General features: G+C 60.4%; 100 protein-coding genes and 1 pseudogene (1 of these 101 running past the window's edge). 39 read left to right on the plus strand and 62 right to left on the minus strand.

Translation table 11 applies throughout. The features are described from left to right. Positions 1-194 precede the first annotated feature (194 nt). Both rodA and LJ738_RS00010 read left to right on the plus strand, forming a co-directional pair. Positions 195-1,490: a rod shape-determining protein RodA gene (rodA, locus tag LJ738_RS00005; protein ID WP_227784274.1), complete on the plus strand. Its 1,296-nt coding sequence runs from the start codon at positions 195-197 to the stop codon at positions 1,488-1,490. Continuing rightward, entirely contained in the window at positions 1,490-2,863 is a 1,374-nt protein-coding gene (locus tag LJ738_RS00010) for a hypothetical protein (RefSeq protein WP_227784275.1), read from the plus strand. Before rodA ends, LJ738_RS00010 begins: the two co-directional genes overlap by 1 nt. Here LJ738_RS00010 and LJ738_RS00015 read toward each other — a convergent pair. Beyond that, positions 2,813-3,790: a hypothetical protein gene (locus tag LJ738_RS00015; protein WP_227784276.1), complete on the minus strand. Its 978-nt coding sequence runs from the start codon at positions 3,788-3,790 to the stop codon at positions 2,813-2,815. The two genes, LJ738_RS00010 and LJ738_RS00015, sit on opposite strands and share 51 nt — an antisense overlap. Positions 3,791-3,872: 82 nt before the next feature. Then, a complete protein-coding gene (locus tag LJ738_RS00020) occupies positions 3,873-5,096 on the minus strand; it encodes a DUF8457 domain-containing protein (RefSeq protein WP_227784277.1) in 1,224 nt (407 codons plus the stop codon). Between the two features lie 37 nt (positions 5,097-5,133). On the opposite strand from LJ738_RS00020, the gene LJ738_RS00025 reads away from it, so the two are divergent. The 4 genes from LJ738_RS00025 (at position 5,134) to recO (ending at position 9,506) form a co-directional block, all read left to right on the plus strand. Next, complete coding sequence (locus tag LJ738_RS00025) at positions 5,134-5,454, plus strand: 2Fe-2S iron-sulfur cluster-binding protein (protein ID WP_227784278.1); 321 nt, start codon at positions 5,134-5,136, stop codon at positions 5,452-5,454. Between the two features lie 172 nt (positions 5,455-5,626). Further along, complete coding sequence (locus tag LJ738_RS00030; RefSeq protein WP_068189021.1) at positions 5,627-6,253, plus strand: thymidine kinase; 627 nt, start codon at positions 5,627-5,629, stop codon at positions 6,251-6,253. Between the two features lie 68 nt (positions 6,254-6,321). Beyond that, complete coding sequence (gene porZ, locus LJ738_RS00035) at positions 6,322-8,694, plus strand: type IX secretion system anionic LPS delivery protein PorZ (RefSeq protein ID WP_227784279.1); 2,373 nt, start codon at positions 6,322-6,324, stop codon at positions 8,692-8,694. Between the two features lie 89 nt (positions 8,695-8,783). Next, entirely contained in the window at positions 8,784-9,506 is a 723-nt protein-coding gene (gene recO / locus LJ738_RS00040) for a DNA repair protein RecO (protein ID WP_227784280.1), read from the plus strand. Between the two features lie 92 nt (positions 9,507-9,598). Here recO and LJ738_RS00045 read toward each other — a convergent pair whose 3' ends face one another. From LJ738_RS00045 to LJ738_RS00065, 5 genes are all read right to left on the minus strand, one after another. Further along, on the minus strand, positions 9,599-10,552 hold the full coding sequence (locus tag LJ738_RS00045; RefSeq protein WP_227784281.1) for an FKBP-type peptidyl-prolyl cis-trans isomerase: 954 nt from the start codon (positions 10,550-10,552) through the stop codon (positions 9,599-9,601). A gap of 31 nt (positions 10,553-10,583) precedes the next feature. Then, on the minus strand, positions 10,584-11,099 hold the full coding sequence (locus LJ738_RS00050) for an FKBP-type peptidyl-prolyl cis-trans isomerase (RefSeq protein ID WP_227784282.1): 516 nt from the start codon (positions 11,097-11,099) through the stop codon (positions 10,584-10,586). Between the two features lie 10 nt (positions 11,100-11,109). Further along, a complete protein-coding gene (locus tag LJ738_RS00055) occupies positions 11,110-11,706 on the minus strand; it encodes an FKBP-type peptidyl-prolyl cis-trans isomerase (protein WP_227784283.1) in 597 nt (198 codons plus the stop codon). A gap of 89 nt (positions 11,707-11,795) precedes the next feature. Continuing rightward, positions 11,796-12,839 carry an FKBP-type peptidyl-prolyl cis-trans isomerase gene (locus LJ738_RS00060; protein ID WP_227784284.1) on the minus strand — a complete coding sequence of 348 codons (1,044 nt, stop codon included), beginning with the start codon at positions 12,837-12,839 and terminating at the stop codon, positions 11,796-11,798. A gap of 38 nt (positions 12,840-12,877) precedes the next feature. Beyond that, the gene (locus LJ738_RS00065; RefSeq protein WP_227784285.1) at positions 12,878-13,924 is read right to left on the minus strand and encodes a DHH family phosphoesterase; all 1,047 of its coding nucleotides are present in this window, start codon (positions 13,922-13,924) and stop codon (positions 12,878-12,880) included. A 243-nt stretch (positions 13,925-14,167) separates the two neighbouring features. Here LJ738_RS00065 and LJ738_RS00070 point away from each other — a divergent pair, with 243 nt between their 5' ends. After that, on the plus strand, positions 14,168-16,153 hold the full coding sequence (locus LJ738_RS00070) for a hypothetical protein (protein ID WP_227784286.1): 1,986 nt from the start codon (positions 14,168-14,170) through the stop codon (positions 16,151-16,153). A gap of 97 nt (positions 16,154-16,250) precedes the next feature. Further along, the gene (locus LJ738_RS00075; protein WP_068188995.1) at positions 16,251-16,661 is read left to right on the plus strand and encodes a nucleoside-diphosphate kinase; all 411 of its coding nucleotides are present in this window, start codon (positions 16,251-16,253) and stop codon (positions 16,659-16,661) included. A gap of 112 nt (positions 16,662-16,773) precedes the next feature. Here LJ738_RS00075 and LJ738_RS00080 read toward each other — a convergent pair whose 3' ends face one another. The 7 genes from LJ738_RS00080 to LJ738_RS00110 all read right to left on the minus strand — a co-directional run bounded on the left by LJ738_RS00080 (position 16,774) and on the right by LJ738_RS00110 (position 23,315). Further along, a complete protein-coding gene (locus tag LJ738_RS00080; RefSeq protein WP_227784287.1) occupies positions 16,774-17,874 on the minus strand; it encodes an AAA family ATPase in 1,101 nt (366 codons plus the stop codon). Between the two features lie 201 nt (positions 17,875-18,075). Further along, positions 18,076-19,359, minus strand: a complete 1,284-nt coding sequence (locus tag LJ738_RS00085; protein ID WP_227784288.1) for a nucleoside permease — start codon at positions 19,357-19,359, stop codon at positions 18,076-18,078. Positions 19,360-19,609: 250 nt separating this feature from the next. After that, the gene (locus LJ738_RS00090) at positions 19,610-20,743 is read right to left on the minus strand and encodes an alkene reductase (protein WP_227784289.1); all 1,134 of its coding nucleotides are present in this window, start codon (positions 20,741-20,743) and stop codon (positions 19,610-19,612) included. Between the two features lie 213 nt (positions 20,744-20,956). Next, positions 20,957-21,571, minus strand: a complete 615-nt coding sequence (locus tag LJ738_RS00095) for a superoxide dismutase (protein WP_227784290.1) — start codon at positions 21,569-21,571, stop codon at positions 20,957-20,959. Between the two features lie 110 nt (positions 21,572-21,681). Continuing rightward, positions 21,682-22,113: a nucleoside deaminase gene (locus LJ738_RS00100; RefSeq protein WP_227784291.1), complete on the minus strand. Its 432-nt coding sequence runs from the start codon at positions 22,111-22,113 to the stop codon at positions 21,682-21,684. Between the two features lie 135 nt (positions 22,114-22,248). Next, a complete protein-coding gene (locus LJ738_RS00105; RefSeq protein ID WP_227784292.1) occupies positions 22,249-22,797 on the minus strand; it encodes a hypothetical protein in 549 nt (182 codons plus the stop codon). A gap of 77 nt (positions 22,798-22,874) precedes the next feature. Further along, positions 22,875-23,315: a T9SS type A sorting domain-containing protein gene (locus LJ738_RS00110; RefSeq protein WP_227784293.1), complete on the minus strand. Its 441-nt coding sequence runs from the start codon at positions 23,313-23,315 to the stop codon at positions 22,875-22,877. Positions 23,316-23,469: 154 nt separating this feature from the next. Here LJ738_RS00110 and aspS point away from each other — a divergent pair, with 154 nt between their 5' ends. Both aspS and LJ738_RS00120 read left to right on the plus strand, forming a co-directional pair. After that, the gene (aspS, locus tag LJ738_RS00115; protein ID WP_227784294.1) at positions 23,470-25,233 is read left to right on the plus strand and encodes an aspartate--tRNA ligase; all 1,764 of its coding nucleotides are present in this window, start codon (positions 23,470-23,472) and stop codon (positions 25,231-25,233) included. Between the two features lie 224 nt (positions 25,234-25,457). Next, positions 25,458-25,640 (plus strand): hypothetical protein, encoded by a 183-nt coding sequence (locus tag LJ738_RS00120; protein WP_227784295.1) that lies wholly within the window; start codon positions 25,458-25,460, stop codon positions 25,638-25,640. A 98-nt stretch (positions 25,641-25,738) separates the two neighbouring features. On the opposite strand, the gene LJ738_RS00125 is transcribed toward LJ738_RS00120, so the two are convergent. From LJ738_RS00125 to LJ738_RS00170, 10 genes are all read right to left on the minus strand, one after another. After that, on the minus strand, positions 25,739-26,248 hold the full coding sequence (locus tag LJ738_RS00125) for an NADH-quinone oxidoreductase subunit J family protein (protein WP_068188965.1): 510 nt from the start codon (positions 26,246-26,248) through the stop codon (positions 25,739-25,741). Between the two features lie 115 nt (positions 26,249-26,363). Continuing rightward, a complete protein-coding gene (locus LJ738_RS00130) occupies positions 26,364-26,942 on the minus strand; it encodes a NuoI/complex I 23 kDa subunit family protein (RefSeq protein ID WP_227784296.1) in 579 nt (192 codons plus the stop codon). Positions 26,943-26,947: 5 nt separating this feature from the next. Continuing rightward, entirely contained in the window at positions 26,948-28,027 is a 1,080-nt protein-coding gene (gene nuoH / locus LJ738_RS00135) for an NADH-quinone oxidoreductase subunit NuoH (RefSeq protein ID WP_227784297.1), read from the minus strand. Positions 28,028-28,154: 127 nt separating this feature from the next. After that, positions 28,155-29,171 carry an NADH-quinone oxidoreductase subunit G gene (locus tag LJ738_RS00140; protein ID WP_227784298.1) on the minus strand — a complete coding sequence of 339 codons (1,017 nt, stop codon included), beginning with the start codon at positions 29,169-29,171 and terminating at the stop codon, positions 28,155-28,157. Positions 29,172-29,198: 27 nt separating this feature from the next. Next, on the minus strand, positions 29,199-30,539 hold the full coding sequence (nuoF, locus tag LJ738_RS00145) for an NADH-quinone oxidoreductase subunit NuoF (protein ID WP_227784299.1): 1,341 nt from the start codon (positions 30,537-30,539) through the stop codon (positions 29,199-29,201). Positions 30,540-30,570: 31 nt separating this feature from the next. Further along, complete coding sequence (locus LJ738_RS00150; RefSeq protein WP_068188950.1) at positions 30,571-31,143, minus strand: NADH-quinone oxidoreductase subunit NuoE family protein; 573 nt, start codon at positions 31,141-31,143, stop codon at positions 30,571-30,573. 21 nt (positions 31,144-31,164) lie between these two features. Further along, positions 31,165-32,352: an NADH dehydrogenase (quinone) subunit D gene (locus tag LJ738_RS00155; protein WP_046244293.1), complete on the minus strand. Its 1,188-nt coding sequence runs from the start codon at positions 32,350-32,352 to the stop codon at positions 31,165-31,167. Positions 32,353-32,445: 93 nt separating this feature from the next. Beyond that, positions 32,446-33,006: an NADH-quinone oxidoreductase subunit C gene (locus LJ738_RS00160; RefSeq protein ID WP_227784300.1), complete on the minus strand. Its 561-nt coding sequence runs from the start codon at positions 33,004-33,006 to the stop codon at positions 32,446-32,448. A gap of 93 nt (positions 33,007-33,099) precedes the next feature. Continuing rightward, positions 33,100-33,654 (minus strand): NADH-quinone oxidoreductase subunit B, encoded by a 555-nt coding sequence (locus tag LJ738_RS00165; protein ID WP_092674994.1) that lies wholly within the window; start codon positions 33,652-33,654, stop codon positions 33,100-33,102. Between the two features lie 75 nt (positions 33,655-33,729). Next, entirely contained in the window at positions 33,730-34,122 is a 393-nt protein-coding gene (locus LJ738_RS00170; protein ID WP_227784301.1) for an NADH-quinone oxidoreductase subunit A, read from the minus strand. A 409-nt stretch (positions 34,123-34,531) separates the two neighbouring features. Here LJ738_RS00170 and LJ738_RS00175 point away from each other — a divergent pair, with 409 nt between their 5' ends. Both LJ738_RS00175 and LJ738_RS00180 read left to right on the plus strand, forming a co-directional pair. Next, positions 34,532-36,415: a PAS domain-containing sensor histidine kinase gene (locus tag LJ738_RS00175; RefSeq protein WP_227784302.1), complete on the plus strand. Its 1,884-nt coding sequence runs from the start codon at positions 34,532-34,534 to the stop codon at positions 36,413-36,415. After that, positions 36,396-36,791, plus strand: a complete 396-nt coding sequence (locus LJ738_RS00180) for a response regulator (RefSeq protein WP_227784303.1) — start codon at positions 36,396-36,398, stop codon at positions 36,789-36,791. The genes LJ738_RS00175 and LJ738_RS00180 overlap by 20 nt, the downstream gene beginning before the upstream one ends. Positions 36,792-36,919: 128 nt before the next feature. Here the strand turns inward: LJ738_RS00180 and pruA are convergent, their stop codons facing one another. The 8 genes from pruA to LJ738_RS00220 all read right to left on the minus strand — a co-directional run bounded on the left by pruA (position 36,920) and on the right by LJ738_RS00220 (position 42,934). Next, positions 36,920-38,584, minus strand: coding sequence for an L-glutamate gamma-semialdehyde dehydrogenase (gene pruA / locus LJ738_RS00185; RefSeq protein WP_227784304.1), 1,665 nt, complete (start codon positions 38,582-38,584; stop codon positions 36,920-36,922). Between the two features lie 60 nt (positions 38,585-38,644). After that, positions 38,645-39,193, minus strand: a complete 549-nt coding sequence (locus LJ738_RS00190; RefSeq protein WP_227784305.1) for a nucleoside/nucleotide kinase family protein — start codon at positions 39,191-39,193, stop codon at positions 38,645-38,647. Positions 39,194-39,200: 7 nt separating this feature from the next. Continuing rightward, complete coding sequence (locus tag LJ738_RS00195; protein WP_227784306.1) at positions 39,201-39,896, minus strand: YjjG family noncanonical pyrimidine nucleotidase; 696 nt, start codon at positions 39,894-39,896, stop codon at positions 39,201-39,203. Between the two features lie 79 nt (positions 39,897-39,975). After that, positions 39,976-40,914 carry a geranylgeranylglycerol-phosphate geranylgeranyltransferase gene (locus tag LJ738_RS00200; protein ID WP_227784307.1) on the minus strand — a complete coding sequence of 313 codons (939 nt, stop codon included), beginning with the start codon at positions 40,912-40,914 and terminating at the stop codon, positions 39,976-39,978. Between the two features lie 138 nt (positions 40,915-41,052). After that, complete coding sequence (locus LJ738_RS00205; protein WP_068188929.1) at positions 41,053-41,247, minus strand: cold-shock protein; 195 nt, start codon at positions 41,245-41,247, stop codon at positions 41,053-41,055. 142 nt (positions 41,248-41,389) lie between these two features. Continuing rightward, a complete protein-coding gene (gene iscX / locus LJ738_RS00210) occupies positions 41,390-41,626 on the minus strand; it encodes a Fe-S cluster assembly protein IscX (protein WP_068188926.1) in 237 nt (78 codons plus the stop codon). A gap of 107 nt (positions 41,627-41,733) precedes the next feature. Then, on the minus strand, positions 41,734-42,069 hold the full coding sequence (locus tag LJ738_RS00215; RefSeq protein WP_082684839.1) for a 2Fe-2S iron-sulfur cluster-binding protein: 336 nt from the start codon (positions 42,067-42,069) through the stop codon (positions 41,734-41,736). 70 nt (positions 42,070-42,139) lie between these two features. After that, the gene (locus tag LJ738_RS00220) at positions 42,140-42,934 is read right to left on the minus strand and encodes a Rossmann-like and DUF2520 domain-containing protein (protein WP_227784308.1); all 795 of its coding nucleotides are present in this window, start codon (positions 42,932-42,934) and stop codon (positions 42,140-42,142) included. 221 nt (positions 42,935-43,155) lie between these two features. Here LJ738_RS00220 and LJ738_RS00225 point away from each other — a divergent pair, with 221 nt between their 5' ends. Continuing rightward, entirely contained in the window at positions 43,156-46,815 is a 3,660-nt protein-coding gene (locus LJ738_RS00225) for a T9SS type A sorting domain-containing protein (protein ID WP_227784309.1), read from the plus strand. Between the two features lie 269 nt (positions 46,816-47,084). On the opposite strand, the gene ccsA (LJ738_RS00230) is transcribed toward LJ738_RS00225, so the two are convergent. From ccsA (LJ738_RS00230) to LJ738_RS00265, 8 genes are all read right to left on the minus strand, one after another. After that, positions 47,085-49,682 carry a cytochrome c biogenesis protein CcsA gene (ccsA, locus tag LJ738_RS00230; RefSeq protein ID WP_227784310.1) on the minus strand — a complete coding sequence of 866 codons (2,598 nt, stop codon included), beginning with the start codon at positions 49,680-49,682 and terminating at the stop codon, positions 47,085-47,087. Between the two features lie 22 nt (positions 49,683-49,704). Then, on the minus strand, positions 49,705-50,787 hold the full coding sequence (locus tag LJ738_RS00235; protein ID WP_227784311.1) for a hypothetical protein: 1,083 nt from the start codon (positions 50,785-50,787) through the stop codon (positions 49,705-49,707). Positions 50,788-50,865: 78 nt separating this feature from the next. Further along, positions 50,866-51,294, minus strand: a complete 429-nt coding sequence (locus tag LJ738_RS00240) for a cytochrome c maturation protein CcmE domain-containing protein (protein ID WP_227784312.1) — start codon at positions 51,292-51,294, stop codon at positions 50,866-50,868. 94 nt (positions 51,295-51,388) lie between these two features. Continuing rightward, entirely contained in the window at positions 51,389-51,631 is a 243-nt protein-coding gene (locus LJ738_RS00245; RefSeq protein WP_068188904.1) for a CcmD family protein, read from the minus strand. Continuing rightward, on the minus strand, positions 51,621-52,286 hold the full coding sequence (gene ccsA, locus LJ738_RS00250) for a cytochrome c biogenesis protein CcsA (protein WP_227784313.1): 666 nt from the start codon (positions 52,284-52,286) through the stop codon (positions 51,621-51,623). Before ccsA (LJ738_RS00250) ends, LJ738_RS00245 begins: the two co-directional genes overlap by 11 nt. A gap of 2 nt (positions 52,287-52,288) precedes the next feature. Beyond that, positions 52,289-52,990 carry a heme exporter protein CcmB gene (locus LJ738_RS00255; RefSeq protein ID WP_227784314.1) on the minus strand — a complete coding sequence of 234 codons (702 nt, stop codon included), beginning with the start codon at positions 52,988-52,990 and terminating at the stop codon, positions 52,289-52,291. A gap of 98 nt (positions 52,991-53,088) precedes the next feature. Beyond that, positions 53,089-56,394 carry a hypothetical protein gene (locus tag LJ738_RS00260; RefSeq protein WP_227784315.1) on the minus strand — a complete coding sequence of 1,102 codons (3,306 nt, stop codon included), beginning with the start codon at positions 56,392-56,394 and terminating at the stop codon, positions 53,089-53,091. Between the two features lie 196 nt (positions 56,395-56,590). Next, on the minus strand, positions 56,591-57,667 hold the full coding sequence (locus LJ738_RS00265; protein ID WP_227784316.1) for an NAD(P)/FAD-dependent oxidoreductase: 1,077 nt from the start codon (positions 57,665-57,667) through the stop codon (positions 56,591-56,593). A 135-nt stretch (positions 57,668-57,802) separates the two neighbouring features. Here LJ738_RS00265 and LJ738_RS00270 point away from each other — a divergent pair, with 135 nt between their 5' ends. The 6 genes from LJ738_RS00270 (at position 57,803) to LJ738_RS00295 (ending at position 69,948) form a co-directional block, all read left to right on the plus strand. After that, positions 57,803-58,444, plus strand: coding sequence for an MBL fold metallo-hydrolase (locus tag LJ738_RS00270; protein WP_227784317.1), 642 nt, complete (start codon positions 57,803-57,805; stop codon positions 58,442-58,444). A gap of 184 nt (positions 58,445-58,628) precedes the next feature. Further along, positions 58,629-59,324 (plus strand): CDP-alcohol phosphatidyltransferase family protein, encoded by a 696-nt coding sequence (locus tag LJ738_RS00275; RefSeq protein WP_227784318.1) that lies wholly within the window; start codon positions 58,629-58,631, stop codon positions 59,322-59,324. A 146-nt stretch (positions 59,325-59,470) separates the two neighbouring features. Continuing rightward, positions 59,471-63,526 carry a type IX secretion system sortase PorU gene (gene porU / locus LJ738_RS00280; protein ID WP_227784319.1) on the plus strand — a complete coding sequence of 1,352 codons (4,056 nt, stop codon included), beginning with the start codon at positions 59,471-59,473 and terminating at the stop codon, positions 63,524-63,526. A gap of 49 nt (positions 63,527-63,575) precedes the next feature. Continuing rightward, complete coding sequence (gene porV / locus LJ738_RS00285) at positions 63,576-64,811, plus strand: type IX secretion system outer membrane channel protein PorV (RefSeq protein ID WP_227784320.1); 1,236 nt, start codon at positions 63,576-63,578, stop codon at positions 64,809-64,811. A 185-nt stretch (positions 64,812-64,996) separates the two neighbouring features. Beyond that, entirely contained in the window at positions 64,997-66,313 is a 1,317-nt protein-coding gene (locus LJ738_RS00290; RefSeq protein WP_227784321.1) for a M16 family metallopeptidase, read from the plus strand. A gap of 1,046 nt (positions 66,314-67,359) precedes the next feature. Beyond that, positions 67,360-69,948, plus strand: a complete 2,589-nt coding sequence (locus LJ738_RS00295; protein ID WP_227784322.1) for a zinc-dependent metalloprotease — start codon at positions 67,360-67,362, stop codon at positions 69,946-69,948. A 324-nt stretch (positions 69,949-70,272) separates the two neighbouring features. Here LJ738_RS00295 and LJ738_RS00300 read toward each other — a convergent pair whose 3' ends face one another. Further along, entirely contained in the window at positions 70,273-71,652 is a 1,380-nt protein-coding gene (locus tag LJ738_RS00300) for an NAD(P)/FAD-dependent oxidoreductase (protein WP_227784323.1), read from the minus strand. A gap of 107 nt (positions 71,653-71,759) precedes the next feature. Next, positions 71,760-72,446 carry a carboxypeptidase-like regulatory domain-containing protein gene (locus LJ738_RS00305; RefSeq protein ID WP_227784324.1) on the minus strand — a complete coding sequence of 229 codons (687 nt, stop codon included), beginning with the start codon at positions 72,444-72,446 and terminating at the stop codon, positions 71,760-71,762. A 101-nt stretch (positions 72,447-72,547) separates the two neighbouring features. Between LJ738_RS00305 and LJ738_RS00310 the strand changes: the two genes are divergently transcribed. The 4 genes from LJ738_RS00310 to LJ738_RS00325 all read left to right on the plus strand — a co-directional run bounded on the left by LJ738_RS00310 (position 72,548) and on the right by LJ738_RS00325 (position 76,341). Beyond that, positions 72,548-72,937, plus strand: coding sequence for an ArsR/SmtB family transcription factor (locus LJ738_RS00310; RefSeq protein WP_068188870.1), 390 nt, complete (start codon positions 72,548-72,550; stop codon positions 72,935-72,937). A gap of 82 nt (positions 72,938-73,019) precedes the next feature. Next, positions 73,020-73,340, plus strand: a complete 321-nt coding sequence (locus LJ738_RS00315) for a (2Fe-2S) ferredoxin domain-containing protein (RefSeq protein WP_227784325.1) — start codon at positions 73,020-73,022, stop codon at positions 73,338-73,340. 124 nt (positions 73,341-73,464) lie between these two features. Beyond that, on the plus strand, positions 73,465-74,688 hold the full coding sequence (locus tag LJ738_RS00320; RefSeq protein ID WP_227784326.1) for a BamA/TamA family outer membrane protein: 1,224 nt from the start codon (positions 73,465-73,467) through the stop codon (positions 74,686-74,688). A gap of 348 nt (positions 74,689-75,036) precedes the next feature. Then, complete coding sequence (locus LJ738_RS00325) at positions 75,037-76,341, plus strand: glycosyltransferase family 2 protein (RefSeq protein ID WP_227784327.1); 1,305 nt, start codon at positions 75,037-75,039, stop codon at positions 76,339-76,341. On the opposite strand, the gene LJ738_RS00330 is transcribed toward LJ738_RS00325, so the two are convergent. From LJ738_RS00330 to LJ738_RS00340, 3 genes are read right to left on the minus strand one after another with little or no spacing between them, the layout of a single operon-like run. Continuing rightward, positions 76,289-76,885 (minus strand): SAM-dependent methyltransferase, encoded by a 597-nt coding sequence (locus tag LJ738_RS00330; RefSeq protein WP_227784328.1) that lies wholly within the window; start codon positions 76,883-76,885, stop codon positions 76,289-76,291. The genes LJ738_RS00325 and LJ738_RS00330 overlap by 53 nt on opposite strands. Continuing rightward, the gene (locus LJ738_RS00335; protein ID WP_227784329.1) at positions 76,882-77,637 is read right to left on the minus strand and encodes a PIG-L deacetylase family protein; all 756 of its coding nucleotides are present in this window, start codon (positions 77,635-77,637) and stop codon (positions 76,882-76,884) included. Before LJ738_RS00335 ends, LJ738_RS00330 begins: the two co-directional genes overlap by 4 nt. Before the next feature lie 51 nt (positions 77,638-77,688). Next, positions 77,689-78,903: an acyl-CoA dehydrogenase family protein gene (locus tag LJ738_RS00340; RefSeq protein WP_227784330.1), complete on the minus strand. Its 1,215-nt coding sequence runs from the start codon at positions 78,901-78,903 to the stop codon at positions 77,689-77,691. 167 nt (positions 78,904-79,070) lie between these two features. Between LJ738_RS00340 and purH the strand changes: the two genes are divergently transcribed. From purH to LJ738_RS00370, 6 genes are all read left to right on the plus strand, one after another. Next, entirely contained in the window at positions 79,071-80,606 is a 1,536-nt protein-coding gene (gene purH, locus LJ738_RS00345) for a bifunctional phosphoribosylaminoimidazolecarboxamide formyltransferase/IMP cyclohydrolase (RefSeq protein WP_227784331.1), read from the plus strand. 294 nt (positions 80,607-80,900) lie between these two features. Next, positions 80,901-81,926: a rod shape-determining protein gene (locus LJ738_RS00350; RefSeq protein ID WP_046244199.1), complete on the plus strand. Its 1,026-nt coding sequence runs from the start codon at positions 80,901-80,903 to the stop codon at positions 81,924-81,926. Positions 81,927-82,070: 144 nt separating this feature from the next. Next, on the plus strand, positions 82,071-83,009 hold the full coding sequence (gene mreC / locus LJ738_RS00355) for a rod shape-determining protein MreC (protein ID WP_227784332.1): 939 nt from the start codon (positions 82,071-82,073) through the stop codon (positions 83,007-83,009). Next, positions 83,006-83,533, plus strand: a complete 528-nt coding sequence (locus LJ738_RS00360) for a hypothetical protein (protein WP_227784333.1) — start codon at positions 83,006-83,008, stop codon at positions 83,531-83,533. Before mreC ends, LJ738_RS00360 begins: the two co-directional genes overlap by 4 nt. A gap of 174 nt (positions 83,534-83,707) precedes the next feature. Further along, a complete protein-coding gene (gene mrdA, locus LJ738_RS00365; RefSeq protein WP_227784334.1) occupies positions 83,708-85,543 on the plus strand; it encodes a penicillin-binding protein 2 in 1,836 nt (611 codons plus the stop codon). 91 nt (positions 85,544-85,634) lie between these two features. Further along, positions 85,635-86,351: a 3-ketoacyl-ACP reductase gene (locus tag LJ738_RS00370; RefSeq protein WP_227784335.1), complete on the plus strand. Its 717-nt coding sequence runs from the start codon at positions 85,635-85,637 to the stop codon at positions 86,349-86,351. A gap of 97 nt (positions 86,352-86,448) precedes the next feature. On the opposite strand, the gene LJ738_RS00375 is transcribed toward LJ738_RS00370, so the two are convergent. From LJ738_RS00375 to LJ738_RS00400, 6 genes are all read right to left on the minus strand, one after another. Next, positions 86,449-87,117: a M15 family metallopeptidase gene (locus LJ738_RS00375; RefSeq protein WP_227784336.1), complete on the minus strand. Its 669-nt coding sequence runs from the start codon at positions 87,115-87,117 to the stop codon at positions 86,449-86,451. A gap of 134 nt (positions 87,118-87,251) precedes the next feature. Further along, positions 87,252-88,652 (minus strand): NADH-quinone oxidoreductase subunit N, encoded by a 1,401-nt coding sequence (locus tag LJ738_RS00380; RefSeq protein WP_227784344.1) that lies wholly within the window; start codon positions 88,650-88,652, stop codon positions 87,252-87,254. A 137-nt stretch (positions 88,653-88,789) separates the two neighbouring features. After that, positions 88,790-90,256, minus strand: coding sequence for a complex I subunit 4 family protein (locus LJ738_RS00385; RefSeq protein WP_227784349.1), 1,467 nt, complete (start codon positions 90,254-90,256; stop codon positions 88,790-88,792). Between the two features lie 293 nt (positions 90,257-90,549). Beyond that, positions 90,550-91,239 (minus strand): DUF3575 domain-containing protein, encoded by a 690-nt coding sequence (locus LJ738_RS00390; protein WP_227784350.1) that lies wholly within the window; start codon positions 91,237-91,239, stop codon positions 90,550-90,552. Continuing rightward, the gene (locus LJ738_RS00395) at positions 91,236-92,018 is read right to left on the minus strand and encodes an LVIVD repeat-containing protein (RefSeq protein WP_227784351.1); all 783 of its coding nucleotides are present in this window, start codon (positions 92,016-92,018) and stop codon (positions 91,236-91,238) included. The genes LJ738_RS00390 and LJ738_RS00395 overlap by 4 nt, the downstream gene beginning before the upstream one ends. A gap of 3 nt (positions 92,019-92,021) precedes the next feature. Then, the gene (locus LJ738_RS00400; RefSeq protein ID WP_227784352.1) at positions 92,022-92,540 is read right to left on the minus strand and encodes an LVIVD repeat-containing protein; all 519 of its coding nucleotides are present in this window, start codon (positions 92,538-92,540) and stop codon (positions 92,022-92,024) included. A 166-nt stretch (positions 92,541-92,706) separates the two neighbouring features. On the opposite strand from LJ738_RS00400, the gene LJ738_RS00405 reads away from it, so the two are divergent. Next, positions 92,707-93,597 (plus strand): glutamate--tRNA ligase family protein, encoded by an 891-nt coding sequence (locus LJ738_RS00405; RefSeq protein ID WP_227784353.1) that lies wholly within the window; start codon positions 92,707-92,709, stop codon positions 93,595-93,597. 322 nt (positions 93,598-93,919) lie between these two features. Here the strand turns inward: LJ738_RS00405 and nfi are convergent, their stop codons facing one another. Continuing rightward, positions 93,920-94,618, minus strand: a complete 699-nt coding sequence (nfi, locus tag LJ738_RS00410) for a deoxyribonuclease V (RefSeq protein WP_227784354.1) — start codon at positions 94,616-94,618, stop codon at positions 93,920-93,922. 143 nt (positions 94,619-94,761) lie between these two features. Here nfi and LJ738_RS00415 point away from each other — a divergent pair, with 143 nt between their 5' ends. Beyond that, a complete protein-coding gene (locus LJ738_RS00415) occupies positions 94,762-95,334 on the plus strand; it encodes a DUF1990 family protein (RefSeq protein WP_227784355.1) in 573 nt (190 codons plus the stop codon). Next, positions 95,312-96,043, plus strand: coding sequence for a DUF1990 family protein (locus LJ738_RS00420; RefSeq protein ID WP_227784356.1), 732 nt, complete (start codon positions 95,312-95,314; stop codon positions 96,041-96,043). The genes LJ738_RS00415 and LJ738_RS00420 overlap by 23 nt, the downstream gene beginning before the upstream one ends. 6 nt (positions 96,044-96,049) lie before the next feature. Here the strand turns inward: LJ738_RS00420 and LJ738_RS00425 are convergent, their stop codons facing one another. Continuing rightward, positions 96,050-96,367, minus strand: a complete 318-nt coding sequence (locus LJ738_RS00425; RefSeq protein WP_317206779.1) for a DUF3817 domain-containing protein — start codon at positions 96,365-96,367, stop codon at positions 96,050-96,052. 122 nt (positions 96,368-96,489) lie between these two features. Here LJ738_RS00425 and LJ738_RS00430 point away from each other — a divergent pair, with 122 nt between their 5' ends. Then, positions 96,490-97,536 carry an NAD(P)-dependent alcohol dehydrogenase gene (locus LJ738_RS00430; RefSeq protein WP_227784358.1) on the plus strand — a complete coding sequence of 349 codons (1,047 nt, stop codon included), beginning with the start codon at positions 96,490-96,492 and terminating at the stop codon, positions 97,534-97,536. 306 nt (positions 97,537-97,842) lie between these two features. Here the strand turns inward: LJ738_RS00430 and LJ738_RS21405 are convergent, their stop codons facing one another. From LJ738_RS21405 to LJ738_RS00445, 3 genes are all read right to left on the minus strand, one after another. Beyond that, complete coding sequence (locus LJ738_RS21405; protein WP_227784359.1) at positions 97,843-99,909, minus strand: T9SS type A sorting domain-containing protein; 2,067 nt, start codon at positions 99,907-99,909, stop codon at positions 97,843-97,845. Between the two features lie 446 nt (positions 99,910-100,355). Continuing rightward, positions 100,356-101,372: a T9SS type A sorting domain-containing protein gene (locus LJ738_RS21190; protein ID WP_262907526.1), complete on the minus strand. Its 1,017-nt coding sequence runs from the start codon at positions 101,370-101,372 to the stop codon at positions 100,356-100,358. Between the two features lie 403 nt (positions 101,373-101,775). Then, a complete protein-coding gene (locus LJ738_RS00445) occupies positions 101,776-102,594 on the minus strand; it encodes a ribonuclease H-like domain-containing protein (RefSeq protein ID WP_227784360.1) in 819 nt (272 codons plus the stop codon). 188 nt (positions 102,595-102,782) lie between these two features. Here LJ738_RS00445 and LJ738_RS21570 point away from each other — a divergent pair. The 4 genes and pseudogenes from LJ738_RS21570 to LJ738_RS00460 all read left to right on the plus strand — a co-directional run. Further along, positions 102,783-103,490, plus strand: a pseudogene (locus LJ738_RS21570) (carboxypeptidase-like regulatory domain-containing protein); the annotation flags it as partial. A 159-nt stretch (positions 103,491-103,649) separates the two neighbouring features. Then, a complete protein-coding gene (locus LJ738_RS00450; protein ID WP_410779903.1) occupies positions 103,650-105,278 on the plus strand; it encodes an outer membrane beta-barrel family protein in 1,629 nt (542 codons plus the stop codon). A gap of 303 nt (positions 105,279-105,581) precedes the next feature. Further along, positions 105,582-106,463, plus strand: coding sequence for an ABC transporter ATP-binding protein (locus LJ738_RS00455; RefSeq protein ID WP_227784362.1), 882 nt, complete (start codon positions 105,582-105,584; stop codon positions 106,461-106,463). 126 nt (positions 106,464-106,589) lie between these two features. Beyond that, positions 106,590-110,234, plus strand: a complete 3,645-nt coding sequence (locus LJ738_RS00460; protein WP_227784363.1) for an ABC transporter permease/M1 family aminopeptidase — start codon at positions 106,590-106,592, stop codon at positions 110,232-110,234. Between the two features lie 77 nt (positions 110,235-110,311). On the opposite strand, the gene LJ738_RS00465 is transcribed toward LJ738_RS00460, so the two are convergent. From LJ738_RS00465 to LJ738_RS00490, 6 genes are all read right to left on the minus strand, one after another. Next, a complete protein-coding gene (locus tag LJ738_RS00465) occupies positions 110,312-110,833 on the minus strand; it encodes a carboxypeptidase regulatory-like domain-containing protein (RefSeq protein WP_227784364.1) in 522 nt (173 codons plus the stop codon). Positions 110,834-111,114: 281 nt separating this feature from the next. Then, a complete protein-coding gene (locus LJ738_RS00470; protein ID WP_227784365.1) occupies positions 111,115-111,447 on the minus strand; it encodes a carboxypeptidase-like regulatory domain-containing protein in 333 nt (110 codons plus the stop codon). 342 nt (positions 111,448-111,789) lie between these two features. Then, entirely contained in the window at positions 111,790-112,455 is a 666-nt protein-coding gene (locus tag LJ738_RS00475; RefSeq protein ID WP_227784366.1) for an SdpI family protein, read from the minus strand. Positions 112,456-112,493: 38 nt separating this feature from the next. After that, the gene (locus LJ738_RS00480) at positions 112,494-112,748 is read right to left on the minus strand and encodes an autorepressor SdpR family transcription factor (RefSeq protein WP_068188771.1); all 255 of its coding nucleotides are present in this window, start codon (positions 112,746-112,748) and stop codon (positions 112,494-112,496) included. A gap of 115 nt (positions 112,749-112,863) precedes the next feature. Continuing rightward, positions 112,864-113,247, minus strand: coding sequence for a hypothetical protein (locus tag LJ738_RS00485; RefSeq protein WP_227784367.1), 384 nt, complete (start codon positions 113,245-113,247; stop codon positions 112,864-112,866). 102 nt (positions 113,248-113,349) lie between these two features. Then, positions 113,350-113,952 carry an RNA polymerase sigma factor gene (locus tag LJ738_RS00490; protein WP_227784368.1) on the minus strand — a complete coding sequence of 201 codons (603 nt, stop codon included), beginning with the start codon at positions 113,950-113,952 and terminating at the stop codon, positions 113,350-113,352. A gap of 311 nt (positions 113,953-114,263) precedes the next feature. Between LJ738_RS00490 and nuoK the strand changes: the two genes are divergently transcribed. Both nuoK and nuoL read left to right on the plus strand, forming a co-directional pair. Then, on the plus strand, positions 114,264-114,608 hold the full coding sequence (gene nuoK, locus LJ738_RS00495) for an NADH-quinone oxidoreductase subunit NuoK (protein WP_227784369.1): 345 nt from the start codon (positions 114,264-114,266) through the stop codon (positions 114,606-114,608). A 146-nt stretch (positions 114,609-114,754) separates the two neighbouring features. After that, positions 114,755-115,343, plus strand: partial view of an NADH-quinone oxidoreductase subunit L gene (gene nuoL / locus LJ738_RS00500; RefSeq protein ID WP_227784370.1) — the 5' end (the start) only. The gene runs 1,364 nt beyond the window's last position; only the first 589 of its 1,953 coding nucleotides appear in the window; the start codon lies at positions 114,755-114,757; the stop codon falls past the right edge of the window.

Consider the following 115,343-nt stretch of genomic DNA (forward strand, 5'->3'; position numbering starts at 1 on the left):
ACTGCCTTCACCGGTGGGAGAGTCGGTCGCCGCCAACCTTATTTACGAGTAACGCCCCCCGCCGCTTTCACCAGCCGCGGGGGGCGTTTTGCGTTTTGCATCCCCTCTTACAATGCCTGTTCCGTGGCCAACAGAGGCTAGCGACACAGGCTATAAGTGTGTAAATTTGTGTAGGTATTTAGTCGTTATTATTTGTGCAAGTTTCACCAGCACGTTATAGTCGGAGTATTGATTGGCTGACAGTCCTACTATATGTAGTGCTAGTTGGCATAGGATGGATTTGCATTTACGCTTCTAGTTATTCGCCTGACGCACCGGCTAACCCGTTAGGCAACTTGAGCTTTGATAAGCTCATGGCTTTTAACTGGTTTAAACAGTTACTGTGGATTGCTACCGCTGTCGTGCTGGTGGTTGTGCTGCTGGTAGTTGACTATAAAGCCTATGATACCTTGGCATATGCCATGTATGCGGGCATGATAGTACTGCTTCTGGTAACAATGTTTGTAGCTAGACCAATTGCAGGTTCTCGCTCATGGTTGGAACTTGGACCAGTGCGGTTACAGCCTGCTGAATTTGCCAAATTCACTACTGCGCTTGCGGCATCTCGCTTTATGGCCAGTATTAACCTACGGTATCAGAACTGGCGTGACCAGCTTGTATTGGCGGGTATCACCCTGTTGCCTCCACTACTCATTGTGGCTTCCAATGAATCGGGGCAGGCGTTGGTATTCGGCGCATTGTTACTGGCTTATTTTCGGGAGGGAATGTCGCCACTGATACTGTTGCTGCTAGCTGCCGGGGGAGTAATTTTGCTGTTGGCCTTATTGGTGCCAAAGGTTTGGTTGATTGCGGCATTTACGGTGATGCTCTTAGCGGTGCTCGGGTTGAACCGGCGGATATTGCGTCATCATTTACCCCTTGCCATTGGCGTATGGCTGGCGGTAGCGGGGATGGTGGTAGGCGTAGATTTCTTTTATAATAAGGTATTGCAGCCGCACCAACGGCAACGGATTGAAATATTGATAAACCCTTCGGCAGACCCATTAGGGAAAGGGTGGAATGTGACACAAAGCAAGATTGCAATTGGGTCTGGTGGCTTTATTGGCAAGGGGTTCCTACAAGGGACCCAAACAAAATTTGATTTTGTGCCTGAGCAGAGTACTGACTTTATTTTCTGTACTGTAGGGGAGGAGTTTGGGTGGATGGGAAGCTTTGTGGTCATTGCGCTGTATCTAACCCTGCTCTGGAGGATTATTTATGTAGCAGAGCGCCAAAAATCAGTATTTGGAAGGACCTATGGCTACTGCGTAGCATGTGTGCTGTTCTTCCACATTACGGTGAATATGGGTATGACCATTGGGCTAGCACCAGTTGTAGGAATCCCACTACCATTTTTCAGTTACGGGGGCTCTTCGCTATGGTCATTTACTATTTTGCTTTTTAGTCTGCTGGCGTTGGACGCATACCGTAAGCAAGACTTACTGCGTTGATGGCACGCGGGCCGGTGCCAAGCTGGGTTTGGGCAGTATTAGTTGGGGCCCACATCCTGGCGTTGGGCTGGGTATTACATAAGGGCAGTTGGGACTTTCCCGACTCGGGCAGATACTTACAGGCCGCCGAGAACTTGCGGGTTTACGGCGAGCTTTATGCTAAGCCGTGGCTGCGCATGCCACCACGCGGACAAGCCGTTCAGGAGTTCACGATTCGGCCGTTGGGCTACCCGTTAGCAGTGCTGGGTCTTAGAGCGGGAATGAATCGTCCAGTGTTATTGCTGGGGTTGCAAAACCTATTGAGTTTGCTCAATATTGGGCTGGTACTAGCATTGTGGGCAAGGTGGGCACGGCCTAAAGCCAGTCAGTGGGCACTCGCCGTAGTGGGAGTGCTGTCCTTTCCAGCTCAACTCATCTATGCGAATGCTGTGATGAGCGAAATGCTGCTTCAAACAGCAGTGGTAGTAATGGTTTCTGTAGGACTGAGCTTTATTAGAACTCAGCGAGAGCAGTATTTTGCTGGAGTAGCTGGTGCCTCAATAATTGCATTGCTGCTAAAGCCTGTTTTCTACCCCTTAGCGTTCGTAATAGTTGGCCTAGGAATGTGGTTGGCGTGGCGAGTAAGGCGCATAAACTTTGCGTTTATTGGGCTGATTCCATTGGTGGTTGTGCTGCTTTATATGGGCTGGAATAAGGAGCGGACGGGGTATTTTCACTTCTCAAGCATTGCCGAAGTCAATTTGCTTCACTACAACGCCGCTGGCGTGGTGAGGCAGACCGAAGGGCCGGCAGCAGAAGAGAAATGGGTCGCCAGTGTGTTGAGGGAGGCTAATTCACAGCCCGATTTTGCCGCGCGGCAGCATGTGATTCAGTCGCGTGCTGGAGCGGTGCTGTGGGCCCACCCTGTGGTGTATGCACGGCAACACCTGCAGGGAATGGCAGCGTTGTTCTTAGACCCCGGCAGATTCGATGTTGCTCAATTTCTGCGGCTGGAGCCATCTAATGGCGCAGGTTTGCTGGCTCAGGCCCAGACGGGCGGCTTATGGCAAGCGCTGGGACGCCTGCCTTTGGCGATGCTGAGTTTGTTGGGCTGGGTGCTGCTGGCAAACGTGGTGCGTTTGGTGTTAGCTGCGCGCGGCTTTTTGCGGCTGAAGCACAGCGAACCAGGGCTACGTTACGGGCGCTGGGTAGCGTTGGGACTACTGCTGTATGTGGCATTTCTGACTGGCCCATTGGGCGCAGCGCGCTTTCTGGTACCCGTGTGGCCACTGCTGTTCGGCTTGGCGCTGATGGGGCTGCCAAAGGGGCCAGAGCGGGATGCGTCAGGTGCGGACAAGGCGGCGCCAGTAAGTAAAGACCAGCGCCAAAGCTGAACAAAACACAGGCGCAGAGAGGTATGCCATGCGGCCCAAATCGCCGGAAAGCAGCATATGGATGGCTACCACTGCAAGCAAACCAATTTCAGCCCAGCCTAAGGAGGCGTAGAATCTTAGTTCTGAATGGGCTCTGCTGCTTTTTTCAAGCCAGAAAGCAATGGGAATGATTAATGTATAAAGACCAAAAACACTGAGCAGTTCGCCTATTCCTTTGGGGGAAGCGGCCCGATGCACCGAATAAACGATGTTCTCAAGATGCTGTAAGGCATTGGTGACGGATTCGGTAGTATTAGTGTCGACATGGTTGTCTACGAAAAGATGGACGGCAACTAAGGCCGCTATGCCGCCTGCCAGCGCCAGTAGCTGCTTGGGCCAAACCAAGGTTTTACGACCGAACCAACACAACCAGGGCAGCGATAGGAAGAAAGATTCTTTTGCAAGCGGGCCAAGTACGAGGGCAATTCCCAAGGCCCAGGCGCCACGGGGCCCACGCCGGATGGCATAATAGCCCAGGCCAAAAACCAGCAGGTACAGGCTGTCGGTAAGGGGCAGCCCGGCGGCGTATTCTGCCCAGCGGCTGGTGAGTGCGGCCAGCATGGCCAGGGCCGCGGCGGGCGAAGAGGCACCGGCTAGGCGGGCCCCATTGAACCAACACGCTCCGGCAGCAGCCAGCAGCAGGCAATTGACAAGGTAAAAAGCAAAGCGCAGGGGCCATAAACCCGCTGGACGCTGGGGCCATATGCGCCCGTATACTTTAGCGACGGGGGCCGCTACCACCGCAGCAGCTGCGGGTACCAGCACCCGGTAGCGGTGAGTAACCTTTACGCTATCGTAATGCCACGCTGCCATACGCAGGTAGCTGCGCGTGTCCGGCGAATGCGAGAAATCGAAGTGCACGTACATCGGATAAGCCAGATTGGCCAAGGCAGCTACGGCTAAAAACCATGGCAGCAACCAGCGGCGGAGCCGAGGTCCGAGAAAGGGCAGCTTCGACGTCGATGAGGGGCTAGGCAAACTTGCGCTCGATGAGCTTCAGAAGTTTGTTGACGTGCTCCTCTTTGCGGTTCCAGTCGTAGCGCTGCGACAAATCGCCGGTGACATAGGCGCGGGCTTGGTCGGCCGTGGGTAACGAGTCGAGGTGCTGAATAGCGGCGTGATATTCCATGTTTTCTCCATTGAACAGCTCATTGATAAAGCTGAAGCGCTGGTTGATGGAAATGGCTTCGCGCAGGGACTCAACTTTGGGGCCGGGGCGTTCGGCAAGTTGAGCTGACGTGGCGGTTGCGCGCAAGGTTTCGGCCAGGGGAGCGGCTGCGGGCTGTCCGGCTTTCAGCTTTTCGTGGAGGGGCACGCTGGCCGTTTCGGTATGCGGCAGGGGCCGAGCCGGCGTCGCTGGCGTGGGTACCGCCCGCGCAGCAACCGGCTCTGGAACTGCTGGAGTAGCCGGAGCGGCAGTGACAGGCTGCGACGGGGCTACCGGGGCAGAAGAAGCTACAAACGTGGGCACGGCCACTGGAGTGGGCTCGGGAGCTTTAGCGGGCGCCGCGGGGGCTGCTTCGGGTGCGGGCGCTGCCGGAGTTGAAATGGCCGACACCGGGCCATCCTCAAGCAAATCGGCGGTGGTGAGGGGCAGCAGGGCGCTCAGCTCGGTTACCAGGCGCTGCATGGGCTGGTGGCCCTTGTAGTTGGCGGCATGGTACAGCTCGAAGCGGTGAGATAGAAAATCGCCACTGAGTTCGCTGCTGGCCGGCAGGCTGTCCACAAAGCCCTGGTAAAAAGCCTTATCGACGTCGATATAGCGCAGGTTGTCGCGCAGGCCTGATAGGGTAAAAGACTCTGCGTTGCCCAGCAGCAGGTGCTGGAAGCTGTGCACCGGGTCGGCCACAATGCCCAGCGTATCGGCAACGGCTTGGGCCAGCAAGGGTTCGAAAGCCGCCCGGCCCAAGCTGATGTGCCGCGACAGCACGTTCATAAACTGCGTGAGTGCCGCTTGCACGGGCGCCGCTTCAAAATCAAAATAAGGGCTGCGCAGGCGGGCGGTTTCGGCTTGCCACTGGCCCAATAACTGGCGTACTACTAGTAAGTTGACTTGGCGGACCGGCGTGAATTTGAGCACCGCGGGCCCATCGAGCGTGGCGGTGGGCTGAGCGCCGAAGTGCTGTTCGCAGAGACGAGCGGCCAACCGGCGACCGTATTGCGCGCACTTGGCGAGGCTATATTTGTCGTTCATAAAAAGGCCGTGTTTCGGTGGCCGAAGTTAGGCACAAATGGCCCTGTTAACGATTGAAAACTTGCCGGGCGCGGCCGTGACGGTGCCCGCCGGCGTTACGCTGCTCGCCGCGCTGCAAGCCGCTGGCCACGACTGGATGCACGCCTGTGGGGCCAAAGGCCGCTGCACTACCTGCCGCCTGCAGGTGCGCCAGGGCATGGAAAACCTAAGCCCGCCCTCCGATGCCGAGCTGCGCTACCGGGTTGCTGGGCGCCTCCTCGCCGATGAGCGGCTAACCTGCCAAACCCGCTTGCTGGCGGGCGAGGTAGTAGGCCGCGTGCCCGACGCCACGCAGCTGCCCCACGTGCAGTACCGCTAAACCCCCAACGCTGGCACGTCAAAATTATTGACTACGCCAGCTCAATAGTGGAATCACAGGCGGTCAAGACGTTTGCCTGAGCGACGGGCAGGCCCGGACCGGAGCCATGCTTTATGCTCTGCAGTTCGTTCCTAACTTTAGGTTTCTAAACCTCCCCAAGCCCGCCTGTACTTTGTTTATTGAACCCCGCGTTGGCAATCGCCACAACGCCCCGCGCCGGGGCTGGATTGAAGTGGTCTGCGGCTCCATGTTTTCGGGCAAAACCGAAGAACTGATTCGCCGCCTCACCCGCGCCCGCATTGCGCGGCAGCAGGTTGAAATTTTCAAACCGGCCGTCGACACCCGCTACGACGTTGATGACGTGGTGAGCCACAACGCAGCCCGTATCCGCTCAACTCCGGTGGCCATTGCCTCGGAAATCCTGCTGCTAGCGGCGGGCTCGGATGTGGTGGGCATCGACGAAGGGCAGTTTTTTGACGACTCGCTGGTGGACGTGTGCCAGCAACTGGCCAACAACGGTACCCGGGTCATCGTGGCCGGGCTGGACATGGACTACCTCGGCCGCCCGTTTGGGCCCATGCCGGCGCTGCTGGCCACGGCTGAGTACGTGACCAAGGTGCACGCCGTGTGCGTGTGCTGCGGCGAAATTGCTTCTTACTCGTATCGCAACGCGGCCAGTGAAAACCAGGTCCTGCTCGGCGAAACGGACTCGTATGAGGCCCGCTGCCGGCCGTGCTTTTTGGAAGGTATGCAGGCCAAAGCGCCGGCTCCGGAGGCGCGCTCGGCCGCCGCGCACTAAAGGGCTGAGCCCTGCGTTGGCAAAGGCAGCCCGGCTGCTTTTACTTAAACCGTGTTTTTGCTGAGCGTATGCTGCACATTTTCCGTTGTTGGCTGGGGCTAGTTGGGCTGCTTTGCTTGGCCCAAACCGTGGGGGCGCAGAGCACAGCCGGCTATGGCGACTGGCAGCTGCACCTGCCCACCAACCGCCCCCTCCGCCTTGAGGATGCCGGCGACCGGGTGTACGTGGCCACGGAGAACGCCTTTTATTTCCTGGATAAAAAGCTCAACACCACCCAGGTGCTTTCGCGGCGCGACGGCCTGAACGACGTGGGCGTGGCCGCCCTGGCCTACGACTCGGTAACCCAGCAAACGGTGCTGGCCTATCGCAACAGCAACCTCGACATTCTGCGGCCCAACGGCAGCGTGCGCAACCTGAACGATGTGCTACGCAAGTCGATTCAGGGCACCAAGGAAATCAATCAGGTCTCGATTGGGGCCGGCAAGGCCTACGTATCAACCAGTTTCGGCCTGGTGGTGGTGGATTTGACGAAACTCGAAATCAGCGACACCTACAGTAACATTGGCCCCGGCGGCACCGTCGTGGCCGTGTACGACGCCGCAGTGGCCAACGGCGCGCTTTATGCGGCAACCTCGGCCGGCTTGTTGCGGGGCCAGCTCACCAGCAACCTGCTCGACTACCGTAACTGGACCCTGTACCAGCCGGTGCCGCTGAGCGCCAATCCGGCGCAGCACGTCTATCCCTTTCTGGCCTCCTATGGAGGCGAAGTATATGCCGCCGTAGAGGGCGCAGGGGCGGCGGTGTACAAGTTTATTCCGGGCACGCCCGGCTCGTGGCGCGCCGTGCCCAATACCTATACTCCCCAGTTCCGGAAGCTGCGCGCCAGCAGCATCGGGGTGCTGGTGGTCGACGATATTTCCGGGGTGCGCCGCATCGACCGTACGGGCGTGGTGACTGGCGTGGTGCCGCCTACGCCCGGTACGTACACGCAGGACGCCGTGCGCTCCCGCGACGGCAGCTATTACGTGGCCAATTACCAGAACGGCTTGCAGCGGGTGCGCCCCGGCTCTGGCCAGGCGCCGGAGCGCTTCGTTCCCAACGGTCCCGAAACGGGACTGGCCTTCAGCATTCTGGCCGATGCTCACACCAACAAGGTGGACGTGTTCACCGGGGGGTACTCCGAGCGGTACTTGCCTAACGGCTATCGACTGGGCTTTTATGAGTTTGCCAACGGGCAGTGGACCAATTTTACGCCCGCGGCTTTCCCTGCCACCACCAATTTTCCGGACTTGCAGAGCCCCTCCCGTGGCACCCGCACGCCCGATGGCACCTTGTATGTGGCGGCCTACGGCGGTGGGCTGCTGGAGTGGAAAGGGCCTGGGCAGTTCCGTCAGTTCGGCGAGGGCACCCCGGCTGGCAGCCCTCTTTTTGGCACCTTTGGCAACAAGAACCGGGTGGAGGTGACCGATGTGGCCGCCGATGCGGCCGGCAAGGTGTGGGTGGTAAACCGGCACCTGCGCCCCAATACCTCGGGCCTGTTTATCCTGGACCCGGCCGCTACCACTTGGCGCACCATTCCGTGGGTGTCTGGGTTTGAAGCGCTGGAGCGCATTGTGCTGGATGATAACGGCTTTGCCTGGGTATCGGTATCGCGCAAGACCGACCCCACTGGGGCCGCCCTGGGCATCTTTGCGGTCGACCCCGCCACGGCTAACCCCAACCAGCCGCGGTTTTTTACCACCGCATCTGGCCTGCCCGACAACCAAATCTATGAGCTGGCCAAAGACCGGCGGGGGTACATCTGGGCCGCTACAATCAAAGGCGTAGCCGTTTTTAACGACCCCAGCGGGCCGTTTGGGTCCAGCCTGGGGTTTACCCTGCCTTTGGTGACGCGCGGCGAGGGAGCGAACTTTCCCGCGCTGTTTAGCGAGGCCGTACGGACCCTGGCCGTGGACGGAGGCGACCGCAAGTGGTTCGGTACCGACCACGGCCTGTGGCTGTTCAGCCCCGATGCCGACGAAGCGCTGCTGCACTTCACCACCGCCAACAGCCCGCTGCCGTCCGACCGCATCATTGACGTGAAGGTGAACGACAAGACCGGCGAAGTCTGGGTGGCCACCGATGGCGGCGTAGTAACCTACCGCGGCGCCGCCACCGTCACGGAAGGCAGCCCGAAGTGCACGGCCGTGTTCCCCAACCCGGTGCGGCCCGAGTTTACCGGCACGGTGGGCATTACGGGCTTGGCCAATAATGCCGTGGTGAAGATTACCGACATAGCCGGGCACCTCGTGTACGCCACCAAGGCCAACGGCGGCACCGTAACCTGGAACATGACCAACCCCGACGGCCAACGCGTCCGTTCGGGCACGTACCTCGTACTATCGACGGATGCCGACGGCAAAAATGGCTGCGTGAGCAAAGTGGCGGTGCTCAGCAAATAAAACCAAAATGAGGAATGAATAGTGAGGAGTGAACGCGGCGCGTAGCCCAATTCTTCATAGCTCAATATTCGTTCTCGTCCCCTTTTAAGATGTTAATCAAAACCCGGGGCATCGTCCTCAGCTACCTGAAATACCGCGAAACGAGCATCATTGCCCGTGTCTACACCGAGCGGCTGGGCGTGCAGAACTACATCGTGAACGGCGTGCGCAAGGCCAAGCCGCCGGGACGCATAGCCTTGTTTCAGCCCTTCACGCTGCTGGAGCTGGTGGCCTACGTGGCGCGGGGCAGCAGCGGCCTCACCCGCCTGTCCGAGTTCCGGTGTTCGGAGCCTTTTGTTAGCCTGCCCTATGAGGTGCAGAAAAGCAGCGTGGTGCTGTTTCTCTCCGAAGTGGTGGGCCGTGCCGTGCGCGAAGAAGAGCAAAACGAACCCCTCTTCCAGTTTCTGCACGACTCTATTCTCGCGTTTGACCAGCAGACCACGGGCAGCGAAAACTTTGCCCTGGTTTTTCTGCTGCGCTTAGCTACCTACCTGGGCTTTGGGGTAAGCTCGGGGGGCGAACTCACCGACCAGGTAATTATGGCTGGCCACGCGGCTACTTCCAAGGGCGCTACTGGCCCGGCCACGCTGCGCCTGCGCGAGTTTGAGGGTTACTTCGACGAGCTATTGCAGGACCCAGCCACCAGCACCATTCCCAACGGCCGCGTGCGCCACGAATTGCTGAATGTGCTCATTCGGTACTACCAGCTGCACGTGGAGCAGCTAGGCGAGATTCGCTCGCTGGACATTCTCTCGCAAGTGCTGGCAGAGTAAGGTACTTTTCAGCCCAAGTAACAGCCCCAGCGGCGGCCCTTCTAAAGGGGCCACGCACTGGGGCTGTTACTTGGGCTGAAATTTATAACGCCCTACTTAAAATCAACCAGCTCAACTTCGAAGCGAAGCACGGCGTTGGCCGGAATGTCGGCGCCGGCGCCGCGGGGGCCGTAGGCCAGGGGAGACGGAATGAGCAACACAGCTTTGCTGCCCTTGGTGAGCATGGCAATGCCCTGGTCCCAGCCCGGAATAACCTGGCCCGTGCCGAGCGCAAACGCAATGGGCTCGTTGCCGTGCTTGGCCGAAGAATCAAACTCTTTGCCCGTGGCCAAGACGGTGCCGCGGTAGAGTACGCGCACGGTTTGGCCTTTCTTGGGCGGCAGGCCTTTGCCGGGCCGGGTTATGATGTAGTAGGTGCCGCCAACGGTTTTCTTAGCCACCAGCTTGTTCTTCTTCAGGTAGGCCTGAATCCTGGCGGCGTCCTTGGCCGATTGGGCTACGGCGGCGGCTTTGGCTTGCTTGGCGTACTCAGCCTGCAGCTTCTCCTGGCGCGCCGACATTTCGGCCATGGTGAGCAGTTCGCGGGCGCTGGCAAACACCAGCATCGTGTTGCCGCCCTTGCGAATAAACGGCGGCACGGGCTGCCGGAAGGTCTTGGCGAATATGGTGTCGGCCGGGAAGCGGAACACGGCGCTGTCGCCGGGCAGGAGCAGGCCCAATGCTTCTTCGAGGCTACCGGCCTCGGGCTTGTCGGGCAGCGCGACGGGCTGCGGCGTGGGCTGCATCTGGCGCGACTTCATCAGCAGGGAGTCGCGGCCGGTGCGGAATTCCAGGAAGACCGTGAGCACCTGCCCAACGCGGCTGGCATATGGCGCATCGGTAGCAGCCAGTGTGTGGGGCTGGTAGCGGCCCGCCGCGTCTTTCCGAAACAGCCGGTACTCGGTGCCCGTGGGCAAGCGGGAGAACTCGGCGCCCGGCGTTTGCGCGCTGGCAGGCTGCAAAAAAGCGAACAGCGCCCAAACGGCGCTCAGGAAGAAGTATCGCATAGAAGAAAGTTGGTCAGTATCCAGGAGGGAGTTAGCGCACGCTCAGTACCTGCAGCTCAAACACGAGCTCGGTATTGGGCGGAATTAAGTAACGGCTTTCATCATCGGGGTCGCGCACGCCGGTGGCGCCGTAGGCCAGCGCCGCCGGTATCCAGGCCCGTACCCGCGAGCCCACCGGCAGCAGGGGCAGCAGCTCGTCCCAGCCCAAAATGACCTCGCCCCGGCCCACCCGAAACCGAAGCGGCCCGCCTGAGGCAGCCGTTGCATCGAAAATATGGCCATCGGGTAGAAAGCCGGTGTAGCGCACGGCCACGCGGCTGCCGGCCTTGGCCTGCGGCCCGGTGCCACGCTCCCGAAACACGAAGCGCACCCCGCTCCGCGTGTGCTGCGGAACGAGGTGCGCTGTATCGGAGCCGGTGGCGCTTGGGCTGGACGGCACCGCGGGCTTGGTAGCGGGCTGGGCGCTCGCGGCCGCAGCAGTGAGCCACAGCCCAAGTACCAACGCCAAGCTACTCAGGTGGCGTTTCAGGCCAGCAAACCAACTCACGGCGAAGGCCTTAAAAAACGTCGAGCACTTCCACGTCGAACATTAAGGCCGCGTCGGCCGGAATGCCCGTTTGGCCGGAAGGGCCGTACGCCAGGCGCGAAGGGATGAGCAACAGCTTGCGGTCGCCTTTGCGCATGAGCAGCAGCCCTTCGCTGAAACCGGCAATGGCCCCGCTGCCCGCCGTGAAGACGGCGCAGCCGCAGGCGGTGTGGTTCTCCGACGAATTGTCGAAAATAGCGCCTTGCGGGTAGCGGGAGTCGCCGGGCGAAGCCGGGTAGCCCGAGGACTCGGGGTGCGCGCCATTGCTCAGAATGCGGCCGACGTACTTCACACTCACCTGCTTACCGGCCGTGACGGGCGTACCCTGGCCCGCCGTGAGCGTAACCACGTACAGGCCCGAGTTGGTCCGCACTGCATTCGTCATCAGCTTATTTCGCGTCAGGTAATGCTGAATCGTATCCTCGTCGATGGCTTTTAGCTGCTCTTCGTGCTCACGCAGCGTTTTCTGGTAGGCAGTTTCGGTGTTGCAGCTCCACAGGGCCGGGGCCGCCAGGAGCAGGCCCGCCGCCAGCACCAGCAAGCGTGAACGGAGCAGAAGGTATTTCATGGCGAAGGGGATAAAAGGATTCCGACCAACGGAGGCCCTGGCAGCTGTGCCGGGCCGCCCGTTGGCCGGAATTCAGAAATAATAAAAGACTATTGGATGTCAACCAGCTCCACCTCGAAGCGCAGGGGCGCGTTTGCGGGGATGTCGGAGCCCGCACCACGGGTGCCGTAGGCCAGCGAGGAGGGGATGAGCAGGATGGCCTTGCTGCCTTTGTTGAGCAACGCAATGCCTTGGTCCCAACCCGGAATCACAGCGCCTTGGCCGATGGGGAAGTCAATCGGCTTGCCGGTTTTCTCCGACGAGTCGAACAGCTTGCCGCTGAGCAGCGTGCCGTTGTAGTTCACGCTCACCGTCTGGCCGGGCTTGGGCGTGGGGCCGGTGCCGGGCTTCAATACCTGGTAGTAGATGCCCGAGGGCGTCTTCTTCATCGTCAGGTTGTTTTTCTTGATGTAGTCCTGCAGCACGGCGTCGTCCTTCTTGAGCTGCGCTACCACGGCCGGGGCGGCCAGGGCTTTGGCTTGGGCATCTGCCTGTTCTTTCATCTGCTTGGCATACTCGGGCGAGGCCATGCGCTGCTTCATTTGAGCGGCCATGGCGCGCTTCTGCAGCTCGGGCTGCATGGCCTGGGCTTCTTCCTGCGTGATGAGCTTGGGCGTGGTGGCCACGTACATCATCACCACGTTGCCGCCGTTCCTGAGGAACTTGGGCACCGGCTGGCCCGACTTGGGCTTGATGAGCGAATCAACCTGGAAGCGGAACACGCCGCTGTCGCCGGGCTGCAGCATGGACAGGGCTTCGTCGGGAGCGCCTTTCTGCTTAAGTTCGAGCAGGGGCAGCGGCACGGGCAGGCCCACGTCGCGGCGGGTGTTCTGCAACACCGAGTCTTTGCCGGTGCGGTACTGCATGTTGCCCAGCAGGAACTTGCCTACCCGGTCTTTGTAGGTCGGGTCGCCGTCGGGGCCAATTTCGCGCCGCTCGTAATCGTTGCCGACTTTCTTGAAAATCTTGTACTCGATGCCGGATTTGGTTTTGGCAAAGTCACCGCCTCCTTTGTTACAGGCCGTGAGGGAAGCGAAGCCCAGCAGGCTGGCCCCAAGGGCCAACTGCCGCGCAGAGCGGGAGGAAAAACGCATGAAAAAGAAAGAAGTGAAGAGTCAGAAACGTTTCAAAGTTACGCCACCGGCGGCGCTACGGCGGCAGGTACGCCCGTCAGCTGCTCCTTATACTCGGGAAGGATGCTCAGAAAGCGCTCCACCGTTGCATCGAGGGGCAAATAACTGATGCCGCCGGCCGCGTTGTGGTGCCCACCGCCGTCGAAATGCCGGCGCGAAAAGTCGCTCACGGAGAAGTTGCCCACCGAGCGGAAGGAAATCTTCACGGCCACGCCGCGGTCGATGAACACGGCCGCAAACTTGATGCCTTCGATGCTCAACGCGTAGTTGACCAGGCCTTCGGTGTCGCCGGTTTTGCTCTGGTACTGGCGCAGTTCGTCCTGCGTGATGGCGATGTAGGCCGTGTTGTACTCGCGGTTCACCACCAGTTTGTCCTTCAGCACAAAGCCCAGGAAGCGGAGGCGGATTTCGGAATGCGAGTCGTAGATGAGGCGGTGCACCTTCGAGAGGTCGATGTTGACCTTCAGGAGCTCGGCAATGATGAGGTGCACATTGCGCGAGGTGCTGGGGTGGCGAAACGAGCCCGTATCGGTCATGATGCCCGCGTACAGGGCCTCGCCGATGCCTTTGGTGATGAGGTCCTGGTCGCCCAGGTCGCGGATGATTTCAAAAATCAGCTCGGCCGTTGCGGCGGCGCTGGGCACCGAAAAAACGATGTCGGCAAAGTCTTCGGGCTCCTGGTGGTGGTCGATGAGGACCTTGGTGGCCTTGGACTGGCGCACGTACTCGCCCAATTCGTTGATGCGGCCGAGGCAGCTAAAGTCGAGGCAGCAAATCACCTCGGCGCGGTTCACCAGGTCGCGCACCTGGCGGTCGTTCTGCCGCTTGTCGTACACCACCACTTCGTCGTTGCCCTCCATCCAGTTGAGGAACGCGGGGTAGTCGGAAGGGGTAACCACCGTGACGTGGTGGCCTTTTTGTTTGAGATAGCCGGCCCAGGCAAGTGACGAGCCCAGCGCGTCGGCGTCGGGTTTGTGATGGGTGGTGATAACAACCTGCTTGGGCTGCGCAAGCAACGCCTGCAGGGCGGATATGGAAGTGGACATCGACAACGTGAATGGCCCAAAAAGGAACTGAGGGCCGGTGGCTTACGAATAAATCGGGCGGCAAAAGTCGGAAGAAATCTTTTCTTAACAGCCAGCTCCCCTCGGAAGGTTCTCCCAAATCTGAATAAAGGTTGAGCTAAAAAGAGCGGTGAAACCTCGGTTTTTTCGCCAATATTGCCTTCTCGTCCCGGGTAAATAATGAGCGTTTTTTCCTTCTTGAGCAGGCGAGCGGCGGGCCGCGGAATGGCTCCGCTAACCCTGCTGGCGCTATTGCTGGCCCTAAGCGTGTGGCTTTATCACGATTCCATCGGGCTCTATCCGTCGTTCAACCATGCCTGGTCGCAGGCCGACTGGCTGGCCATCGCCATAAAATTTCGCGAGCGGGGCTATAATTTTTTTCTTCCGGCCACTTTCAATCTCCTCACCGACGACGGCGTGACCGGCGCGGGCTTCCCACTGCCCGCCTACCTGGCCGCCCTGCTCATGGGCCTCACCGGCCAGGAGGCCCCCGGCCTGATGCGGGGCGTGACATTAGTTGCCGGCCTGGGTGGCCTGCTGGCCCTTTTTGCGCTGGTGCGGCGTGCCAGCGGCTCGGCCCTCAAGGGTGGGGTAGTCGCGCTGTTTGCTTTTTGCAGCCCGATTTATGTGTTTTATCAGGCCAATTTCCTGCCGTCGGTGCCAGCGTTTGCGGCGGCGCTGGTGGGGTATTATTGGTTTTATCTGTCTCTGGAGGCCGATAAGCAGCCCCGTGAAGCGCGCCGACAGCTGGGGGTGGCCGTGGCCTGGCTGACGATGGCCGCGGCCATGCGCACGCCTTTCGCCTTGCCGCTGCTGTGCACGCTCGGCCACGTGGCGCTGCTGCGGCCCCGGCACACGGCGCTGGTGGGCCGGGGAGCGTTGGTGGTTATTTACGCAACAGCCTTTGCACTGCTGATTGCCGACTTTCTGTATAACGAATACCTGAACCAGGCCTACCATGGTGCTCTGTTTCTGGCGCGGCCGCGCTCCTTCGCCTCGTGGGCCCAGGCAGTGGAAGTGACCCAAACGGTCCGTGAGTACTGGCTGTGGAGCTTGCTCAGCAAGCCGCAGTGGCTCTTGCTGCTCTTGGCCGGCGGGGCGCTTGTGGGGCAGCAGGGGCGCCGGCTGCTTCGCAATGAGTGGGTGGGGCACTGGCTGGCGCTCTCGGCGGGTGGGCTGGTTTACTACGTGCTGATGGGGCAGCAATTTGCCATTCACGACTACTACCTGCTCGACACGTTCTTCCTGCCGCTGGTGCTGGCCTTTGCGGGCAGCGTAGCCAGCATACGCCTGCCTCAGCGGCGGCCAGCCCAACTCGCAATTATGGCGGCGCTGCTGTTGCTGAGCGGCACGGCGGCGTGGAAAGCCCGGGCCGAGCAATTGCGCCGCATTACCCCGCCCGCCACCGACAAGAGCGTGCTCACCCGCGACAATTTTGCCTCGAGTGCCCGCTGGCTCGATTCGTTGGGCGTGCCGCGTACGGCCACGGTTTTGGTGCTGGATGCCTACTCCTACAACCTGCCCCTGCTGTTGGCCCACCGCCGAGGGTGGACCATGCTCCAGAACCGGAAGTCAGCCCAGGATTTATCGGCGACAAACCTGCGGGCCGCACTGGCGCTTCCGGCCGACTACGTGATTACGCAAAACGCAACCTATGCCCAGGAAGTCGTGAACCGTTACCCGGGCATCGCCGCCTACCTGCAACCCATCGCCAACAACGGCCGCCTGAGTTTGTGGCGCATCCGCAAGGTGCCGCTGGTGGCTCACTGGCAACTGCGCACCGATATGGAAAGCCGGCTCGATACCATAATTTGGCTCAATTCGGCAAGTATTTCGGTGGGGCCTGCCGCATCGGGGCGGCAGGCTGCCCGCTTGGGTGGCAGCAGAACCACGGGGCTGGCTTTTCACCAGACGGTAGCTCAACTTGGTTTGCGCGCTGGTCAGCAACTGCTTTTTTCGGCGCGGTACCAGGCCGGCAGCGGGGCCGGAGCCGTGTTGGTAGCCAGTCTGGAGCCTAAGGCTGGGGCACCGCCTTACTGGCAGCAAACGGTGGTGTGCCGAGCCACCCGACCCGGCGATTGGGAGCCTCTGGGCGCTGCGTTTGCCCTGCCGGTACCGCACGCGGCCACCGACGTGCTAAAAGTGGGCATAAGGAAGTCCGGGCCGGGCGAAATCACCCTCGACGATTGGGAAATGAGCATTTTGCCCTGAGCTACGGCGCAGCTAAGAACCACCGGGTTGGGTGCCCGCCGGGGATGTGGTAGTTTTGCAGCTTCAACTTTTCATTTTTATCCGATTTCCCCTGCCCATGGCCACCAACCGCACATTCACGATGATTAAGCCCGACGCTGTACAGGAAAACCACATTGGTGGCATCCTGAACATGATGGAAGAAGGCGGCTTCCGCATCGTGGAGCTTCAGAAACTCACCCTCACGGCCGAGCGCGCCGGCCAGTTCTACGCTGTGCACGCCGAGCGTCCTTTCTACAACGACCTGGTTCGTTACATGTCGAGCGGCCCCATCGTAGCGGCAGTGCTGGAGAAGGACAACGCCGTGGCCGATTTCCGCACCCTCATCGGTGCCACCAACCCCGCCCAGGCCGCCGAAGGCACCATCCGGAAGAAGTACGCCAAGAGCATCGAAGCCAACGCCGTGCACGGCTCGGACTCCGACGAGAACGCGCAGATTGAAGCCGACTTCTTCTTCGGCGCGAAGTAGTCCAGCGTCCGTTAAATCAACAAAAAGCCCGCCCTGCGCTATGCAGGGCGGGCTTTTTGTTTGTGCCAAAAGCTGACTGATTTTGTACCAATTTTGTATTGTTGAGCTTACTTTATCGACTAAAACCGATGCGGCCGGGCGTTTTGAACTCGCTGATGAAATCGGTTTTTTCGCGATTGTAAAGCTCGGCCAGGGACGTGGGCTCCAGAATGGGCTCGGTTAGGCCGAGCTCGGTGGCCAGAGCCTGGGCTTTTTCCAGGGCCAGGGGCTCGAAGCGGTAGGAGGCGATGAGGCGGCCTTTGCGCAGCAGGGCTTTGTCGATGCGGGCCAAATCGGCGTTGAAGGTGCAGATAATCTGGATATGAAAGCCATCGGACAGCAAGCCGTCGGAGAGATTGAGCAGGTTGCTAACGGCGTTGCCGCCGTGGCCGTCGCGCTTGGCCAGCAGCTCCTCGGCGTCTTCAATCAGCAGAATGGAGTTGGTGTTGTCGTGCAGCAGGTTGATAAATTCCGGGTCGGCAATGCGCGTGGCCAGGTTGGGCGGAATAAACAGCTTGGGCTTGTCTGTGAGGCCGCACAGGTGGCGGATGTAGCTCGTTTTGCCGGTGCCGGGCGGGCCGTGCAGGATGATGATGCCTTTCTCCTCGGGCTGCTGCAGGCGTTTGAGAATGGCTTCGTGGGCGGGCAGCAGGTCGTCGTTGTAGTGCGTGGTGAGGTCCAGCGCCGGGATTTTAATGGGCAATGGCGAAAACTCCAGCTCGCCAAACGCTAGGCGCAGCACCTGAATGCGGTCGTGTTCCAGCTTCCCGGTATCGAGTTGCGCCGCTAGTAGCCCCTGTACCAGCGCCAGTTGGGCGGGGTCGGTCTGCGGGGAAAAGAACAGCTGGCCGGCGCGGTCGCCGTAGGTGCCCCGCTCGTAGAACCACAGCAGCAGGTGCGGGGCTAGGCTCAGGGCGTAGTGGCTGATGTCGGGCGCCTTGCCTTTTTTGTCCAGGTACACCGCGTGTGCGACGGTAGCCTGCTCCAGGTCGTAAGACTTGGCCAGCTCCGCCAGAATGGTCTGGCGGGCTTCGGCACTGGCCAGCTGGTAAATTTCACGGCGCGGCAACACCCCGAACGCCGAGTAAAACCAGGAGACAGGCTGGAAATATGCGTCTCTTTCGAAAGATTGCGAGAGGTCGGGAGTGGCCACCAGAGGCAATGCTGTTTTCATGCCGTTGACTTTCATTCCTAAAAATACATTCTACTGCCCGGAAATCAACTAGTCTCCGAGTAAGAAGCCAGCTCAACACGGCCAATGCGTTGCGTGGTAGAATGGGTCTGCGTTTCAAAAGAGCCAACTAAAAAGCCTCGCAATTGCGAGGCTTTTTATATTGAGCAAAGACGGATGCAAATTTTACCGCAGCGTCGTAGACTAGACTTGCTCTACCGTGAGCAGGCCTTCGGGGTGCGCTTGCTCTGCTGCCTGAGTGGTGTGCTTGTGCTTGAAGATGAGCACAAACAGCACGGCAATGGCCAGCGAATAGCCGGCAAACGTGAGCCAGATGCTGTGCCAGTCCTTGTTGCCGGCGGCGTCGGTGAAATAGTGTTGGATGATAAGGCCGCTCAGCGAGCTGCCCAGCACGGCCCCAAAGCCGTTGGTCATCATCATAAACAAGCCCTGCGCGCTGGCCCGGATGCTGGGCTGCGTTTGGGTTTCGACGAACAGCGAGCCCGAGATGTTGAAGAAGTCGAAGGCCATGCCGTACACGATGCACGAGAGGATAATCATCCAGAGGCCCCCGCCGGGGTTGCCGTAAGCAAACAGGCCGAAACGCAACACCCAGGCTATCATGCTGAAAAGCATCACCTGCTTGATGCCGAAGCGACGCAGGAAGAACGGGATAGCCAGGATGAACAGCGTCTCGGAAATCTGCGAGATGGACATGATGATGGCCGGGTACTTCACCGTCAGGGTCTCCTGGTAGGCGGGCGTCTTGTCGAAATCGTGCAGGAAGGTGTCGCCGTACGCGTTGGTGAGCTGCAAAGCGGCCCCCAGCAGCAGCGCAAATAGAAAGAAGGTGAGCATCTTGCGGTCGCGCAGGATTGCAAACGACTTGAGGCCAAGGATTTCCATCAGGCCCTGGCTGGACGTGCTGGTGGACTGGGGCGGGCACTTGGGCAGCGTGAACGAGTACAGGCCCAGCAGGAAAGCTGCGCCGGCCGCCACGTAAAACTGGCCGGCCGTCTTCTCGAAGCCCAGCAAACTCACCGTCCACATGGCCACGATGAAGCCAATGGTGCCCCACACCCGGATGGGCGGGTAGTCCTTCACCACGTCGAGCCCTTCGGTTTTCAGCACCGAAAACGACACCGCAATGGACAACGACAGCGTGGGCATGTAGAAAATCATGTTCAGCAGCATCACCCAGAACATGGTGGTCGGGTTGTCCACCATCGGAATCGAGAGCAGCGTCAGGCCGCCCAAGATGTGCAGGATGCCGTAGAGCTTCTCGGCATTAATGTATTTATCGGCCACAATGCCCATGAGCGAGGGCATGAAGATGGAGGCAATGCCCATGGTCGAGAAGATGGCGCCAAACTGCGCGCCCGACCATTGCTTGGTTTGAAACCAATAAGCGCCAATAGTTATCAACCACGAGCCCCATATAAAGAATTGTAAGAAACTCAATACGGTGAGGCGCAACTTAGTATTCATGCCGAGTCAGGATAACAGAAAGGTGGGATTTAGCCGCTAAAGATACACGGCTTCCTTCCAGAAGTGGCAAAGCCGCGCTGGTTTTGCCCACGCTGCTTTAACAAAGGTTCACTCAGGGCCTTGCCCAAGGAATAAGACCTCGTGACGTAGCGCCGGCCTGCAACTTCAGCCCAACGCCGACGTTTGGGCAACAAAAAAGCCCCGGCCGATAAAGGCCGGGGCTTTGTGTTTTTAACGGAAGCAGCGCCAGCTACGCCTGGTAGCTGGGCGAAAACGTGCCGGCGGGCTGCCCATCGGCCAGGGGATAGTCGATGTAGCCGTCGGCAAAGCCGTTGGGGCCGGGGGCGTACAACGTAGCCTGGTCGGCTTCGGCCAGCGGGGCGCCGGTCTTGAGGCGCTCCACGAAATCGGGGTTGGCGATGAAGGGACGGCCCACGGCCACAAGGTCGGCCCGGCCGCTTTCCAGCGCCTCGTTGATGGCTTCCAGGGTGGAGTAGCCGCCGCTGAGGATGAGCGTATTGGTGAATTTCTGACGGATGGTGGTCACCGTCTGGGCCGGCACAGCCGGGGCACCCATACTGGAATGGTCGACGAGATGCAGGTACACCACCCCGATTTTTTGGAGCTCCTCGGCCAGATAAGCGTAGGTCTCGTCAATCTCGGGGTAGTGGGCCATGTCGCTGGCCATGCCCCAGGGCGAGAGCCGAATGCCGGTGCGCTCAGCGCCAATAGCTTCCACCACGGCGCGGGCTACTTCCAGCACAAAACGGGCGCGGTTTTGCACGCTGCCGCCGTACCCGTCGGTGCGCTGGTTGCTGTTGGGGTTCAGGAATTGCTCGAGCAGGTAGCCGTTGGCACCGTGCAGCTCCACGCCGTCGAAGCCGGCTTCGATGGCCAGCTTGGCGCTGTGCACGTATTCGTCGCGCACCTGGGCCAGTTCCTCGGTCCGGATGGCGCGGGGCACGGGCTGGGGCTGCATCTGCTCCTGGTCGGTCCACATGTCGCCGGCGGCGGCAATGGCCGAGGGCGCTACGCCTTCCGCCCCTTCGGGCAGGTTGTGCGGATGGAAAATGCGGCCGGCGTGCATCAGCTGCACAAAAATATGGCCGCCGTGGTGGTGCACGGTTTCGGTTACACGCTGCCAGTTGGTCACCTGCTCCTGGTTGAACAGGCCCGGAATGCGGGCGTAGCCCAAGCCGTTAGCCGCCGGCGAGGTGCCTTCCGTGATGATGAGGCCGGCCGTGGCGCGCTGGCGGTAGTACTCCGCCATTAGCTCGTTGGGGATGTTGCCCAGGGCGCGGCTGCGCGTCATGGGGGCCATCACAATATGATTGGAAAGGGTCAGGGAGCCCAGTTTGGCGGGCTCGAAAGCTTTATTCGACATAGAGGTAGGAATAAGCCGAGGTGCGCGGCCACGGCGGAGATTAATGAGACGCGGTTAAAAAGCAAGTACGTACACGAATTGTTTTGGCAATAGGTTTTATTGAGCTGGGCAATGAGCTGAGAACCATAGCGAAAAAAGAAAAGCCCGGCCCACATTGTGGGCCGGGCTTCGGTCTTATAGTGGCAATGGCGGGTTCAACCGCCAAAGCGGTACTTACATGGGGGTGGCTTCGGCAAAGCGACGGTTCACCTCGTCCCAGTTAATCAGGTTGTAGAAGCCGGCGATGTAGTCGGGCCGGCGGTTCTGGTATTTCAAGTAATAAGCGTGTTCCCACACGTCGAGGCCGAGCACGGGAATGCCCCGGCAGCCCGCGTCGGGCATCAGCGGGTTGTCCTGGTTGGGCGTCGAGCAGATTTGCACCGAACCATCGGCCTGCTTGCACAGCCACGCCCAGCCCGAGCCGAAGCGCGTGGTGGCGGCCTTGGTGAATTCCTCTTTGAATTTGTCGAAGCTGCCAAAGGTCTTCGTGATGGCCTCGCCCACGGCACCGGTGGGCTGCCCGCCGCCGTTGGGCGACATGATGGTCCAGAACAGGGAGTGGTTCCAGTGGCCACCGCCGTTGTTGCGCACGGCCACGGGGGCCTTGGCAATATTGTGCATGATTTCCTCGAGGGACTGGTTCTCCATCTCGGTGCCGGCAATGGCAGCGTTCAGGTTGGTCACGTAAGCCTGGTGGTGCTTCGTGTGGTGGATTTCCATCGTCTGGGCGTCGATGGTGGGTTCCAGCGCATCGTAGGCGTACGGGAGTTTTGGGAGCTCAAAAGCCATAAGTGAAAAGGGTTTTGGGTGGACGGGCGTATGAAAAACAGAGCAGGTGCTAAAATAGCCTACCTAGATATCTAGTTACGACCAGCGCCCGCTCAAGTTCAAAAGTAGATTTATTTCCGCTTTAAACTAAAAAACTCTTGCATCAGCGCGGCGCATTCTTCGGCCTGCACGCCCCCGCGCAGCTGGGTCTTGGGATGCAGGAGCTGGCCGTGGCGCCGGAACCCTACTTTGGGCTCACTGGCCCCAAACACCACGGCTTTCAGTTGGGCCCAGTAGCTGGCGCCGGCGCACATCACACACGGCTCAATGGTGACGTAGAGGGTGCAATCGGCCAGGTATTTATTGCCCAAGTGGTTGGCGGCGGCCGTTAGGGCCAGCATTTCGGCGTGGGCCGTCACGTCGCGAAGCTGCTCGGTTTGGTTGTAGCCCCGCCCGATTATCTGTTTCTCGAACACCACCACGGCCCCGATGGGAATTTCATCGGCCGCCAGGGCTTTTTCGGCCTCGCCCAGCGCTTGGAGCATGAAATAGTCGTCGGTCATGGCGTTCGGTGCCCGGGCGGTGCGGGCCCGGCAAAATTAGCCCAATAAAAGAAGCCCCGGCACTGCGCAGTGCCGGGGCTTCTTTTATTGGGCTAAAAGGAAAAGCTGGAAAGAGCCTCGCCTTGGCCGACGGCCTTATTTCAGCGCAATGGCATTCATGACGGCTTGCGCGGTGGGCTGCCACTTGGCCTGCTCTTCGGCCGGGGCCACAAACGTGAAGACGTACAGCTGCTGGCCCTCGATGGCGTATTGCACCACCTGGTATTTCTTGATGGGCGCCAGCTGGCTGCCGCGGCGCGTATCCGCCACGGTCGACACAAATTCGAAGTAGATGAAATCGCGCCCGTTTACGGTGCGAATGTCTTCCTTCAAAAAGTCAGCCTTGGAATACAGGCGCTGGATGCTGGACTTGTAAATCTTGAGCAGCACGCCGTAGTCCATGCTTTCGAACGTGGTGGGGCGCACGGCCACGCTGTAGTCCACGCGGCCGCTCGGGTCAGAGTACACGGCCAGCGGCTTGCGCGGCGACGGGTACTTCACCGCAATGCCGTCGTCGGGCAGGGGCATGAAGCCGGCCGGCACGCCCACCGTCAGGCCCGAGCCGAGCTTGACATTCGTCAGCTTGGGCTTAGGGGCGAAGGCCGTGAGGCCAAGAATCAACAGCAGAAACGAGAAAATCTTCATGGTAAGCAGCAACGATGGGGGAATAAAAGTAGTGCCACGGCTGTGGGGCCGTGGCACTGCCGTAGGTCGTCGGGGCCTTAGCGCCGAACGGTGGGGTACTTAATCCGCACCTTCTTCCAGTAGACGTAGTTGCCGGTTTTGGCTTCTACCAAATAGGTGCCGGCCGGAATCTTGCCCAAGTCAACCGGGGCGCCGGTGTTGTTGGCCGGGTCGAGCTCGGTTTGGTAAATGACGCGGTTCTTGTAGTCCGTCATCACCAGCGTACCGGGCTTGGTGAACTGCTGGGTAAAGCTCAGCAGGATGCTGGTGGAGTTGGGCTTGGGAAATACGTCGATGCCCGACAGCGTTTCGATGCGCTTGATGGGGCCGTCGAGCGTCACCGCCCCGGACGTGCCCTTGGCTTTCACGACGGTACCCGACTCGTCCGACTTGTTTTTGGTCTTGATTTTGGTTTGTGCCTGAGCGGTGCCGGCAAACAACAGGGCGGCCGCGAGTGCGAAAGAGGGGAGGAATTTCATGGACAATTGAAGGATTGAGAAGACAAAGGAACGCACTTGCTGTTGGCCTTTGCATACTCCGTACCAAAAATGCGGGAGGTGCCGTCGGGAGGTTCGCCATTTGGCGGTTGGCTTCTTAGCCCAAGGGCCTAACTTTGCCCAAAACCCTTTTGCCATGCTCCGTACCCACACCTGCGGCGAACTCCGCCCCGAACACATTGGTCAAACCGTCACGCTTTGCGGCTGGGTGCAGCGCACCCGCGACAAAGGCGCCATTCTCTGGATTGACCTGCGCGACCGGTACGGCCTCACCCAGATAGCCCTGGAAGAAGGTGTGGAAGCCAACGAAGTGCGCGAAACCGCCCGCCACCTCGGCCGCGAGTTTGTGCTTTCCGTGACGGGCCAGGTAGCCGAGCGCTACTCCAAAAACGACAAGATGCCCACCGGCGGCATCGAAATCCGCCCCCAGAAGCTCGAAATCCTCAACGCCGCCAAGCTGCCGCCCTTCCTCATCGAAGACGAAACCGACGGCGGCGACGACCTGCGGATGAAGTACCGCTACCTCGACCTGCGCCGCACCCCCGTGCGCAACAACCTGATGCTGCGCCACAAAATGGCCCAGGCCGTGCGCCGCTACCTTGACGGCCAGCACTTTATCGAGGTCGAAACGCCGGTACTCATCAAGTCCACGCCCGAAGGCGCCCGCGACTTCGTGGTGCCCTCCCGCATGAACCCCGGCGAGTTCTACGCCCTGCCGCAATCGCCCCAGACGTTCAAGCAACTGCTCATGGTATCGGGCTTCGACCGCTACTTCCAGATTGTGAAGTGCTTCCGCGACGAAGACCTGCGCGCCGACCGCCAGCCCGAGTTCACGCAGATTGACTGCGAAATGGCCTTCGTAACCCAGGAAGACATCCTGAACACCTTCGAAGGACTGACCCGCTACCTGTTCAAGGAAATCAAGGGCCTCGACTTCCCCACCGTGCCCCGCATGACCTACGCCGACGCCATGCGCCGCTTCGGCAACGACAAGCCAGACACGCGCTTCGCCATGGAGTTCGTTGAGCTAACAGAAATTGTGCAGGGGCAGGGCTTCCCCGTATTTGACAACGCTGGGCTGGTCGTGGGCATCAATGCCTCTACCTGTGCTCATTTCACCCGCAAGCAACTCGACGAGCTGACGGATTTCGTGAAGCGTCCTCAGATTGGCGCCACCGGCCTTATCTACGCCCGCGTCGAAGCTGGCGGGGTGGTGAAGTCGTCGGTTGATAAGTTCTACTCGCAGGAAGAATTGCAGCGCTGGAAAGCAGCTTTCAACGCCCACGAAGGCGACCTGCTGCTCATCATCGCCGGCGAGCCCAACAAGGCACGCAAAGCCCTGAGCGAACTGCGCCTGGAGATGGGCCAGCGCCTCGGCCTACGCGACAAAGACGATTTCTCGCCGCTGTGGGTGGTTGATTTTCCCTTGCTCGAATACAGCGAAGAGGAAAACCGCTACTTCGCCATGCACCACCCCTTCACCTCGCCCAAGCCCGAAGACCTGGTTCTGCTCGACTCGCCCGAAACCATCGGCCAAGTTCGCGCCAATGCCTACGACCTAGTGATTAATGGCGTGGAAGTAGGCGGTGGCTCAATCCGCATTCACGACCGCGCCGTGCAGGCCCGCATGTTCGGCTTACTCGGCTTCACCCCCGAAGAAGCCCAGGCCCAATTTGGCTTCCTGCTCGACGCCTTCGAGTACGGCGCCCCGCCCCACGGCGGCATCGCCTTCGGCTTCGACCGCCTCTGCAGCCTCTTCGGCGGCGCCGATTCCATTCGCGACTTCATCGCCTTCCCTAAGAATAACTCCGGCCGCGACGTGATGATTGACTCGCCCTCGCCGATTTCGGATGCTCAACTGAAGGAATTGAGCATTGCCACGGCCGTGGTGGCGAAGTAGTTTTTTGTGACTGTAGAAACAGAAGCGGCGCCTGATACTTCAGGCGCCGCTTTTTTATGCCCAATTCAGTAGACCTCTTCTTTAATTATTACTTAATCTGAATATTTAGCCGGTTAAAAATCCACCGTTCAACGAGTAATCCGAATCCTTCAGCGAAGTGTTAAATCCGAAGGCAGCCCAGCCCAGTAAGTTTGAGCAGTTATTCTCTTAAACGCTTTCTGCACGTGTCTAAACTTTACGCCTTCGCTGCCTTTGTTCTGTTTATGGGGTTGAGCACTTCGCTCATTCGCCTGCAACTTGCATCGTCGCCCGTATCGAAGATGCGCGTGCCTACTTACCGCTCAGTATCGGTAGCCTCACACGCCATGGACCGCATAACGCGCCCCATCGTTGGTATTTACAATTAAGCCGTCATCGGTTACTTAAGCTATATTAGCCATTTTCTGCAAACAAAAGAGCCGCACCCTCAGGGCGCGGCTCTTTTGTTTATCGTTGAAATCAGGCTTTAGAAGTTCCGCTCGCCAGTCTCCCGTTTGCCCAGCATGACGGAACCCACCATCGCCGCCAGCAGCAATACCGAAGCCAACTCAAATGGCAAGGCGTATTGCTGAAACAGCACCAAACCCAGTCGGTCGACCATGCCAATTTGCGAATCGAAGCTAGCAGGGTCGTAGCCGGCGGGGCTCACGTTGCGCATAGCAGCTACCAGAATCAGCAGCAGCGAGCCACCGGCGATGGCTGCCGCAAACTTGGCCAGGGCCGGCTTGTGCGGCTCAGTTTCCTCGTTCAGGTTCAGGAACATAATCACGAACAGGAACAGCACCATGATGGCGCCGGCGTACACGATGATGTTCACCGCGGCCAAGAACTGCGCGTTCAGCAACAGGTAGTGGCCCGAGAGCGTGAAGAACGTGAGGATGAGGAACAGGACGCTGTGCACCGGGTTTTTGGCCAGTACCACGCCCAGCGCACTCAGCAAGGCCACGAACGAGAGAAAGAGGAAGAGAGGGGACATTAAGGTGTCATGCTGAGCGGAGCGAAGCATCTTATCACGCTTGCGCCGCGAGGGTTAACATATTCTGACGAAAGCAGCGGTGATAAGATGCTTGCTTCGTCAGCATGACAGGCAGTTACGCCAGTTGCGAACGCAGCTTGTCAGCCTGCTCGGGCGTGAGCTGGATGCCGCGCTTCGAGCGGTTATCCGGCGTCACGGGCTCTACCAGCCGGTCTTTGCCGTAGATGAACTCGTCGCGCTCGAAGCGCGGCGGGGCCATTTTGTCGGCTTGCAGGTACACGGCGGCTTTAGGACAGGCTTCTTCGCAGAGGCCGCAGAAGATGCAGCGCAGCATGTTGATTTCGTAGCTCACGGCGTACTTCTCCTCGCGGTAGAGGTTTTCCTCGCCTTTCTTGCGCTCGCCAGCCACCATGGTAATGGCTTCGGCGGGGCAGGCCACGGCGCAGAGGCCACAGGCAGTGCAACGCTCCCGGCCCGCTTCGTCGCGCTTAAGCACGTGCAGCCCACGGAAAACCGGGGAGAAGGGACGGGTCTCGTCGGGGTAGCGGATGGTTACCTGCTTCTTGGTAGCGGCCCGGAAAAAGTGCCGCATCGTAATCGTCAGGCCCTGAAAAATCGCCGGCAGGTAAGCCCGCTCGGCGAAAGTCATGGGCTTCTTTTCGAGGACTTTGGCGCGTTTGCTTAAGGATTCCATGGTCGTTAGTTAATTACGCCGAACGTAATCAGGCCGCCCGTAAGTAGGATGTTGAAGATAGCCAGCGGAATGAGAATCGTCCAGCCCAAGCGCATCAGTTGGTCGTAGCGGAAGCGCGGCAAGGTCCAGCGCACCCACATAAAGAAGAAGATGAAGCCGAAGATTTTAGCGAACAAGCCCACCAGCCCAAGGATGGTAATGATGTTTGAGGCCGTCACCAGCTCTAGGTGCTGCGATGAAACCAACCAATCACGCAATTCATATTGGAAAGGGAAGTTGAAGCCGCCGAAGTACAGCACGCTCATCACGGCCGAAGCCACGAATACGTTGATGTATTCAGCGAACAGGTACAGGCCCATTTTCATGGAGCTGTACTCGGTGTGGTAGCCGCCAATCAGCTCAGTTTCGCACTCCGGCAAGTCGAAGGGCGTCCGATTGGTCTCCGCAAAAGCACACACAATGAAGATGATAAAGCCCAGCGGCTGCTTGGCGATGTTCCAGAAGTGCCACTCGCCGGCCACCGACTGCTGCAGGGTGATTTCGCGCAGCGACAGTGTGCCCGACATCATCAGCACGGCAATCAGGGCGAGGCCCATAGCAATTTCATAGCTGATGTTTTGCGAAGCAGCGCGAATGGCGCCCAGCAGCGAGAACTTGTTGTTTGAAGCCCAGCCGCCAATCATGATGCCGTACACGCCCAGCGATACCATGCCGAACACGTAGAGCATCCCGACATTGATTTCAATGCCTTGAAGGTGAATAGACGTTTCACCGAATTGCAGCACATTGCCGAACGGAATAACCGCCGACGACATCAGCGCCGTGACCATCGCCAGGCAGGGCCCGAAAACGAACAGTGCGCGGTTAGCGCCAGCGGGGAAGAATTCCTCTTTGGTGAAGAGCTTCACGGCATCGGCCAGCGGCTGCAACAGGCCGAAGGGACCTGCGCGGTCCGGGCCCACCCGGTCCTGCAGAAACGCGGCGATGACGCGCTCGGCATAAGTAGAATACGTGGCAATCAGCAGCGAAACGCCGAAAACTACCAGAACGACGAGGCCTTGCCAGCCCAGAGCGGGAAGAGTCATATGTTATAATCGTTTGTCATGCTGAGCGCAGCCGAAGCATCTCGCTTGCACAACTAATTCAATCGATTGAGTTACTACCACACGCGAGATGCTTCGGCTCCGCTCAGCATGACGTTCGGTTTTTTAATTAGCCATTAATGCCGCCCAACCGCAGCGGAGGGTTGTGTTCCAGTTCGCGGGTGGTGCTTTCGGGCAAGTCCAGAATTACCTGTGGGTTCACCACCGGCAATTCGTAGTGGTTGGCCGAGATAACCGAAGCACGGTTGATGTGCGCCGGGCCTTCGAGCACCCAGTCCGAGGTTTCCTTTTTGTCGAAGCGGCAGGTGTTGCAAATCCACTCTTTCACCTCGCCGTACTGGTCTTTGCGGGCCGTTACGCGGAGCACATCTTTGCCTTTGTACCAGAGTGTTACTCGGCCGCAGCACTTCTCGTTTTCGCAGTCGCGGTGGGCGTTCACGGGCTTCGTGAACCACACGCGCTGCTTGAAGCGGAAGGTTTTGTCGGTCAGCGCGCCCACTGGGCATACGTCGATGACGTTGCCGCTGAACTCGTTGTCGATGATGTTTTCGATGTAAGTACCGATTTCCGACGCATCGCCGCGGCCCAACACGCCGTGCACACGCTCGGGGGTGAGCTGGTCGGCGGTGTACACGCAGCGGTAGCACAGGATGCAGCGCGTCATGTGCAACTGAATGAGCGGGCCGATGTCGATTTTCTCGAAGGTGCGGCGCTCTTCCTCGTAGCGGGTGGTGCTCACGCCGTGCTCGAAGGCAAAGTCCTGCAGGTCGCACTCGCCGGCCTGGTCGCATACCGGGCAGTCGAGTGGGTGGTTGATGAGCAGCATTTCCACGATGCCCTTGCGCACGTCCATCACCTGCTGCGAGGTCGTGTTTTCGACCACCATGCCGTCTTGCACCGTCGTGATGCACGAGGCCACCAGCTTGGGCATGGGGCGCGGGTCTTTGGCCGAGCCGGCCGCCACGCGCACTAGGCAGGCGCGGCATTTGCCGCCGGTGCCCTTCAGCGGGGTGTAGTAGCACATGGCGGGCGGCACCACGCCCCCGCCAATCTGGCGGACCGCGTTCAGGATAGTGGTTCCGTCCGGAACCTCTACCTCAATGCCGTCGAAGGTAATTTTAGCCATTGTATGGGAGGATAATCGTCAGGGATATTAGGCCAGTACCGGGGCGCCGCGGTACGCCGCGCCGGGCATGGTGGCCTCTTTGGGATTGGTCACGTGCCACTCAAACTCGTGGCGGAAGTGACGCACGGCGGCCGCTACCGGCCACGCCGCGGCTTCGCCGAGCGGGCAGATGGTGTTGCCTTCAATCTGCTTGGCCACGCTCACAATCAGGTCGATGTCGTGCATCGAGCCGTGGCCGTGTTCAAGGCGGTGCAGTACTTTTTCGAGCCAGCCCGTGCCCTCACGGCAGGGCGAGCACTGCCCGCACGACTCGTGGTGATAGAAGCGGCTGAAGTTCCAGGTGTTTTTCACGATGCACGTGGTTTCGTCCATCGCAATGAAGCCACCGGAGCCGAGCATGGTGCCCGTAACGAAGCCGCCGTCAGACAGCGACTCGTAGGTCATCAGGCGGTTTTCGCCAGCTGCGGTTTTCAGGATAAGCTCCTTGGGCAGAATCGGCACCGACGAACCCCCGGCCACTACGGCCTTTAGGTCGCGGCCTTTCCAGATGCCGCCGCAGTACTCATCGGAGTAGATGAATTCTTCCACCGGCACGCCCAGCTCAATTTCGTAGATGCCGGGCTTGTTCAGGTGGCCGCAAGCCGAAATCAGCTTGGTGCCGGTGCTTTTGCCCACGCCCAGCTTGGCGTACTCGTCGCCGCCATCGTTGATAATCGGCACCACAGCCGCGATGGTTTCCACGTTGTTTACCACCGTGGGGCGGGCGTAGAGGCCCTGCACAGCCGGGAATGGCGGCTTATTACGCGGGTTGCCACGCTTGCCTTCCAATGATTCCAGCAGCGCAGTTTCTTCGCCGCAGATGTAGGCGCCGGCCCCGGGGTGCACATGCAAATCGAGCGAGTAGCCCGAACCAAGTATGTTCTCGCCCAGGAAACCAGCCGCGTAAGCTTCAGCAATAGCCTTTTCCAGAATGCGCAGCACGTACAACAACTCGCCGCGGATGTAGATGTAGCTGGTGCGCGCGCCCAAAGCGTAGCTGCCCGTAATCATGCCCTCGATGAGCAAGTGGGGCAGTTTGGCCATCAGCTGACGGTCCTTAAAGGTGCCGGGCTCGGATTCGTCGGCGTTGCAGACGAGGTAGCGCGGCACGCCCTCAGGCTTGGCCAGAAAGCTCCATTTCATGCCCGTGGGGAAGCCCGCGCCGCCGCGGCCGCGCAGGCCCGACTTCTTCACTTCTTCCACCACTTCGTCCGGCGTCATGGTTTTGAGCGCCTTCTCCACGGAGCGGTAGCCGCCGTGCTTGCGGTACACCTCGAAGGTGTCAATGCCTTCGACGTTGATATGTTCAGTTAATAGCTTGCGGCCCATAGTGGTAAGCGTTGTGCTGATGGCCAGCCGATTAGTAGTTCTTCAAGGAATTGGGCAGGCCCGTTTCTTCCCACGGCAGAATGGGTCGGTGCACCAAGCTCTTCAATTCGCTGAGCATGGCGTCCACCGCTTCGGGCGTGTCCAACTGCTCGTAGTATTTCTCGCGCACCTGCACGATGGGGGCAAAACCGCAGGCGGCCAGGCACTCCACTTCTTTCAGGGTGAAGGTACCGTCGGGTGAGGTGCCGCCCACTTTGGCGCCGGTGATGCGCTCGAGGTGCGCCGTCAACTCATCGGAGCCGCGGAGCATGCAGGGGCCCGTGCGGCAGATTTCCAGCACGTGCTTGCCCACCGGCTTCAGGTTGTACTGCGTATAGAAGGAGGAAACCTCGTACACTTCAATGGGCTTGATGCCCAGGGTTTCGGCTACCAAGTCCTGTACTTCGGGGCTTACCCAACCGCCGAACTCGGCTTGCGCAATGTGCAGAATCGGCAGCAGGGCCGACTTGCTCCGGTCTTCCGGGTAGTGCGTGAGCAGGCGCTTGATTTCCGCTTGGGCGGCGGGAGAAAATTGCGGTTTGGTGGGCGCGGTGGTCGGCTCCATATCAATCAGATTCACAGAAAACTAGGCGTCCAGCTCGCCAGCGATGACGTTCATGGACGAGAGAATGACAATGGCGTCCGACAGCGTGGTGCCCACGGCCATTTCCGGGTAAGCTTGGTAATAGATAAAGCACGGCCGGCGGAAGTGCAGGCGGTAGGGCGTGCGGCCGCCGTCCGAAATCAGGTAGAAACCCAACTCGCCGTTGCCGCCTTCCACCGAGTGATATACCTCACCCACAGGCGCATCAATCTCGCCCATGATGATTTTGAAGTGGTAAATCAAGGCCTCCATGTTCTTGTACACTTCCTGCTTGGCGGGCAAGTAGTAGTGCGGGGCGTCAGCGTGGTAGGGGCCTTCGGGCAGGTTTTCCAGCGCTTGCTTGATGATGCGCAGGCTCTGCCAAATCTCCTCGTTGCGGACGATGAAACGGTCGTAGGTATCACCATTGGTGCCCACCGGAATGTCGAACTCGAAGTCCTCGTAAGAAGAATAGGGGTTCATGGCGCGCACGTCGTAGTCGACGCCAGCGGCCCGTAGGTTGGGACCGGTGAAGCCGTAGTTCAACGCCTTCTCCGCCGAAATCGGGCCCACGTTTACCACGCGGTCCATGAAAATGCGGTTGCGATTGAACATCGACTCAAATTCCTTCATCACGGCCGGGAAGGTCTTGAGCCAGTCGCGCAGCTTTTGCAGTGCTACCGGCGAGAAATCCCGCTCCATGCCGCCCACACGGCCCATGTTGGTGGTCAGGCGCGAGCCGCACACCTCCTCGTAGATTTCGTAAATCTTCTCGCGCTCCTGGAACACGTACAGGAAGCCGGTGAAGGCACCCGTGTCCACGCCCAGGATGGAGTTGCAAATCAAGTGGTCGGCAATGCGGGCCAACTCCATCATAATCACGCGCATGTACTGCGCCCGCTTGGGCACCGTCACGCCGAGCAGCTTCTCCACCGTCATGTGCCAGCCCATGTTGTTGATGGGCGACGAACAGTAGTTCATCCGGTCGGTGAGCGGCGTGATTTGGTAGAACGGCCGGCGCTCCGCGATTTTCTCAAACGCGCGGTGGATGTAGCCGATGGTGGGCACGCCCGACACAATCCGCTCGCCATCCATTTGCAGGATGTTCTGGAAGATGCCGTGCGTGGCCGGGTGCGTGGGGCCCAAGTTCAGCGTCGTCAGCTCCTGGCTGAAGTCGTTGAGCAGGGGCATGAGCTGGCCGTGGCGCTGCGCGGCGGCCTCCTCGTGGATTTTATGGGTGCCTTCCAGCGTGTCGTTTACTGCCATGATATGGGTATCAGGGGCCTAGCGGCCGAAAAACAGGTCGGTTTTATCTTCGCGGGTACCGTCCTCGAGCGGGTATTCGCGCCGCATCGGGAAGTAGTCCATGTCCTCGACGTTGAGGATGCGAATGAGATTGGGGTGGCCGGTGAAGATGACGCCGAAAAAGTCGTAGGCCTCGCGCTCCATCCAGTTGGCGGTGGCGTAGAGGTCGGTGAGGGTCGGCACCACCGGGTCGGCGATGGGGAAGTAGATTTTAATCCGCAGGCGAATGTTCTGCGTGAGGCTGTGCAGGTGGTAAATCATGCCTAGTTCCTTGCCCTCGTTCTCGGGGTAGTTGATGCCACACATCGTGGTCAGGAAATGGAATTTGATTTCCTGGTCCTGCTGCAAGCCGGCGATGATGTCGTGGATGCGCTCCCGCGTGGTGGTCACCGTCAGCAGGCCGTAGGGCTCCTCCACATCGGTGAAAGTGGCCTCGCCAAACAGGCGGGTTAGCAAAGCCAGCACCCGCGCATTCTGGACCTTAATCGGGTCTTCGGCAACAGCGACTTCGGGAGCGGCGGCAGATTCCTGAGGATTCATTCTTGGGGAGAAACTAGGAGACAGAAGCTAGGAGCTAGAAGCTGGATGTAATGGAGGCCTTCTCCTAACTTCCAGCTTCTGTCTCCTGGCTCCTTACTTAATGTTGTACGACGCCAGCAGGGCCTGATACTCGGGCGCGTTGCGGCGGCGGAAAGATTCGTTTTTGGCCAGGTCCTGCACGCGCATCAGGCCGTCGAGCACCTGCTCGGGGCGGGGCGGGCAGCCGGGCACGTACACGTCGACCGGGATGATGCGGTCGATGCCTTGTAGCACCGAGTACGAGTCGAAAATGCCGCCCGAGCACGCGCAGGCGCCCATGGCCAGCACCCAGCGGGGCTCAGCCATCTGCTCGTATACTTGCTTCACAATGGGAGCCATTTTCTTGGCGATGGTGCCCATCACCATGAGCAGGTCGGCCTGGCGGGGCGAGAAGCTGGGCCGCTCGGAGCCGAAGCGCGAGATGTCGTAGTGCGAGCCCATGGTGGCCATGAACTCGATGCCGCAGCAAGACGTAGCGAAAGGCAAGGGCCAGAGCGAGTTGGCGCGGGCAATGCCCACCACTTTTTCCAGCGACGTGGCAAAGAAGCCAGCGCCTTCGACGCCCTCGGGAGCCTCAACAGTTTTAATTTCCGGAACGCGGGTATCCATAGATAAAAGGAGTCAGATTTGGGGGCCAAATGGCCTGACTGCGAACACCAGCGGCGCCGCAAAAGTTTGGCCGAATTAGGCTTCGTTCCAGCGCAGAATGCCCTTTTTGATAATGTAAGCGAAGCCGGCCAGCAGAAACACCATAAATAGAATCATGGCAATGAAACCGTCGTTGCCCAGGGCGCGGAAGTTCACGGCCCAGGGGTACATGAAGATGACTTCGACGTCGAACAGCACGAATACAATCGCCGTGAGGAAGTATTTCACCGAAATCGGGGTGCGGGCGTTGCCCACCGACTCGATGCCGCACTCGAAGGAAGCATCCTTCACCGTGCTATGGCGTTTCGGGCCCACGAGGTGAGAAACAATCATGGCGAAGGCGACGAACGCCAGCGCCAGACCGAATTGAATGATAATCGGGAGGTAATCGGAAGGCTGGTAATTGGCAGCCGGCAGGACTAATAACATAACAATCAGACTAGTGGCAAGCAGGCCCCAAGGGCGCTGAAGGGCAAAGGTAGCGCGCACGGGTTTGGGGCGCAATGTTGGGGCTATGTGCAGGCCAAGAACCGTCGTTGGGAACGCAGGCCGCTACAAAATCTGCACAAGCTGATGTTGAGCTAATGCCTGTGAATCAATGATAAAGTGCTGCATCTAGCTTGCGGTAATCAGGGAATGCTCTTGCTAGGTTCAGCAAACCCCTTGATAACTATTTGCAGTGCGGGTGGGGAACTGGCAAATTCTTCGGCGCTATCCGCTTCTGGGTGTTGGCTGCTACTCCTGGGGCGTTAGCTCAGAAATGTTTTATTTAGCTCAATTACTTGATGAGTGGTTCTCCGCCACGCATGGGCGCCGACACGTCAAACCTCCCCAAGCTATGCTTAACCCAGATACACAGTTGGAGCGCACCCCATTTGAGCGAAGCGCGGAGGCAGTTTTCGTGCTGGACGGGGCCGGTAATTTCCTGCGGGCTAACTCCCGCTTTGCGCATTTGTTGGGCTATCCCGCGGCGCAGCTGCACGGCACATCGTTTTTGCATTACCTAAGCCCGGAGGAGGCGGAACAAGGCCAGCAGTACCTAGCACGGGCCGCTGCCGGCGAAGTGGTGAGCTACCAGGCGAGCGTGTTGGGCAACGGCGAGCCGCTGGTGCTGGATTTTCAGCTGCTGCCGGTGCTCACCGCCGATGAACGGACTGCCGGCGTGTATGGCATTGCCCGGCCGCTAGCCGACCAGCCCCCATTAAATGCGGCCTTAGTAGAAAGAGAGCAGCAGCTGTCCGTAATTTTTAATGCCATTGCCGATGTTACGTTCGTGCTTAACGTGGAGGACGATGGGCGCTACCGCTTTATTTTCGCCAACAAAGCCTTTGAGCGAACCACCGGGATTCCGCCCGAAAAGGTGGCGGGCAGCTACGTCGACGCAATAATTCCGGAGCCGTCGCTCGCCTTGGTGTTGCAGAAATACCAGGAAGCCGTGACCACACTGGAACGGGTGGTCTGGCAGGAAACGTCGGACTACCCGACCGGCCGGGTGACAGGTGAGGTGAGCGTGACGCCCGTGTGCGACGAGGCCGGCCGCTGCCACCAACTGGTGGGCGTCGTGCACGACCTGACCAAGGAGAAGCAGGTGGAAGAAGCCTTGCGGGCGAGCAACGAGCGGTTTGTGTATGTGCTGAAAGCCACCAATGACGCTGTTTATGACTGGAATGTAGTGGAGGACACGCTGTATTGGGGAGAGGGGTTTGCATTCCTGTTTGGGTATCAGCTCAAGCAGAACCCCGTTTCCTTTAGCGGCTGGGCCGATTACGTGCACCCCGACGATACGCACCGCACCGTGGCGGGCCTGCAGCGGGTGGTGTACGAAACCACGGATTCGTTCTGGGAAGACGAGTACCGGTTTCATCGGGCCGACGGTTCCTGGGCCGTTGTCATGGACCGGGGCTACATCCTGCGGGATGCCGCGGGCCACGCCCTGCGCATGATTGGGGCCATGCAGGACATTACGCCCCGCAAGCAGGCCGAAGAGCGGCAGCGGCTACTCACCGAAAGGCTGGCCAGGCAAAACTCGGACTTACAGCAATTTACCTACATCGTGTCGCACAACCTGCGCGCGCCGCTGGCCAATGCCCTTGGCTTTAGCGACCTGCTTAGCCGCGTCGACAAACAATCGGAGGTATTTGACCAATCGGTGCAAAACCTGCGCACCAGCCTCCTGCAGCTCGACCAGGTGCTAACCGATGTGAACGACATCCTTTCGCTTCGCGACGAGCAAGGAGGCTACCGGCCCGAGCCGGTGGCAGTAGCTGCCGTGTGCCGGGAGGCACTGCTTGGCCTGCAGGAATCGTTGCGGGCGTGCGGGGGCGAGCTGCACAGTAATATTCCGGAAACGTTGCGGGTACTCGGCAGCCGGGCTTATTTTCACAGTATCTTCTATAATTTGGTGTCAAATTCCATCAAGTACCGTTCCGACGAGCGGCCCTTGCGTATAGACATCACGGCCACCGTCGGGCCCAATGCCGACACGACCATCACTGTGCGCGACAACGGGCTGGGCATCAGCCAGGAAAAGGGAAGCGAGGAGATTTTTCAGCTGTACCGGCGATTCCACACCGATAAAGCCGGGCGCGGCGTTGGGCTGTACTTAGTTAAAGCTCACATGGAGGCCATGGGTGGACAAATTATTGTCCGGAGTCAGGTCAACGAAGGCACCGAATTCATACTTTATTTTAGGCAACGTGCGGATGAAAACCTACCTGATTGACGACGACCAGCTCGGGATTTACCTCACCGAGCAGTTGTTGCTAGCCGAAGGTTTTTCCAATTCCATTTGCACGTTCGAATCGGCCGAAGCAGCCTTGCAGTCGCTGGCGCAAGGAGAAGAAGAGATGCCGCAGGTGGTGTTTCTGGACCTGAACATGCCGGTAATGAACGGCTGGGAATTCCTGGACGCCCTGGCACCCTACGAGAAAAAAATGCGCGGCAACTGCCATATCTACATCCTCACGTCGTCGCTGGCGCTCACCGACCTGGAGAAATCCAAGCACTACGACCTGGTAGTTGGCCTGATTCATAAGCCCCTCGACAGCAAAGAAATCCGCGCCATTCAGGCGCAGCTGGAAAATGGCTTGGAAGCGTAGTAAAAGCCGGCCGGTGAATTAATTGAGCTGGTTTGAGTTGAAATTTCTGCTAAAAGCAAAAAGCCGCCTCCATTGCTGGAAGCGGCTTTTGCATGTTGAGCTGATTTGAATAAGCCCAATAGAAAGTTCTACAGGCCCTTGTCGCGGTTCAGGTCTTCGGCTGGCTCCGAGCCCAGGAAGGGGTAGCGGTAATCGGTCACGGGCACGAAGGTTTCCTTGATGGCGCGAGGCGACACCCAACGAATCAGGTTGAGCTGCGAGCCGGCTTTGTCGTTGGTGCCGGAGGCGCGGGCTCCACCGAAAGGCTGCTGACCGACCACGGCGCCGGTGGGCTTGTCGTTGATGTAGAAGTTTCCGGCCGCATTCATCAGGCGCTTGGAGGCCAGGTCGATGGCGTACCGGTCCTGGGCAAACACGGCACCGGTGAGGGCATAGGGCGAGGTGGTATCCACCAGCGCCAGCGTCTCTTCAAACTTGTTCTCGTCGTATACGTGTACCGTGAGCACCGGTCCGAATAGCTCCTCGCACATGGTCACGTACTTGGGGTCTTTGGCCACAATCACCGTCGGCTCAATAAAGTAGCCTTTCGACTTGTCGTGGCCGCCGCCGGCAATGATTTCCACGTTCGGGTCGGCCTTGGCGTCGTCGAGGTATTTGGCGAGCTTATCAAAGGAAACCTCGCTGATAACGGCGTTGATGAAGTTGCCGAAATCCTCCACGTCGCCCATTTTGAACGAGGCGAGGTCTTCTTTCACGTAGCCCAAGATTTCTTCGGCCGTGTTCGAAGGCAGGTACACGCGGGAAGCCGCCGAGCATTTCTGGCCCTGGTACTCAAACGCGCCCCGGCTCATGGCCACGGCCACCGCCTTGGGGTGAGCCGAGTGGTGGGCCAGGATAAAGTCCTTACCGCCGGTTTCGCCCACGATGCGCGGGTACGACTTATACAGGTGAATGTTCTGGCCAATGGTCTTCCAGATGTTCTGGAACACGCCCGTAGAGCCGGTGAAGTGAATGCCGGCAAAGTCGCGGTGCGAGAAAATAACGTCGCCGGCCGTGGGGCCGTCCACGTACACGAGGTTAATCACGCCGTCAGGCACGCCCGCTTCCTTGAACAGCTCCATCAGCACCTGGGCCGAGTAAATCTGCGTGTTGGCGGGCTTCCACACCACCACGTTGCCCATCATGGCCGCCGACGAAGGCAGGTTGCCGGCGATGGACGTGAAGTTGAACGGCGTGAGGGCAAACACGAAGCCTTCCAGCGGGCGGTGCTCCACACGGTTCCACATGCCGGGCAGGCTCTGGGGCTGCTGCTTGTAGATTTCCTGCATGTAGTACACGTTGAACCGGAAGAAGTCAATCAGCTCGCAAGCGGCATCGATTTCGGCCTGAAACGCATTCTTGCTCTGCCCCAGCATGGTGGCCGCGTTGATGCGGGCGCGGTAGGGGCCGGCCAGCAAGTCGGCCGCTTTCAGGAACACGGCGGCGCGGTGTTCCCAGGGCAATTCAGCCCAAGCCGTGCGGGCAGCCAGGGCGGCCTCAATGGCGAGGGTGACGTGGCTGGCGTCGCCGGCGTGGAAATGGCCAATGGTGCGCTGGTGGTCGTGGGGTGGGCTGATGCGCTCCAGTTTGCCGGTCCGTACTTCCTTCCCGCCGATGTACATCGGAATGTCCAGCTCCAAATTGCGCAGGCTCTTGAGTTGCTGCTGCAGCTCCAGCCGCTCTTTCGAGCCGGGCGCGTAGCCTTTCACGGGTTCGTTAATCGGGATGGGGACGTTGAAAAAGGCGTTGGCCATAAGGTGCGGGTTAGGTGTTTATGGAGTTTTGAGTGGGAGGGGGCAAAGGTAAAGCGAATCTTAAAGCTGCTTCGTTAACTCTTTCACCTGCTGCTCCAGGTCCTTGAAAGAGCCGGTATTGTAAATCGTAAAATCAAAGTGCTGATACGTATCCATCGCCGTTTCGCTGGGGTGGTTGTCGTCACGGGTGCCGTCGCCGCGCTGCTTGAGCGGGTCGCCTTCGATGCGCAGCATCAGGCCGCCGCGGGCCCGGATGGGGTCGGCTTCGTTGGCAAAGCGCACGTCGGGCACCAGCACGCAGGCATCGTGCGGCAGCGCGGCAAAAAAGGCATCGACCCACACCATGGGCTCCCACACGCGCAGGGCCTGGCCCACTTGCTGGAGCATTTCGCCCCGGGTGCGCTGGAAAGTGGGCACCAACTGGGCCTTGCCTCTTTGGGTGTAATAGGGCGCCACGTCCTCGCCCGTGAGGGCCGCACAGACCGACTTAATGGAATCGCCGAAAGAGCGGATTTGCCAGAGGCGCGCGGGTTGCTGTTGCTGCAGCAGGCGCGCCACGGTGTCTTTGCCGCTACCCCGGCGGCCCGACATGCCAATCAGATGTATCATAAGGAGGCTACAAAATGTCCTTCAGTTCGCTCAGGCAACTGATTTCGTGGGTAATCTGGTTGAAGTGCCGGCGTTTGTCGGGGTTGAAATACACCTGGTCGATGCCGGCGTTGTAGGCGCCCAGCACGTCGCACTCCAGGTTGTCGCCTATCATCAGGCTTTCGGCGGCGGTGGCGCCCGTGCGCTCCAGCGCGTGCTGAAACATGCGCGGGTCGGGCTTGAGGTGGCCGCTGTGCTCGGAGGTGATGACTTCCTCGAAATAGTGCGATAGGTTCGACGAAACCAGCTTGAGGTCCTGGATGTCGTTGAAGCCGTTGGTGATTAAGTGGAGCCGGTACTTGGGCTTGAGGTAGTCCAGCACTTCGTGTGTGAAGGGGAATACCGCCGATTTCTGCGGGAGAATGGTGGTAAACTCGGCCGAAATAGTGGCCGGAATCTGGTCTTCCGGCACGCCCAGTTTGGTCAGCGTGCGCACGAAGCGGACCTCGCGCAGTTGCTTTTGGGTAATCTTATTGTTTTGGTACAGGCGCCACAGCGCGTGGTTGACGTCGCTGTAGACCTGGATAAACTCCTCGACGGTGAACGTGCCAAAGCGCGCAAAATCATGCCGCTCAAATAGCGTGCGCAGCGTTTCGTTCGCGTTTTTTTCGAAGTCCCACAGCGTGTGGTCGAGGTCGAAGAAGAGGTGGCGATAGGTTTTCAATGGCTCAAGTAATAAGTATCAGAAAGCAACTACAGCTCGGGTGGCCCTTTTGATTCAACACGCCACGCTCAAAATCTCTTTAGCCAATGCCGCCGGCCAGCGCCATGCTCAGCACGCCCGCCAGCATAATGCCCTTGCACCAAGCACTTAGGTGCTTGAAGTGGCGCCGGCGGTCGGCCCGGATGAGCAGGCGCGCCAGCTGCACCATGGGCAGCAGCACCAGCAGCACCAGCCACAGCCCCAGCGGCCAGTGCCCGCTCCCAAACAGGCGCGCCGTGGCCCCCGCCGTGAGCAAGGCCAGGCAGCCCAGAAAGAAGCCCGCCACCCATTTGGTTTGGGCCACGCCCACCACCAGCGGCAGGGTGCGGCAGCCGTGCTGGGCGTCGCCGCGCATGTCTTCCACGTCCTTCACAATTTCGCGCACCATGGTGAGCAGAAACGCGGCCAGGGCGTAGGGCCACACCACGCTGTGGCTGTTGTTGCGCGCCAGCTGCAGCTGCAGCTCAGGTAGCAGCACCAGCGCCGCCGTGAGCGTGGCAATGCTGGCGTTGCCGGCCAGCGCCACCCGCTTGAACCGCGCCGAGTAGCCCCACAGCAGCAGCGCCGTGCCCAAGGTTACGGCCCCCAGCACGGGGTGGAGCCAGCCCGCCAGCAGCACGCCCGTGCCGCTCAGTATCAGGTGGGCCAGCATGGCTTTGCGCCGCTGCACCACGCGCCCAATCACCAGCCGGTCGGGCCGGTTGATGGCATCGATTTTAACGTCGTAATAGTCGTTGATGATGTAGCCGCCCGCCGCCACCAGCAGCGCCGCCAGCACCAGCACCAAGAAGCGGGGCTCCAGCAGGGCCGTGCCCAGCGGCTGCTCGGGCAGCAGCAATCCCGCACGCACCAGGGCCAGGCACAGCAGCATGATGAGCAAATTGGGCCAGCGCACCAGCGTGGGCAACGCCGAGCCCAGCCCACCCGCCGGAAACGGGGGCAGCGCCGGGTGCGGCAGCTTGGGCGGGGGCGTGGTCATGGTGGGCAGGTGGGGCAGACTGCAAAGGTCGGGGAAAGAGAACGGCCTTGGGCCGGAAGTGGGCGCCGGGCGCAATAAAAAAGCTTCTCCGGGAGGGGAGAAGCTTTCTGCGGGTAGCCCCGCTATTATTGATTTAGCTCAGACTTTGCGCACGTTCACGGCGTTGATGCCTTTGCGGCCTTCCTGGGTTTCGAACTCAACTCGGTCGTTTTGTTGCACTGTGGCTCCGTTCAGGCCGGTTACGTGCACGAAGAAGTCTTCCTTCGTTTGGTCGTCGGTCACGAAGCCGTAGCCTTTGGCTTCGTTGAAAAATTTGATGATGCCGGTTTTCATGCAAAAAAACAAAAATGGAAAGATGAGAAACTGCCCGGGTAAAGGCTGCAGAAATGCCTGAAATGGGTTTTTAATTCACTTCAGGGCAGCTTACGCGGGAAATCAACGCCGGGTTGGCTGCCCGGTGTTCTAACCCCATCCGTTATTGGTTATCGCGCCACTCGTACACCCACTTGGCCTGAATCTGCTCGAGGTGGCCTTCGGTAGCCTGCTCGCGGGTGCCGTTGAAGTTGCTCAAACTCAGCACCCATTCAATCAAATCGGTGAAGCGGATGCGGTAAATTTTCGCCTCGGTAAAATCATCGCCGAACTTCTCGTAGAGCGCCATGGCAATGTCTTCGTGGTCGGCCCAGTGCATGGGCGGCTCGAAATGATTCATCTGTTGGAGTTATGAGGTTTGAATTATGAGTTATGAGTTGAAAATGAGGCTAGATTGAGCTGCCTGGGCAACTCAAACCTCATAATTCAAACCTCATAATTAGAAATCTAGTGGCCCAGGAAATGCTGGGGCGGGATGGTCACGACCAGCTGCGTGCCGGCTTGCACCACGCACTGGCAGGCCAGGCGGGAGTTGATGCGCGGGTTCTCGGCGCGGTCAATAAAGTCCTCCTCCTTGTCGCTGATTTCGGGCAGGTCGTCGCCGCCCGAGTTGATGTAGACGTGGCAGGTGCTGCAGCCGCATACGCCGCCGCAGTTGTGCTGGAGCTGGATGCCGTTGTTGAGGGCCACGTCGAGCACCGACTCGCCGGGGGCCGCCACGTGGGTTTGGGCCGGCTGGCCGTCGCTAAGTTGGAAGGTGATGGTGGTGGCGGGAACAGACAAAACGAGAAGCAAAAATGGCGAAAAAGACACGGCCGTAGCCGCCGCAAAGGTACTCCTCCCGGTCCCGGCATCAAAGTTGGGCTTGAATGCTGGCGGTGAGCTGCCCATACAGGGCCTGCCACGCCGGGTGGGCCGCCAGCGCCGCCTGGTGGGCGGCCAGGGTCGGCGCATCTTGGCGGGCAGCGGGCCCGGTTTGCACGGAGAAAGGCGGATTGGCCAGGGCTTTGTCCACGGTTTCGCGCACGAGCGGGGCCAGCAACGCCGACGGCAGGTTGGCTTCGGCCAGGAGGGCCTCGGCAATGCCCAACAGGTGGTTGGTGAAATTGTTGGCAAACACGGCGGCCACGTGCAGCTTCAGCCGTTGAGCCGAATCGAGGCGCCGCACGTGCTGGCTCAGGCTACCGGCCAGGTCCAGCAGGGTGGTTTCGGCGGTCAGGTCGTTGGCTTCGATGCACAGCGGCACCGTGGGCCAGTCGATGGCCCGGCCCGGGCTGAAGGTTTGCAGCGGGTACAAGACGCCGCCGCGCACGGTGGGCTGGCTTTCAAAAATGCTGAGCGGCAGGGCGCCCGCCAAATGCGCCACCAGCGCCCCGGCCGGCCAGCTGATGCTGTTCAGCAGCGGCGTCACGGCCGCATCGGGCACTGCCAGAAGGTAGACATCGGCGGCGGGAAGGGGAGCTGCCAAAGTGGTCAGGACCGCGGTGCCGGGAAGCTGGGCGGCCAGGGCTTCGGCCGTGGGGGCTGTGCGGCTCCAGACAAATACCACGTGGTGGCCGGCGGCGGCCAGTGCCGGGGCTAGCTGGCTGGCCACGCGGCCCGCGCCAAATAGCCCAATTCGTAATTGTGGGCGAGGTAAACCACTCATTTAAATGAGGTTATTTGGTTGCCGATGTCGCAGCGAATATATTTTGGGACGGCTCGCCGCACTTCAGCGATACAAAGCTGCCGAATAAGGGTCGGGAGCTAGATAGTTATGCTAAAAATTAGCAATTTGTGCACTCAAAAGTACTCGATAGCATACTGCTGCTGCCGTTTTCCGGAGTCCTTATCCCCGCGCTTTATAATTCATCCTTTTCCAATGCTTTTATGAAAGACAAGTACACTCTTCCAGGGCTGAGGGCCCGCCTTCGGCACCTGGCCTTGGCGGCGCTACTTGCGTGCGGGGCTACCACGGCCCACGCGCAGTTCTATAGCGCGGCCAACGTACTAAACCAGGCCGGTACCTACACCGATCTGGGCACCAGCGGCACGGTTATCGCCACGCCCGACTTTGACGATTCGAACTCGGCCGTGCAGACGCTGCCGTTCCCGTTTACTTATAGCGGAACGGTATTCAATCAATTTGTACTGAACACCAACGGCTTTTTGAAATTGGGCTCGGTGGCTCCGGCCGCGCCGTTTTTTTCGAGCTATGCCCAGGAAGCCTCCACGGGCGGCCCGCTAAACTCGGCCACCGAAACCAACCTCGTGCTCCCGTTCAACACAGACCTGGAGGCTGGCACCGGCACGCCCGAGTACCGCATGGCCACCACCGGCACGGCCCCCAACCGGGTGCTCACCATTCAGTGGAAAAACGTGAGCGACAAAACCCGCGCCGCCAGCAGCACGGCCGCAGGCAACATCGACAAGCAATTTACCAACTTCAGCTTCCAGGTGAAGCTCTATGAGTCGAGCAACAGCATTGATTTTGTGTACGGCACGGCCACGCCGTCCGGCAATCAAACCAACGCCAACTTCATTGTGGTTGGGCTGAAAGGCACCAGCACCGCGGCCGCTCAGGTAATTACGGCCATCAAGGCGTCGAACAGTGCGTGGAGCGGCACGGTGTTTCAGGCCGGCCCCTACACCTCGGCCACCAACGCTTTCAACATCCGCGCCACGCCCTCGATAGCTGGGGGCACGCCGCTGCCCGACCCTGGGCGCACCTTCAGCTTTTCCGTTCAGGTGGCCAACGACGCCGCGGCGTCTGCCATTCAGGGCTACGGCTCCATTGCCGTGCCGGTGGGCAATTCATTCTCGCTGCGGGGAGTGGTGCGCAACTCGGGCTCTACGGCCCTGAGCAACACCCCCGTCACGCTGACCATCAGCGGCGCTAATACATACACCCAGACGCAGACGGTACCCTCTCTGGCGCTGAATGCCACGGGTCTGGCTACGTTCACGGGCATTTCGCTGCCCAACGTGGGCACCAATACGGTGACCATTTCGGTGGCGAGCGATGGCAACAACGCCAACAATTCCGTGTCGCAGACGATGGAGACCAGCGCGTCGACGTTCTCCTTTATTGCGCCCGGCGTCCCCCAATCCAACAGCTACGGATTCTCGCCGGCTGCTTCGGGGTTCACGAGTGCCTTCTGCGCCAAATTCACCGTGAACGCGGCCAGGGCTGTAACGGCGGTGCGGGCCATAATTGGCAACGACCCCGACCTGGCGCCTAACGCGGGCAACGGCCAGCGCACCACCACGGTGTTCGGCGTGGTAATCAACGCCACGACGGGCGACGTCCTCGGCCGCTCTCCCGATTATGTGCTGACCTCGGCCGACATTGGCCAGCTCCACACCTTCACGTTGGTGGCGCCCACTACGGTGCCGGCCGGTGATTTTCTGGTGGGCCTGGCGCAGGTAGTGCCCGCCGGCACCGCTACCGATGCCGTCTTCCCTATGGCTTTTCAGACGGAAGTACCCGCCCGCCCGGGTTTGTTCTTCAGCGCCGGCGTGTCAGCTACGGGCCCACCGAACGATAACACGGGCGACAACGCCCGCTACATGCTGGAAGCCGTGACGGCCGCGCCCTCCAACAACGACCTGGCGGTGGCCGAGATTCAGGGCTACGGCTCCATTGCCGTGCCGGTGGGCAACCCCGTGGCGCTGCGCGCCGTGGTGCGCAACAGTGGCGCGGCCGCCCTCAACAACGTGACCGTGACCCTCACCATCACCGGAGCCAATACCGTGACGCAAACCCAAACGCTGACTTCGGTGGGCGTGGGCGGTACGGCGCTGATAAACTTCACCGGCATTACGCTCAATAACGTGGGCGCCAACACCGTAACGGTCTCAGTGCCCAACGACGACAACAACGCCAACAACTTGGTAGCCCAACAAATGGCGACCAGTGCCACGCGGTTCTCGTTCATCACCCCGGGAGTGCCCGCGGTTAGTAGCTTCGGTTTCACGCCGAACACGGCGGCCCGCACGTTGGCGTTCTGCGGCAAGTTCACCGTGAATGCTGCGCGCGACGTGACGGCCGTGCGGGCCGTGATTGGCAACGACACCGACCTGCTGCCCAATGCGGCCAACGGCCAGCGCACCACCACCGTGTATGGCGTGGTGGTAAATGCCACCACCGGCGCATTGATAGCCCGCTCTCCCGACTACGTGCTGACGGCGGCCGACCTGGGCCAGCTCCACACCTTCAACCTGTCGGCCAACGTGCCCGCGGGCGACTTCCTGGTGGGCCTGGCGCAGGTATTGCCCGTGGGCACTGCCGCCGATGCGGTATTCCCGATGGCCTACCAGGCCGAAACGCCCGCCCGGACGGGTACCTTCTTCATCGCGAACATCACGACGCCAGGCGCGCCACAAGATGGCGCCGTAAACGACGCCCGCTACATGCTGGAGGCAGAATTGTCGGCTCCCGCTACCTGCCCCGTGCCCACGGCTTTGGCCATCACGGGCAGCACGGCCACGTCGGTATCGTTCTCGTTTACCGCCGCGGCTGGCGCCACCGGCTACCAGATTGTGTATGGCCCGCAAGGCTTCACGCCCGGCACTACGAGCAGCACATCGGCCACCTTCACCGGCACCACTTACACCCTGACGGGCCTCGCCGCCGGTAACACCTACGATTTTTACGTGCGCACCATTTGCAGCGCCACCGACCAGAGTAACCTGGCCGGGCCCGTGCGGGCCACCACGGCCTGCACCGCGCCCACCATCAGCACGTTCCCCTACACGCAAAGCTTTGACGTGGTGGCCACGGGCCAAACCTTGCCCTGCGGCATCACTGTAGCCGATGCGAACAACGACGGCTATACCTGGCAGGCGCGCGGCACCGTGCCAGCCGCCCTCAGCTCAACCAGCGTCGCCCGCTCCGCCCCGAATGCAATGGTGTACGTCTACAACGACGCCGACATTACCGTGGGCGCCAACGACTGGTTCTACACGCCGGCTTTGGCCCTGGCCACGGGGCAGAGCTACCGCTTGTCGTTCTACTACCGTGTGGCCACGGGTGGCTACACCGAGCGCCTGGAGGTGAAATACGGCACCGCCGCCACCCCAGCCGGGCAGACCACCACCATTTTTACCAACAACGCCATTACCAACACGGCCTACACCGTAGCCAACAACGCCAGCACCCCCGCCGTGCTCGACATCACGCCCACTACGGGTACGTATTACATTGGCTTCCATGCTATCAGCGGCGCCAGCCAGGGCTTCCTAGCGGTCGACGATGTAGTGATATCGGCCAGCCCCCTGGCTACGTCGGAGGCGTTGAAGCGCGCCATCAGCGTGTTCCCCAATCCTTCGATTTCCGGGATATTCAACCTGGAAATTCACGGCGCCAACGTCAAGAAGGCTTTAGGCGTGGAGGTTACCAACATGTTGGGCCAACGCGTGTACACGGGCACAGCGAAAGACAACTTCCGCAGTGAAGTGAACCTGTCGTCGCTGGCTCCGGGCATTTACAACATCAAGGTGCGTAATGGTGAAGAGTACACCATGCAGCAGATTTCCATTGTGAAGTAGGCTTTCACTTTGTTGATGAAAGGGCCGTCCAGTCTGTGGGCGGCCCTTTTTTGTTGAGAGGAGAATGCCGGCCCGGCAGAACCTCACCCTAAGCTCCTCTCCCCAGGAGAGGGGAGCCTGACGCCTTCGAATGAAAAAGCCCCAGCTCAATATTGAGCTGGGGCTTTCTGTTATTAGCAGTTGAGCTAAAGCTTGAGCCGCTGTGGCTCCCCTCTCCTGGGGAGAGGGGCCGGGGGTGAGGTTCTGCTGGGCCAAGCCGCGAGGAAAACCTAGCCCACCGCGGGCTGCGGCCGCGTATTCCGGTTGCTCGGCTGGCTTTGTGCATCCGTTGTAGGCTCCACGGGGGTGTCTTTGCGTCCGCGCTGACGCAGGCTCAGGCCGAACCCGAGGGCCATGAGCAGCGTGCCGCTCCACAGTAGGTTGATGAAGGGCTTCTCCATGGCCTTCAGGATGACATAGTCTTTCTGCGTGGTGCTCACGGCAAACGTGAACTTGCCGGCCGTGGGGTCAATGGCGTTCAGGCTCAGGCGCACGCCGAGGTCTTCCACCTCGTCGGGCACGCGGCCCACCATGCGGTTGCGCACCACAAACACCGGGTGGGCGTGGTACTGGCGCTTCTCACCCGACACAATCATGTCGGCCTGCAAGGCGAGGTCGCCTTTTTGCAGGTTCAAGCCGGCGGTTTCGTGGGCTGGCTCAATGGCCCGGAACACCGCGAAGTAGTCGTTCAGGAAAATCGTGTCGCCGACGCTTAGGATGTGCTCCTTGGCCTCGCTCCAGGTCTTTTCCTTGCGCGGGTCGAGCACGGAGCTGATGTGCGAGTAGATGTCGTGGCCCCAGAACTTCTTGATGGCCGGCGAAGCCAGCAGGCCGCCCATTTCCTCATTCACCTGCGCCCGGGGGTACAGCACAAACTGCTCGCCCGACTTCTGGTCTTTGTAAGTGATGCGGTAGTAGGTGTTTTCGGGCAGGATGTCGAGCGTGTCGCCGGTCTTGTAGTAGGTCTTGCCTTCGCTGGCGATGGGCGCGCGGGCAATGGCGCGGTAGTCGTCGTCGGTGCGGAACAGGAACTGCTTATCCACGTAGCCGGGCACGCCGGGCACGTCAAAATACTGGCCGGTATAAGTCAGCTCGTAGCCGTGCATGGGCGCGGTCTCGTTGCGCCACAGCAGCACGTTGTCGCGATTAAGCTCTTCCGTGAATTCCCGTGAGTAGAGCAGGCCCGAAACGTTGCGCGAAATGATTTTTGAGTAGCCCGACGAAGCCAGGATGCCCAGCAGCATCAGGGCAATGCCCAGGTGGGCCACCGCTCCGCCCGAGAGCCGCACCCCGCGCCGCAGCAGCGTGAAGATGGTGCCGAAATTGGCCAACACCCCAAACAAGCCTGCCAAGACGAGCACCACGTAAGCCGGCGAAATCGTGAGGCTATTGTAGCGCACCAGCAGCACCACCAGCGCCGTGCCCAACAGGGACAGCAGCGAGGGCGCGGTCAGGGAGTTGACCAGGGTGGTCTTGTCGTTGCGCTGCCACCACATGATTTGGGCCAGGCCGGAGAGCAGCGCCACAAACACGCCCATCCAGAGCTGCATCTTGGAGTAGTGGGCAATCTGGTCGGCGGGCAGGGCCACGTTGGTTTTGATGCCAATCAGGCCCATCAAGGCATTATAAACCGGGATGCTGGTGGTAAACAATACCTGGAAAGCACCCAGGCACAGCACCGTAGCACCCACAAATACCCACAGCTCGGGGTTGTAGGCGTTGAGCTCTTTCTCCGAAACCGGGATTTCCTTCCAGCGCCACACCAGCAATGCCACGGCCAGCACCGTAAACGCGCCCAGGTAAATCAGCAGCTGGCCCGACAAGCCCAGGTCCGTAAAGGAGTGCACCGAGGCATTGCCCAATACACCGCTACGGGTGAGGAAGGTGGCGTACAAAATCAAAATAAACGTGGCCACCACCAGCGCAAACGAAGTGCGCAGGCCGAGGCGGCGCTTCTGCCAGAGCACCATGCCGTGCAACGAGGCCACCAGCACCAGCCAGGGGATGTACACGGCATTTTCTACCGGGTCCCAGTTCCAGTAGCCGCCGAAGTTCAGGGTTTCGTAGGCCCAGTAGGCGCCCATTACCACGCCCACGCCCAACACGCCTCCGCCGATGAGCGTCCACGGCAGCGCCGGTTTTACCCAGGCGGTCAGTTCTTTTTTCCAAAGGCCGGCAATGGCAAAGGCAAACGGCACCAGGGTGAGTGCAAAGCCCAGAAACAGCGTGGGCGGGTGAATCACCATCCAGTAGTTCTGCAGCAGGGCATTGAGGCCGGTGCCGTCTTTGGGCACGAAGTCGGGGTTCATCTTAAACACCGGCAGGTCGGTGAGGAAGTCGCGCAGCAGGATAAACGGCGACGAGCCCACTTTCACGCCGCCCAGCACCACGCCCAGAATCATGCTCACCAGAAACAGCTGCACGCCGCTGAACACGGCCATCACTGGCGCCTCCCACTTGCGGTTGTAGCGGATGATGAATGCGCCCAGCACTACATGCCAGAAAATCCAGAGTAGGAAGCTGCCTTCCTGGCCTTCCCAGAAGCAGGAAATCATGTACTGCACCGGCAGGTGGTTGGAGCTGTGGCTCCAGGCATAGTAGTACTCGTAGCGGTGGGCGTGGATGATGTTGAACAAGCACACCACCACCGACAGCACGGCCGCCCCGTGCACAAAAAAGGCGCCGCGCGCAATGCGCAGCCAGCTGGCGTCGGTTTCGCCCAAGGCCCGGCCCCGTGAGGCCTGGAAGTAACTGTAGGCTGCCACCAGCGCCGCCGCGAAGGCGATGATGACGCTGAGGTGGCCAATGTTTCCTATTAATAAGTTCATATGGTAAGAATATCGGGCAAATTTACCGCAGCGACGCTTGGGGTGGCAGGGCTAATAACAGCCGGTCGGTGAAAAAGTGACCGCGCGGCGGGTGACAAGTGATTTCGACCGCAATTTTTTCTATTCCGGCATCCTGCCACTTGCTGGTGGGCAGCCAGCCCTGGCGGTTGTTGGTGGGCTGGTGAACGAGTTGTTGAGCTAACAATACTTGCCCATTTGCAGGGTTGGAAATCACCACCGAGAGCTTGGCGTTGCGCGGGTACTTGCCCAGCGGGAGCACCACGTGCGGCACCTGCGGCGGCTGGTCCAGCAGCGGGTTGAGCTGGCTAAACGACACCCACTGTTGCCGCAGCAGCACCGGCGGCTGGCCATCGGGCCCGGCGTCGGCCACTATCTGATAGAGGTAGTAGCCGGGGCGGGGTAGGGTGTCGGTGGCCGCATAGGTGGCCGGCTGGCCGCCCAGGGTGTTGCGGGAGACCGGCACACTAGCCCGCTCGGTGCTGCGAAACTCCCGCAGCTCGCGGCGCAGTACCCGGCAGCGGGGCGATGCCGCTAGGGAGTCGGGCAGAGTCCATTCGAGGTGAATGACGCGGTTGGTGCCTGGCAGCGCCCCGGCCAGCGAAGGGGGCGGCACCGCCGGCACGCCCACTGCCCGCCCGCTCACTTGCAGCCGAAACTGGCAGAAGTCCTTCAGGTAGCCATCTACATTGAGCAAATAGCGCTGGCCGGCGCGAAGCGAATCCAGCGTTACAAACATGTCGTCCTGGGTGCCGAGCGAAGTGCAACTCAAGATGCGATAAGTGGCGGGTTGGCACGGGGTGCCGGTAAGTACTACTAATTGCACGCCGCGCACGTCGCGGCACTGCTGTCCGCCGATGTTCACGAAATAACGGCCCGAAACACGCGGCGTGAATTCAAACCACTGGTCGTTGTGGTACTCGATGCATTTGCCGGTCAGGCGCTCGTCCACGCAGCTGCGCTGCACCGTGCAATCGGTGGTGTTGGAAGTGATGGTTGCTTCCGGCTGGAGCACCCTTCGGTTTTCGATGTTGTCGTTGGCTACCTGAGCCGCGGCCGGCAGGATTAGCCCAACAAGCAGCAGCAACTGGAAAAGCGCGCAGACTCGGAAGCGAAATATCGTTTCGGAAACCCTCCGCCTTATCAAGTGCGCGCCGACCAACTATTACTTAGCCGAAGCCGTGGCCCCCTTCAAATCCTTCTTCACGTACTTGCTGGGGCACTTGAGCAGGATGTTATCGGCCATGAAAACCTGGCCCTTCATGCTGCCGGTAATCACGACCTGCTCGGACGCATCGAAGTCCTGGGGCTTGGGGTTGTTGTACACCACGCGTTGGGCCACGCGGTTGGTGTCTACCAGCGTGAAGGCGAAGTAGTTGGGGTCCGTCATGGGGTCATATTCCAGCCCAATAGGGCGCTTCTGGCTGTCACGCAGGAGCTTGCCCACCACGTGCACTTTGGTGGTGTTGCCCTCGGCGGCCCGCTGCCGGGCCTCGCCGAAGCCCACGTACACGCTGGCATCGGCGGTGGTGCTGAGGATGATGGCGGCGGCCACCGCAATAATGGCCATGACGAAAATGTGCGACTTCTTCATATCACTGATTTGGCGGATGCCCCGGGGTTTGTAATCGGTAACCGGCTGTTCCGTTGCCCGGGGGTAACAGCTAAGAAGCGGGTTGGGTGCCCGGCTATTTTTTTATTTCCTGCTCCAGTTTGCTCACTTTGCGGTCGAGCGATATCAGGTAGAATAACAAGCCAGCGACGATAATGACTACGGCGGCTACCACCACGTAGATTTTGCCGCTCGCCCGCAGGCCATCGGCCATTTCGGGGGCATCAGTCGCTTGGGCCAGAGCCGCGTGGGAAGTAAACAACAGGAACTGCAGCAGGCAAAGCGCGCCAGCGAGGCGAGCCAGGAGGTTATTTTTCATCGAGTTTCAATTGCAAAAACGCCAGCCGGCTGCTCACTTGGGTCATCCAGAAGGCAAAGAGAATCCAGCCGATAACGGCGGGGTAAAACACCATGCGCATGGTGCTGTCGAGGTCGTACTTGTTGAAGCCCGGGTTGCCGGTCTGGCCGGGGTGCAGGCTGTTGCCCGAAATGCGGGGCAGGATAAACAGCAGGGGAATGGCCGCCGCGAAGGCGAAAATATTGTAGATGGCCGACACGCGGGCCCGCTGCTGCTCGTCGCGAAAGGAGCCGCGCAGCACCAGGTAGGCCCCGTAGATGAGCAGGGCCACGGCGGCGGCGTTTAGGCGCGGGTCGGGCGTCCACCAGGCGCCCCAGGTGTACTTGGCCCACAGGCTGCCGGTGGCCAGGCCCAGGATGCCCAGCACGATGCCGCTCTTGGCCGCTTCGTGGCTCAGAATGTCGAGCCGGGCCGACGGATTGCGCAGGTACTGCATGGAGCGGAATACCGACGTGCCCAGAATTACCATCATGGCAAACCACATGGGCACGTGGAAATACAGGTTGCGAATGCTCTCATTCACAATGGCCAGCCGCGGCACGGGCAGCAGGAAGCCCGCCACCGCTGAATACAGCAGCAGAATGACGGTCAGGACTTTCCACCAGGTAAATTTCATAATTAACCCCTCCACAAATACGGAAACAACAAATAAGACACGGCCCCCACCAGCATGTTCAGGGCCAGCAGCGTGAGCAGCGACTGCTGGCTCACGCTATGGTCGAGGCCGTCGAGGGCGTTTTTGCTCACTTTGATGAGCAGCAGCAGCATGGGCACCATTATCGGGAAGCCCAGCACGGCCATGAGCGTAGCCCCGTTGCCGCCAGCTTTGGCCGCAATGCCCGACACCAGCGTAAGTGTGGTGGCAAACCCCACCGCCCCCAGCAGCAGGTTGCCCACAAACAGCGGCGCATCCTGAATGGGATTGCCCAGAAACACCGTGTAGAGGAACAAGCCCAGCAGCGCCACTCCGCCCAGCAGCAGCGCGTTGTAGAGCATCTTGGCCAGAATAATGGCCTGGGGCCGCACCAGCGTATAGTAGTAGAGGCGCTGGCCGGGGCTTTCCTGCATGAAGCCCTTGGCCACGGCATTGATAGCCGCAAACAACAGGATAACCCAGAGCAGCGCATTCCAGGCCGGCGCCGGAGGCTGCCCGCCGCGCAAACTAAAACTCAGAAAGCACACAAACACCGTGCTGCCCACGTACAGCAACAGTCCCCCCAGGGCCGCGCGCTGCCGCCATTCGAGGCGGAAGTCTTTGGCTAGCAAGGTGGAAATTTCGTGGAGCAGGGGCACGGGCAGCGTTTCAGTTTCGGGCCGCAAAGATACGACCGAACCCGCCCGGAACGGATGAAAAACCAAGGGCAAAAAAGAAGGTCCGGCTGAGTTGAGCCGGACCTTCTGCTTATGCGCCGCTGGGATTAGAAGTCGTAGCCGAGCGAGAAGTAAAACTTCGGGCCGTGGGTAACATAGTCTTCCTGGCCCCAGGCCACGTCTACCTTGCCGTAGAAGCCCAGCAGCGTGGTGCGGGCGCCCACCCCGTAGCCGATAAGGAAGGGGTTGCGGAAGTTGATGACCGTGGCCGAGAAGTAGCCGCCGGCCGGAACCACCTGCTCGGTGTTGGCCGAGTTGTCGGTGCCGAAGGGGTTGGTACCCGAATACGCCGTGCCGGCATCGGCAAAGCCGGTGAGCTGCAGGTTGCGGAAGAAGCCCGAATAGATGGGCTTCCGGGCAAAGTACTGCACGATGGGAATGCGCAGCTCGCTATTGAACAGTACGTAGCGCGGGCCGCTGCGGGCGCTGTAGTCGAAGCCGCGCAGGTTGGTCACGAACTCCTGGTTGAAGACCTGGTCCGGTGCCGAGTAGTTCGGAATGAAGCGGGTGCCGTCCTGGTAGGCGGCGTTCAGCCAGTCGTCCATGCCGCCGAGTCGGAATATCTGGGGCCGGCGCCCGAAAAACTGGCCATAGCTGGCGCGGTTGGCCCACACAATGGAGCGGCTGATTTTCTGGTAGTGCCGCAGGTCCACCACGAACTTGCCGAAGCTCAGGCCCTTGTCGTTGATGTTGGTGTGGTTCAGCACGCTGGCCTTAAGGCGGGTGCCCGACACCATGTTGACCCCCGTGGCAATGCTGTTGTCGAACACGATTTCGCCGTTATAGCCCAGGTAGTTCGTGTTCTGGTCGCTTTCAGTCGATACGTCGCCGAGCAGCGTCCGGGAGATGTTGACGTAGCGGGGGCCGCCGCGCACGCTTAGGTTGTGCGTGAGGGGATAGGCAATGGTGGGCGCTATTTCGTGGCGGCCGTAGCGGTAGCGGCCGCTGTTGATGTCAAAGAAATAGGCCTGCTTTTGGTAGGCCACGCCCCAGTCGTAGCGATGGGTGAGGTTGGTGTAGGACGCGCGAATGTTGCTGGTGCGCAAATCAAACAAGCCAAACAAGCTGGCGTCGATGCGCTGGTTTTCCAGCACGTCGGTCAGCGCGGCTTTGAACTGCAGGCCCAGCCCAAGCAGTGGGTCCACGTACAGCGAGGTCGAAACGTTGTCGGCCATGAAGCGGGTATCGTACCGGAACGGGCCCGTGAGGGTCGGCACCTCGGCCTGAGGTTGGGCTGTGGCGACGGCTGCAGTGGGCGCCGTGCGCCGCCGTCTGGACTGAGTGGGTTGGGCTGGCTCGTCTTCCTCAAACTGGTAGTCGCTGGTGTTCACGGTTTCGCTGGCCTTCTTGCGCGGGGCCGGAGCGGCGGGCGGGGTGGCGGCCGAGTCGGCTGGAGTAACCGGTGGGGCAGGAGCCGTGGTATCGGCCGGTGCGGCGGCCGCCGAAACCGGCGCTGGGGCCTGGACTGGAATTGGAGCGGGTTTGGGCGCGGCCGCGCGGGGCGGGGCCGACCGGTCTTCCAGGGTTTGCTGCCGGGCGGTTTTAGTAAGGGGCAGCGCCGCGGGCAGCGGGAAGGTGGGGTAGACGTACAAGATGTCGCGGGCCTGCGCCGGCGCCACAAACACCAGGGCCGAGGTCAGCGCGCTGTAATCAAAGTCTTGGGTGTTGGGCAGCCACTTGGTCAGGAGCGTGCGCTCCTTGGTTTTCAGCGAGTAGCGGTACAGCTGCCGCACGCCGCTTTCCTCGCCCAGGTACAGCACTTCGTCATCGGAAATGGCCCGGGGCCGCGTCTCGTTCGAAATGGTGCTCACCAGCGTTTCCACCGGCGTGGCGCGCCCGTCGAGGTGGTACACAAACAGGTCGTAGTTGTTCACCACGTTCTGGAAAGTGGCGGTGTGGGCGCGGCCCGCCGAATCGAGGTAGCGGTTGGAGCTGAACACCAGCCCTTGCCCCCCGGGCAAAAACACCGGCTGCACGTCATCAAACAAGTCGTTGGTGAGCTGCTCGGCCTTGCGGCTGCCGGCCCGCAGCAGGTAAATATCGTTCTGGCCGTTGCGCACTGCGCTAAACACCAAGGCTTTGCCATCGGGCGCGTAGCTCATGCTCAGGACTTGGTCGTAGGCCCCAAACAGCGAAGCGGGCCGCGAAAAGCTTATGGCCTCGCGCACCCGGCGCACCAGCCCGCGGCCGTCGGCATCGCGAAGGTGCAGCGCCATCTCGCCGCGGCTCATTTCGGCCACGGCCACTTGCGAGTTGCCGCGCCAGGCCAAGGCAGGCAGGCGGGTTTCGATTTGCTGGTCGGGGGTTTTGTGGCCGCCGCGGCTCAATATCCGGCGGTGGCTGCCATCGCGGTTCATGGCCATCACGCGGTAACGGCCCTGCTCGTTCTGGGCATAGGCCACCATCTGGCCGTTGGGGCTGATGATGGGCTGCGAGAACACGTCGGCATGGCGGTTGCGGTCGCTCTGCCGGAATTTCTGGTCCGGCTCCACCAGCGTGGCCACGGGCTGGCCGTTGAGCTCGCGGTAGTAGGTGAGCCAATCCTTCAGAAACACCTTGTAGGGCACGTTCAGCGACGAGCTGATGCCCACTTCCACGTCGCGGGTGATGCGCGTCAGGTTGAGGATGTTCTGGATGGTGGTGTAGCCGTAGCGCTCGGCCACGTAGTTCCAGATGCTCTGGCCGGCCAGGGTGTGGTTGCGCAAAAAGTACGGGGCCGTGCGGGTGCCGGTGGGGTACTGCTTGCTCATGTCGCGCATGAAACCGTCCATGTCTACGCTCCAGCCCTCGGCGGCGTAGGCCGAAGCACCCGAAATAAACCAGTTGGGCAGCTGCAGCAGGTAGCTGCTTTGCAGCACTTCCTTCAGCGAGCCGCCGTACATCATGTCGTTGAGCAGCACCTCGGTTATCTGGGTGCTCAGCTCGCGCTTAAACTCGGTTTCCTGGCCGGTGAAGGCAATCTGGACCTTGCTCATGCGGGCCAGCGGGGTCTCGCCGCCATTCACCTGCTGCTGGGTGGCCGTCAGGCCGATGTTGCTCTGGCGCAGGTCGCCCACTGAGTTGTAAAACAGCAGGGTGGTTTTGGAGTAGGGGTAGTAGCCGATGAGCGCCGTGATGCGCTGCAGCTCCTTCTCCGCGTACTCGGCCGCCCGGCGGGCACTGGCCTCGCCGCCTTCGTAGTACATCACATTGAAGTTCTGGGTGCTGAGCTGCTGCCAGCGAAACGGCTTGTACTGAATGCGCACCCGCCCAAACGGCTCCTGCGCCGTCTGGGCCCGGGCCGTAGTAGTGAGCAGCAACGGCAGCAGCACCAGTATGCCCAGCGTGCGCTTCGCGGATAGTAGAATATTCATAAGAGAAACAACGAGCAAAGGCGAAAATTAGTCCGCTAAATCGCTAAAATTTTTGTGGGATTCAGCCCAAGATTCAGTCGATGGCTGAATGGCCGAGTTGAGCTGAAGTAAAGGCATTTAACGCGGAATTGTTGCCGGGCCCCATTTCCGTTGTTCAAACCAGGAATAACCCCAGCAGCACTATTCTCAATTATACTCAAATTACGCTGGCTGGCAGCAGCGCGTGGTACCGCTCCAAGCCCGCATCCAGCCAAATTTCGCCGTGCCCTTCCAGCCAATCGGCCAGCAGTTGGGCCAGCCGCGGGGCCAGCATCACGCCCTTGGACCCGTAGCCGCCGCAAAAGCTTAACGACGGCACCGTGGGGTGCGGGCCCAGCAGGGGGCGGCGGTCGCGCACGGCCGGCCGCACGCCGGCCTGCTGCCGCACCACCGCAAAGGGCAGGTCGGTAATCACGGTGAGCCGGGCCGCCAGTTCTTCGCGCGCTACGGCGGTGATGCCTTCGGCAAAAGGCGGCCAGCGGTACGTCGCGCCTACCCGAAACTGCGCCGGGCCTACCGGCACCACGTAGGCACCCCGATTAAGCACCTGAGCCGTGCTCAGGCCCGCGCATTCCACGTCGAGCACCTCCCCCTGGTTGGGGGTGAGGGGCAGCCAGCCGAAATACGGGTTGCGCACGGCCGCCGCTCCTTCGCAGCAGATAACCTGGCGCGCTCGCACCTGGCCGGCGTAAGTAGCGCCGGCGGCATCGGTAACGAGGCGGTTCCAGTCAAAAGTTTCGCGCCTAAGCCAGCCGTCGCGGGCACCTTCGGCGGCCAGGGCAGCCAGCAGTTCGCGCACGGCCACGTGCCCGCCGTGCCGCAGCCACGCGCCCCCAAACGGGGCGTGCACGCCCGGCAAATTGGGGTCGGTGGTGGCCAGGCCGGCCACGAAATCGCCCCAGGGGTGGTCGGCGCTGCGGGCCAGCACGGCGTTCTGCTCCTCCAGCGAGGCAAACAGCTTGAGGATGGGCGTTTCGGTGAAGAAAGGCTGGCCGTAGCGCTGCTCCAGCTCCCGATAGAAGGTGGCCGCGTAGGGCAGCAGCTCGGCCGCCCGCCACGAAAGGGCGAAGCGCTTGCCGGCTACCGGGTTCATGAGGCCGGCCGCCACGTTCGAGGCCGAGTTGTCCTGGCCGGGGTCATACACCAGCACGTGGTGGCCGCGCTGGCGTAGCACGTAGGCCAAGGTGGCGCCCGCAATGCCGTGGCCCACTACCAGAAAATCGCAGACTGTCATGGCCGGAAAGGTAAGGAATGGTGCGCTTAATGAAGAATTAATAGTGAAGAATGAGGAATTGAGCTAAAGTGCCCGAACTTCCTCATTAAACCTAGCGTCGTACCTTGCCGCATTGCTCAGAGACTCCAATTTCGCATGACCGTCGCCGGATTTACTTTCAACGCTTTTTCCGAAAATACCTACCTGCTGATAGACGAAGCCACGCGGCAGTGCGCCATCGTGGACCCCGGCTGCTACGCACCCGCCGAGCAGCAGGCGCTCCGGGAGTATATTGAAAGCAATGGCTTACAGGTAGTACTGCTGCTGAATACCCACGCCCACATCGACCACGTCCTCGGCAACCAATTTGTGCTGACTACCTGGCCGGGTACCCCTTTCCTGCTACACCGGCTCGACCTGGCCACGCTGCGCGCCGTGTCTACTTACGCGGCCAACTACGGCTTTCCGCAGTACCAGCCCGCCGAGCCCACCGGCGAGCTGGTGGCCGGCCAGCCCGTTCGCATCGGCGAAACGGAGCTGGAAGTGCGCTTTGCGCCGGGCCATGCGCCGGGCCACGTGGTGTTTTACCACGAGCCCACGGCCACCGTTATCGGCGGCGACGTGCTGTTTCAGCGCAGCATTGGCCGCACCGATTTGCCCGGCGGCAACCACGCCGAGCTGCTGCACAGCATCGAAACTGAGCTGATGACCCTGCCCGATGCCACCGTGGTGTACCCCGGGCACGGCCCGGCCACCACCATCGGGGAGGAGCGGCGCGAAAACCCCTTTCTGAATTAAGCAAACTGGAAAAATTGGGCTAACCGCCCTTCCCTGTCCTGCCGAGCTTGCTCGCTTGGCAGCCGGCGCCAGCCAGGCATCTTTACGGCGCAACTTACCAGAGCCTCTCGCGGTAGAGAAGCCGGGTTAAGCTCAGCCGGACGGCCGGATGCTTCCTTTGCTCATTACCACACCCCGCACCCCCTTGAAACGACACCTTCCTAACGCCATTACCTGCCTCAACCTGTTGTGCGGCTGCCTGGCGCTCACCAGCATTTTTGCCGGCCGGCTAGAATTGGGCGCCTGGTTTGTGGCCGCTGCCGCCGCCGCCGATTTTGCCGACGGCCTCGTGGCCCGGGCGCTGCGCGTGTCGTCGGCCATTGGCAAAGACCTTGACTCCTTGGCCGATATGGTGTCGTTTGGGGTGGTGCCGGGCGCTATTTTCTTCCAGCTACTGGCCCGGGGCATCAGTGCAGACGGCCTGCCGGTGTGGGTGCCGTACTTTGGCTTTGCCGTGAGCATCTTCTCGGCGCTGCGCCTGGCCAAGTTCAACAACGACACCCGGCAAACCACTTCCTTTATTGGGCTGCCTACCCCAGCCTGCACGCTGGTAGTGGCCTCGCTGCCCCTTATCCTGGCGTATGACCAGTTCGGGCTCACGCCCATCATCCTGCATCCGGGGCTGTTGCTGGGCCTTACGGCGCTGCTCTCGGGCCTCTTGGTCGCTGAGCTTCCGCTCTTTGCCCTGAAGTTTAAGAACTTGCGCTGGGCTGATAATCGCCGCCGCTTTCTATTTTTAATGCTGGCGGCCGCCTTGGTGCTGGTGCTGAAGGCTGCGGCTGTGCCCCTTGTGGTCTTGCTCTACGTCCTGCTCTCAGTGCCAAAGACGGCGGCCCGCTAGTAAATTGCCCCTTGGCTACAATAAATAGATTGTTTGGTAGTTAAGCGGCAAATACCGGGTGAACCTGATGCTCGTCGGTGCTGTTGCTAGCGCACGACCAGGCGCCCGCCGTGCAGGCGGGATGGTATTTAACATGTAATGCGTCTATGCGTCTAATTTTTCTCTGCGTTGCGTTTGCGGGATTGATACTAGGCGCGGCCACCCCCATAGCGGCCCAATCGGGCGGGGAGGCCACGGCCCACGGCGTTATCAAGTGGGGCGGCTACGCGGAAGTGCCCACGCTGAACTCCCGCAAGCAGAAAGTGCCTACGTTCGATGAAGCGCACCAGGCCCTGGACGACCAGGTTGGCTGGTTTAGCTTGCGGCTGAACGGCGAGGTAGGCGCGGGCGAGCTGGTGAATATGGTGTATGAGCCCTTTTCGGCGGCCGACGCCAAGCTGTTTGATGCCGCCCGACTGCCGGCCGGGCCAGAGCCCAAGCTCAGTTCCGGCACTGAGATGAAGCGGGTGGTATCGCACCTGAGCCTGCGCCCCGTGCGCCGCAACCCCCAAACCGGACAGCCCGAGCGCCTGATGTCGTTCGACTACCGCTACTCGCCCAACGCCAGCCCAATCTCGGCCCGCGGCTCAACGGCCAACCGCCCGCACGCTTCGCATTCGGTGCTGGCCACCGGCGACTGGTACAAGATGGGCGTGGCCGAAAGCGGCATCTACAAGCTCGACAAGGAAGCATTGCTGCGCATTCTGGGCCGCAAAGACCTGCAAGGCATCAACCCCAACAACCTCCACGTGTACGGCAACTCCATGGGCATACTGCCCCAGGCCAATGCCGTGCCGCGCCCCGATGACCTGGCCGAAAACAACGTGCTGCTGGTGGGCAACGGCGACAACGTGTTCGACGACAACGAGTACTTTCTGTTTTACTCGCCCGGCGCCCACACCTGGGAGGCCCAGGGCGGCGTATTCCGGCACCGCAACAACATTTACACCGACACGACTTACTACTTCGTGACGGTGAATAACACGGCCGGGCGCCGGGTGCCCACCGCCGCGGCGCCCGCCGCCACCGCCTCCACGCCTACCATCAACGCGTTCACCTACCGCGACTTTTACGAGCACGACCTGCTGAACCTGATGCACAAGGCCAGCTCCAGTGGCTCGGGCTCGGGCCGCAACTGGGTGGGTGAAGTCTTTGGCAATGGGGCCCAGAAAGAGTTCCTCTTCGGCAACATTCCCGACCTGGTGCCTAATTCGCCCATCCGCGTCACGTCGTCGCTGGTAGCCAATTCGGCCACGGCCAGCGCGTTTCAGCTCACGCTGAACGGCAGCGCGTTGGGCAGTCAGTCGTTGGATGCGCGGCCCAACTACGATTTTGGGGCCATTGCCACCGTCAGCACCGTTACCCGGCAGCTCACACTGGCCAACCCGGGAACTGAGCTAAAAGTTGGGCTAACCTACAACAGCGGCGACCCCGCTGCCAGCGCCTACCTCGACTACCTGGAAATCAACGCCCAGCGCCAGTTGCGGCTAAGCGGCAGCCAGCTCGAGTTTCGCTCGCTGTCGAACATCGCGCCGAAAGCGGTAAACCGCTTTGAACTCGCCAATGCCAATGGGGCCACGGTCTGGGACGTGACCAACCCGCGGCAGGCCACCGCCCGTGCGCTCGCCCTGGCGGGCAGCACCGGCACTTTTCTGGCGCCGGCCGATACCCTGCGCGAGTACGTGGCCTTCCAGCCCAACGGCACCTTCGGCAAGCCCCGCGAATTTGGGAAGGTAGACAACCAGGACCTGCACGCCCTTAACAGCAACGCGGCCGCTCTGGTCGACCTGGTGATTGTGACGTATCCGGCCTTTAAGGGCCAGGCACAGCGGCTGGCCAACCACCGCACCAGCCACGACAACCTGCGCGTGGCCGTGGTGACAACCTCGGAAGTATACAACGAGTATGGCTCGGGCGGCCAGGATATTACGGCCATCCGCGACATGATGAAGCAGCTGTATGACCGGGCGCCCCAGGGCAAGCAGATGCAGCTACTGCTGTTCGGGGATGCTTCGTTTGACTACAAATCAGACCCTTACAACAACAAGAGCTTTGAGCCCGCGTGGTGGAAGGACCGGACGCCATTCAAGAACGACGCGGACTTCGACGCCGTCAACCAAAACTACGTGCCCACTTACGAATCGCGCGAGTCTTTGGCGCCTTTTTATGGCGGTGCTTTTGGCCAGGCCAGCTACTCATCCGACGACTACTTTGCCTTGCTCGACGACGACGAAGGCGAGTGGAGCGAGCAAAGTCCGGGCAGCGAGCTGCTCGACATTGGCGTGGGCCGCCTGCCGATACGCACACCCAAAGGCGACCGGACCAACGCCGAGCAAGCCAAGCTGGTGGTCGATAAGCTCATCAGCTACGATGCCCCCGCGGCGTACGGCAAGTGGCGCAACCGCATCACGCTGGTGTCCGACGACGGCAACGGGGACTTGTTTGTGGGGCAAGGCTCGGAGCTGATTGCCAAGGTTATCCAAACTGACTACCCGGTCTACAACGTGCACAAGGTGTACCTCGACCTTTACCCGCAGCTGTCGGTATCGGCGGGCCAACGCTCGCCCGAAGCCAGCCGCGCCATCGACCAGTCGGTGGAGCAAGGCTCGCTGATTGTGAACTACCTGGGCCACGGCGGGCCGAAGGGCTGGACCGACGAGCAGATTTTGACCAATGCCTCGGTGCTGGCCCTGCGCAACGCCAACAACCTGACGTTTTTCACCACCGGCACCTGCGATTTCAGCACCTACGACAACCCCGACTTTACCTCGGCCGGCGAGCAGTCGCTTACGGATAACCCCACCGGCGGCGCCATTGGCCTGTTTACCACCACCCGCGTGGTAGACGCCGGCCTCAACGCCGGCCTGAACCAAGCCTATTTTAACCGGGTGCTGCGGCCGCTGGCCAACGGCCAGATGCCGAGCATCGGCACGGTGGTGATGCTGAGCAAGAACGATTACCCCGGGGCCGGGCAGCCGGGCGTTATCAACAACCGCAACTACACGCTGCTGGCCGACCCCAGCATGACGCTGGCCTATCCCCGGCAAACGGTGGCGCTCGACAGCATCCGGACGCGGGCAGGCGCCGGGCCCTGGACTCCCACCGATACCCTGCAGGCGCTGGCCCGCGTGCGGCTGCACGGCCGCCTGCTCAACAATGGCGCCGTCAATTCGGCCTTCACCGGCGTGGCCCAGGTCACCATTTACGACAAGCCCAGCACCGTGAAGACGCTCGGCAACGAGGCCGGCGGCGACCCCAACTCGGCCGATGCGCCGCGGCCGGTGGTAATCCAGGAAAGCGTGATTTATGGCGGGCAGGCCAACGTGGTGAACGGGGAGTTCAACCTGACCTTCGTGGTGCCCAAGGACATTAACTACAACGTCGGGCTGGGCAAAGTCAGCCTCTACGCCTTCGACGGCACGCACCGCATCGACGCGCACGGCTACCAGCTCAAGCAGGTGGGCGGCGCGGCCCGCGATTTCCTGAAGGATACCACGCCCCCGGTCATCAAGCTGTTCATGGACAACGAGTCCTTTGTGTTTGGGGGCCTCACTGGGCAGAACACCACGCTGCTGGCCCAGCTCAGCGACTCGAGCGGCATCAACACCACCGGCGCCGGCATCGGGCACGACATCACGGCCGTGCTCGACAACGACCCCACCAAGCTCATCGTGCTCAACGACAGCTACGTGGCCAAGGTGGGCGACTTTCGCTCCGGGCAGGTCAACAACCTGTTTAAGGACCTGCCCACCGGCCCGCACACGCTGCGCCTGAAAGCGTGGGACACGTACAACAACTCAGCCGAAAAAGAAATCGAGTTCATCGTGGCGCACAACGAAAAGCTGGCGCTCGACCACGTGCTGAACTACCCCAATCCGTTTGCCACGTCTACTACGTTTTTCTTCGACCACAACCAGGCAGGCAGCGAACCCACCAACTTAGACGTACAAGTCCAGATTTTCACCGTATCCGGCCATTTGGTGCGCACGCTCACGGCGGTAGTGCCCAGCACCGATGCCCACCAGCGAAGTATTTCCTGGAATGGCCGCGATGAATACAATGACCAGCTGGCTCGCGGCGTTTACGTGTACCGCTTAAGTGTGCGGTCACAGCTCAACGGTACTTCGGTCTCGAAATACGAAAAACTCGTCATCCTAAATTAATCTGCTTTTATTTGCTCTCAGGCCGCGTGTGGTCTTCTTTCCCTCATCTATGTACTCTTCCTTTTCCCGTTCGCGCGTGGCCCTGTTTGCCGGCTTGCTGGCCATTGCGGCCACTGGCCAGACCAAGGCCCAACTCAGCCCCCACGCCATTACCACGGCCGTGCCGATTCTGACGCTCAGCCCCGATGCGCGGGCTTCGGCACTGGGCGAAGCCGGCGTGGCCACTTCCCCGGATGCCAACTCGGCGTATTTCAACGCAGGTAAGCTAGGCTTTGTGCCGTATAAATATTCGGCGGCGGCCTCGTATTCGCCGTGGCTGCGCAACATCACCGACGACATGAGCCTGTCGTACCTCTCGGCCTACGGCAAAGTAGGGCAGCGGTCGGCGTTTGGTGGGTCGCTGATGTACTTCGATTTGGGCACCATCGACTACCGCAACGGCCAGAATATTCCGCAGGGCTCTTTCAGCCCCAAGGAGTATGCCCTCACGGTGTCGTACGGCATTCAACTCACCGATAACTTCGGGGTAGGCGCCTCGGCCCGCTACATCCGCTCCAACCTGGTAGGCACCGTAAACGGCAACGACGCCAAGCCCGGCAACGCGGCGGCGGTTGACTTGGGCGCCTATTACTCCAAGGACGCCACCATCGGCTCTGGGCTGTACAACCTGGCCTTTGGTGCCTCGGTCACCAACATCGGCAACAAGATTACCTACAACGACGCCGAGAACCCCAGCTTCCTGCCCACTACCCTGAAGTTGGGCACGGCCTTGACCCGGGAAATTGACCAGTACAACAAAATCACCTTGGTGTTCGACGCTAGCAAGCTGCTGGTGCCCTCGCCGTACTACGACGTGAACGGCGTGCTGCTGGATAACGACCCGGAGATAGTGGCCAAGAACAAGGAGATTGCCAACAAGTCCATCGTGAGCGGCATCTTGGGCTCGTTCAGCGATGCGCCCGGTGGGTTTAAGGAAGAGCTGCGCGAAATCAACCTCTCGACCGGCCTCGAATACAACTACAACGACCTGCTGTATGCCCGGGGCGGATATTTCTACGAAGCCCCCGACAAAGGCGACCGCCAGTACGTGAGCATGGGCCTGGGCGTGCGCTACCAGGTGTTTGGCATCGATGGCACTTACCTGGTGCCCACCGGCGGCAACTCCCAAAACAACCCCCTGGCCCAAACCATCCGGGTGTCGCTGCACTTCAACCTGAACAAGCTTTCCCAGGCCTTCGACGAAAACGGCGCCGGTGGCACCAGCGGCGAAGCCCCCTCGAACTAAGTCGCCTACTTTCGGTTGACGAGCTGATAGCAGAGCGTCATGCCGGGCAAAGCCGAAGCATCTCTACCACAGTACTAATTCATTCGGTTGGGTTAGCTGGGCAGGAGAGGGGCTTCGGCTTTGCCCGGCATGACGTTCTTTTTGCAGTTGTTTAGTCTGTCTTTTCATTCCCTATTTCCTTCCTGATGCTCGACCGTACCGTCGCTCCTCCCGTTCAGCCATTGGCCCGCGTAACGCTGCCAGCGGCCGACGAATTTCCCTTGCCCAGCGGCGCCCGTTTGCACGTAATGGCCAACGATGCCCAGCCGGTGGTGCGCCTGCAGGCCGTATTCCGGGCCGGTAAAATGGCCGAGCCACGCTTCGGCCTGGCTTCCCTCACCGCGCGCATGCTGCTGGAAGGCACCACCACCCGCACCGCCCGCCAGATTGCCGACGAAGTGGCTTTTTATGGTGCTTCGTTGGAGTGCGATGCAGGCTTCGACCGCTCCACCCTCACGCTCTACTGCCTCACGCGCCACCTGCCGGTGCTGCTGCCCTTGGTGACGGACGTGCTCACCAACCCCGCCTTCCCGGCAGCCGAGCTGGAGCAGCTGAAAACCCGCACCATCCAAAACGTGCGCGTAGAACGCCAGAAGACCAGCTTTCTGGCTTCGGAGCGGTTCAATGAGCTGCTGTTTGGGGCCGACACCCCGTATGGCCGGCCCTTCGACAGCGACGCCTACCAGGCCCTGACCGTGGAGGAAGCGCAGGCATTTCATCGCGCAGCCTATTCCTTTGGCAACGTCGAGGTGTTTTTGTGTGGCGATGTGGCCGCCGAACGCGAATTGGTAGCCGCTGCCTTCAGCGTGCCGGCCGCCACGGCGGCGCATTCGGCCGCCGACCTGCCTATTTCTACCAATGGCGCCGCCCATGATTTTACGGGCCGCGCCGCTACCGACCGGGTGGCCGTGGCCGGTAGCCTGCAGGCCTCGGTGCGCATGGGTCGCGCCTGGCCCGCCCCCACTCACCCCGAAACCCACCACCTGAAATTGCTGGTGAACGTATTGGGCGGCTATTTCGGCTCGCGCCTGATGCGCAACATCCGCGAAGACAAAGGCTTGACCTACGGCATTTACGCCAGCGTGGGCCCGCGCGAGCACGGCACCTCACTCGTCATTGGCACCGATGTAAAGGGCGAAAGCGCCGATGTGGCGGTGAGTGAAATTGAGCTGGAATTGCGCCGCCTGCAGGAAGAAGCCATTCCTGCCGAAGAGCTATCGACGGTGAAGAATTACATCCTGGGAAAATTCGCCAACGAGTTGTCCACGGTGTTCGAGCAGTGCGATAAATACAAAACGCAGGTCTTCCTGGGCTTGCCCGCGGATTACTACACCGAATTCGTGCGCCAAACCGAAGCCGCCGATGCCGCGACGCTGCAGAAGCTGGCCCAACAATACCTCAAGCCGGAGGATATGCAGATTGTCATTGCCGGCCCGGTGGAAGTGGTGGAGCAGCAGGAGTAGAGGTTGAGCCAAGCTCAGCTGGTGGGAACCTCCCCCCCGGGCCCTCGCCCGCGGAGAGGGGAGCCGGCCCTCTTCGAATAAAAAAGCCCCAGCTCAATATTGAGCTGGGGCTTTCTGTTGTAAAAAGTGGTGGTGGTAAAACAGGAGGCGACTTGAAGTTGTGGCGAGTCGGCGGTTATGCTCGTCAATGACGAGTTGAATGCGCACGGGGTGCATGGCTAAGCAGCGACTGAACGAGCAGGTTTTGCGCACATGCACGGCGCATTTCTGGCGCAAGGAGCAATTGGTGGCTTCTTCGATGCTGGTCAGCCCACTGCCTTTCGGGCCGGGCCGATGCGCTCGTGAGTGATGGCAGCACTTGGCCGTAGGCCTCCGACTCGTCCGTAAAGTACCAGGTACCGGTCTGATACTCTTCCGGTAAGGCGGCCCACAGGCGGCGCAAGGTGGCCGCACCCCGGCACCCAGGCCACAATCCGGCGGCTGTGCCGCTCAATGGCCAGCCAAAGCCACCCTTTGTGCTTCTTGCGGCCCACAAACGGCTACCTCTCCTCGAGTTCGAGACCCGCGGTCGGCTCGGTTTGGGCCGCAACCGGGGCGTGGCCGCCGCTTTTTTTTGCCAGCTTGACGATGGTCGGGCGCGCGACGCCCGTCAGGCGCACAATGGCGCGTTGCGAGACGCGCTCCAGCAAGAGCGTCGCCACCTGGGCGTAGGCCTGGGCGTTGCCGAGGGCAGCCGGAACAAACAGGGCCTGATGGCGGCAAGCCGTGCACTGGTACGCGGGCTGGCCCTTGCGGCTGCCGTTTTGCGCACCGCCGTGCTACCACACTGGCCACAGGTGAACGCGGGTTAAAGCATACACCCAAGGCGCGAATCACCTCCTACTTTACCACTGCCTAAAAAAATTTGGATTATTTAAACTTATAAATAAGTTATATTGCGGGATAATAAACCTGCTTAGGAAAGAATAAAAAATACCCCTTTGGTATTTCCTGCCGTCGGTTTGTTAGCTAAAAATCACTAAATAAGCACAACCCAACAAATTTACATGAAGAAAAAGTTACTAATAATAGGTCTGTTTACCACCCTTAGCAGCCTAGCTTACAGCCAAGACCGCCCAACGCCCGCCCCGGTTCCTACCGTTATCGATTCGGTGAAAAAAGTGGCGGGTGCCGCCGGACTGCAGGGCAACGCCACCCAGAAATCGCAGCCCAAACCGTACAAAACGGTAATTACCGATAAAGCAATTACCAGAGCCGGCTTCTTTAAAGTTCATAAAGTCGACGATAAATACTTTTTCGAGCTGGCCGATTCGGTTATGGGCCGGGAAATACTGGTGGTTAACCGGATTTCGAAAGCCGGTGCCGAAGTGCGTGCTGCCTCCGGTTACGCCGGCGACCAGATTGGCAGCTCGGTCATTCAATTCGAGAAAGGGCCGAATAACCGCGTTTTTCTGCGCAAAATATCGTTTAGCACCTACAGCCCCGATAGTACCAAGGCCATGTACCAGGCCGTGCGGCGCTCTAATATTCAAGCCATTGTAGCAGCATTTAATATTGCCGCTTACACCCCCAATAATAAAGGCAGCGTAATTGATGTTACCGATTATATTAACGGTGAAAACGAAATATTCTCGTTCAGTTCGGCGGTCGCCAAAACCCGCATCCGGCTGGGTAATTTTATTGGCGACCGGAGTTACATCGAAAACGTACGCAGTTTCCCAACCAACGTCGAAGTAACCACTGTTAAAACCTACGCGCTTGCCCCAGCGCTTACCCCGGCCCCGGGCAGCCCCGGAACGCCGGCGCCGGCGGCTGGGAGCGGACCGAACAATTTGACGGGTTCTGCTACCATTGAAGTAAACACGTCGCTGGTGGTTTTGCCTAAAAAACCCATGCAGCCCCGCTACTTCGACCCGAGGGTGGGTTATTTTACCGTGGGTTATACCGATTTTGACACCAACCCACAGGGCGTAAAAGATATTGAGATGGTGAAACGCTGGCGCCTGGAACCCAAACCCCAGGACGTGGCCCGCTACAAAAGAGGCGAATTGGTTGAACCGCGCGACCCGATAGTATTTTATATCGACCCGGCTACTCCCAAAAAATGGGTGCCGTACCTGATAGCGGGTGTAAACGACTGGCAGAAAGCCTTCGAAAAAGCCGGTTTTAAAAATGCCATTATTGGCAAAGTGGCTCCCACCGCAAAAGAAAACCCCAATTGGAGTCTCGACGATGCCCGGCACTCGGCCATTGTTTACAAACCTTCAGAAATATCCAATGCGAGCGGCCCCAGTATTTCGGATCCCCGCAGCGGCGAAATAATGGAAAGCCACATAAACTGGTACCACAACGTCATGAAACTGGTGCACGACTGGTACATGATTCAGGCTTCGGCGATTGATCCGCGGGCCCGTAAAATGGAATTCAGCGACGAACTGATGGGCGATTTAATCCGGTTTGTTTCGTCGCACGAGGTGGGCCACACCCTTGGGTTGCGTCATAACTACGGTTCCAGCTCCACGGTGCCCGTGGAAAACCTGCGGAATAAAAAGTGGGTAGAAGCCAACGGCCATACGCCTTCGATCATGGATTACGCCCGCTTTAACTACGTCGCCCAGCCCGGAGACAATATTACCGCGAAAGGCATTTACCCGCGCATCGGTGATTATGATTTGTGGGCGATAGAGTGGGGGTATAAAGTATTGCCGAATGCCAAAAGCGCCGCCGATGAAGTAGGCACTTTAAATAAACTAACGGTAGCAAAATCAACAAACCGCCGGCAATGGTTTGGCACGGAAACCAACCTGGACGACCCACACTCGCAAAACGAAGATTTAGGCGACAACGCCATGAAAGCCAGCGAGTACGGTATTAAGAACTTACAATACATATTAACCAAACTACCCGACTGGACCCGCGAGCCCAACGAAGACTACAAAAATCTGGAAACCATGTACGGGCAGTTAACCACGCAATACAATCGCTATTTGGGCCACGTGGCCAAAAATATTGGGGGTATTTACGAAAACCCGAAAACCGTTGATCAGGCGGGCCCGGTTTATGAACGCACTCCGGCGGACACGCAAAAAGAAGCGCTGGCTTTTTTAGACAAAAATTTATTTACTACGCCTTTGTGGCTAATAGACAAGCCGGTGTTGGATAATATTGGCGGCAACCCTTTATCGGTGGTGTCGCGGAGTCAGGAAAATATCCTTTCCCGTTTAATTAGCAACAATACGTTATCTAAATTAATTGCCGGCGAGGCCTTTGATGGGGACAAAGCATACAAAATAACTTCGTTTTTTACGGATATAAATAACTCTATTTTTAAAGAGGTTAAAATCAACCAACCCATTGATGTATACCGCCGCAACCTGCAGAAAATTTACGTTGAGAAGTTAATGGAATTGATTAAACCCGCGCCAGCTTCTCCGGTGGGTACGCCAGTTTCTGGCAACACCATCGCCGCCAATAATGCGAAATACGGTGATGTAGTTTCCGTGGCCAAAGCTGAGCTACGTAATATTAATGCCCTCGTAAAATCTTCGTTACCCAGCCAAAAAGATTCCTTAAGCAGCTACCATTTACAGGATATTTCGGATAGGATAGAGGAAGCCCTAAATCCGAAGGGCTAAAGAAAAAACCAACAATTCATAAAAGAGAGCTGCCCCTAAAATCAGGGGCAGCTCTCTTTTATTAAGTCCAATAATATCTAATTAACAACTGTATTTTTTAGCTCGAAGGCCAAAAGAAAGCACCCCGTGCGCATTCAACTCGTCATTGACGAGCATAACCGCCGACTCGCCACAACTTCAAGTCGCCTCCTGTTTTACCACCACCACTTTTTACAACAGAAAGCCCCAGCTCAATATTGAGCTGGGGCTTTTTTATTCGAAGATATCCGGCTCCCCTCTCCGCGGGCGAGGGGCCGGGGGTGAGGTTTCCACCAACCAGCCAGCTCAACCCGTTACCGGTGTCTGAATAGCCGGCGGCGTGGGATTGTACTCCGGTGTGGCGGTGCGGTGTTCGGCGCTTTTCTTGCCTTTGTCGTCCTTCACGTCGCGGCGGCTGAAGGGGCGAATGATGAGCCGCAGGGCCTGGTCGGAGTTGAAGTAGCTAAAGGCCCAGTCCACCAGGGCCACCACACGGTTGCGGAAGCCCACCAGCGTCATCAGGTGCACGAAGAGCCAAGTGAGCCAGCCGAAAAAGCCGTTGAAGTGGACGTTCTTGGGCAGGTCCACCACGGCTTTGTTGCGGCTCACAATGGCCATGGAGCCTTTGTTGGTGTACACAAAATCCTTGGGGGCTTCGCCGCGCAGCAGCCGCTCGATGTTCTTGGCCAGCTGGTCGGCTTGCTGCTGGGCTACGGGCGCGAGCATGGGCATGCCGCGGGGCATGTCCTCGGTCACCATGTTGGCCACGTCGCCGATGGCAAAGACGTTGGCAAGGCCTACCACCTGGTTCCAGCGGTTCACCGTCACGCGCTTGTTGCGGGTGATGACCTCGGCGGGCAGGCCGGGCACTTCGGCGCCGTTCACGCCGGCGGCCCACACCAGGTTTTCGGTCGGAATAAACTCGGTATCGGAGAAGTAGGCCCGGCAGTTTTCAAATTTCTTGATGCTTGTGTTGAGCAGCACCTTCACACCCAGCTCGTCGAGGTAGCGCTTGGCGTCGGCCTGTGAGGCCGGCGACATGGGCCCCAGCAGCACGGGCGCGGCTTCGACCAGAAAAATCTGCATGGTGCGCAAATCCAGCTCCGGGTAGTCTTTGGGCAGCACGTGCTTGCGCATTTCGGCCAGCGACCCGCTGATTTCCACGCCGGTGGGGCCGCCGCCCACCACCACAATGTTGAGCAGGGCCTGCCGCTCCTCGGGGTTTTCGGTGAGCAGCGCTTTCTCGAAGTTCTGGAAGATGAAGCTCCGCAGGTTCAGGGCGTTGGGGATGCTCTTAATCTGCATCGCATTGCGCTCGATGCTTTCCAGGCCGAAGAAATTGGTGAGCGAGCCGGTGGCCAGCACCAGGTAGTCGTAGCGGATGTCGCCGACGCTGGTCACCACCATTCGCGCGCTGGGCTCCACCCGGTGCACGTCGGCCATGCGGTAGAAGAAGTTCTTCTGGCCCGCAAAAATCTTGCGGATGGGGTAGGCAATGCTGTCGGCCTCGAGGGCACCGGTGGCCACCTGGTAGAGCAGGGGCTGGAAGTTGTGGTAATTATTGCGGTCGACCACCACTACCTGCACGGGGGCATGGCGCAAGGCCTTGGCCAGCCGCAGGCCGCCAAATCCGCAGCCGATGATGACAACGCGTGGTTGAGCCGACGAGGGAAGATTGGTATCCATGGAATAAAGCAAAAGTTAGCTCTTGCTTTACCCACAAAGCCCTCAAGAGGTTATCCCCAGCCCGTTGAGCTGGCCCCAATGGCCGAAAATTGAGCTAAGCCAGGGGCTTACTCGTCGGTGTCCTTCTTCTTGAATTCACCCTTTTTCACCTGCTGAATCAGTTGGAGCCAGCTGAAGGGGTTGAGCAAGGGGTTGTTGGAATACTGGTTGGGGGCCATGCCCTGGCGGGCGTCGTAGTTGTACTGCTGCCGGTCCATGGTTTGGCGGAAGTTGGCCACGGCGCCCATGGGCTGGGTGTTGAAGATGCGGCGCATCAGCTGCTCGTTCAGGTTGGCGGCGGCGGCACTGCCGCGCTCGGTGGGCAGGCGCAAGGCCAGGAAAGCCTTTTTGAAGTCGCGCTCGGTGGTGTAGGGAAATACCCGCACCTCGCCGAGCATGGTGGCGTCTTCCCGCATTTGAATGATGACCGAGTAGCTCTGGCGCTGAAAATCGGCCGGGATGACAATGGTCTGGTTGGCGTAGCCCAGGGAGCGAATCACCACGCTGTCGCCGGCCAGCACGGCCATCGAGAAATAGCCGTAGGCGTTGGAAGCCGTGCCCCGGCCGGCCTTGGGCACATAGATGGTGGCGCCGGGGATGCCCAGCAGGCTGTCGCCGGTGGCCACAATGCCCGTGAACTGGATGATGCGGCGCGTGCCCTGCGCGTGCGCCGAGGGAGCGGCCAGGAGCAGCACGCCCAGCAAGGCCACAGCAAAAAAGAAAGAGAAGCGACGAAGGCGCAATAAATCAGGCATGTTCAGGGGTAGGTAAGACAAATATACGGCGGCCAGGTTCGGGGCCGGCCGTAACTTTGGGCGATTAGAACGAAGGGCGCACGTCCCTTCCCAGACAGCAGATGCGCTTGAAACATTTCACGGTTGCTTTTGGGCAGCAACTTTTTAAATCGTTGGGCGACGAAAGCCGGGTTCGCATCCTGCATTTGCTCTGGCGCAACCGCGAAATGGTGGTGGCCGACCTGGAACAAGTGCTGGATTTCACCCAGACCAAAACCAGTAGGCAATTATCGTACTTAAAGAATGCAGGTTTGGTGAACGTGCGCCGCCTCGACAACTGGATGTACTATTTCCTGAAGGAAGAGGCGGCCGAATTGCTCCAGGAGTTGCTTGGCTTTATGGAAAAAGACCCGCAGCTGCTGCACGACCAGCAAGTGTACCAAACGCTCTGGTCGAACCGCGAGCTGGCTGCGTATAAGCTCCAGAACCGGCACTGGCACGGGGCAAAGTAGCGCGGACTTTGTAGTCCGCGCCTGGGCCGTTCGGGTATCGTTCCGCGCGGACTACAAAGTCCGCGCTACTTTTTCTACCGCCATGAGCACCGACCGCCGCCTTTTTGTCTGCACCAACCAAAAGTCCGGCGTGGGGGAAGACGTGGCCAAAGCGCTGAAAAAAGAGCTGAAGCACCAGGGCCTGAAAAAGCAGGAAGTGAAAGGCCAGAAGGTGCGTACCCAGGTGCAAACCTGCGACTGCCTGGACCTGTGCCGCAACTGCAAGAAAGGCCCCGGCGCCGCCCTGATTGTGTATCCCGAAGGCACCGTGTACGGCAACGTGCGGCCCGCCGACGCCGCCGAGCTGGTGGCCGAGCACATCGGCCGCGGCCACGTGGTGAAGCGGCTGCACCTGGACCAGTAAACGGGGGAGGGGCCGAAAACCTGATAATTAACTGCTTACTTGGCGGCTGAAATCCTCCTGCCGTCAAACCGTAGGCATGGGGAATCCGTTGTTAGCTCAACCCAAAGATTTTACCCCGTTATTCATGCGCTTCCCTTACGCAGCCCTGGTCCTGACCGGGCTGGCCTTTGCCGCCACCGCCCAGCCCGTTGCGCCTCCCGATACCGTCATTACGGCCACCCCCGCCCCCGCCGACCCGCCGGCTAAGCTGGTGCGCGGGGTCAAGGACGTCGACCGAACCAAGCGCCTCACGATTCTGCCCATTCCGGTGCTGTTTTACCAGGCCGAAACCGGCTTTGGCTATGGCCTGGGCGGCTTGCTGAGTGGGCGCTTTTCCAGCGATACCCTCACGCGCCCTTCCAACATCCGGGCGCAGTACTGGACTACGCAGAAAAAACAGTCGCTAATCCAGCTGGTACACACGGTGTACACGCCCGGCGAGAAGTTTTACCTCAACGGCGAAATCAGCGCCTACGACATTCTGCTGTATTACTACGGCACCGGCCCCAGAAGCCTGAGCGATGACGAGTCGGAAACGGCCTATAAGCTGTTCATCGTCAACCAGCGCATCCAGAAGCAGGTGGCGCCGAAGGTGTTTTTCGGGGCGCAGTACCGCTTCACGGGCATGCGCAACATTGAAATTCCGGCTGGCACGGTAGACGCCAAGGGCACCAATATCAACGTCTTTTTCCGCGACCCACGGCTCACGCCCCGCGAGCGGGAAGACACCCACGTGTCGGGCCTCGGCCCCGTCATTACCTACGACACGCGCGACGTGCCCTTGGCAGCCTTCCACGGCAACCTGCTCGATGCCAGCGTCATCTTCAACGGCACGGGCCTGGGCTCCGATTACCGCTTTGTGCGCTACCAACTCGATGCCCGCCATTTCCAGCCGGTGTTTTCTGAGCGCACCATTCTGGCCCTGCAGTTCCTGGGGCAGTTCCATACCGGCGAGGTGCCCTTCCGGGAACTGGCCGGCCTGGGCGCCAACCTGGGCGGTAGCTTGTACAACAACGCCAACCTGATGCGCGGCATCTACGAACAGCGGTTCCGCGACCGGCAGATGATAACCTTCCAGGCCGAGCTGCGCCAGAAACTGTTCTGGCGCCTCGACGGGGCCATCTTCGGCGGCGTCGGCAATGTGAGTAACTACATCGACACCTTCGAGCTCAACCAAACCAAGTTTGCGGGCGGGGCCGGTATTCGCTTCAACTTTATCCGGCGCGACCGGCTCAATCTGCGCCTCGACTATGCCGGCGGTACCGGCAGCAAGCCGGGCATTCTCTTTGCCATCGGCGAAGCGTTTTAGGCCAATCCTGAGCGATTGATTTAGCCCAACGAATCCCCTCCTGGAAGCAGGAGGGGATTTTTTGTGACCAAGCCGGGTACGCAGCTTCGCAGCTACCGTGGGCAAGGGCGGAAGGTGGCCGATGGGAGCAGATTTTAGCTCAATCGGCGCAGCTGCCACGGGGCGAAGTTGGATTATAGCGGGGGCGCAGCGGCTTGGCGAGTATATATTTTGGAGCGGAGAAAGATTTTAAAATGGCCTGGCCATCAGAACAAAAGCATTTATTCACTGTTCGGAATACATAAAATAAACCGCTTTAAGTATAAGCTAAGCATTATCCTTTGATAATTGCTGGCGTAGATAGGCCTGATGGAACACGCTGCGCCTGCCCGCTTCCTTGGCTCCCACGAAGCCACGGCCCCTGGCCCGCAGGTTCAGGTTAATTTCCGGCCTGCCGTGCCGCGTAGGGGCCGCCATGCTGAGCTGCTCCACCGGCAGCTGCCGCCCCCGCACGCCGGCTTGCAGGTGTGCGTTATCATCCCGGCCAAAAACGAAGCGGATTCCCTGCCGGCTACCCTGGCCGCCCTGGCTGCCCAAACCGATTGGCACGGGCAGCCCTTGCCCCCGGGCAGCTACGAGGTCATTGTGCTGGCCAATAACTGCACCGATGCAACGGCCGCCGTGGTGCGGCAGCAGGCGAAGCGGTACCCGCACCTGCCACTGCACGTGGCCAGCCTGTATTTGCCCAAGCCCCATGCCCACGTGGGCCGGGCCCGCTGCCTGCTCATGGACGTGGCCTGCGCACGCCTGCAGCAAGTGGGCAGCACCGCTGGCATCATCGCCAGCACCGATGCCGATACCCGCGTGGCCCCGACCTGGGTGGCCGCCATACAGGCCGAAATTGCGGCCGGGGCCGATGCCGTGGGCGGCCGCATCCTTACCGAGATAAATGCGCCGGCGCTGTTGCCGCTGCGCCGCATCAAAGACCGCGACACAGCTTACCGCCTGATGTGTGCCCGCCTGGAAGACCTCATCGACCCCAACCCAGCCGACCCCTGGCCCCGCCACCATCAGCACTTTGGCGCCAGCCTGGCCCTGACGGCGCGGGCCTACTGCCAGGTGGGCGGCCTGCCCGCCGTCCGGTTTCTGGAGGACGAAGCCCTCTGCCAGGCCCTGCTGCGGCACGATTTGGCCGTGCGCCACAGCCCCCGGGTGCAGGTGCTCACCTCCGGCCGCCAGCAGGGCCGGGTCGAAGTGGGGCTGTCGTGGCAGCTGCGCGAATGGCTCCGCATGAGCCAGCGGCAGTACGAGCCGCAGGTAGATAACCCCTTGCAATTGGCCGCGTTGTGGCAGGCGCGGCGCCACTTGCGCCACCGGTGGGCGGGCTGCTCCCCGCGCCGTCTCGATGCCCTGGCCATTTGCCTGGGGCTGCCCGCGGCCACGCTGCTGGCGCATATGCAAGCCGCCGCCACGTTTGGGGAGCTGTGGGAGGCGGTGCTGCCCACCGCGCGGTCGGCCGCGGTATCGGCCATCCCGTTGTCGCAGGCCCTGCGCATGCTGCCCCAGCTCATCAGGCACTACCAGCCGCGGGGCGAAGCGCTGGGGGCGGCTTATGCAGAGGCTAGCGTTTTTCCAGAAGGTCGAGGCGATAGTTCTCGTGCCGTTGCCCGGTGAGGTGGCGCAGCGGGCCGTTGGCGGCGGCTTGCTGCAGGAAAAACTCGTGCACGTCGTCGCCGGTCAGGGGGTAGTCGTGCACGGCCGGGGTCCAGTGCACCAGCAGGAGCTGGCCCGCGGGGCGCAGCCCGGCCACCACCTTATCGGCCGCCCGGGCCAAATCAGCTGGCGACCAGAAGTAGCCCACTTCGGACACCAGTATCAGGTCAAATTGCTGGCCGGGGAAATGCTCGGGTACCTGCATGAGCCGCAAGTCCACGTGGGGCAGGTCGGCGCAGCGCTGCCGCGCCTGGGCCAGGGCGGCTTCGTTTACATCCACGGCCAGCAGTTGGCCCGTGCGCGCGGCAAGCTGCGCCGTGAGCACTCCCAGCGAGCAGCCAATTTCCAGCGCCTCGGCGTAGGTAGGGTGGGGCAGGGCCGCGAGCGTGGCGGCATATTTATCCCGCTCATACGGGCTGGACTCATAGTTCCACGGGTCGCGGTTGGCCCGGTACACGTGGTCAAAGTATTCGGGCGGCAGCGAGTTGGGCTGGTTTTGATTCATGATTCAAGGGCCTCAAAATAAACTTCGTAGGGCGCGGTAAAATGAGCCAGCATTTCGGGAGATAGCAGAAAGCCGGAGGGGTCATCGGTGAAAATGCCGGGCGCCACCTGCGAGCGGTGGGCGGCAATGGCCCGCTGCTTTTGCGGCACCACCGGCCCAATATCCAGCCGGAACCCGCGCACGCCGTCTTCGGGGGCAGGCAGGTCGTCGGGCGCGGCCCGTTCCCAGGCCCACACTATATACTCCAGGCAGCGGGGTGGCTCCGGCATGGCCGCCAGGGCGGCTTGCACCAGCTGGCTGGTGGCACGGTGGTCGGGGTGGGGGTCGCGCCGCCAGGGCACCAGCACGGTAGCGGCCCGGTGGCGCGTTAGAAATTCACAGAGTTGAGCTACCGCTTCGGTAAAGCCCGGCTCAGCGGCCGAACCGGGCACCAGGCTATCGGGCAGGCCCAGCAAAAGCGGCTCAGTCATGATGCCCAGGCTGCCGAGAGCTTGCTGAAATTCTGCTTCACGCACCGCGCGGCGGGCGGGGGCCAAAAACCGCTCGGAAGCCGGGTGCGACATGGTGCCATCGCTGACCAGCACGGCCGCTACCGGCTGCCCAGCTTGGCGCAGCAAGGCCAAAAGCCCGCCGCAGCCCAGGGCTTCGTCGTCGGGGTGCGGCGCAATGACCACGGTTGAGCCCAAAGTAGCCGCGAAGCTGCCGGGCCGCACCGGATACGAAGAGAAAGGCAGTACGGGAGAACGAGCCATGAATGGAAGGTGCCAGCCCATTCTACCCCAGATGGCCCCGGGTGGTTGCTGTTAGGCTTCCAGCACAAACCGGCCCACATCGGCCAAAGAGCCATCGGGAGCGGGCTGGCGTAGGTAGTGGGTGAGGTCGCGGTGCAGCCGCTCGAAAGGAAGGGGCTGCAGGAAGCCCCGGGCTCCTACGCTGCGCTCGGCCAACTGCAGCATGTCGAGGCAAATGGCTTCAATGGCGGTGCGCGTCATGTTGGCGTAGGCCACGGTGGCGTCGGCGGCTTCGGGCGTGGTGGCGCCCGGGCGGGTGGCGTGCTCGGCGGCGCCGCGCAGCCACTGCCGGCCGCTTTCCAGCCCAATGGCCATTTGGCCTAGGCGTTGGCGCTGGTAGGGGTCGTTGGTGCGGCCCAGGCCGCGCAGGAAAGCGCGGGTTTCCTCAAACACCGCTTCGGCCCCGCCCAGCTGCACGGCGGCAAACCGAATGGCCCCGCCGCTGAAGGCCGGCTGCCGGTAGTACGCGTTGGGCTCGCCAATGAAGTCGTCGGGCCCCAGCTCCAGCCCGGTCAAATTGGCGCGGAAGCTGGCGGTGGCGCGCATGCCCAGCGGCCGCCAGAAGGAGCGGTCCATTGCCGGCGGCTGGGTATCAGCCGGCAGCACAAACAGCTGCCAGCCCTGCCCATCGGGCAAGGCCCCGGTGATGAGCGGGCGCGCCAGGTGGCCGGCACCGGAGGCGAAGGTTTTGGCGCCGTGCAGGCGGTAGCGGCCACCTGCCAAAGGCTCCAGGCGCACGCCCTCGGCCGGGTCCTCGGTATTCCAGACGCCGAATAGCCGGCCGGCGCGGGCATCGGCGGCGTAGCGGCTCACCTGCGCGGCACTGCCCAGCTGCTGAATGAGCTGCAGCGCGTTTACATGCCCTTCATATAGGCGTCCCACCGCCAGGTTGCCCCGCCCGATGTGCTGTAGTACCTGCAGTAGCTGCCCCGTGGCGGCTGGCTGGTGCAGGCCCGCGCCGCCCAGCGCGGGCGGCAGCGCCGCGGTGAGCAGTCCGGCCGCCTGCAGCCAGTCGAATTCCTGGGTAGGAAACGCGCCCACCACATCCGTCTCGGCCGCTTGGGCAAACAGGCGAGGGGCCAGTTGGGCTGCCGCGGTTTCTGCCTGCGCCGGACTAGCCAGGCGCGGCGCGGCGGGGCGGGCCGCCCGCTTGGGCTTAGCCCGTATTAGCTCCGGGGTGGCACCAGAATAAAGTAAAGGCTGGGCGGGCATCTGCGTAGGAGGCAAGAGGGAAACTCTTAAAGTATAATTTGAAAAAGGGGCTAATGTTTAGGTTATGATGAAACCGACAGCGGGCAGGGTGGTAATAAATCGGTAATGCTCACGCTAGGTGCCCGCCGAACGGCCGGTGTACCTTTGCGGCGGCAATTCCGCCCTGCTTATTCGCCCGATTTATGTCATCCCGTCCCATTCGCGCCGCGCTGCTTTCCGTGTACCACAAAGACCGGCTGGCACCCCTGGTGCAGGTGCTGCGGCAGCACGGCGTGACGCTGTACTCCACCGGCGGCACCCAGAAATTCCTGGAAGACGAGGGCGCGGAAGTAATGGCCGTGGAAGACCTTACCGGCTTCCCGGAGGTGTTTGGCGGCCGCGTAAAGACCCTGCACCCGAAGGTATTCGGCGGCATTCTGCACCGCCGCCACGAGGCCGGCGACTTGGCCCAGGCCGAGCAGCACGGCATTCCGCCCATCGACCTGGTAGTGGTCGATTTGTACCCTTTTGAAGAAACCGTGGCCAGCGGCGCCGACGAAGCCGACGTCATCGAGAAAATTGACATCGGCGGCATCTCTCTGCTGCGCGCCGCCGCCAAAAACTACCGTGACGTGCTGGTGGTGAGCAGCCGCGACCAATACGCCGCCGTAACCGAGCTGCTAATGGCCAAAAACGGCGCCACCGACCTCGAAGACCGCCGCCAGTACGCCGCCGCTGCCTTCGCCACTACCTCGCACTACGACACCGAAATTTTCGGCTACCTGAGCCAGGGCACCGCCGTGGCCGGTACCGTGCTGCGCATCAGCGCCCAGCCCGCCACGCCGCTGCGCTACGGCGAAAACCCCCACCAGGCCGGCACTTTCTACGGCGACCTCTCGGCCCTGTTTGACCAGCTCCACGGCAAGCAGCTCAGCTACAACAACCTCGTGGACGTAGACGCCGCCGTGGCCCTGATGGCCGAGTTTGCCGACGGCCAGCCTGCCTGCGCCATCCTCAAGCACACCAACGCCTGCGGCGTGGCCCAGGCCGCCACGCTGCACGACGCCTACCTGCACGCCCTGAGCTGCGACCCGGTTTCGGCCTTCGGCGGCGTCATCATTGTCAATAAGGAAGTGGACGCAGCCACGGCCGCCGAGCTCAACCAGCTGTTTTTCGAGGTGTTGATTGCCCCGAGCTTCGCGGCCGATGCCCTGCTCGTGCTGCAAAGCAAGAAAAACCGGATTCTGCTGCGGCAAAAGCCGGTGCAGTTCCCAGCCAAGCAGGTTAAGACCCTGCTCAACGGCTTTATCGAGCAGGATGCTGACCGCCAGACCGAAACCGCGGCCAACTTCCGCGTCGTTACGAAGTCGGCTCCTACCGAAGAGGAAACGGTGGCGCTGGAGTTTGCCGGTAAAATCTGCAAGCACACCAAGAGCAATACCATTGTGCTGGCCCGGGCGGGCCAGCTGCTGGCGTCCGGCGTGGGCCAAACCTCCCGCGTAGATGCCCTGCGCCAAGCCATTGAGAAGGCCCGCAGCTTTGGGTTCGACCTGCACGGCGCCGTGATGGCGTCGGATGCCTTCTTCCCTTTTTCCGACTGCGTGGAAATTGCCGGGTCAGCCGGTATTCGCGCCGTGGTGCAGCCCGGTGGCTCCATCAAAGACGCCGACAGCATCCGCGCCTGCGACGAGTTGGGCATGGCCATGGTGCTCACCGGCGTGCGCCACTTCAAGCACTAGCCCAATTTTGAGGGGCGGGAGAGGACAGCATTTCGCCTTTTTTAGCTCCACTAATTAGAAATAAAAAAAGCCCCGCCAGCTACCAAGCCGGCGGGGCTTTTTTTGTGCGGCGTGCCCCAACAGCTTCTTGGGGCCTAAAGCACGGAGGGTGCCGTTGCTCGGGCGCCGACGGTTGGGCTTGGGCTGCTCAGACAGCCCGGAAGTTATGTTTAACCTCAGCCAAAACCTTCCGTACCTTTGCCCATTATTTTGCCCAGGCTCCTGCCGGGGCTTCGCCTTATTGCAGCTAACTCAATGGGTTTCTTTAATTTCCTTACCAGCGATATAGCCATAGACCTGGGTACCGCTAATACGCTCATCATTCACAACGATAAAATCGTGGTGGACGAGCCGAGCATCATTGCAAAAGACCGAACCACGAATAAAGTCATCGCGGTGGGCCGCCAGGCCCAGCAGATGCACGAAAAAACCCACGACAACATCCGGACCATCCGGCCGCTGAAAGACGGGGTTATTGCCGATTTCCACGCCGCCGAGGAAATGATTAAGGGCATGATTAAGATGATTGACACGCGGACCCGGCTGTTTCAGCCCTCGCACCGCATGGTCATCTGCATTCCCTCGGGCATTACCGAAGTAGAAAAGCGCGCCGTACGGGACTCCGCCGAGCACGCCGGGGCCAAGGAAGTGTGGATGATTCAGGAGCCCATGGCCGCCGCCATCGGCATCGGCATCGACGTGGAGCAGCCCGTGGGCTCGATGATTATCGACATCGGAGGCGGCACCACCGAAATTGCGGTGATTGCCTTGTCGGGTATTGTGTGCGACCAGTCCATCAAAACGGCCGGCGACGTCTTCAACCAGGACATTCTCGACTACATGCGCCGGCAGCACAACCTGCTCATCGGCGAGCGTTCGGCCGAGCGCATCAAAATTGAAGTAGGCGCCGCCCTTACCGAGCTCGACGTGCCGCCGCCCGACCACGAAGTGCGCGGCCGCGACCTGATGACCGGCATTCCGAAAGTAATTAAAGTGACCTTCTCGGAAATTGCCATTGCCCTCGATAAATCGGTGGCAAAAATTGAAGAAGCCGTATTGAAAGCCCTGGAAATATCGCCGCCCGAATTGTCGGCCGATATTTACGAGAACGGCATTCACCTCACCGGCGGCGGCGCCCTGCTGCGCGGCCTCGACAAGCGCCTGGCGGCTAAAACCAAGCTGCCCATTCACATTGCCGAAGACCCGCTGCGCGCCGTGGTGCGTGGCACCGGCAAGGCCATTAAAGACATTCAGGCCTTTAAAGGCGTACTGCTGACGTAATTTTGGGCTAAAGTACCCGTTCGTCATGCTGAGCGCAGCCGAAGCATCTCTACCGCGAGAGTAATTAATTACTACTGAGGTAAAGATGCTTCGGCTGCGCTCAGCATGACGTTCTTAATTACTGTAATCAATTAAAATACCCCCGTGCGGAATTTATTTCTATTCCTGTTTCGCTTTCGCGGGGTGTTGGTATTTGGCTTGTTGGAAATAATTAGCCTGTATTTATTTGTCACCAATAACTCGTACCAACGGGCAGCATTTTTTAATTCGGCTAACTCCTACGCGGGCCAGGTGCTGGCCAAGCGCACGCAGGTGGCCGACTACTTCCATTTGGCCGAGATGAACAAGCAGCTGGCGACTGAAAATGCCGCCTTGCGCCAGCAGCTCTACCTGCCCGATACCATTGGCCGCGAAGCCGATTCGGTGGCCGTACCCCCGGCCCTCACCGACTCGCTGCACCGCATTCGCTACCAACGGCCGGCGGCCAAGCCCGATACAATTCTGCTCGGTTTGCAGCGGCTAGCGGCCCGGGACCCAAGTTATCCACTTATTCCGGCCCGGGTTATCAACAATATGCTCCGGAATGTGGACAACTTCCTCACGTTGAACGTGGGCAGCGTCAACGGCGTGCGCCCTGGCCTGGGCGTGATAGCGGCCAACGGGGTAGTGGGCCGCGTGAAAGTGGTGAGCGAGCACTACGCCACCGTCACCAGCCTGCTCAACTCCAAAACCAGCATTGCCTCCAAGATTAAGCGCGACGGCACGTTTGGCACCATTCGCTGGGAGGGCGACGACCCCACCCACGCCACCCTCGACAACGTGCTGCGCGAGACCCGCTTGGTGAAGGGCGACACCGTGGTGACGTCTGGCTACAACGCGGTGTTCCCCGAAGGCATCTTCATTGGCACCATCGACTCCTTCGTCAAAGAACCCGACAAGAATTTCTGGACGATACGGGTGCGACTGGGCGTCAACTTTGGCAACCTGACGCATGTGTACGTGGTAACGCCCCGGCCCAAGGCCGAGCGCGACACCGTGGAAGCCCACGCGGGACTGAAAGTGGAAGGAGCCCCCCGCCCATGAGTGGACTGCGGTTTATCCTGATACAGACCATACGCTTTCTCATCTACGCGGGGGTGCACGTGCTGCTCATCAGCCGGCTGGTGCTGTTCGACCTGGGCTGGTGCTTTTTTTACCTGGGCTTCCTGTTGTTTTTGCCCATCGCCACGCCCATTGTAGTGCAGCTGCTGCTGTCCTTCGGCATGGGCCTCACGATGGACATTTTCTACGACACGGGCGGGCTGCACGCGGCGGCGGCGGTGCTGCTCGGCTTCCTGCGGCCCTGGGTGCTGCGCCTGCTCACCCCGCGCGACGGCTACGACAGCGCCGATACCGTGAACGTGCACCAGATGGGCTGGCAGTGGTTTAGCGTGTACCTGCTCCTGCTAGTGCTGATGCACCACGCGGCTTTTTTTCTGCTGGAGCTGGGCAGTTTCCGCCACATCGGCCTTACGCTCGGAAAAATTCTGGTGAGTGCACTCTTTACCAGTCTTGCGTTGTTGATTGTGCAACTGCTGTTCTTCCCCGTGCGAAGGGGCCGGAGCTAGCGGTTTGGCCCAATATTATCAGGGAACATCAGGCTTCTTCTCGCGTTGGCGCTGCGGGAGCTTATCGAGTGTGCTGTTAACTTCATTGATTGTAATAGTTGAGATTGTAATAGTTGAGCAGTAGAGATGCTTCGGCTGCGCTCAGCCTTTCCCCTTTTATAGTATAGAAAACCGATGCAATACCTGGAAGGCCGGAAATACGTCGTACAAGGCATTTTTCTGGTAGTCGCCCTTATTTTCCTGACGCGGCTGTTTTTCATGCAGGTGCTGGATGGCACTTATAAGCTGGCAGCCGACAAAAACACCCTGCAGCGCATCGTTCAGACGCCGTACCGGGGGCTTATTTACGACCGCAAAGACCACCTGCTGGTGCAGAACACCGCGGTGTACGACCTGGTGGTGGTGCCCCGCGAGGTGAAGCAGCTCGACTCAGCCCGTTTCTGCGAGCTACTGCAGATTCCGATTGAAGGCTTGCGCACCAGCTTGCGAGCGGCTAAAAAATACTCGCGCAACAAGCCCTCGCCAATAGTTCAAAACCTGACCACGCCCGATTTGGCGGCTATTCTTGACCGACTAGGCGATTTTCCGGGCTTTCATATTAAAGACCGCATGGCGCGGGCCTACCGCACGCCCAACCTGGCGCACGCCCTGGGCTACGTGGGCGCCATCACGCCGGCCTTTCTGGAGAAGCCCAAGTACGCCAAGTACCAGGCCGGCGAGAACATCGGCATTTCGGGACTGGAGTCTTACTACGAGCAAACCCTGATGGGGCGGCGCGGCGTGCAGTACAAGATGGTGAACGTGCGCGGCGTGGAGAAGGGCAAGTTCCGCGGCGGGGAGTTCGACACGCTCTCGGTGGCCGGGCAGGACCTGCACCTGAGCATCGACGCCGAACTGCAAGCTTATGGCGAAAAGCTGCTGGCCGGCCGGCGGGGCTCCATTGTGGCCATCGACCCCAAGACGGGGGAGATACTGGCGTTTGTGTCGGCGCCGCACTACGACCCCAAGCTGCTGACGGGCAAGGGCTCGGGCAACCGCTACATGGCCCTGCTCAACAACCCCGACCGCCCGCTCTTCGACCGTCCGCTGATGGCGACCTACCCGCCGGGCTCGGTATTCAAGCTGGTGAACGAGCTGGTGGCGCTGCAGTTGGGCGTGGTAAAGCCCAGCACGGGCTTCGAATGCAACCAGCGCCTGGTGCACTGTACCCACCAGCACGAGTACCCGGCCAACGTGAGCATTGCCATTAAAAACAGCTGCAACCCGTATTTCTACCAGGTAATGCGCGCCGCAGTGGTGCGCGGGCAGTCGCCCAACCGCTTCGAAGACGCCCGCCTCGGCCTGGGCCAATGGCAGAAAATGGTGAAGTCCTTCGGCCTGGGCGAGAAGTTGGGCGTGGACATGTCGCAGGAGAAGCGCGGTCTTATTCCCTCGCCCGAGTTCTACGATAAGCTGCGCGGCTACCACCACTGGAACTTCAAAACTGTGTATTCGCTCAGCATCGGGCAGGGCGAAATCGGCATCACCGGCCTGCAAATGGCCAACGTACTGGCCACCATCGCCAACCGGGGCTACTACTACACGCCGCATTTTGTGCGCGGCATCGGCAACGGCGGCCCGCTGCCGCAGTACCGCGAGCGGCATTACACGGCCGTCGACACCACGTTGTTTAAGTACATCATCCCCGGCATGCAAATGGTGGTGGACGGCAAGGGCGGTACCGGCAACCTGGCTTCGTTGGCTCAATTCGGCATTTCGGTGGCCGGCAAAACCGGCACCGTGCAAAACCCGCACGGCTTTGACCACGCCACGTTTGCCGCCTTTGCCCCCGTAGAAGCTCCCAAAATTGCCATCGCCGTCTTCATCGAAAACAGCGGTTTTGGCGGCGTTAGCGCGGCCCCGGCCGCCGGCCTCATGATAGAGCAGTACCTGCGCGGCAAGGTGGCACCCCACCGCAAAACCTGGGAAAACTGGGTGATGTACGGCGACTTCACCAAGCACCTGCACTAGCCGTATATAGGCGCGAAATGCAAACGCAGCCCAACCCTGGCCCCGTTTGAGAGTTATATAGGAACGTAACTCTTCAATATTTTAGCTCAATATGGAATCTCTGCAAGGAAAAGTCGCCCTGGTCACGGGCGCGGGCAAAGGCATTGGTCGGGCCGTGGCCCTGGCACTGGCCGCCGAAGGCGTGAGCGTGGGCCTGCTGGCGCGTACCGATAGCGACCTGCAAGTGCTGGCGGCCGAAATCATCGCCAACGGCGGCATCGTGGCCACCGCCGTGGCCGACGTAGCCGACCGCACCGCCGTGAACGTGGCCGTGGCCAAGCTCCACCAGGACCTGGGCCCGATTGACATCCTCATCAACAACGCCGGCATCGGCAGCTTCGCCAAGTTTCTGGAAATGGAGCCGGAGCAGTGGGAGCACATCATCCAGGTCAACGTGCTCGGGACGTACTACGTCACCCGGGCCGTGCTGCCGGACATGATAGGGCGCCAGACCGGCGACATCATAAACATTTCCTCGACGTCGGGGCAGCGGGCCGCAGCCGGCAGCAGTGCCTACAGCGCCTCCAAGTTTGCCGTGCTCGGCCTCACCGAGGCACTGATGCAGGAGGTGCGCAAGCACAACATCCGCGTATCGGCCCTCACGCCCAGCACCGTGGCCACGCCCCTGGCCCTGGAAAACAAGCTCACCGACGGCAACCCTGAGAAGGTGATGCAGCCGGAAGACTTGGCCGAATTCATCGTGGCCCAGCTCAAGCTCAACCGTCGCATCTTTATCAAAGAAGCCGGAATGTGGTCCACGAATCCCTAATCGGGATTTTAATAATTAACAAAGAGCCCTCGCAACTTACGTAGCGAGGGCTCTTTGCTTTTTAGGAAATTGAGCTAAAAAGGCAGGCGCTGTTCAGCTAAATTTTATTGAACGGCACGTTTTGAATGCGGTAGGATTTCCAGTCTTGGTAGTCGAAGTGCCACCACTCCGCTTCCAGCACGGCAAACCCGTTTTGCTCCATCTTGCTGCGGAGCAAGTCGCGCAGGGCGCGTTGCGCGGGCGTGCCGCCGGGGTAATTGGCATAGGAGCGCGGGCTCATCTCATCGTATTCGCCCGTCATCTGCACTTCTTTGGCCGCGGCAATATCCCAGAGGCTCAAATCGACGGCGCAGCCGCGGTTATGGCGGGAGCCTTTTTTGGGGTTGGCTACAAATTCCCGCTTGCCCTTTGGGGTAATGTCCCAGAATACCTTGGTAACACTCCAGGGGCGGTACCCATCGAAAATCAGTAGGCGATACCCCAGCGGCTCCAATTCCTTATTGACTCGGGCGAGGGCCTCGGCGGCTGGCCGCTGCAAAAAAGCGCGGGCTTCTGTATAAACCGGGCGACCCACCAGGTTTTTGCTCGTAGCGTACCGGATATCCAGTTGAATGGTCGGGTCGAGTCGCTGCAATTCTACCAAATCGGAAGGCTTAAAAGCACCGGTTTCCTGCGGTGGTTTGGCCGCGCAGCTGCTAATTAAAACCACTGCACTAAGTGCCCAAATCTTGTGAATAGCCCGATATTTATTTTCGAAATTGTACATGGAATAATGTTCGAAATTCGATTAAATATAACCCGCAATTAAATTCTGGTTTCTATAAATAAATTGAGCCGAATTAATTACCAATAAAAAAGGCCTCCGCAGTGGAGGCCTTTTTTATTGGTAATTAATTGCGATTACAAAATGCCGCTCAGGAAGCCCGGGGCGATGCCCAGCAAGATGGTGAGCAGCGCCAGTACTGCCAGCGTCACAGTTTGAATGCCGTCTACCGGTACGGGCGTGGCGTCGCCATCTACGGGGCGCAGATACATGGCGATAATGGGGCGCAGGTAGTAGTAGAGGCCCACCATGCTCATAATTACCGCAAAAACGACAAGGCCGATGTAGCCTTGCCCGGCCGCGGCGGCCAATAGGAAAAACTTGCCGAAGAAGCCGCCCGTGAGCGGAATGCCGGCCAGCGAGAGCATTGCCACCGTCATGGTGAAGGCCAGCAGGGGATTGGTTTTTCCCAGGCCGTTGAGGCTGGAATAGTCGTCGCGCAGGCGGTGCTCGGTTACCAGTTTCAGGACGCCGAAGGCGGCCACCGTGGCGATGGAATACGCCAGGGAGTAGAAGAAGATGCCATTGGCGGCGTCGCCGGTGAGGACACCCTTGCTGGCCACGAGGCCGATGAGCAGGTATCCGGCGTGGCTCACGCTGGAGTAGGCCAGCATGCGTTTGGTGTTGGTTTGGGCGGCGGCGCCCACGTTGCCGAGCAGCAGCGTGAGGGCGCACATGGCCTGAATGGTGGGCAGCCAGAAGCCCTGGGCCGCGGGCAGGGCCACAGCCAGCAGCTTGAGGAAGGCGGCAAAACCGGCCGTCTTCACCACGGTGCTCATGAAAGCGGTGAAGAACGTGGGCGTGCCCTCGTACACATCGGGCGTCCAGAAGTGGAACGGGGCGGCCGATACTTTGAAGCCAATGCCGATAATCATCATCAGGATGCCGATGTAGAGCATGGGCTGCAGGCTGGCATTGGCGGGGGCGGCCACGGCCGTGGCCAGCTGCGAAAGCACAAAGGTGCCGGTAGCCCCGTAGAGCAGCGCGATGCCAAACAGCAGGATGCCCGTGGCAAAGGCGCCCATCAAGAAGTACTTGAGCGCGGCTTCGTTGGAGCGCGAGTCGCGCTTGCTGGAGCCGGCCAGCACGTACATGCAGATGCTCAGGATTTCGATGCCCACAAACAGCATCAGCAGGTGGTCGTAGCCCACCATCATAATGGCGCCGACCAGCGAAAAGAGCAGCAGCGCGTAGTATTCGGCCAGGTTGGTTTCGCCCGACAGCACGTAGCTGCGCGAGAAGGGCAGCAGCACAATGGTGGTAAGCAGCACGATGCCGGTAAAGGCCACCGTGTAGTTGTCCACCACCAGCATGTTGTTGAAATACGGCGCGTGCACCACGTTCCAGTCGGCCAGGTTGGCCCCGAACACAGCCAGCAGCAGCAGCATGGCGCCGGGGAGCAACACCTTGTTCGAGCGCAGGAAGCCCAGGAACAGGTTGAGAATTCCGAAGACGGAGAGAAGAATGATGGAGGTCATGGAATAACTTCTAATAAGGACGTCAGCCGAAGCGGAACGTCATGCTGAGCTTGCCGAAGCATCTCTACCGGGTAACTAATTCATGCTATGGCAACGAAGCAGTAGAGATGCTTCGACAAGCTCAGCATGACGTTCTTTTAGCGGCCGACCAGCGCCAGGATGTTGGTCACGGCGGGCTCCGAGAGGTGCAGGAATGTGCCGGGGAACAAACCCAGCCAGAACACCAGCACAATGAGGGGCACCAGCACCAGCAACTCGCCGCCGGTCAGGTCGGTAATGGTTTCGGAGAAGGCAGAATCGGGGCCGAGCATCACGCGCTGGAACATGCGCAGCAGGTACACAGCCGAGAAAATGATGGTGAGGCCGGCTACGGCTCCCACCCAGGCATTGTACTGATACACACCGGCCAACAGCAGGAATTCGCCCACAAAGCCCCCCGTGAGCGGCAGGGCCACGGTGCTGAGCAGCATCACCAGAAAGCACACCGACAAGACGGGCGTGCGCCGCGTGAGGCCGCCCAGGTCGGGGATGAAGCGGGTGCCGGTGCGGCGCTCAATGGCATCGGCCACGAAGAACATGCCCACTACGTTCACGCCGTGGGCCAGCATCTGCACCACCGCGCCTTGCAGGCCAATTTGGGTAAGCGAGAACACGCCGGCCGCCATCAGCCCCACGTGGGAGAGCGACGAATAGGCGATGAGGCGCTTCATGTCGCGCTGCCGGATGGCGATGATGGCGCCGTAGATAATGCCGATGACCGACAGGATGATAACCAGCTTACCCCACTGGCTCACGCCGAGCGGCAGCACCGGCAGCAGCCAGCGCATGGTGCCGTAGATGCCCATTTTCAGCATGATGCCCGAGAGCAGCATGGTGGCCGGAGCCGGGGCCTCGGTGTAGGTATCGGGCTGCCAGGTGTGGAAGGGGAAGATGGGCATCTTCACAGCGAAGGCCGCGAAAATCAGCCAGAACAGCCACGACTGCTCGGCCGCGCTCAGCTTCAGGTTATAGAAAGCCGACAGCTCCGAGGAGTGGGAGGCCAGGCTGCCGGCGGCGGGGCCGGTTTGCAGGTACAGGTACACAAAGCCCGCCAGCATGAGCAGCGAACCCACCACTGTGTACAGGAAGAACTTGAGGGTGACCGCAATGCGGCGCTCGCCGCCCCAGGCGCCGGCCAGGAAATAAATCGGAATCAGGGCTACTTCCCAGAAGAAGTAAAACAGGAAAGCGTCGAGCGACATGAACACACCCAGCAAGCCCGTTTGCATGAACAGCACGAGGGCGTAGAACGCCGAGGGGTTGTCGTACTTGTGCTTGAAGGCGGCCAGCAGAATGAGCGGCACCAGAAACGTGGTGAGCAGCACCAGCAGCAAGCTCAGGCCATCCAGCCCAATGTGGAAGTTGATGCCGGCCGAGGGAATCCAGGCGTAGTCGAGGTTAAACCCGGCCGACCCAGTGGTTTTGAAGGCGAAAGCGGCGTAAACCGCAAGACCAAATTCGAGGAGGGAAGCACCCAGGGCCAGGGCACGGGTGGTGGCTCCCTTGGTGAAATGCAGCAATAAAGCGGCAACAAGAGGGAGGAAAAGCAGTACAGCAGTCAGCATGAACGAGCGGGTTGGGCGCGTTGCAGGGTGGGGAACCCACCCGCAAATTGACCGCAAACTTACGCACGGACCAGTAAGGCTCCGCTGTATTTGTGCAACTTCTGCAGTGGGGCTATCTTGTAATGCTTATTTACGCCTTTCTAGTCACCATGCGAGTTCCCACGCTTCGCATGGCCCGGCCCACCGATGATTTATCGGCCCTGCTTCGGTTTTATTGCGATGGCCGGAGCTTGTAGCAATTGGCCACTTTGGGACTCGGGTTTTACCAGCTCAATTTGATAGTAGGGGCAACCTTACTTAACTACGAAGCCCAGGCTGATGCCCATGGTCCAGAACGTGCCGGAGTGGCCATAGTCGGCCCGCGCCGAGCGGTAGCGGCTGGCCTCACCGGCGCTCGAGCGGCTATTCAGGGCGTTGAGGCTGAGAAACGTGTCGAAACGCAGCCGCGGATGAAACACCTGGCATTGGTAGCCCAGGGTGGCCGCCCCACCGTAGCGGTTGATGGTTTCGGTGAATTCGCGGAGGCGGAAGGTGTAGTAACGCAGGCCATCGGTTGCCGACAGGTCTTCGCCCCAGCCTTCCTGCTGGTAGGCGAAGCGCAGGTGCTGGTACTCGGCTTTCAGGCCGAGGTACACGCCGGCAAGCTTGGCGCCTTCGGTGCCGGTGTTGGGAATGTAATAACGGGAGCCCAGGCCCAGCCCAACGCCCCGAACGTGGTCGTCGGAGCTGCGCGTGCTTGGCGGCGTAGAATAATCCACTGCTGTGCCGGCGACCACCCGCGGCAGCAGCGAAATGCTTAAACGTGGGGCACAGCGGTACTCCACCTCCGCTTCATAAGTGTTCGACAGCAGCCGAACCAGCGCCAGCTTCACGGCCAGTTGAGCTGAATCGGGGGCAATCTGGGCTTGAGCCATACCGGCATTCAGCAGAAGGAACAGCCCCGCCAGCAGCTGCAACACGGTTTTGAGCTGGGGCCGGCTCATGGTTTCGTGGTCACGGGGATTCGGCTCAACTGCTGCAGCGTGGCGGCACTGGTGGCCGTGGCGGCGGTGTAGCGGTATTGGTACAGGCCGTCGGTACCCGTGACGAGCAGCACGCCCTTGTGGGCGATGACGTCGGTAGCGGCAATGGAAAACGACTGGACCTGAACCAGCGTGGGCGCGTTGCGGGCGTCGAACACCTTGATGCCTTTATCGCACACAAATACCAGGGAGCTGTCCACACCCAGGCCGTAGGGCTGCGAGAGCGGGTAGGATTTTGCCAGCTGGGGCCGGGTCAGGTTTGCCAGGTCCACCACGTCGAGTTGGTTGAGGCCGCGGGCGCAGGGGCCGTCGCTGCGCAGCGTCACGTAGGCGTAGCGGTCGGCCACTACCACCGGGTCACAGCTGAAGGTGTGGGTGTAGGTGCCCACCAGCTTGGGCACGCCGCCAACGGTATTATAGATAAACATGCCCTGCTGGCTGCCGATAAACAGGTAGGGGGCCTGGGGAAAAATGGTTTCTACGCCGATGCCCACGTTCACCACAGGCCCGGGCGTAGGTGTTTGCGGGGTGCTCAGGTCGAAGGTGCGCAGGCTGACATTGTCCACCGCGTACAGCGTGTTGGCCATGAGGGCGAACCGCGCCGTGGAGCCGGCCTGCCCTTCGCCGCCCGGGGCCGAATTGGCTGCGGAGGGCGACGCCGATTCGCCGCAGCCGCCGCTGCTTAGGGTAATGGCTAGGCCCAGAAACACGCCCAAACGGATAAGAAGGAGGGTTTTCATGGCTTAGCGTTTTTCCCAGCCCACAATCACGGAGTTGGCGGGGCGGTTGGCGGGTTGGTATTCGGCGGGCAGGGAGAAGTTGCGGACGGGGGCCGCCAGCTCGGGCAGGGCGTTGCGGGTGCGGCCCACCACGCGTGCCTGGGCGGGGTCGCCGATGTCGATGACCACCAGGTCGGGGCCGTTGTCGGCGTAGAGCAGGCTGCCGCGCACGGCCAGGTCCACGTTGCCGGGAATGCGCAGAAACTGCACCTCGGTGGGCTTGGCCGGGTCGGCGTTATCGTAGATGTGAATGCCCTGGTACAGCTCGTTGACGAACAGGTAGCGGTTGCTTATGAAGATTTTGCCTGGCACCTGCAGGGCGCGCGGCGGCTGCCCGGCCACCGAAGTTTCCAGCTGCTGCCGCGACATGAGAATGGGCCGGTACGACACGGGTGGTGTGCCCGGCGCGGGGTTTTGGTTGGGGCTGACGCAGCTTTTCAGCAGCAAACTCAGGCCCAGCAACGGCAAGTAGAAGAGGCGCATAGCACGGGGGCGGATAAAGAGCTGTTCTGCTTAGCTGCAAGTCAAGTAGTTGAGCTGTCGCAATTGCTGCCTAAGGTAAGGGGTTTTAATAATTATATACTTGACTTTATTAGCCCAACAATTCCCTGCGGGCCCGCGGCTTATACTTGCGCCTCCAAGCCTCCCCATGTCATTGCCCCCTGCTGCTTTGCCTCCCGTCGTTTCGCGCCTGGCGCCCACGCCCAGCGGCTACCTGCACCTCGGCAATGCCGTGAACTTTGTGCTGACCTGGCTGCTCACCCGGCAGGCCGCTGGGCGACTGCACCTGCGCATCGACGACCTGGACCGCGCCCGCCTGCGTCCGGCTTACCTGGATAATATTTTCCGCGTCATCGACTGGCTCGGCCTCGACTACGACCAGGGCCCCAGCGGCCCCGACGATTTCCTGCGCCACCACTCCCAGCTGCTGCACCTGCCCGAATACAACGCCGTGCTCCGCCGCCTGGCCCTGCTGGGCACAACCAAACGGCCCAACCTGGTGACGGCCAGCACCCGCTCCCGTACCTCCAGCACCGATACTCCGGTCCCCCTCGAAACGCCCGGAGCCGCCTGGCGGGCGCACGTGCCTCCCGGCACGGCCGTGGCCTTCACCGATGGCTGGCAGGGCGAAACGAGCATTCCCCTCGGGTCGCTCATGCCCGACTTCGTTATCCGCAAAAAGGACGGCGTGGCAGCCTATCAGGTCGCATCAGTAGTCGATGATTTGCGCCTGGGCACCACCCTCATTGTGCGCGGCCTGGACCTACAGCCCAGCACAGCCGCCCAACTCTGGCTGGCCGCGCAGCTCTCCGAAACAGCTCCATTTAATGCCGCGCGCGTTCATTTCTACCATCATGCCCTCCTCACCGACGACGCGGGGCAGAAGCTTTCCAAGTCGCAGCAGCTACCGCTGGATGCCGGCGTGTTGAGCCAGGCGCAAGGAAAGCAGGCGGTATTTCAAGCAGTGGCCAAGCAGTTGAATCTTCCGGCTGAGGCTGCGGAAAGTCTGCAGACACTGCAGGGGCATCTCAGCCGGTAGAACCTCACCTCTGCCGGGCACGGCCCCGGCCCCTCTCCAAAAAAGAGGGGAGCTTGATTGTCATTGCGAATGGAGCGCAGCGGAATGCGGCAATCCGTCCTCTCGCTGCGACAAACCCTGAGCTGTGACAAACTCTTTTAAATCAAAAAGCCCCAGCACTGCGCTGTTTTGGGGCTTTTCGCATTAGAAGGTTAGTCGCTGAGACCAGGACGGATTGCTTCGTCGTGCCTCCTCGCAATGACAAGCAGGCTCCCCTCTCTTTTGGAGAGGGGCCGGGGCCGTGCCCGGCAGGGGTGAGGTTCCACAGGAGTGAGGTCCCCCGCTACAGAGTCTGCCGTACCTCTTTCTTAAACTGCTCAGCCCAATGGTCGGCCAGGCGCGTGGGTTCCGGTAGCTTGTAGCCGCGCAGGCACGCCAGCGTGAGCCGCGTCGCGGTGGCCTGGTCGCAGCGGTGGCCGGGGCTCACAAAGAGGGGTAGCACTTTGTCTTTGCTGCGGATAACCTGGCCTATCAGCTCACCGGTTTTGGCGTCGGTGAGAGGCGAAATCTGACCGCGCTCCGGGCCGGGCTCAATAAAAGTGCCCGTCAGCTTTTGCTTGGCTACGCCGAAGGTGGGCATATCGAGCAGCACGCCGAGGTGAGCGGCGATGCCCATGCGGCGCGGGTGCGCAATTCCGTGCCCGTCGACCATGATGACATCGGGCTTGTTTTGGAGCTTGGCGAAGGCCTCGATGACGTTGGGCGCTTCGCGGAAGGAAAGGAAGCCCGGCACGTAGGGCATGTCCACCACTCCATAGTTATACACCTTCTCCACGAGTTCCAGCGAGGGGAATTTCAGCACCACAAATACCGACAGAATGGTGTCGGGCGTGGGGAAAGAAGAATCGCAGCCGGCGATGAGGCGCGGCTCCTGAGCCAGCGGCTCGGCGCGGACGCGCAGGCGCATTTCCTGCTGCTGCTGGGTGAGCGTCTGAACCAGAACGGGGTCGGGTGGGGGACCGGGCGGGCGGAAGTAAGCCATAGGAGAAGTTATGAGTTTTGAATTAGGAGCTATGATTTTGGGATGTGTCGTCGGCCATGTCCCGAAATGTCCAAATGGCGTATACGCAAGCTGTGCAGTTGGTGCCCAACTCCCAATTCATCCCTCACAACTCATCATTCCCCGTGGAACAATCTGAACAGCCGGCGGCCACTGGTTCGGGCCCGTGGCTCGAGCGCCGCTACTTCATCGACGTGGCCCGGCCGCGCCACACACCCACGCAACTTATGCGTGATGTACAGGCCAACGTGGCCGACTTTGCCCCCGAGATGCTGGCCGATTTCAAGAAGAAAGACGGCCCAGAAGACTGCCTGCGGGTAGGCGAGGAGTTCGAAATCACCATTCTGGGCCCTTGGAACGGCTGCGTGCGCGTAACCGAAGTGGGCGACACCCACTTTGAGTTTATTACCCTGGAAGGCCACCCGGAAGCCGGTCGCATTCATTTCGAAGCCCATTTTCTGGACGAGTCTCCGGACGTGCTGCGGTTTGAAATCCGCTCCCGGGCCCGCTCCCGCGATGGGCTGGTGGCCTTTGCCTACAATACCATTGGCGTGGGCAAGCGCGTGCAGGAAGCCACCTGGGTAGAATTTTGCCGGCGGGTGGCGGCGGCCAGCGGCGGCCAGGCCCTCGGCAACGTCACCGTCGAAACCCTTACGCACACCGAAACCGGCTCCCATGACCACGAGCGCCACGCCTAACCCGCCCGCCACCAGCGCCCCACCGGCCAAGCCGGGTACCACGCCGCCGCTCTGGGAGCAGCAGCGTGCCCGCCTCGATGCCTACGCCAATGCCGAAGTCAACTACGACTTCAGCCGCCAAAACGAGTACACCAGCGCCACCGGCTGGCGCATCGACGACTACGAAACCGACCTGCCCGCCGAAGCGCCCGGCCCGCCCGCGGCAGCCGGCTCCTTCGCGGCCGCTCAGGACGTACTGCGCCGCTACGCCTTCCCGCCGCCCGACCTCATCACCGGCATCTTCTCGCCCGATGGACCCCTCGAAAAGCGCGTGATGGTGCTGCGGGCGCAGTTCCTGTTCTTTAAGTTTTACTTCGGCGTGCGGGTGAGCGGCGTGACCGACGAGGCCGCCCACGCCGCGCCCGACGGGGCCGAGCGGGTGTGGGGCTACGGCTACCGCACGCTCGAAGGCCACTTTGAGCGCGGGCAGATAGACTTTACCATCCACAAAAGCCTGAGCACCGGCGCGGTGCAGTTTCGCATTCACGCCGTGTCGCAGCCCGGCCAGATTCGTAACCCCTTCTACTGGGTGGGCTTTAAGCTGTTTGGCCGCAGCCTCCAGCGCAAATTTGCCCGCGAATCATTGCGCAGGATGCGGGAAATGGTGGCCACGGCCCTGGCCCAGGGCACGCCAGCCCCGCCGCCCGTGCCGGTGGTCACAGCCTCCTGACGGACCTTAGTGAAACAGGCGCCGGTCGGCCCAAAACGTGCCGAAGGGCACCACGGAAGCCAGCAGGGCCAGCGCCATTTTGCCAAATGACCAGCGCTGCTGCATCGCCACCTGAATGACCAGCACCACGTACAGCACAAACAGTAGGCCGTGCGCCATGCCCACGTAGCGCACGGCAGTGGGCTGGCCCGCCAGGTACTTCAGCGGCATGGCAATGCCTAGCAGTACCAACAATGAAACCCCTTCTAAAAAAGCAATTAGCCGCAGGCGGCCCAAAGACGTAAGCAACAGCTGACTTGAAATAACGGGCATAGCGGAAGGCATACAGGTATAATAATGCTGCAAAGCTACCCCGGACTTTCCTGCCCGCCGCCCCAAACCTTCGTTGGCTGGTTCGGTTTAGCCCCCTGCGGCCTTCGGCCCACTTTTACCCTTACCCCAGATTTATGATTCCTACCAAAGCCTACGCAGCCCCGGCTGCCAGTGTCCCGCTTGCCCCGTTTGATTTTGCGCGCCGCGAAGTTGGGCCGCACGACGTATTGATTGACATCCAGTTCTGTGGCGTGTGCCACTCCGACCTGCACCAGGTGCGCGACGAGTGGGGCGCCGGCGTATTTCCCATGGTGCCGGGCCACGAAATCGTGGGCCGCATCACGAAAGTGGGCGACCACGTGAAAAACTTCAAAGTGGGCGACTTGGCCGGCGTGGGCTGCATGGTCGACTCCTGCCGCACCTGCCCCAGCTGCCTCGAAGACCTGGAGCAGTACTGCGAAGTGGGCATGGTGGGCACCTACGGCGGCCGCGAGCGCGGCACCGGCCAGCCCACCTACGGCGGCTACTCCAACCAGATTGTGGTCGACGAGAAGTACACCCTCAAAGTATCCGACAAGCTGGACTTGGCCCGCGTTGCCCCGCTGCTCTGCGCCGGCATCACTACTTACTCGCCCCTGCGGCAGTGGAAGGTGGGCCCCGGCCACCGCGTGGGCGTGATGGGCCTTGGCGGCCTGGGCCACATGGCCGTGAAGCTGGCCGCTGCCATGGGCGCCGAAGTCACGGTGCTCAGCACCTCGCCCAACAAGGAAGCCGATGCTAAGGAGCTGGGCGCCCACAACTTTGTGGTGACCAAGGACAAAGACCAGCTCAAGTCGGTTACCAACTACTTCGACTTTATCATCAACACCGTGTCGGCCCCGCTCGACCTGGCCGCCTACCTGAACCTGCTGCGCCGCGACGGCACCATGATTCTGCTCGGCGTGCCGCCCGAAGCGCCCCAGGTGCATGCCTTCAACCTCATCGGCAAGCGCCGCCGCATCGCCGGCTCGCTTATCGGTGGCATTGCCGAAACCCAGGAGATGCTGGACTTCTGCGCCGAGCACAACATCATGTCGGATATTGAGCTGATTGACATCGCCGACATCAACGAAGCCTACGAACGCATGCTGAAGGGCGACGTGAAGTACCGCTTCGTTATTGATTTGGCCACTCTGAACTAAGACCTTAGCTCAACTGGCGCCAGCTCAACCCAGCCCAAACGGCCGGCCTTCCGCGTGGAAGGCCGGCCGTTTTTTTATGTCCTTTCGGGGTTGGGCAGTAGGTTGAGCTGGGCCTGGGTGGTCACAAAAAGCCCTGCGCCATTCGCAGGGCTTTTCTACTCGTCACGCTGTAGGGGCGGGGCTTGTCCCCGCCCGCCGTTCGCGCCTACCCAAGGATTTCGTTCAACGGCGGGCGGGGACAAGCCCCGCCCCTACGGTGTTTTTCGCAAACCACTTCGTGGCGGGTATGAAGTATGCACGAAGCGGTTAGTCCTTCACCAGTTTCAGGCGCTGGGTTTGCCCATCTGGATAGCGCACTTGCACCACGTACATGCCGTGAGGCAGGGCGGTCAGGCCGGGCAGTTGCAGGCTACCGGTGCCCACGGCTAGCTTGGGCTGCCAGGTCCGCACCACGCGGCCGAGGCCGTCAAGCATGCGCACAGTGGCCGGGCCCGCGGCGATGGATTGTAGGGTCAGGTTGATTTCCGAAGTAAACGGGTTGGGGTAGCCCTGCACCAAGGCTAGTGCCACCGCGCCGAAGTTGACTACGCGCGGCCCGTAGAAGCTTTGCTTGCCGTCGATGTCAAGCTGGCGCAGGCGGTAGTAACGGGTGCCGCCGTGGTCACTGGCCGCCACGTCGCGGTACTGGTAGGTGCGGGCCGCGCTGCTGTTTGGGGTTTCGGAAGCCACAAATCCCAGTTTCTGGAAGCTAACCCCGTCAGCCGACACCTGTATTTCAAAGCCTTTGCTGTTTATCTCCTGGGCTGTGCTCCAGGTGAGCAGGGCGTCGGCCCCGCTGGTTACCGCGTCAAAGCTGGTCAGGGTCACGGGCAGTGGTACGCGCCGGTCGCCAAGGGTGAAGGTGGCGGCCAGGGTGCCCTCAATGTTGGTGCGGATGAGCACGTTGTTGATGGAGTCGATGCTGGTGCGGAACAGGGGCGTGAACGGGATGCCGCCCGACAGCGAACGGAAGAGCACCAGGTCGCTTTCAAAAATCCCGTTTATCTCCGAATCCAGGTAATGGAAGCCAATGGTATAGCTCGTCACGTTGGGGTTTTCGGGCGTGAAACTGAAGCTGCGCTTTACGCTTTTGCTCGGCGGTACCCCGTTGTACACGTACCCGGTGAGGCGGGTGGCCAGGGTAATCCGGGAGGCGGTGGTGGTGGTGAGGTCCACGCCGATGTTGCCGAATGAATTGGTTTGCCCGGCATCCACAAAGCGCTGGGCGCGCAGAATACCCAGTACGAAGCTGGTTTCGGTCTCGCCCGTGATGGTGGCATTCACGCCCAGGTCGATGTTATAAACAACTGAGTTGTCGGTGCGCGTGGAAATAACCCCGCCCTGTCCGATAAAGGCCAACCGGGACAGGACGTCCATGCGGTTGGTCAGCAGCTTGGTGCCGCCGCCTTCAATGTGGACTTCTGTAAAAGCCGCGCCATCAAATGTTTGTGTGCCGCCGGCCAAGGTGAATACCCCGCCCGACTGCCCAAACCCGCCAAAGGGGTCCTGGAAGTCACCATACACCCGCAATTCGCCACCCGTCAGAAAGTTGCGCGCCCCCAAGGCGCCGTTGTTGCCCAGAATACGCAGCGTGCGCACCTGTGCAGCAACGGGGTTGCCTTGGTTGTCGAATTGCGACCGGATGGTGGGGTAGGGGAAGGCGCCACCAGCAAAGAAGGCAATAGTGGCATCGGTGGTGCTGGTGGGAATGGTGTTGGGGCTCCAGTTCAGGGGGTTAAACCAGTCGTCGCTCACGGCCCCCGTCCACAACACGGGCACGCTGCCGGTTACGGTGAAGGTGGTGGTGTAATTCAGCCCGCCGCGGTTGTCGAATATGAACGCCGTGCCACCGCCACCGCTCTTAAAATCGTAAGCACCCTGGAAATACAGTTCCAGCACGTACACCCCGGGACCGCTGGTAGCGGCCAATAGGTTGGGGTTGCTGGTGATGTTTTGCCATTTTTTGTCTCGGGAGCCCGGGCCACTCGCTTCCACAAAAGTCAACGGCAAAGAGGTAAACGCGCCCGGCGTCGAGCCCTGCAAATACACCCGGTAAAACAGCTGCACGGCCTGCACGTCGTCGTTGCCGGTCTCGTTGGTGTTGGCCTCGGCCCCGAGGGTCAGCACGCCGGTGCCACGGTCGAAGCTGCCCAGGCTGCTGATGCCCAGAAGCGGGGGCTCGGGGCCTCCGCCGTTGCTATTGGTATAGTACCGGGTCCCGTTCAGAATGACGAAATCCTTGACAAAACCGGTGGCCTGGACGGGGTTGGCAAGCCCGGAAAGCAGCATCAGCGCAAGCCCCGCCAAGAGCTGAAGCGTAGCAGATTTATTCACTTTTCTGAATAGTGAATAAATACTATACATATTGTCGATTATAGCTTTTTTCATGGTAGTGGGCTATAAATAGTGTAAATGAAAAATTGATAGACAAAGTATTTTACGGAATTTACCGAAAAAAAAGTGTCGATTAATCAAATAAAATCTTTCTTTTATACTGTTGAGTTTATGCCTTGCTGGCAATTTGGCTGCTGTTGAGGTGGGCGGGCGGCCTAGTGAGGAGGCGTGGCTCATGGGCTCCAAATGGGAGGCTCATCTTGTGGTTGAGCTTACCTCGCTGCGCTGCAAAAAATCTGAGCAGAACAGCCCAATATTTTTCCCGATGCACAAAAAAATGCCCTTCCGTTGGGAAGGGCATTGGAAGGTGTTTGCAAAGAAATTCGGGCTTGTTTTTTAGTGCGATGGCCTGTTAATGGAACACAGCCCGCGAAAAAGCGCAATAATCAGTTGGACACGATGAAGCGCTTTTGGATTGGCGTGCCGCTGCCAAACAGCGTGAGGACGTAGGTGCCCGAGGCTAACCCTGCCGGCAGGGGGAGCGGCGCAAGGTAGTACGCTTCCGTCGGGGCCAGGGTACGGGCCAGCAGCACCCGGCCCACGGCATCGCTGACGCGCAGGCCAACCACTTCATCGTCGTAAGCCTGCAGCAACAGCTGCACGGGTTGGCCGGCGCTCGGGACGGGGTACACCTCCACCCGGCGGGCCAGGCGCGGCGCGGGGGCCAGGGCCACCACGGCTCTGTAATGCACCGCGCCGTCGCGGTCGACCTGCCGGAGGCGGTAGTACGTGGGCTGCGTGAGCCGCTGCGGGTCGGGCCACTGGTAGGTTAGCGGGCGGGTGCTGGTACCCGCCGCAGCCACCCGGCCCGCTTCGGCAAAAGTCGAGCTGTCGAGCGAGCGTTCCAGCCCAAAGTAGGCCGTATTGCGCTCGGTGGCGGTGGCCCAGTGCAGCACGGCCATGCCGCGGGCATCCACGGTGCCGGTAAACGAAGTTAGCTCAACGGGCAGGGGAGCGGGTGGGGCGCTGCGGGTGGCGATGGAGATGCTGGTGCTGCGGGTGTTGTAGGCAATGCTGGCGCCGGCGGCGTTGTACTCGGCATTCGTGATGTAGTAATACGTGTTGGGCTGGAGACCCGTGACCGTGGCAGCGTGGCCGGTGCCACTATACACCGCATAGCCGGCCCCGAGCGTGGTACCCTGGCCATAGGCCGCATTGCCGGTGTAAAAATGGTCGTCGGCAGCTACCAGTGGCACGGGCATGCCCCCCACGGTGGCGGCCAGCGCCAATACCCGGCCCTGGCCCGTGCCCCCGATGCCAAATTCCAGCTCCATGGTCGTTTCCGTGACCCGGATAATGCGGATTTCGCCGCCCTGGCTGGGGGCTGAAACTTGGGCCTGGACGCGACCAAACGAGAGCCCAACTGCCAGACACAGCAGCAGCGATAAAATGCGTGAAGGCATAAAACGGAAAGTAAAAGAAGAGGCTATATAGAGATTGAAATTAAATGAGAATCAAAAGCTGTTTTATGAATATTGTCATAAGGAGGCTGCTTTTATGCCTTTCTTTCTAATGTTTTTGAGTATCAAGTTATGGCAACACTAATGTAGGACTTGTTTTTAATTAATAGCTAATAAACGCGTAAAAAGGCCGAAATTTGTTTAATGCTATTGAAATAAAACCAGTAGGTTAAAACTGGCGCAATCAAAAATCGACCGGTTTTAGTGCCTGAAAGCGTTAGGGTGAAAATAGTATTAATAACCGTTGGCTTTATGTTGGGCTGCAGGGGCGCATTGCTGGCGTTCGAACATGAAAAAGGGCAGCCTGTTGGGCTGCCCTATGTGGAAGTGCTGGTGGTAAAATGTCCTACACCATCACGCGCATGGCGGGCACGGCGGGCCAGGCCGTGTGGGTCACCTGCACCTCGGGCCACAGGGCCTTCTGGCCGGTGTAGTGCAGGTAAACGCGGGCCGTGGTGATGACGTCCTTTTCGCAGTAGGTCACGATGCGCTTGAGGTTCTTTTCGGTCCAGTAGGTGTAGCCCACCTGCGAGCCGTCGATGTCGTCTTTGGGCGACGGGATGCCGAAAACGCCGGCCAGCAGGGGTAGGGAAATGTGGCCTTTGTTGTCGCCAAATTTCCAGAGGTCCATGGTGTCGAGCAGGTGGGGCAGGTCCCAGGGCTTGTGGCCGGCAATGTCGAGCATGGGCGGAATGGGCTGCCCGCAGATGAGCATGCGGCGGCCCAGGTAGCCGTAGTCGAACTCGCGGCCGTTGTGGGCGCAGAGGTAGTAGCCGTCTTTGCCGGCCGTGTCGAGCTTGGGCCGGTAGTCCTGGCTGGCGGGCGGAAAGCGCTCCAGAAACTTCCCGAAACCACTGAGTACCTCGCACTCGTCGTCATCGGCAAAGGACTTGATACGGAACTCAAGCACCTCGTCTTTCAAGTACCGGAAATAGCCCACCGAAATGCACACCACTTTGCCGAATTCGGCGTAGAGGCCCGCTTTTTCATAGAGCTCGGGGTGGGTTTTGCCGTCGGCAACCTCCTTGGCGTGGCGCTTGGTGCTGAACTTTTCCCAGAGCGGCCGGTGGGTTTCGGGCAGCTCATCGTGGCAGCTATGACAGGGCACGGTCTCAATATCAACGAAAAAGACTTTGGTGAGGTCAACGTGACGGAGAATGTGCATGGCAGAGGCGGGTTATAGTCGAGTATGAAGGTAGTGCCCTGGTGGGCAACCGTGCAAAATTCCGCAGCGCTACCCTGGAGTTTAAAAATTATTAACATATGAATATTAAATAAAAGCTAACCTGTAACGTTGGCGTGGTTCTTGGCCTCATCTTGCGGCATATTTCTCCCATCAAGCCACTGGTTACTGTGACTTTTCTCTACCGTTTCGCGCTGCTGGGCCTGCCCCTGGCAGCCATAGGCAGCCTGCCTACGCCCACCGCCCACGCCCAAACCGCCCCGGCCGCGCTCCCGGCGGCGCCCGCTGCTACCGGCTCGCTCACCGGCCAGGTGCTGGACTCGCTCACGCGCAAGCCGGTGCCCTACGCCACGGTGGTGCTGCTGCCGCCGGCTCCCAACGACAAGCCCATCACGGGCGTGGCCGCCGACGACAACGGCCGTTTCTCGCTGACCAAACTGGTGGCGGGCCCGGCGCGGCTGCGCATCAGCTACGTGGGCTACGGCACCCAGACGCGGCCCATCACCATCACGGCCGGCGCCACGGATGCCGGCACGTTCCGGCTGCCCACCGCCGGCACGGCGCTGGACGAAGCCGTGGTCATCGGCACAAAGCCGGTGGTGGAAGTGCGGCCAGACCGCATCATCTACAACGCCGACCAGGACGTAACCAACGCCGGCGGCACTGCCTCCGACGTGCTGCGCAAAGCGCCGCTACTGGCCGTGGACGGCGACGGCAACGTGAAAATGCGCGGCTCGAGCAACTTTAAGGTGCTGGTGAACAACAAGCCCTCGCCCACGCTGGCCAGCAATCTGGCCGAGGCGCTAAAAGGCATTCCGGCCGACCAGATAAAGAGCGTCGAAATCATCACCACGCCGCCGGCCAAGTACGACGGCGAAGGCACGGCCGGCATCATCAACATTGTGCTGAAAAAAGGCGTGGACCGCGGCCTGAACGGCCGCGCGAGCGCCTCGGCCGGCAACCGGAGCTCTAACCTAAGCGGCTCGCTCAACTTCCAAAAAGGCAAATTCGGGGCAACCTCGGCCTTCAGTGCCGGCGTGAACAATGGGCCCACACTGGGCTTGGTCGACCGGATAGGCTTTACCAGCCAGGGCCCCACGCATCTTTCGCAAAGCAGCACGGGCCTCCGCCGCGGGCAGTCGTACTACGGCACGCTAGGCTTCGACTACGACCTGAACGAGTACCAAAGCCTGTCGCTAGCCGGCTCGTCGTATGGGTACAATGGCTTTAACGAAGGCACTTTGCTCAACCGCTTTGAGGCTCCCAATGCCAGCCCCGCCGTATTTATCCGCGCCACCGACTCGCAGTACAAAAACTTCAACGGCGAACTAACCGGTACCTACACCCGCACCTTTGCGCAGGCCCGCCGGGAGTGGAGCGTGCTGGGCCAGGTGGCCCGCAACAGCGGCCACAACGATTACGATTTCGACCAGTTCAGCAACTCCGAGGTGGCCCTGGAGCCCGGGCTGGCCAACTACCGCGAGCGCAGCCGCAGCCGCACGCCGAGCCTGGAAGTCACGGCCCAAACCGATTTTGTGCAGCCGCTGGGCGAAAAGCAAACCATCGAAACCGGGCTCAAGGCTATCTGGCGCCGCACGGCTTCCGTGGCCGACGTGGAGGGTTTTACCCTGGGGCAAACCGCAGATTTTGTGCCCCTCCCGAGCCGCGGCACCGACTTTACCTACGACCAAAACGTGCAGTCGGCCTACGCCACCTATTCGTTTGCGGCCAGCAAGAAGCTCAACCTGAGCGTGGGCTCGCGCCTGGAGCGCACGGCCATTGCGGCGCAGTTCCACACCACCGATACGGGCTTCGAGCGCAGCTATCTCTCGCTGCTGCCCAACACCTTTGCCCAATACGCCCTGAGTGAGGCCAGCAGCATGCGCCTGGCGTACAGCCGGCGCATCACGCGGCCGTACATCTACTACCTCAACCCGTACGTGAATCGCAACGACCCGCAGAACATTTCTACGGGCAACCCGAACCTCAAGCCGGAGCTGACCGACTCCTACGAGTTGAGCTACAACACCAACGGCAAGGCCGGCTCGCTCAGCGTGTCGGGCTCGATGCGGCGCACCGGCAATGCCATCCAGCAGGTGCGTACGCCCACGGCCGAGGTGGGCGTCACCGCCTCCACCTTCGATAACGTGGCCAACGAGGCCACCTATCAGCTCAATTTCTACGGTTCCGTCAAGCCCATGCCCAAGTGGGACGTCAGCGGCGGGCCCAACGTGGAGTACGTGGTGCGCCGCAGCCCCACGCTGGGCATTGAGCGCCGCGGCTTCAGCGCCAGCCTCAACCTCAACACGTCGTATAAGCTGCCCAAGAGCTTCACGGTGCAAGCCTTTTTTTATGGCTCGCTGCCCTCGCCGGAGCTGCAGGGCCGCGACCTGGGCTATGTCTACTCTTCGCTGGGGGTGAAGAAGTTGCTCTTTAAAGACAAGGCCGACCTGACCGTGAACGTCTCGAATCCCTTCAACCGCTACACGGCTTACGGCAGCACGCTCAGCACCGCGTTTTTGGAGGAGCGGCAGGAGTATCGGTCGTACCAGCGCGGGTTCCGCGTGAGCTTCGGCTACCGCTTTGGGCAGGAGAAGCAAGGCAAGCGGCGTAAGTCTATCTCGAACGACGACGTGAAAGGCGGCAGCAGCAAGCAGGGTGGGTAAATCGTCTGTCATGCAGAGCGCAGCGAAGCATCTTATCACAATTGAACGATTCGTTCCGCGGGGATAAGATGCTTCGCTGCGCTCTGCATGACAGACGGTAGAGCTGCTTCGGCAAGTTCGGCATGACGTTCCGGATGACTGGTTTACCTCTGTTTCCAAAAGAATCCTCAACTCCTTTTCAGGCAACCCGGCGGGGAATTATTGCATCTGTTGCTGCAGCCACTGTAATGAAGGGGCAGCCCCGCCGATTCATTGGCTTTCAGTACCTTTCGCTTTATCAATTCACACCTTCTGCAAATAAGTATGGCCCTTACGATTACTAATCTTTCCAAAACCTACGCCAACGGGGTGCAAGCCCTGAAAAACGTTAGCCTTGAAATTCCCACCGGCATGTTTGGTCTGCTCGGGCCCAACGGCGCCGGCAAGTCGAGCCTGATGCGCACCATTGCCACGCTGCAGGATGCCGATACCGGCTCCATCATGCTCGATGAGCTCGACGTGCTGAAGGACAAAGACGGCGTGCGGCGCATTCTGGGCTATTTGCCGCAGGAATTCGGCGTGTACCCGCGCGTGTCGGCCGAGGAGCTGCTCGACCACCTGGCCGTGCTCAAGGGCATCGGCAATGCCAAGGAGCGCAAGGAGACCGTGGAGGCCCTGCTGCAGCAAACCAACCTCTGGAATGCGCGCAAAAAGAACCTGGGCGGCTACTCCGGCGGCATGAAGCAGCGCTTTGGCATTGCCCAGGCCCTGCTCGGCAACCCCCGCCTCATCATCGTGGACGAGCCCACCGCCGGCCTCGACCCCGCCGAGCGCAACCGCTTCCACAACCTGCTCTCGGAGATTGGCGAGCACATTATCATCATCCTGAGCACGCACATCGTGAGCGACGTCACGGATTTGTGCCGCAGCATGGCCATCATCAGCCAGGGCCAGGTGCGCCTCACCGGCGACCCGCTTACGGTGGTGGAGCAGCTGCGCGGCCAGGTGTGGCGCAAGCTGGTAAACAAAGACGAAGTGGCCGCCGTGCAGGCCCAGCACCACGTCATCAGCTCGCGTTTGTTTGCGGGCAAAACCATCGTGCACGTGCTGAGCGACAGCCGCCCCGATGGCAGCTTTGAGGAAGTGAACCCGGATTTGGAAGACGTGTACTTCGCCCAGATTACGGAGCGGCCGGTGCTGGCCTAACACTGTAGAGACGCGACACTTCGCGTCTCGGCGTCCGCGCCAGTAGGCTTATTCCAACGTCACCGTTCCACGCTGAGACGCGAAGTGTCGCGTCTCTACTGCGAACCACCCCACCTCTCTGCAATTATGTTTCTCCCCATTTTTCTGTTTGAGCTAAAATACCGCCTGCGCCGCCCGGCCACGTGGATTTACTTCGTTATCCTCACCATCCTGGGGGCGCTGCTCACGGCGGGTGCCGGCGGCATTTTCGGCTCGGGCGCCAGCGTGAGCATCGGCGGCGACGGCGGCAACGTGCACGTCAACTCGCCGTATTCGCTCACAGCGGCCATCACCGTGCTCAGTAGCTTTGGCGTGCTCATCGCCTCGGCCATCATGGGCAACCCCGTGTACCGGGACTTTGAGCACCGTACATATTCGCTGTTTTTCACCAAGCCCATCAGCAAATTGGGCTACCTGGGCGGGCGCTTTATGGGCTCGTTTGTGGTGTGCGCGCTGGTGTTTACCGGCATTGCCATAGGCACCTGGATAGGTGGTCTGCTGCCGGGCGTCGATGCCACCAAGTTCGGGCCCAACCACTTGAGCTACTATGCGTGGCCCTACCTGTTGTTCGTGCTGCCGAACCTGCTGTTTACGGGTGCCATTTTTTTCACGTTGGCCACGCTCACGCGCAACATTCTGAGCACCTACATCGGTTCGGTGCTACTGCTGGTGGGCTACCTGATTGCCAGTTCCTTTCTGAATGACCTCGACAATATCACGCTGGCCTCGCTGCTCGATGCCTTTGGGGCTAGCGCGTCTTACTATACCACCCGCTACTGGACACCGGTCGAGAAAAACACCCTGCTCGAACCCCTGAGCCAGTATATCGTGCTCAACCGCGCCCTGTGGCTGGCGGTGGGAGTGGGGCTGCTAGCGCTTTGCTACGTGCGCTTCCACTTCTCGGCCTTTGCATCAGACAAAGCCCCTTCCAAAAAGAAAAAAGCCGCTGCCGAGGCCGAACTGCTACCGGCCGCGGCCATGGGCGGGCGCCTGGTGCTGCCGCGCGTCACGCAGCTGTTTTCCACCGGCATGAACCTGCGCCAGTACTGGAGCCTCACCAAACTGGAGTTTCGCGGCATCGTGCGCAGCGTGTATTTCGCGGCCATTGTGGGCGCGGGCGTCATTTTCCTGCTGGTGAGCGGCTGGCAGGTGGGCAAAATCTACGACACCACCACCTACCCCGTCACCAACGAAATGGTGCAGCTGCTGAGCGGCACGTTTTCGCTGTTCATCCTCATTATCATCACCTACTATTCCGGCGAGCTGGTGTGGCGCGAGCGGGACGCGGGCGTGGCGCAGATTACCGATGCCCTACCCGTGCCCAACTGGGTGCCTTTCCTGAGCAAGCTCACGGCCCTGGGGCTGGTGCAGGTGGTGCTGCTGGTGGTGGTGATGGCCTGCGGCATCCTGCTGCAAACCCTGAAAGGCTACTTCAAATACGAGCCCGGCCTGTACCTCGAAACCCTGTTTGGCCTGCGGCTGATTGACTACCTGCTGCTGTGCGTGCTGGCCATGCTCATTCAGGTAATCGTAAACAACAAGTACCTGGGCCACTTCGTGATGGTGCTCTACTACCTGAGCAATATCTTCCAGAGCCAGCTGGGCATCAACCACAAGCTGCTCGACTACGCCGGCAGCCCCAACACGCCGTACTCCGACATGAACGGCTACGGCCACTTCATCACCGGTTTTACCTGGTTTAAGCTGTACTGGGCGGCCGGTGCGCTGCTGCTGGCCCTGGTGGCCAACCTGCTGTGGGTACGCGGCACCGATGCAGCCCCCGTGCGCCGCCAGGCCGAAGCCCGCCGCCGCTGGGGCCGCCCCGCCTGGACGGCCCTGTTCCTGGGCCTGCTCACCATGCTCAGCGCCGGCAGCTTCATCTTCTACAACACCAACATCGAGAACAAGTACCGCACGCCCAAAGCCGAGGAAAAGCTGCGCCTGAGCTACGAGCAGAAGTACCGCCGCTACAAAGACGTGGCCCAGCCCCGCGTGGTAGCCGTGAACCTGCGCACCGACCTGTACCCGGCCACCCGCTCGGTGCACATCGAAGGCAGCTTCTGGCTGAAAAACCGCCACGCCCGGCCGCTTGATACCATCATCGTGAGTTTGCCGCAGCGGGGGCGTGTGCGCAAGCTGGCCTTTAGCCGGCCCGCCGCGCTGCTCCTGAACGACACCACCGTGGCCCTGCGCTTCTACCGCCTTGCCCAGCCCCTGGCCGCCGGCGACTCGCTGGAAATGACCACCACGCTCGACTTCGGCGAGAAAGGCTTTCCCAACTCGGGCTCCAACACCGACATCGTGCAGAACGGCATCTTCATGAACAGCCAGACGTACCTGCCCGTGTTGGGCTACCGCGAGGAAGGCGAGCTGAGCGAAGACGACGTGCGCAAGCGCAACGGCCTCAAGCCCAAAGAGCGCCAGGCCCCCGCCACCGATATGAAGGCCCGCCAAAACACCGGCCTGAGCCAGGACGCCGACTGGATTCGCTTCGAAACCGTGCTCAGCACCAGCCCCGACCAACTGGCCGTGGCCCCCGGCCGCCTGCTGAAGGAGTGGAACCAGGGCAACCGCCGCTACTTCCACTACAAAATGGAGCAGCCCATGGTGAACTTCTACACCTTCCTTTCGGCCCGCTATAAGGTGTATAAGGACCAGTGGACGGACTCGGCCGGCCACCGCGTGGTGCCCATCGAAATCTACTACCAGCCCGGCCACGAGTACAACCTCAAAACCATGGCCCAGGCCGTGAAGGAGTCGTTTGCTTACTACACCAAGCACTTTGGGCCGTACCAGCACACGCAGGTGCGCATCCTGGAATTCCCCAAGTACCAGCAGTTTGCCCAAAGCTTTGCCGGCACCATTCCCTTCTCCGAGAGCATTGGCTTCATTGCCAAAGTGGACCCCAACGACCCCGAGGACATCGACTACCCGTTCTATGTGACGGCCCACGAAATAGCCCACCAGTGGTGGGGCCACCAGGTAACGGGCGGCAACGTGCAGGGCGAAACCATGCTCATCGAAACCATGGCCCAATACTCGGCCCTGATGGTGATGAAGCACCACTTTGGGCCCCACACCATGGGCAAGTTCCTGAAGTATGAGCTGAACAGCTACCTGCGCGGCCGGGCCTTCGAGCGCAAAAAAGAGGTGCCGCTGGCCAAGGTGGAAAACCAGGGCTACATCCACTACCGCAAAGGCTCGGCGGTGATGTACGCCCTGCAGGACTACATCGGCGAGGACAAGGTGAACACCGCGTTGCACAACTTCCTGGCCCAACACCGGTTCGAAACCGCACCGTATTCCACGGCGCCGCAGTTGGTGGCCGAGTTCCGCAAGGTCACACCCGACTCGTTGCAAAGCCTGGTGACGGACATGTTCGACAACATCACCCTCTACGAAAACCGCCTCACCGAAGCCTCGGCCAAGAAGCTGGCCGATGGCCGCTACCAGGTGGACATGACCGTAGAAAGCAAAAAGATAGTGGCCGACAGCCTGGGCACCGAGCGCGCCAGTCCCGAAAACGACTACCTGCCCGTGGCTATTTTCCCGGCCCTGGGCAAAGACAAAAAGCCCGTGGCGCCGCTGCTGCTCACCAAGCACCGCATCCACACTGGCACTAACAAGCTCCAGTTTGTAGTAGCCAAGGAGCCCGCCAAAGCCGCCGTAGACCCCTACCACGAGCTGATAGACCGCGTGCTGGAAGACAACGCCAAGGATATAAAGCTTTAGGCCGCCAATCAGCAGCCGTAAAAAAGCCCAGCCCAATTAATGGAGCTGGGCTTTTTACGGCTGCTGCTTTCTCGCGCTTACTTAATGCTGCGCAAAGAGCGGCGGGCCTGGCGGTGCGCCGTTTTCAGGTATGCCTTCATGCGTTGGCGGCGGGCAATGGTACACGTGACGGGCTGCGAAGTGCTAAGCTTCAACATAGCCGAGCATTCGGCGGCGGCAATGGTCGTGGTCTCGTCGGCGAAGCCGGCGTAGCTGGCCACCAGTTGCACGGGGCTGCCGTTGTCCGGCACGGTCAGGCTGAATTCGCCGTTGGCGTTGGTGACGGTAGCTTCTTCGGTGCCGGCTACTTCGACTACTGCACCCACCTGCGCGCCGGCCGGGCCCATTACCCGTCCGCTCACCACCTTGGTCGCACTGCTGGGGCTGGCGGCCTTGCTCGTATGCCCATTGCCCATTGCAGAGGGCCGGCTGCCCATCGGAGCGGCCGAAGCAAATACCAGCTTGCTGGTGGGCTTGCTCTGAGCTTGGGCGCTGGGACCGGTCAGGCTCAGGGCGAGGGTGAGGAGGGAGGTGGCGGCCAGGAGTAAAGAAGAGCGCATGCGAGGAAGTGCAGAAAAGGTGGGAAAAGCCGTGGTGTTTTTGAATGATACAAATCTAGACTTGTATATAAACCCGTTTGTCGCGGCTTGGCTCAACTGTGCCATTGCACCGGTCAATGAATGATTTGGCCAGGCGAGTGAAAGCGATGTTTGCGAAAGCCTGCTTTTCAGGCATAAAAAAACCCTGGCCGTATGGGGCCAGGGTTTTTGCTAAGGCACTGTTTCGCAGAAAAATGGTGCCGGTTGCCTTGGTGAAAGAGGTGTTTTGGTAAGGATGAAGCTTATTCGTCGCTCAGCTCGTTGGCCGAGGGCCGGGTGGGACGCACCAGGTACACGGAGCCCAAGGCCTGAACGGGTGCGGTGGTGAGTACGGTCTCTTGCAAACCGCCGTAGCTGCACACCAGCTTCACGGCTTTGGCATCGGCGGGTACGCGGAGCTCAAATTCTCCTTCGGAGTTGGTTACGGCGATGGTGCGGGTGCCGTGCAGCCAGACAGTGGCCCCGGGCAAGGCGCCTTGCTCGTCCTGTATCACCCCGTGCACCAGCTTATAAGCGGTTGATTTAGCGTTTTCAACGGCAGAAGACTTAGCAACAGCCTTTTTGGGCGGTGCCACGCTAGCGTAGGCGAACTGAGCCCGGCCAGGCAGCGCTAAGAATAACAAACCTAAGGCGACTACAGCAGAAGTAAAGCGTGAGGTCATATAGAATTGCGTTGATGTCTTTTTTGATTGGACATTACAAACGTACAAACTAATAATAGCGAATTGCAAATATTTCCAGTAAAAAAATTATTATAATTCTGGGTAAAGCCCAAATTGTACAGTGGGCGAATCAAAGTTCACAAATGAAAAATCCGCCCCACAGCAAGTGAGACGGCTTTTGTGCAGCATTTGAACCTGGCTTGTGGTTCAGCTTGCGAGGCGGCTGGTAGCGGAAGCATCAGCGTACCGTTCTGCTTATACCGAGCGGCCTAACCGTTCCTGCTGCCGGAAAAGCAGGTAGGAATAGAGGTAGCAAAATGCCGCGGTGCCCAGTATCAGGCCCAGCATCGCCTTGTCTACCCAGGCCAGGGGTAGCACCAGGGCCAGGGCCGCCATGAGCAGCCCAGCCAGGCAGAAGAGAATGCCGCCCACGCGGTGCGTGCGGGCCCAGACGGAAGAACTTTCCAGCGTCCAGGGTGTGCGGATGCCCACAAAATAGTTGGGCTGCACCGTGGTGAGGTAGTTGCCCAGCAAGGTGAAAAACAGCCCAATAATAACCACCAGCCCCCGGCCCGACAGGGCACCGGGGTGCAGGGATACGTAGATGCAATAGCAGGCCAGCCCACTGATGAGCCCCACGATGGCCAGGCGCAGCTTCTGGAAATTGGCGGTGTCGGTGGCAATGCGGTGCTTGGGGTCGAGGCGCGGCAGCATGCTAAGCAGCACGGCCAAGCCCAGCGGCAAAGCCAGGGTAAGCAGCCAGAGGTGCTCGCGGCCGGTGTAGCCGTTGGGCTGGCCATCGAGCCCAAAGTGCGTGGGCACCTGGGCCGGCAGCGCCGCCCAAGCATACGCAAGGTAGGCGGTGGGCAAGACCAACGCCAGCAAAGTGAGCAGTTGCCAGAGAAGCAGGTTCTTTTTCATGGAAACGTTGGAATTTATGCGAAAGGTGAGAACACAGCTCAGGATTTGAACTGGTAAAGCCAGCCCAACAGCTCGTCAAACACGGTCATGTTGAGGGTGTAGACCACGAACTGGCCTTGCTTCTGGCTGGTCACCAGCTCGGCTTGGCGTAGCAGGTCGAGGTGGTGGCTGATGGTGGGGGCGGAGAACTGGAACTGCTCGGCAATGGCGCCTGCCGTGGCCGGCCCGTTGCGCAGCCTCTCCAGAATAGCCCGCCGGGTAGGGTCGTTCAGGGCTTTGAAGAGGGCATTCATGGCTGTGTTTCAATGTTTAGGCAAATGTCTAAATAAAACGCGAATAAAAAAGCGCGGCTCCCGCAAAAGGAGCCGCGCCACTAAAATAATTTTACAACGTCGCGGAGCAAAGGCGCTAAGCCGGTTGCTCCATTTTGGGTTCGGCCGCAGTTTCGGGCCGGCGCATCCAGCCCATGCCGCAGCGCTGCTGCATTTGCAGGCGGAATTTTTCGCGCTCTTCGGGGCTCAGGTTTTCGAGGCGGCCGGCCATGCGCTGCTGCCAGGCCTTGCGCCGCTGCGCCCAGGCACCGGGCCGTCCGCCTCCCCGGAAGCCGCCGAACAGAATGCGGCTCAGCACCAGCAGGCCCACCGTTTGGCCCAGGCCGATGGCCGGGCCGTGGAACAGCTCTGGCACCAGCCAGTTCCAGAGGTACTGCGTCAGGAATACGGCAGCAGTAAGAAACAGCGCCGCGAAGAGGAAAATGCGGAGGCCGCGGAGCAGCCAGAATTTACGGTCCATGATAAGTAGTGGTTCGTTGTTAGTTGTCTGTTGTTAGCTGCAGTTATATAGTTTTCAGGAAATTATATACAAGCCTGACAACGAGCAACTGACAACCAAGAATTAATCGGTGAATAACTCGGTGTACAGTTTTTGCAGGCGTTTGCGCAGGTGCAGCACGGCGTAGTGCTTGCGCGAAATCAGGGTTTTGAGCGGTACGCCCGTTTCTTCCTCCATTTCCCGGAAGGTCTTGTCCTCTAGCTCGTGCCACACAAATACCTGGCGCTGGGCGGCCGGCAGCTCGGCCAGCGCATCGGTGAGAGCGTCCATGAGGGTTTCGCGCAGCAGCCGGTTTTCGGGCGAGTCGTCGGGAGCGGGCAGCAGGTCGGCCAGCAGAAGGCCTTCGCCGTCGTCGGAGGCTTCGGCCGCACCGAAGGCCGCCTCCAGGCTCACGGGGCGCTTGCGGCGGTACAGGTCGGTGATGCGGTTGCGGGCCACCCGAAAGAGCCAGGCCGCGGCCTGCTCCACGGGCTTGAGCAAGCGGTAGCTTTCCACGAGCTCGGCAAAGACGTCCTGCAGGAGGTCTTCGGCCTCGGCTTCGTCGGGGATGCGGCGCCGGATGAACTGCAGCAGCCGCGGCCGCTGCTGTCGCACGGCGTCGGCAATCTGGCGGTCTTGCTGCGAGGCCGACATCGGGGCGAGGGAGGAGGGGAGCGAAAGTGCCATGGTTTCCATTCTGAACAAGCAGACGCTGGCCCCCCGAAATTACTTTAACTTTTTGTCGCCCGGACTTATTAGTCCGTCATGCTCATCTGGCGTCCGCGCAGCCGAAGCATCTCGCGTGCTTCAACTAAACAATATAGCTGCACCGATTAGATTACTGCCACAAGCGAGATGCTTCGGCTGCGCGGACGCCAGATGAGCATGACGGTCCTATTGTTGAGGATGCCACACGCAAAATCACCCCGAATTTTCCATTTTTCAAGGATACCTTTGCCGGCCGGCCGGCTGCACTGTTCTATCGCCGGCCCTTTCGCATGGACCAAACCGTTTCCCAGACCATACCCGAAGTTATCCGCACCGTTCCGCTGCAGTACTACGTCTTTTTCGCCTCGGCTTTGTTTGCCATCGGCGTGACGGGAGTGCTGGTGCGGCGCAACGCCATCATTATTTTCATGTGCGTGGAGCTGATGCTCAACGCCGTGAACATTCTGCTCACGGCCTTCTCGGCCTACCGCGCCGACCCCAACGGGCAGATTTTCGTGTTTTTCATCATGGCCGTGGCCGCCGCCGAAGTCTCCGTGGGCCTGGGCATCATCGTCATGATTTACCGCAACTTCCAGACCACCGACGTCAACCTGCTCAGCCGGTTGAAGTGGTAGAAGGGTGCCATTTGTCATCCTGAGCATTCTGCGAATCAAGCAGAGACGAAGGACCTTATCATCCCTGCGCATTTCGGGCACTAAATTTTGATGAAGGCAGCCGTGATAAGTTGCTTCCTTCGTCAGCATGACAACGATTAAACACAATGCAAGAAACCGTTATCCCTGGCGCCACCGCCCCTTATTCTACGTTTCTCTACGTCCTGATTCCGCTGCTGCCCTTCCTGGGCTTTTTGCTGAACGGCCTGCTCAACCGGAAGCTTTCCGGCACCGTGGCCGGCCTCATTGGCAGCGCCACCGTGCTGGGTTCCTTCCTCATCTCGCTGATGCTGTTCCTGAACTTTCAGTACCAGTACACCGTGGAGCTGTTCGACTGGATTACGGTGGGCTCGCTGCAAATCCCCTTCAGCTACCAGATAGACCAGCTCAGCCTCATCATGCTGCTGCTCGTGACGGGCGTGGGCTTCCTCATTCACGTGTACAGCATCGGCTACATGCACCACGACGAGAACGTGGGCAAGTTCTTTAGCTTCCTGAACCTGTTCATCTTCAGCATGCTGCTGCTGGTGCTGGGCGCCAACTTCGTCATCCTCTTCATCGGCTGGGAGGGCGTAGGCTTGTGTTCCTACCTGCTCATCGGCTTCTGGAACAAGAACACCGCGTTCAACAACGCCGCCAAGAAAGCCTTCATCATCAACCGCATCGGTGACTTGGGCTTCCTGCTCGGCATCTTCC

The sequence above is a fragment of the Hymenobacter plasmatis genome (genome assembly GCF_020711255.1).
Lineage (GTDB): Bacteria > Bacteroidota > Bacteroidia > Cytophagales > Hymenobacteraceae > Hymenobacter.

Bases quoted from the DNA above. Each gene is read 5' to 3' on its own strand.
- LJ738_RS00010 (WP_227784275.1), top strand. From the start codon at position 1,490: ATGGCACGCGGGCCGGTGCCAAGCTGGGTTTGGGCAGTATTAGTTGGG.
- LJ738_RS00020 (WP_227784277.1), bottom strand. From the start codon at position 5,096: ATGAACGACAAATATAGCCTCGCCAAGTGCGCGCAATACGGTCGCCGG.
- LJ738_RS00025 (WP_227784278.1), top strand. From the start codon at position 5,134: ATGGCCCTGTTAACGATTGAAAACTTGCCGGGCGCGGCCGTGACGGTG.
- porZ (WP_227784279.1), top strand. From the start codon at position 6,322: ATGCTGCACATTTTCCGTTGTTGGCTGGGGCTAGTTGGGCTGCTTTGC.
- recO (WP_227784280.1), top strand. From the start codon at position 8,784: ATGTTAATCAAAACCCGGGGCATCGTCCTCAGCTACCTGAAATACCGC.
- LJ738_RS00045 (WP_227784281.1), bottom strand. From the start codon at position 10,552: ATGCGATACTTCTTCCTGAGCGCCGTTTGGGCGCTGTTCGCTTTTTTG.
- LJ738_RS00055 (WP_227784283.1), bottom strand. From the start codon at position 11,706: ATGAAATACCTTCTGCTCCGTTCACGCTTGCTGGTGCTGGCGGCGGGC.
- LJ738_RS00060 (WP_227784284.1), bottom strand. From the start codon at position 12,839: ATGCGTTTTTCCTCCCGCTCTGCGCGGCAGTTGGCCCTTGGGGCCAGC.
- LJ738_RS00065 (WP_227784285.1), bottom strand. From the start codon at position 13,924: ATGTCCACTTCCATATCCGCCCTGCAGGCGTTGCTTGCGCAGCCCAAG.
- LJ738_RS00070 (WP_227784286.1), top strand. From the start codon at position 14,168: ATGGCTCCGCTAACCCTGCTGGCGCTATTGCTGGCCCTAAGCGTGTGG.
- LJ738_RS00075 (WP_068188995.1), top strand. From the start codon at position 16,251: ATGGCCACCAACCGCACATTCACGATGATTAAGCCCGACGCTGTACAG.
- LJ738_RS00080 (WP_227784287.1), bottom strand. From the start codon at position 17,874: ATGAAAACAGCATTGCCTCTGGTGGCCACTCCCGACCTCTCGCAATCT.
- LJ738_RS00085 (WP_227784288.1), bottom strand. From the start codon at position 19,359: ATGAATACTAAGTTGCGCCTCACCGTATTGAGTTTCTTACAATTCTTT.
- LJ738_RS00090 (WP_227784289.1), bottom strand. From the start codon at position 20,743: ATGTCGAATAAAGCTTTCGAGCCCGCCAAACTGGGCTCCCTGACCCTT.
- LJ738_RS00095 (WP_227784290.1), bottom strand. From the start codon at position 21,571: ATGGCTTTTGAGCTCCCAAAACTCCCGTACGCCTACGATGCGCTGGAA.
- LJ738_RS00100 (WP_227784291.1), bottom strand. From the start codon at position 22,113: ATGACCGACGACTATTTCATGCTCCAAGCGCTGGGCGAGGCCGAAAAA.
- LJ738_RS00105 (WP_227784292.1), bottom strand. From the start codon at position 22,797: ATGAAGATTTTCTCGTTTCTGCTGTTGATTCTTGGCCTCACGGCCTTC.
- LJ738_RS00110 (WP_227784293.1), bottom strand. From the start codon at position 23,315: ATGAAATTCCTCCCCTCTTTCGCACTCGCGGCCGCCCTGTTGTTTGCC.
- aspS (WP_227784294.1), top strand. From the start codon at position 23,470: ATGCTCCGTACCCACACCTGCGGCGAACTCCGCCCCGAACACATTGGT.
- LJ738_RS00125 (WP_068188965.1), bottom strand. From the start codon at position 26,248: ATGTCCCCTCTCTTCCTCTTTCTCTCGTTCGTGGCCTTGCTGAGTGCG.
- LJ738_RS00130 (WP_227784296.1), bottom strand. From the start codon at position 26,942: ATGGAATCCTTAAGCAAACGCGCCAAAGTCCTCGAAAAGAAGCCCATG.
- nuoH (WP_227784297.1), bottom strand. From the start codon at position 28,027: ATGACTCTTCCCGCTCTGGGCTGGCAAGGCCTCGTCGTTCTGGTAGTT.
- LJ738_RS00140 (WP_227784298.1), bottom strand. From the start codon at position 29,171: ATGGCTAAAATTACCTTCGACGGCATTGAGGTAGAGGTTCCGGACGGA.
- nuoF (WP_227784299.1), bottom strand. From the start codon at position 30,539: ATGGGCCGCAAGCTATTAACTGAACATATCAACGTCGAAGGCATTGAC.
- LJ738_RS00150 (WP_068188950.1), bottom strand. From the start codon at position 31,143: ATGGAGCCGACCACCGCGCCCACCAAACCGCAATTTTCTCCCGCCGCC.
- LJ738_RS00155 (WP_046244293.1), bottom strand. From the start codon at position 32,352: ATGCCCCTGCTCAACGACTTCAGCCAGGAGCTGACGACGCTGAACTTG.
- LJ738_RS00160 (WP_227784300.1), bottom strand. From the start codon at position 33,006: ATGAATCCTCAGGAATCTGCCGCCGCTCCCGAAGTCGCTGTTGCCGAA.
- LJ738_RS00165 (WP_092674994.1), bottom strand. From the start codon at position 33,654: ATGGATACCCGCGTTCCGGAAATTAAAACTGTTGAGGCTCCCGAGGGC.
- LJ738_RS00170 (WP_227784301.1), bottom strand. From the start codon at position 34,122: ATGTTATTAGTCCTGCCGGCTGCCAATTACCAGCCTTCCGATTACCTC.
- LJ738_RS00175 (WP_227784302.1), top strand. From the start codon at position 34,532: ATGCTTAACCCAGATACACAGTTGGAGCGCACCCCATTTGAGCGAAGC.
- LJ738_RS00180 (WP_227784303.1), top strand. From the start codon at position 36,396: ATGAAAACCTACCTGATTGACGACGACCAGCTCGGGATTTACCTCACC.
- pruA (WP_227784304.1), bottom strand. From the start codon at position 38,584: ATGGCCAACGCCTTTTTCAACGTCCCCATCCCGATTAACGAACCCGTG.
- LJ738_RS00190 (WP_227784305.1), bottom strand. From the start codon at position 39,193: ATGATACATCTGATTGGCATGTCGGGCCGCCGGGGTAGCGGCAAAGAC.
- LJ738_RS00200 (WP_227784307.1), bottom strand. From the start codon at position 40,914: ATGACCACGCCCCCGCCCAAGCTGCCGCACCCGGCGCTGCCCCCGTTT.
- LJ738_RS00205 (WP_068188929.1), bottom strand. From the start codon at position 41,247: ATGAAAACCGGCATCATCAAATTTTTCAACGAAGCCAAAGGCTACGGC.
- iscX (WP_068188926.1), bottom strand. From the start codon at position 41,626: ATGAATCATTTCGAGCCGCCCATGCACTGGGCCGACCACGAAGACATT.
- LJ738_RS00220 (WP_227784308.1), bottom strand. From the start codon at position 42,934: ATGAGTGGTTTACCTCGCCCACAATTACGAATTGGGCTATTTGGCGCG.
- LJ738_RS00225 (WP_227784309.1), top strand. From the start codon at position 43,156: ATGAAAGACAAGTACACTCTTCCAGGGCTGAGGGCCCGCCTTCGGCAC.
- ccsA (WP_227784310.1), bottom strand. From the start codon at position 49,682: ATGAACTTATTAATAGGAAACATTGGCCACCTCAGCGTCATCATCGCC.
- LJ738_RS00240 (WP_227784312.1), bottom strand. From the start codon at position 51,294: ATGAAGAAGTCGCACATTTTCGTCATGGCCATTATTGCGGTGGCCGCC.
- LJ738_RS00245 (WP_068188904.1), bottom strand. From the start codon at position 51,631: ATGAAAAATAACCTCCTGGCTCGCCTCGCTGGCGCGCTTTGCCTGCTG.
- ccsA (WP_227784313.1), bottom strand. From the start codon at position 52,286: ATGAAATTTACCTGGTGGAAAGTCCTGACCGTCATTCTGCTGCTGTAT.
- LJ738_RS00260 (WP_227784315.1), bottom strand. From the start codon at position 56,394: ATGAATATTCTACTATCCGCGAAGCGCACGCTGGGCATACTGGTGCTG.
- LJ738_RS00265 (WP_227784316.1), bottom strand. From the start codon at position 57,667: ATGACAGTCTGCGATTTTCTGGTAGTGGGCCACGGCATTGCGGGCGCC.
- LJ738_RS00270 (WP_227784317.1), top strand. From the start codon at position 57,803: ATGACCGTCGCCGGATTTACTTTCAACGCTTTTTCCGAAAATACCTAC.
- porU (WP_227784319.1), top strand. From the start codon at position 59,471: ATGCGTCTAATTTTTCTCTGCGTTGCGTTTGCGGGATTGATACTAGGC.
- porV (WP_227784320.1), top strand. From the start codon at position 63,576: ATGTACTCTTCCTTTTCCCGTTCGCGCGTGGCCCTGTTTGCCGGCTTG.
- LJ738_RS00290 (WP_227784321.1), top strand. From the start codon at position 64,997: ATGCTCGACCGTACCGTCGCTCCTCCCGTTCAGCCATTGGCCCGCGTA.
- LJ738_RS00295 (WP_227784322.1), top strand. From the start codon at position 67,360: ATGAAGAAAAAGTTACTAATAATAGGTCTGTTTACCACCCTTAGCAGC.
- LJ738_RS00300 (WP_227784323.1), bottom strand. From the start codon at position 71,652: ATGGATACCAATCTTCCCTCGTCGGCTCAACCACGCGTTGTCATCATC.
- LJ738_RS00305 (WP_227784324.1), bottom strand. From the start codon at position 72,446: ATGCCTGATTTATTGCGCCTTCGTCGCTTCTCTTTCTTTTTTGCTGTG.
- LJ738_RS00310 (WP_068188870.1), top strand. From the start codon at position 72,548: ATGCGCTTGAAACATTTCACGGTTGCTTTTGGGCAGCAACTTTTTAAA.
- LJ738_RS00315 (WP_227784325.1), top strand. From the start codon at position 73,020: ATGAGCACCGACCGCCGCCTTTTTGTCTGCACCAACCAAAAGTCCGGC.
- LJ738_RS00320 (WP_227784326.1), top strand. From the start codon at position 73,465: ATGCGCTTCCCTTACGCAGCCCTGGTCCTGACCGGGCTGGCCTTTGCC.
- LJ738_RS00325 (WP_227784327.1), top strand. From the start codon at position 75,037: ATGGAACACGCTGCGCCTGCCCGCTTCCTTGGCTCCCACGAAGCCACG.
- LJ738_RS00330 (WP_227784328.1), bottom strand. From the start codon at position 76,885: ATGAATCAAAACCAGCCCAACTCGCTGCCGCCCGAATACTTTGACCAC.
- LJ738_RS00335 (WP_227784329.1), bottom strand. From the start codon at position 77,637: ATGGCTCGTTCTCCCGTACTGCCTTTCTCTTCGTATCCGGTGCGGCCC.
- purH (WP_227784331.1), top strand. From the start codon at position 79,071: ATGTCATCCCGTCCCATTCGCGCCGCGCTGCTTTCCGTGTACCACAAA.
- LJ738_RS00350 (WP_046244199.1), top strand. From the start codon at position 80,901: ATGGGTTTCTTTAATTTCCTTACCAGCGATATAGCCATAGACCTGGGT.
- LJ738_RS00360 (WP_227784333.1), top strand. From the start codon at position 83,006: ATGAGTGGACTGCGGTTTATCCTGATACAGACCATACGCTTTCTCATC.
- mrdA (WP_227784334.1), top strand. From the start codon at position 83,708: ATGCAATACCTGGAAGGCCGGAAATACGTCGTACAAGGCATTTTTCTG.
- LJ738_RS00370 (WP_227784335.1), top strand. From the start codon at position 85,635: ATGGAATCTCTGCAAGGAAAAGTCGCCCTGGTCACGGGCGCGGGCAAA.
- LJ738_RS00375 (WP_227784336.1), bottom strand. From the start codon at position 87,117: ATGTACAATTTCGAAAATAAATATCGGGCTATTCACAAGATTTGGGCA.
- LJ738_RS00380 (WP_227784344.1), bottom strand. From the start codon at position 88,652: ATGACCTCCATCATTCTTCTCTCCGTCTTCGGAATTCTCAACCTGTTC.
- LJ738_RS00385 (WP_227784349.1), bottom strand. From the start codon at position 90,256: ATGCTGACTGCTGTACTGCTTTTCCTCCCTCTTGTTGCCGCTTTATTG.
- LJ738_RS00390 (WP_227784350.1), bottom strand. From the start codon at position 91,239: ATGAGCCGGCCCCAGCTCAAAACCGTGTTGCAGCTGCTGGCGGGGCTG.
- LJ738_RS00395 (WP_227784351.1), bottom strand. From the start codon at position 92,018: ATGAAAACCCTCCTTCTTATCCGTTTGGGCGTGTTTCTGGGCCTAGCC.
- LJ738_RS00400 (WP_227784352.1), bottom strand. From the start codon at position 92,540: ATGCGCCTCTTCTACTTGCCGTTGCTGGGCCTGAGTTTGCTGCTGAAA.
- LJ738_RS00405 (WP_227784353.1), top strand. From the start codon at position 92,707: ATGTCATTGCCCCCTGCTGCTTTGCCTCCCGTCGTTTCGCGCCTGGCG.
- nfi (WP_227784354.1), bottom strand. From the start codon at position 94,618: ATGGCTTACTTCCGCCCGCCCGGTCCCCCACCCGACCCCGTTCTGGTT.
- LJ738_RS00420 (WP_227784356.1), top strand. From the start codon at position 95,312: ATGACCACGAGCGCCACGCCTAACCCGCCCGCCACCAGCGCCCCACCG.
- LJ738_RS00425 (WP_317206779.1), bottom strand. From the start codon at position 96,367: ATGCCTTCCGCTATGCCCGTTATTTCAAGTCAGCTGTTGCTTACGTCT.
- LJ738_RS00430 (WP_227784358.1), top strand. From the start codon at position 96,490: ATGATTCCTACCAAAGCCTACGCAGCCCCGGCTGCCAGTGTCCCGCTT.
- LJ738_RS21190 (WP_262907526.1), bottom strand. From the start codon at position 101,372: ATGCCTTCACGCATTTTATCGCTGCTGCTGTGTCTGGCAGTTGGGCTC.
- LJ738_RS00445 (WP_227784360.1), bottom strand. From the start codon at position 102,594: ATGCACATTCTCCGTCACGTTGACCTCACCAAAGTCTTTTTCGTTGAT.
- LJ738_RS00455 (WP_227784362.1), top strand. From the start codon at position 105,582: ATGGCCCTTACGATTACTAATCTTTCCAAAACCTACGCCAACGGGGTG.
- LJ738_RS00460 (WP_227784363.1), top strand. From the start codon at position 106,590: ATGTTTCTCCCCATTTTTCTGTTTGAGCTAAAATACCGCCTGCGCCGC.
- LJ738_RS00465 (WP_227784364.1), bottom strand. From the start codon at position 110,833: ATGCGCTCTTCTTTACTCCTGGCCGCCACCTCCCTCCTCACCCTCGCC.
- LJ738_RS00475 (WP_227784366.1), bottom strand. From the start codon at position 112,455: ATGAAAAAGAACCTGCTTCTCTGGCAACTGCTCACTTTGCTGGCGTTG.
- LJ738_RS00480 (WP_068188771.1), bottom strand. From the start codon at position 112,748: ATGAATGCCCTCTTCAAAGCCCTGAACGACCCTACCCGGCGGGCTATT.
- LJ738_RS00485 (WP_227784367.1), bottom strand. From the start codon at position 113,247: ATGGACCGTAAATTCTGGCTGCTCCGCGGCCTCCGCATTTTCCTCTTC.
- LJ738_RS00490 (WP_227784368.1), bottom strand. From the start codon at position 113,952: ATGGCACTTTCGCTCCCCTCCTCCCTCGCCCCGATGTCGGCCTCGCAG.
- nuoK (WP_227784369.1), top strand. From the start codon at position 114,264: ATGGACCAAACCGTTTCCCAGACCATACCCGAAGTTATCCGCACCGTT.